The organism is Sedimenticola selenatireducens DSM 17993 (assembly GCF_000428045.1).
In the GTDB taxonomy this organism is placed as follows: domain Bacteria; phylum Pseudomonadota; class Gammaproteobacteria; order Chromatiales; family Chromatiaceae; genus Sedimenticola; species Sedimenticola selenatireducens.
In genome coordinates, this window is the sequence record NZ_ATZE01000016.1 from 1 (window position 1) to 115,343 (window position 115,343).

Sequence of the window (115,343 nt, forward strand, 5' to 3'; positions counted from 1 at the left end):
CACCGCCTTGAGCAACTTCGCCACCGCCAGCGGCTGCAGCTCCGCCTCACTCTCCACCAGCACGCCCCGGTCCGCTCCCAGCGCCAGCGCGTTGCGGATCGTCTCCTGGCACTGCTTCGCACCCAACGACACCACCACAATCTCTTCCGCCTTCCCCGCTTCCTTGATCCGTACCGCCTCTTCCACCGCGATCTCGTCAAACGGGTTCATCGACATCTTCACGTTGGCTAACTCCACCCCCGTCTCATCCGCCTTCACGCGGACCTTTACGTTGTAATCCACAACGCGCTTTACTGCGACCAGTACTTTCATACACCACCTTCGATTGGTTTGGCTGCCGCCCTAATACGGATATTCTAATTCACACAGAAAAACAAAAAATGAATTATTTTTCCTGTTTGAATTATACTAGCTGAACTATTTTGCCTATTTTCTTGTGGAAATCAAATAAAACCCGAGTTTAACTGTTCTCATAAGTCACTTTTTATTGGGTTACATTTAGGGTGTCTACGTATCTATAGGTTAGATAGTAAACTACGCCACTGATCAGAACCGGGTCGGGAAGCCGGGGTGCACTACACTTCAGCGACCAATGGAGCAGACTCAGATATTGAAGGAAATTGACCCGTCTGCCTGACTCAGTATAATGACGTTTACGTAAACGTCAACCTAGCTACCTTAGACTACCGGAAACAATAACCGGAACTAACACCAAAGGGGGTGTCGCTGTGGAACGCGAAGCGATGGAATTTGATGTTGTGATAGTTGGCGCAGGCCCATCAGGCCTCTCCGCGGCCATTCGACTGGCCCAATTGGCCAACCAGAATGAGCAGGAATTGACGATCTGCGTCGTGGAAAAAGGTTCCGAGGTGGGAGCCCATATCCTCTCTGGCGCCGTCCTGGAACCCCGGGCGCTAAATGAGCTGATACCGGACTGGAAAGAGCGTGGCGCACCGCTGGATACCCCCGCCAGCGAGGACCGCTTCGTTTACCTGACAGAAAAAAAATCCATCTCCATGCCCAATCCGCCGCAGATGCACAATGCGGGCAACTACATTATCAGTCTCGGCAACTTCTGCCGTTGGCTGGCAGAACAGGCGGAACAGCTTGGTATCGAGATCTTCCCCGGTTTTGCCGCCGCCGAAGTACTCTATGACGAAAACGGTGCAGTGCGTGGTATTGCCACCGGCGATATGGGCGTTGGCCGTTCCGGCGAAAAGACCGACAATTATGAGCCTGGCATTGAACTGCACGCCAAACAGACCATCTTCTCCGAGGGCTGCCGCGGTTCACTGACCAAGGAGTTGATGGAACGCTTTAATCTGCGCGAGGGTGTGGATCCGCAGACCTACGGCATCGGAATCAAGGAGCTGTGGGAGATCGATCCGGCGAAGGTCAAACCTGGCACCATCATGCACAGCATCGGCTGGCCCCTGGACAGTCAGACCTATGGCGGTTCATTCCTGTACCACCTGTCGGAGAACCAGGTGGTGGTCGGTTTTGTGGTCGGCCTGGATTATAAAAACCCGCACCTCAGCCCGTTTGAAGAGTTCCAGCGATTCAAGACCCATCCGGATATTCGGCCACTGTTCGAGGGCGGCCGCAGGGTCAGCTATGGCGCCAGAGCCCTCTCGGAAGGCGGGCTGCAGTCGATTCCAGAACTCACATTTCCGGGTGGACTACTGGTAGGTGATACCGCCGGTTTTCTCAACGTGCCCAAGATCAAGGGCACTCACACCGCAATGAAGAGCGCCATGGTGGCCGCGGAAGCAATCTTTGAGCAGATCAGCGATGAGGGTCACAAAGAGATCAAGACCTATCCTGAACGCTTGCGCCAGAGCTGGTTGTGGGAAGAGCTGAACCAAGTGAGGAATATCCGCCCGGGCTTCAGCAAAGGGCTCTGGTTCGGCCTGTTCAATGCCGCCCTCGAGACCTACCTGTTTCGCGGCAAGGCACCCTGGACGCTGCACCATCATCCCGATCATGAACAACTTGGCAAGGCGGCGGATTACCCACGGATCGACTACCCGAAGCCGGACGGCAAAATCACTTTTGACCGCCTCTCCTCGGTATTCATATCCAATACCAACCATGAAGAGGATCAGCCGATCCATCTGAAGCTGAAGGACCCGGAAGTCCCGATCAAGGTCAATCTGGCCCTCTATGATGCGCCGGAGCAGCGCTACTGCCCCGCCGGCGTGTATGAGATTCTGCAGGAAGAGGGGCAACAACCTCAGCTGCAAATCAATGCCCAGAACTGCGTGCACTGCAAGACCTGCGACATCAAGGACCCGACACAGAACATCAACTGGACCGTACCGGAGGGCGGTGGCGGGCCCAACTACCCCAACATGTAACTGACGGCTGTGCTTTGTGGCGCCACCACGTGGGGCGCCACACGGAATTCACCGCCGTCTACTGAACCAGTCCTATCAAGAGGTATCGATCCATGCCCAGTTACAAAGCCCCTATCCGTGACTTGCAGTTTGTATTCCATGAACTGCTTGAGGCCGATGAGACCCTAGGCAGTCTCCCCGGTTTCGATGAGGTGAGCCCGGACCTGGTGGATGCGATTCTGGAAGAAGGGGGCAAGATCTGCGAGGAGTTGTTGCATCCGCTGAACCAGAGCGGCGACCAGGAGGGGTGTCGCTTCGAGGATGGCCAGGTGACCACACCGAAAGGCTTCAAAGAGGCCTACCGGACCTTTATCGAGGGCGGCTGGCCATCACTGGCGGCCGATCCGGAACTGGGCGGACAGGGCCTGCCGGAAACTATCAGCTTTATGCTGGAGGAGATGCTCTGCTCGGCCAACGTCTCCTTCAGCCTCTATCCCGGCCTGACCCGGGGCGCCATCACGGCCCTCAGCCATCACGCCAACGATGAACTGAAACAGCAGTATTTGCCCAAGATGGTGGAAGGTACCTGGAGCGGCACCATGTGCCTTACCGAACCGCACTGCGGCACCGATCTTGGCCTGGTGCGCTCCCGTGCAGTACCAAATGACGATGGCAGCTACGCGATCAGCGGCACCAAGATCTTTATCACCGGCGGTGAACATGACCTGACCGACAATATCATCCACCTGGTGCTGGCCCGGCTGCCGGATGCCCCGGAAGGGGTGCGCGGCATCAGCCTGTTTCTGGTGCCGAAACGGCTACCCGATGCGAATAATGAGCCGGGAGAAAACAACGGCGTCAGCTGTGGTTCCATCGAGCACAAGATGGGCATCAAGGCCTCCGCTACCTGCGTGATGAACTTTGACGGCGCTACCGGGTTTCTGGTGGGTCCGGAGAACAAGGGCCTCGCCTGCATGTTCACCATGATGAACTCCGAACGTCTGGCCATCGGCATGCAGGGGTTGGGACTGGGAGAAGTGGCTTATCAGAATGCCGTCGCGTATGCCAAGGAGCGTATTCAGAGCCGTTCGGCGACCGGCATCAAGGCCCCGGACAAGGCCGCCGACCCCCTGCTGGTACACCCGGATATCCGCCGCATGCTGCTCACTACCCGCGCCTACAATGAGGGTGCCCGTGCTCTGGCCACCTGGACCGCTATCAATATCGACTTGGCGCATCGGCATCAGGATCCGCAAATACGTGAAGAGGCGGATGACTATGTCGCCTTGATTACGCCGATTATCAAGGCCTTCTTCTCAGACTACGGTTACGAAACCACCACCCTCTGCCAACAGGTCTATGGAGGTCATGGCTATATCCAGGAGTGGGGTATGGAACAGTTTGTACGGGATGCCCGCATCGCCCAGATCTACGAAGGCACCAACGGCATTCAGGCACTGGACTTGGTGCGTCGCAAGCTGTTCATCAATGACGGCAGATTACCGAAACGCTTCTTCAGCCTGCTGGACAGCTACATTGCTGAAAACAGGGATGATGCAGCGCTGGCTGAATTTATCGACCCCTTACGCGAAGCCAACACCCTGTTGCAGGAACTGACCGCCTGGCTGGTTGCCGAGAGTCACAAAAACCCAGATGAACTCGGAGCTGCCGCTACCGATTATCTGCGTATATTCGCGCTGACCACCTTTGCCTGGTTGTGGGCACGCATGGCTCAGGTGGCGCAGAACAAGCAGGATAACGACAACAGCGGTTTCTACCAGACCAAGATCAAAACCGCACGTTTTTTCATGGGTCGACTGCTGCCCCAAATACAGGGATTGAATATCAGCATTCGTTCAGGTTCCGACCTGATGATGGCGCTTGATGAAAGTGCGTTCTGATCAACAGTGAAGCGGTGTGGTTGGTGAGTCCACCGACACCAAACATCCCAACAATATTTTCGTCCAGCGTCTGGAGGCCGTATGCCAAAAATAACCTGCCAGGATTTCAATCATATACTGGAGAGTGAAATGTCCTGGGCCAGCGACCTTGAGATGCGGCTTGAACGTATCGAGCCTGGTCTGGCAATCATGCGCCTGCCCTATCACCATAACAGCACCCGACCGGGCGGCACTATCTCCGGACCCCACATGATGATGCTGGCAGATGCCTGCATGTATGCCGTTGTGCTGGGCCTGATTGGGCAGGTAAAACTGGCTGTCACCACCAACTTCAACATCAACTTTCTGCGCAAACCGGAACAGACAGATCTCCTCGCCGAGGGGAAAATCATCAAGCTGGGTAAGCGGCTGGCCATTATGGAGGTCTCCATCACGGCTGAGGCATCAGGAAAACTGGTGGCCCACGCCACCGGAACCTATTCAATCCCCCCTTCCGAGGACGAATAATTCAGCGATAAAGCCCCATGAATATGAGTATATTATAATTTTATTGATTGATAATTATCAATGTGGCATACTCCTTCCGTGTGCTTCAATAGGCACAGGTCAGCGGGACTTGGCCAAATGCAGTATCGTAGTAGTGTCAAGTCCTGCTGTGCCTTCTAAATCCCCATCCTCCTTTGGTGGTTTTAAAACGGTAACTTCAGCCTGACTTCCCCTGTCAGGCTTTTTTTTTCATTATATTTTTGGCTGACATATAATCCGCAACATGAAAGCGGAATTCGTCAATCCATTCCTTAATGCCATTCTCGATGTCCTCTCCACCATGGCACGCATTGATGCCAAACCAGGTAAGCCATACCTTAAAAAGGAACGTACCTCATTGGGTGACGTCAGTGGGCTGATCGGTCTGACGGGAAAACAGATGAAAGGGTCTCTCGCCATTTCATTTACCGAACCCGTCATATTGCAGATCGCCGAAAATATGCTGGGCGAAAAAGCGGAATCAGTAAATGATACGGTGACCGACCTGGTGGGGGAGATCACCAATATGGTAACCGGTGGTGCCAAGCGTATTTTTAGCGAAATGGGCTATGACTTTGATCTGGCGATTCCCGGAGTCGTGGCAGGAAAGAATCACGCAATTACCCATAAAACCAGTGGCCAGACTATTATTCTCCCGTTCCACACCGAGAATGGTGATTTTTTCGTTGAAATCTGCTTTGAAGGCTGATCAATACCTGCTCTATGCACAATTGTCCAATCCAGTTACCCTGCATCGATTAAAATACCTGCAATCCTGTCGTTGTATACTGTTGTGCAGCGGTATCATAAGGTGCTGTTTCCTGACACCAGCCGCCGCCCCACATCCCGGATCAACCCTTAAACAGGAAGCTATCTCGTGGAAAACAGTCTGCCGCAGAAACTCCGGCCTGGCATAGAAAACCTCAAGAACGAAGGGCTGAATCTTTTTGCCATTATGGATATCCAACGGCTGCCTGATCAGGCGGTAACCCTTCTCACTAAATTCAACCTTCCGGTTTCCGACCAGACGCGTATTATCCTCATCGGCAATGGTGGCCGGGCATTGTGGGAATCCATACCGCCCTCCCAGTGGCTACAAGCCGATCCAGTTGATCAGCACAGTAGTGCCGCCGCTTGCCGCTTTGCCCAGCAAGTACTGACACCGGATAACTATCAGATTGTCTACCCCGGCGAAACACCGGTAGCGCTGCAGCAATTTGGAACAGTCGCCGGATGGCATACCCCATCACCACTCGGTATCGGTATCAATCCGCAATGGGGGCTCTGGTACGCCTATCGGGTGGCGGTAATAACCAATGATCCGTTACCGGAAATATTGCAACCGGCACCACCATCTCCCTGTGAGACCTGCGCTGAGAAACCCTGTCTTTCCGTCTGCCCCGCCGGCGCACTAAGTGCAACGTCCACAATTAGCATGGAGATATGCGCCAGTTACCGACTAGCTCCCAAATCCAGCTGTGCCGATCGTTGTCGGGCCCGCATGAGTTGTCCTGTAGCAACAGAACAGCGTTATACTTTGGATCAGATCCAGTACCACTATCGACTCTCGCTTGAAACATTGCGACACTACTTTGGTTAAGTAGCAAATTGAAAGCAGCTGCCCATTCGCACCCATGGAAATCACGATGTCAGATACCGCAAAAAAAATGGATACCGAATCAACAAAGCCGGTCAAACCCGTGGCTGAAGCCGAAACCCCGGAGATCAACCTGGATCTGGATGCCAGCGAATATTATCTCAACCGTGAGCTGACCTGGCTGGAATTCAACAAACGGGTATTGCACGAAGCTGCGGATGAACGCACCCCGCTGCTGGAACGGCTCAAATTCATCGCTATCGTCAGTGCCAATATGGACGAGTTTTTCATGAAAAGGCTGGGTGGCCTGAAGCAGCAGGTCGGCGCCGGCGTTACCACTTTGACGGTGGATGGCCGGACTCCCCAGCAACAGATCGACGAATCAAGCCTGGTGGTGCGGGATATTGAAGTTCAGATGCGCGAAAACTATCTGGCGGTTACCGCGATGTTAAGAGAACATGACATTGCGATCCTCAGCTATGATGAACTGAGCAAGACAGACAGAAGCGATCTACGCACCTACTATTACGAAAATATCTATCCACTGGTCACCCCCCAATCCATCGACCCGGCCCACCCGTTCCCGTTCATCTCGAATCTTTCACTGAACCTGCTGGTGCTGGTGCGCTACCCGGGAGACTCCAACAAGACCTCCCTGACCCGCATCAAGGTGCCGGTAGGAGCTGGAATCCCACGCTTTCTCAAGCTCAAGGATCGGCGCCATTACGTTCCGCTGGAATATGTCATCGCCAACAATCTGGATATGTTATTGCCGGAGATGGAGATACTCTCATGCGAAGTGTTCCGGGTTACCCGGAACGCCAACACCGAGCGCAGTGAGGAGCACGCCGACGACCTGCTCTCGTTAATTGAGTCAGAGCTGCGGGAACGCCGTTTTGCCCCGATTGTACGTCTGCAGGTGCAGCGAGACATGACACCGGTCCACCGGGGCATGCTAGCCGCCGAACTGTTCCTGGATGAAGAGAGTGACGTCTACGAAATCATCAGCATGCCGGCCATGCGGGATCTGTTCGAACTCTCCTCACTGGATGTGCCGGAACTGCGTGACCCTCCCCATAAACCGATTGATCACCCCGAACTGGGCGATACCCGAAACATTTTTCATATCATTCGGGAACGGGGGCCACTGCTGTTGCAGCATCCCTATGAGTCTTTTGGCACCTCGGTAGAACGCTTCCTGAAAGAAGCCAGCATCGACCCCAAAGTGCGCGCCATCAAGATGACCCTGTATAGAACCTCGAGCGACACCAAGGTGGTCGATTACCTGATCAGTGCCGCCCGCAACGGCAAGCAGGTGGCGGTAGTAGTCGAACTGAAGGCGCGCTTTGATGAGGCGGCCAATATCCGTTGGGCAAACCGCATGGAAGAGGCCGGCATACATGTTACCTATGGCGTGGTCGGACTTAAAACCCATTCAAAGATTATCCTGGTGGTACGCAACGACTATAGTGGCATCAAGCGCTATCTGCATATCGGCACCGGCAACTACCATGCCGGCACGGCGCGACTCTATTCCGATCTCGGCATACTGACTAACGATGAGGAACTGGGTCGGGACGCTACCGAACTGTTCAACTATCTGACCACCGGGTACACCCAGGAGCGCAGTTACCGCAAGTTGCTGCCCTCACCAAAGATGCTCAAGTACGCCCTGCTGGCGAAGATCAAACGGGAGCGCAAACTGCATAGCAGTGAAACACCGGGGCTGATCCAGTTCAAGATGAATGCACTGGAAGATGTCGATATCACCCGAGCTCTCTATGAAGCGGCACGGGATGGTGTGCGCATCGATCTGATTGTTCGTGACACATGCCGATTCAGGCCCGGCATACCCGGCTTGAGCGAGACCACACGGGTTATTGGTATCGTCGGCCGGTTTCTGGAGCATACCCGGATATACTATTTTCACAATGGTGGCGAGGAGGAGTATTTCATCGGTTCGGCCGATGCGATGAAGCGCAACCTGGAGTCGCGGGTGGAAGTGGTTACCCCGGTAACCGACAAGAAACTGTGTGATGAACTCCGCTTTATCCTCGATACCCAGATCAATGATCAACGCAGTGCCTGGGAGATGCAGTCCGATGGCAGCTTTGTGCAACGCCAACCCTCCAGCGAGGCAGAAGCTATTGGCTGTCAGCAACTGCTCATTCAGTCTGCTGAAAAGCGATCCAAGCAGGCGACCAAAGTGGTCAAGGGAAAGAAAAAACGCCGTCTCAGGAGAAATCTGCGCTAGCCTGAACTGCCTTGCCTGACGGGGTCCGCGGAGCACGGAATCCCCCAGACGCCTGGGGGTCATCCATGACATACAATCCATCCAAATGAAACCGCTTAAAAGGTGCGTTTATCGGAGTATTAGTGGTTTCATTTCTTAGCGTCTGACAGTAGTATTATCCAATTAAGTGGGGGCTTTTATGCTCACACCAAATCCAACTGGAAAAATAACTAACCGGGGATACAGCGATATGAAATCGATCATTGTGAAGAAGTTACTTGCTGCCACAGTGGGATTGTCACTGGCCATACCGACCATGGCGATAGCGGCAGATGATACGATCAAGCTTGGCGTTGCAGGCGCCCATAGTGGTGACCTCGCCTCATATGGCCTACCGACTGTCAACGCGGCAAAACTGGTGGTAGCCGATGTTAATGCCCGTGGTGGAATCAATGGCAAACAAGTAGAACTATTGGTTGAAGATGATGTTTGCAAACCGGAAGTTGCAACCAATACCGCAACCAAGCTGGTTTCCAGTGGCGTGCATGTCGTACTGGGCCATATCTGCTCGGGCGCAACCAAGGCGGCACTGCCTATCTATAAGAATGCGGGAGTCATAGTCATGTCTCCCTCTGCAACCAATCCGGAACTGACCCAGAGCGGTGACTATCCAAACTTTTTCCGCACCATCGCATCCGATGACGCCCAGGCCAAGACCCAGGTTGATTTTGCCCTGGATAACCGCAACCTGAAGAAGATTGCCGTCATTCATGACAAGGGCGACTATGGCAAGGGTCTGGCTGAGTTTGCCAAACAGTTCATTGAAAAATCCGGTAATGCTGAAGTCGTCCTGTTCGAAGGTGTCACCCCTGGTGCGGTTGACTACTCCGCGGTGGTGCAGAAGATAAAACGCTCCGGTGCCGACGGTGTTATCTATGGTGGCTATCACCCCGAAGCATCAAAGATCGTCACCCAGATGCGTAAGAAACGCATCGACATTGACTTTATCTCGGGTGATGGCGTGAAAGATGACACCTTTATTAAGGTAGCCGGCAAGAGTGCCGAGGGTGTCTACGCAACCGGCGCCAAAGACAACTCCAGCAACCCCCTCTATACCGCTGCAATTGAGGCCCACAAGAAGACCTATGGCGAAGATCCCGGAGCCTTCTTTGATAGCGCGCACGCAGCCGCTGCAGCACTGTTGAATGCCGTAGAAAAAGCCGGTTCAACCGATACGGCGGCTATTACCAACGCGCTTCAAGCCAACGATGTTGCCACTACTGTTGGCAATATTCACTTTGATGAACGCGGTGATGCGGTTGGCGTAGGCTTCGCAGTCTACCAGGTGCAGAACGGTCAGTACGTCGAAGTAAAGTAAACCCGAGGACATAGGGGCCTGGATTTCGGGATTCACATCCCAGAATCCAGGCCCCTTGTATTATTTATGGAATACTTCATTGAACTCCTTTTCAGTGGTCTGACCAGAGGCGCGATATATGCGCTTATCGCATTGGGTTATACCATGGTATACGGCATCATCGGGCTGATTAACTTTGCCCATGGCGAGATATACATGATCGGTGCATTTACCGCATTTATTGTCTCTACCGTATTATCGATCCTGGGTTTTCCACTGCTGGCAATTATTGTGCTGGCAGGTCTGGCGGCTGCCGTCTGGTCCAGTGCCTACGGTTATACTGTTGAGAAACTGGCCTATAAACCACTACGACATGCTCCCAGGCTCTCACCGCTGATCAGTGCAATCGGCATGTCAATTTTCCTGCAAAACTATGTCCTGCTGGCCCAGACTTCCGATTTTCAGCCCTTTCCCGAGTTGATTCCGGAATTTGATTTCATGGAACCTTTTGTCCACATTGTGGGATCTTCCGACATGGTTATCCTGGTGGTCACTACCCTGATGATGGTCGGACTCACCCTGCTGATCAAATTTACCCGTATCGGCAAGGCGATGCGTGCCACTTCACAGGATCGCAAAATGGCGATGCTGGTGGGCATTAATGTCGACCGGGTAATATCGGCCACATTCATTGTCGGCTCAGCACTCGCCGCGGTCGGCGGGCTGTTAATCGCATCCCATATCGGTCAAATCAATTTTTTTATCGGGTTCATCGCCGGCATCAAAGCCTTCACCGCAGCTGTGCTCGGCGGGATCGGCTCGATTCCCGGTGCGGTACTGGGTGGCGTCATACTTGGACTGACCGAAAGCTTCGCCACCGGATATGTCTCCAGTGACTACGAGGATGTGTTCGCGTTCTCTTTGCTGGTTCTGATCCTGATATTCAAACCTTCCGGCCTGCTGGGTAAGGCTGAGATTCAGAAAGTATAGGGACGGAAATGATCTCATTTGAAGAACTGAAACGTTCATTTTTGGTATCGCTCTGGTTTGTATTCCTTACCTTTCCGATCCTGGTCATTAAGGCCAATCCCATCGAGCGGACCATCATCTGGCGATGGGAAAACATGTTTTTCGTGGCCATTGGCAGCTTTGTTCTCTCCATTTTGATTCGGGTTGTTAATACACAGAAAACAAAGCGCCTTGAAAGACGTTCCGCCAGTGACTCGGATACGACGACGAGCGAACCACTGATACAGGTTATTCTGCAAAATCCAAGATATCTCTATCCACTGGCAGGGGCAGTGACGGTATTCGCACTGGTGTTTCCTTACCTGTTCGATACCTACCAGACCAACATCATGACAACCGCCCTGATGTATGTGGTATTGGGGCTGGGGTTAAATATCGTGGTCGGCATGGCGGGTCTGCTTGATCTGGGATTCGTCGCCTTCTATGCCGTTGGCGCCTACAGTTACGCACTGTTGAATGCGCATTTCGGTATCGGGTTCTGGATGGCATTACCCATTGGCGCCCTGTTTGCGGCCAGCTTCGGAATCATACTGGGTTTTCCGGTATTGCGTTTACGGGGAGATTATCTGGCCATTGTGACCCTTGGGTTTGGCGAAATCATCCGCCTGATACTGGAGAACTGGAATGAATTCTCCCAGGGCCCAAGCGGTATATCCAACATACCCCGCCCGGGCATGTTCGGTATTGAACTGTCGCTGGAGGCAGCCATTCTTTATATTTACTACATCATGGTGGCACTGGTCATTGTCACTATCTTCGTGGTGAACCGATTACAGGACTCCCGGCTTGGGCGGGCGTGGATCGCCTTGCGCGAGGATGAGATCGCCTGCCAGGCTATGGGCATAGACAAGACCAAAACCAAACTGACCGCCTTTGCCCTCGGTGCAACCTGGGCCGGTATGATGGGTGTTATCTTTGCCGCTAAGACCACCTTCATAAACCCCGCAAGTTTTACGTTTCTGGAGTCAGCGATCATCCTCTCTATCGTGGTACTGGGTGGAATGGGCTCGATTCTGGGTGTGATCGTCGGTGCGCTGGTGCTGATCCTGCTGCCCGAATATCTGCGGGCACTCTCCGATTACCGGATGCTTGCCTTCGGTGCCATTCTGGTGGTCATGATGATATTCAAACCGCAGGGTATCATCTCCAATGTACGGCGAACCTATAAGTATCAGAAACAGAAGTCGGGTGATGTCCAATGAACAACACCATCCTTAAAGTCAGTGGACTCTCGATGCATTTTGGGGGCATTCAGGCTCTCAAACAGCTTGATCTGGAAGTCAATCGCGGAGAGATCGTCGCCCTGATTGGTCCCAACGGTGCTGGCAAAACCACCTTTTTCAATTGCGTGACCGGTATCTACAACCCGACCGAAGGAGACGTAATACTGCATACTCTCCAGGGAAAAACCAGCCGGCTCAATGGGCTAAAACCGAACAAAGTCACTGAAAAAGGCATGGCACGAACCTTCCAGAACATTCGTCTGTTTCAAAGCATGACGGTGTTGGAAAATGTGATGATCGGACGGCACTGCCGCACACATTCGTTCATTCTGGGAGCCATCCTTCGCACTCCGGGAAATCGTCAGGAGGAGCAGGCGATTATTGAGCGCAGCCACGAAATCCTGGAAATTGTCGGCCTGGCCGACGAGGTGGACAACTATGCGCGAAATCTCTCCTATGGCGCTCAGCGACGCCTTGAGATTGCCCGCGCACTGGCGACTGATCCGTCACTCCTGCTGCTGGATGAACCGGCGGCGGGGATGAACCCCCAGGAAACCCAGGAACTGGTGCAACTCATTCTGCGGCTCCGTGATCAGGGTTACTCAATCCTGCTGATTGAACATGACATGAAGCTGGTAATGACACTTTCCAACAGAATTTACGTGATGGATTATGGAGAGAAAATCGCCCAGGGAACACCGGAAGAGATCCAGTCCAATCCGGTGGTGATCAAGGCCTACCTGGGGGAAGATCTCGATGCTTGAATTACGTAACGTGGACGCTTATTACGGCAATATCCAGGCGCTGAAAGGGATCAATCTTGAGGTTCGCGAGGGTGAGATCATTACCCTAATCGGTGCTAATGGCGCCGGCAAGAGCACAACACTGATGTCGATTTCGGGCATTGTGCCGCCGCGTAATGGTCAGGTTCTTTACAAGGGCGAACCAATCCACAATGTAGCCCCGGACAAGATTGTCGCCATGGGAATCTGTCAAGTGCCTGAAGGTCGGCATATCTTTCCGCAACTCACGGTGCAGGAAAATCTGGACATGGGTGCCTTTCTCCGTTCCGACAAGAGAGGCATCCAAAAAGATCTTGACTACGTCTTCTCACTCTTCCCGATCCTGGACGAGCGCCGACACCAGGCAGGTGGCAATCTGAGCGGTGGCGAGCAGCAGATGCTGGCCATGTCGCGGGCCTTGATGGCACGCCCCGACCTGCTATTGCTCGATGAACCCTCCATGGGATTGGCGCCATTGATCATCCGCCAGATTTTTGAAATTATCAAAAAGATCAATGATGAAAATAACACCACCATTTTTCTGGTGGAGCAGAATGCCAACCAGGCACTGCATATAGCCGACCGGGGTTATGTGATTGAGAATGGCAGCATCACCATCAGTGATGATGCCGATAAACTGCTGGCCAACCAGGACGTGCAAAAAGCCTATCTAGGGGGATAGCCGGAAACGCTGTTCTGGTTGAGCACCTCAGACCAGTTTATCGAGCTCATACAATCAGGGGTAGGATGGGCAAAGCATCCGCACCTCGCTCGCGCTTCACACGCAGGCGAGGGGCGTGCCCATCAGTTTTTTCGTGTCTCCACCGGGTAATGAACGGAAAAGATCTTTGCCAATAAGAAACCGGATCATGGGCCTCCCCACCCCTATTCTGCTTGTCTCACCCTATCATCCCTCTATAATTCTCTTTTATCAGACAGCCCCAAAACTGTCCTGCCGGGGAAATCTTTGGTGTTCAGCCTGTTCCGAGAGTACGAAAACCGCCATATAGGTACACTTGTACTGGGCTGTCTGATGATGGGCTCGATGGGCATTTTTGCCGACCATATCGTACAGACTCATCCGGCCAATATTGTTTTCCTGCGTTTCTTCTTTTGCACTCTCAGTTTTCCGCTGATCGCATTGATTGCGTACCCACTGTTCCCCCAAACCACCCGTGACAAGGTAATGGAGACGATCAGTTTCGCCAGAGATCACACCGGACTCTGGGTGGTGGTCGGCATATCCATGGCACTGGTGGTCGCTCTCTATACCCTGGGGGCAGTCCTGCTGTCAGTCGGCCTAAGCGTGATACTCCTGTATACCGCCGCCATCTGGTTTCCACTCATGGAGAAACTGGCGTGTCGTTATCTGTTTCGCGATCTGCGGCCGACCCAGTTCAGCCGTGCCTACTACCTGTCCGTCAGCCTGAATCTGCTGGGGCTCCTCACCATCATCCTGGGCACCACACAGCTACCCAGTTTCGGATCACTCTCTTCCGTTTTGGGACTGATCTCCGCAGTCACTGCCAGTATGGCGTTCTCCTTCAGCATGGTGCTGGTCAGGGTAATCAAGACAAAAGGAATTAAAACCGAACAGATGATTATCACCAGTTCATTCATCGGTTCACTGATTATGCTACCAGCGCTGTTTCTGCTGCCGATTGAACTGAGCAGTGGCAATCTATACAACGCCTTCGGCATGGGCTTTATCGCTACCGCACTGGGCGGACTGATCTACTTCAAGGGTTTCGGCAGTGTACGCACAACCCTGGCACCGGTGATTGCCTACCTGGAACCTATCTTCGGATTCAGTCTTGCGATCCTGATCCTCGCGGAACAGTTCACCCCCACCCTGCTCCTGGGGATGGCGATTATTCTTGCCACCAACATCGGTTATACACTGCTTGACCTTTGGCGCAGCAGGCATTTGCTTGCCGACCTGGATCAATGACAAAAAAGCCCGGCAATCTGCCGGGCTTTTTCTTTGCCTATACGACCGGTTTACAGATAGTCGTAACTACCGTTCGTCCATTTATAAAGCACATAACCTGGTGCAGTAACGTCACCCTTTCCATCAAAACTGAATTTACCAAGGACGGTATCAAACTCACCTGACTTCAGCGCCGCCACCACCTTTGCGGTGTCGGTGGAGCCCGCCGCATTGGCCGCCTGGGCCCAGGCCTGAACGGCGCCATAGGTATAAAGGACATAGCCTTCCGGCTCAATACCTTTGCTGCGGAACTTTTCCACTAACGGAGCGGCAACCGGGTTCTTGCGCGGATCCGGGCTGAAGGTCATCAACGTGCCTTCTCCGGCCGGTCCGGTGATCGACCAGTACTCGTTGGTCACCAGGGCGTCACCGGAAACCAGCACGGTATCCATGCCCTGCTCACGCATCTGGCGGACAATCAGCCCCCCCTCGGTGTGGTAGCCACCCAGATACATGACGCCGATATTGCTCTGCTTCATCTTGGAAACCAGGGCGGTATAATCTTTCTCGCCCGCGGTAATCGCCTCGTACATTGCCGGTTCACCACCCAGTTTCTTGTACTCGGCCATGGTTGCGTCAGCAAGTCCCTTGCCATAAGCAGTCTTGTCATGAATAAAGGCTATCTTCTGGTCCGCAAAGTTCTCTTTCAGGAATTTTCCAGCAACCGCGCCCTGCTGATCATCGCGCCCACAGACACGAAACACGTTGTCAGCACCCTCTTCCGTCAGTTTCGGGTTGGTGGAGGCCGGAGAGATCATTACTATCCCCTCCTCTTCATACACCTTGGATGCGGGAATGGAAGAGCCGGAGCAGAAGTGCCCAGCCATGAATACGACGCCTTTATTGACCATCTGGTTGGCAACCGCCACCGCCTGTTTGGGGTCGCAGGCATCATCACCCACTTCCAGCACAAGTTTCTCACCGAGCACGCCGCCGGCAGCATTAAGATCAGCAACGGCTTGTTCGGCGCCCGCCTTCATCTGGGCACCAAAACTCGCGTACTGACCCGTCATGGGTCCCGCGGTGGCAATCATGATGTCGGCCAATGCCACCGAGCCAAAGCTCATAGCTGCGGCCATCACGGACAGCTTGAATGTCTTTTTCATTTCAACGATTCTCCTCTGGTACTTTCCCAGTCATGAAATATTCCTTCTTTCTTATATTAGTCCAGTATGGGCGCACCACGCTGAACCACTCCTCAAAGCATGAGCAAACAGCATTGCCCACTTACTTTAAGGTGACGCACAATCAACGAACACAATCGCCTGACTGCATTCGCCAGATCATTTATTAATCTCCTCCCAGCCAAACAGGCCTGATCGTCGATAAAGCCAGGGATATTGACTGACCATCCGGTTCACCCGGGTAATCCGAAATGCCAGCAAACCAATCAAGGTGATCGCCGTCGTATCGATCAGATAACCACCCAGTGAAGCCAATTCGCCGTCAAACAGGGCAAAGACCAGAAAGCGATCACCGGCTCCGAGGAGCAGCGCATAGAGAAATACTTGCCGCAGGGGCCGCCAGGTAATGGCAATCGCCTGGCCCATCATGTAGGCGGCAAGGCCGAACAACACCAGGGTAAGGCCAATAAACACCGGTAAGTTCAATGTCCGCCCTCCAGATAGGCCGCCCGCACTTCCGGTCGCTCCAACAGATCCTTACTCTCACCCGACAGGGTGATTTCGCCATTCACCATCACATAGCCCCGATGCGCCAGTTTCAGTGCATGGTAGGCATTCTGTTCAACCAGCAGCACCGTCACATTATCCTCGCGATTAATCTCCTCAATCACTTTGAAAATCTGTTTTACCACCAGTGGCGCCAGACCTAATGACGGCTCATCCAGCAACAGGAGTTTAGGCCGGCTCATCATCGCTCGCGCAATCGCCAGCATCTGCTGTTCACCGCCGGAGAGGGTTCCTCCGCGCTGGTTAGCGCGCTTTTTCAGAATAGGGAACAGTGTTGTCACCCGCTCCAGATCCTGATCAAAATATTTTTCGTCAGAGACAATCGCCCCCATCAGCAGATTCTCCATTACCGACATGCGGGGAAATATACGTCGCCCTTCCGGTGCCTGTGCCAACCCCAAATGCATAATCTCGTGCGTACTCAAATGGGTGATATCCTGCCCGAGATAATGAATGCTTCCTTTTGCGGCTTGGGGGGTGCCACAGGTAGTCATCAACAGTGTGCTCTTACCGGCACCGTTTGCACCAATCAGGGTAACGATTTCACCAGCTTTGACGGTAAGGTTCACCCCTTTCAACGCCTCAATGCTGCCGTAGAAGGTGTGCACCCCTGATATTTCCAACATATCAGATACCCCCCCTGCTCTCTGGATCAAAATCGCTTTTAATATCCTTGACTATCTCCGGGGGTAACTCTTCCGTTTCATCCTCACCTAGATAGGCACGTATAACATTGGGATCAGAACGGACATAGAGTGACGTGCCGTCAGATATCTTGCTGCCATAGTCCAGTACGATTACATGGTCAGATATTTCCATCACCACACTCATATCATGTTCAATCAATAGCAGTCCAATACCATGTTCATCCTTGATGTAATTTAATAGGTTATTGAGTCCGCCCGATTCCTTTGGATTCAGACCCGCTGCCGGTTCATCCAGACAGAGTATGGTCGGTTTGATGCACATCGCCCTGGCGATCTCCAGCCGTCGCTGATCGCCATAAGGGAGATTGCCGGCATTGATATCGGCCAACCGGGTCAGCCCTACCCTATCCAACCAGTAACGGGCCAGGTCGGTCGCTTCCTTCTCCTTGTTACGATAAGCACGAAAACCAAACAGGCCGGTAACGGTAAAACCGGACGCCTTCATCAACTCGTTGTGCTGGGCGACGATCAGGTTCTCCAGCACCGACATTTCAGAGAATAGCCGAATATTCTGAAAAGTCCTGGCCACGTGCGCCCGCTGGGCGATGCGAAAACCATCCATTCGTTCCAACAGAAACGCTTCTCCACGGGCGCGCAGAGTTAATCTGCCAACAGTCGGTGTGTAGAAACCGGTGATACAGTTGAACAACGTGGTTTTGCCTGCACCGTTTGGACCGATAATCGCGGTAATCTCGCCTTCACCAGCGGCAAACGAGACGTCATCAATGGCGAGCAGTCCGCCAAATCGCATGGTGAGATGCTCAACAGTGAGCAGTGGCGCGGCACCGCTGGGTATAACGAGTTCAGGTGGAATGGATGAAACCCTGTTCATTTCCCCTCCCCTTCAGTTACTGCCTTGATCGCTTCAGGGGGTGGTCCCTTGTCTGGATGCAATTTAATAGTGGGTTCCCGATGCGCCAGCAATCCACGCGGTTTCCACACCATAATGGCCACCATCAGTCCACCAAAGGCCAGCATGCGATACTCCTCAAGACCACGGAACAACTCCGTTCCACCGATCAATAAAACCGCCGCAATCGCCACGCCGACCTGAGAACCCATGCCACCCAGAACCACAATGGCCAGAATCACCGCCGATTCAATAAAAGTGAAACTCTCCGGGCTGATAAAGGCCTGCCGGGTGGCAAAGAAGGAACCGGCAAAGCCTGCAAACATGGCGCCCAGGGCAAAAGCGGTCAATTTGGTATTGGTCGGATTGATACCCAGCGAGCGACAGGCAATCTCATCTTCCCGCAACGCCTCCCAGGCACGCCCGACCGGCATCTTGCGAATGCGCAGGGTAAAGAAGTTGGTGATCAATGCCAGTATCAGAATAAGATAATAAAGGAAAATAAGTCGGTGCATGGAGGAGTAATCGAGATCAAAGAACTGATGAAAAGTCTGGGTTCCCTCCACTGCAGTACGTTTGAACTCCAGGCCGAAGAAACTGGGGCGCGGAATACCGGAGATGCCATCGGGGCCATTGGTAAATTTATACCAGTTAAGCAGAATTATCCTAATAATCTCGCCAAAGCCCAGGGTGACAATGGCCAGATAATCACCCCGCAGGCGCAGCACCGGAAAACCGAGCAACACACCGAAACTGGCAGCACAGAGTCCGGCCAACGGCAGACAGACCCAGAACGACAGATCGAAATAGAAGGCAAACAGGGCATAAGAGTAAGCGCCCACGGCATAGAACGCCACGTAGCCGAGATCCAGTAAGCCCGCAAGTCCCACCACGATATTGAGCCCCCAGCCCAACATCACGTAGATCAACACATAGGTGGCGATATCGATCACATAACGATCGGCAAAGGGCATCAGCGGCAGCACCAGGGCAAAGGCGATAAACACCGGACCACCGATAGTGGAGAAGCGTTTAATGATGGTGGCAGCCCGATCTTCCTCTTCTTTACGATCGCGACTGACCGGCCCCTTGGAGGCCTTCCACTCACGCCTGAAAGCGAACAGCAAGCGTCCGGCGAACACCGATATCACTGCAACGGCGACCAGTGGCCAGCGTGTCGTGATGCCAAGCCCCGTGGTGGTATCTACCGTGCGCAGTCCAAGCATGACTATGGTCAGCCCCAAGGCCACCAGGGCGGCGATGGCGGATTCCTTCAACAGCCCAGCGATATCAATACCACGCGGATTATTATTGGATTCAATCATCATGATTACACCTTCTCGATTTCCGGCTTACCCAACAAACCGGTCGGTCTGAATATCAGCACCAGTACCAGAATCGCGAAGGCCGCCACATCCTTATACTCAATCGAGAAATAGGCCGACCAGTAGGTTTCAATCAAGCCGATCAACAGGCCACCCAGCATGGCGCCCGGCAGTGAACCAATTCCGCCAAGCACCGCAGCGGTAAACGCCTTTATCCCGGCCAGGAAACCGATATAGAAATCAATCACACCGTAGTAGAGAACAAACATCATGCCGGCTACTGCCGCCAGCGCGGCTCCCATGACAAAGGTCAGGGAGATAGTCCGGTCCACATTGATCCCGAGCAGTGCCGACATGGTTCGGTCCTGTTCACAGCCGCGTTGTGCCCGACCCAATGAGGTACGGGCAATCAGCAGTGCAAAACCTGTCATCAATGCAATGGTGAGCAGAACAATCACAATTTGCAGATAACTCACTGTGATAGGAAAGTCGCTACCCTCCAGAAAGGTGAAACCACCGGAAATCACCGGGGGCATGGGTCGAACCCGAGCCCCTTGCAACAGTTGCACATAGTTCTGCAGGAAGATCGACATGCCGATGGCGGAGATCAGCGGTGCCAGCCGGAATGAGCCGCGCAGCGGCCGGTAGGCCAGCCGTTCAACCGTCCAGCCATAAACCGAGGCGATAAGCATGGAGACCAGCAGCACCACCAGGAGCGCCAGGGGAATCCAGGTGATGCCGATAATGCCGAGAACCAGGAAAGCGATCAACGATAGAAACGCGCCAATCATAAAGACATCGCCATGGGCGAAATTGATCATACCGATAATGCCGTAGACCATGGTGTAGCCAATCGCGATCAGCCCATAAATCGAGCCGAGGGTAACGCCGTTGATTAACTGCTGGATAAAATATTCCATGAGCTCCTCACGCTTATATTATTTTCATCGTGCAGCTGTGAAACAACCGAACAACAATCGCTCACGCTGCACGTCTTTGGTGGCTTTAGACCATGCGCTACTCCATTGTTTTATAGTTATTAATGACAACAATAACAACTGTCATCCGCTCCCGGCCGTCCGTGGCCTCCGCGGTATAACTCGATCCATGGACAAATCCGCTGCCGGCCATCCGTGGCCTTCGCCGTATAACTCCATCCATGGACATATCCGCTCCCGGCCGTCCGTGGCCTTCGCGGTATAACTCCATCCATGGACATATCCGCTCCCGGCCATCCCGGACCCTGGTGGTGTAGCCCCTGCACCCGGATCAGCGGATCACGCTATTCTCAAGTGACAACAGCGTGGCATTGCCACCGATGGCCGTGGTATTTGTTGTCCGTGTTCTTTCCGTGGCAAACCGCAGCAGGTAGTGTGGACCACCCGCTTTGGGTCCGGTGCCCGACAGACCGAGGCCGCCAAACGGCTGTACTCCCACCACCGCGCCAATCTGGTTCCTGTTAATGTAGACATTTCCCACCCGTACCCTGGTGTCGATATAGCGACTGGTGGTTTCATTGCGCGAGTGTATTCCCAGGGTGAGACCATATCCCGAGTTGTTGATCTGTAGAATCACATCATCCAGCCGGGAGGCCTTAAAACGAATCACATGTAAAACAGGGCCGAAGTGCTCTTTACTGAGCTGATCCATGTGCTGGATCTCAAACGCCACCGGTGCCACAAAGCAGCCCGCCTCGGCATTCAGCGGCAGCGGAGTCTCGGCAATCAGGGTGGCCTGCTCGCGCATTTCGGCAATGTGCCGCTGCAGCGTGCGGCGCGCCTCCTCATCGATCACCGGCCCCACATCGGTATCCAGCTCGCAGGGGTCACCCACCTTCAGTTCAGCCATTGCCCCCTTGAGCAGTGCCAGTATGCGCTCCGCCACATCGTCCTGGAGAAACAGTACCCGTAGCGCGGAACAGCGTTGCCCGGCGCTGGCGAAAGCGGAGGAGATCACATCCTTGATCACCTGCTCCGGCAGGGCCGTGCTGTCCACGACCATGGCATTCTGGCCACCGGTCTCGGCCACCAGTGTGGCGACTGGACCGTTGCGCATGGCCAGTGAGCGATTGATCAGCCGGGCCGTCTCGGTAGAGCCGGTAAAGGCCACGCCGGCAATGCGTTCATCGGCCGTGAGCAGCGGCCCGATACGGCTGCCCTCCCCCGGCAACAAGTGCAACACGCTATCCGGAATACCGGCCTGGTGAAACAGCTCCACGGCTCGGGCGGCGATCAGGCTGGTCTGTTCCGCCGGTTTCGCAATCACACTGTTGCCGGCCGCCAGGGCCGCCATCACCTGGCCGGTAAAGATGGCCAGCGGAAAATTCCAGGGGCTGATACAGACAAACAGCCCCCGGCCCTGCAGATAGAGTTCATTGGCTTCGCCGGTCGGACCGTCCAGCAATTGCGCCGAATCAAAGTGCAGTCGCGCCTGCCAGGCATAATAGCGGCAGAAATCCACCGCTTCCCGCACCTCGTCAATAGCATCCTGGATGGTCTTGCCGGCCTCCAGGTGGCAGAGCGCTATCAGCTCCGCCCGATGCTCCTCCAGCAGATCGGCCGCCCGTTCAAGGGCAACCGACCGCTTGGCCACCGGCGTAGCGTTCCAGCCGGCGAATGCCTCGCAGGCTACGGCAATTGCCTGCCCGACGGTCTGTTCATCCGTCTGAATCAGACTGCCCACATGAATCACCCGATCATGTGGAGCATGAACCTGCACGACCTCACCGGACTCGATCCGTTTGCCCTTGATCAGCGGCGCGGCATGCCAGGACTGGCGGAAGAATGCCTGTACCTCGCGCTGCAGCGGCAGCCATTGATCAGCCACATTAATGTTGACTCCGCAGGAGTTAATGCGCCCTTTTCCATAGATATCCGGGGGCAACGGAATACGCTCATTGGACAGGGAACTGTACTGGCAGAGCTTGGTCAGCGGATGCTCGATCAGGGACTCCACCGGGGTTTTTTGGTCGATCAGCCTATGCACGAAAGAGGAGTTGGCGCCGTTTTCCAGCAGCCGGCGTACCAGATAAGGCAGCAGGTCCTTGTGGCTGCCGACCGGTGCATAGATCCGGACACGGCTTGCATAGCGCTCGATAACGGCCTCATAGAGGGCGTCACCCATGCCGTGCAGGCGCTGAAATTCATACTGATCATGGGTTGCCATGCTGACGACACTGGCCACCGTGTGGGCATTATGGCTGGCGAACTGAGGATAGATCAGACCTTTCAGCTGATCACTCAACAGGAAGCTTGCACAGGCCAGATAGGAGACATCGGTCGCCTCCTTGCGGGTAAATACCGGGTAACTTTCCAGACCCAGCTGCTGGGCATGTTTAATCTCGCTGTCCCAGTAGGCACCTTTCGCCAGGCGTAACGGGATCAGGTCGCCCTGTTTACCGGCCAGCGCCGCCAGCCAGAAGAGCACCGGCAGCGCCCGTTTTTGATAGGCCTGGACCACCAGGCCCAGATTGCCCCAACCACGGCTGATCTGATCCCGGTAGAGCCGTTCAAACAGCTTCAGCGACAACTCCAGCCGGTCGGCCTCTTCCGCATCAATGGTGATTCCCACATCCAGTTCCCGGGCCAGTTTGATTAGCGCCAGCATCCGGTCACCCAGTTCGCTAATCACCCGCCGCTCCTGCTGCTGTTCGTAGCGTGGATGCAGGGCGGAAAGTTTGATCGATACAGTGGAACGGAAGGAAGTGTCCGAAGGGAAGGTATCGCTGCCTATGGCCTTGATAGCGCCGCTGTAGGCTTCAAAGTAGTGCTCGGCATCCCGGTCGGTAAGCGCCGCCTCCCCGAGCATATCGTAGGAGTAGCTATAACCAGCCTCACGCTGCTTACGACTGTTGGCCAGCGCCTCGGTGATGGTACGGCCCAGCACAAACTGCCTGCCCATGATCTTCATCGCCTGGTGCATCGCCTGCCGCACCACCGGCTCACTCAGCCGGTTGACCAGCCGATTGATCACACTGGCCGGCTCATCCTCAATCCCGGCATCCAGGGTGATCACCTTGCCGGTCAGCAGCAGTCCCCAGGTTGATGCGTTCACCAACAGCGACTTGCTCTGCTTCAGGTGTTGTTTCCAGTCCGCGATACCCAGCTTGTCCTTGATCAGGGCATCGGCGGTGGCGCTGTCCGGAATACGCATCAGCGACTCGGCCAGGCACATCAACAACACCCCTTCCCGGGTATCCAGGCTGTACTCCAACAGCAAGGCATCGATCATGTGCATGGCATCATCCCGCGCCCGCACCGCCCTGACCAGCTCGGCACTCTCGCGGGTGGTCTTCTTCAGCAATTCGGGCGTGGGTCTGGCAAGGGGGATCAGCGTCTCCAGCAGACTTGATTCATCCACGCAATACATGGCGCTGATGCGAGATTTGAGCAGATCAGGGTCTTGCTGAATTGTGGCAATATTTAAGGCAGCACTGGCATCAAATAGGGGCGTCACAGCACTTGGCTCCTTTGGGTGGACCCGCAGACTCACCTGAGTAAAGCGGCCGGTTACCTCTATAAAACTGTAGCATGCAATTATTCCAGTGTTATCTATGCTCCAGACTAACGACAAGCATGGCGTACTGCTGACAAAATGCCACGACCTTTTATTTGATTCTTACGCCTGATCGCCGAAGAAGACGAAGAACCGGCGAAAATGGTTACAAAATAATCTGTCTTCTCCATATCCGGCATTCTTGAAGAGACAGAAACCGGAGCCACCGGCTGCGAAACCGAATCGGCATCAGGTTCTAAAGAATGGCTGCATCCAGACACTTCATTCGACCTGGAGGTTTCATAGAAACAATGCTCAATACCCGGTTGCTGCAGTGCAACCCTGCAGTTAAGCTGGCAGTCCATATTTCAGGCAACTTATTGCCCCGTATGCGCTGCACACCTCGGGCTGCAGGCCGAACGCAGGTTTTGCCACATCACGGTTGGCGTACAAATAATCCTGCGGGAACGATAATCAGGTAAATCCATGCAATCTGAACAAGTAATCACCGAACGGGGAACGGGCACACCACTGGTCCTGCTGCACAGTTCCCTGAGTAGCAAGACACAATGGAGCAAGCTGAGCGAGCAACTGATCACCGGATACCGGATTATCGCGATCGACCTGTATGGCTATGGCGAGAGTGAATTTCCCGACTCTCCCAATCAGTTCAGCCTCGCCAAAGAAGCAGCTCGGATAGCGCGGATTATCAGGCAATACCTGGGCAATGAGCGATTCCATCTGATCGGACACTCCTATGGTGGCGCCACCGCACTGCGACTGGCCCACGAAAATCCATCCCGCATCCTTTCTCTTGGACTGTACGAGCCGGTAGCCTTTTTCCTGCTTGACCAGAGCGAGCCGGCTTACCGGATCATGCAGCAGGTGGAACAGCAGATAGCGTCGAACCTTGCTAAGGGTGATATACCTACCGCCACCGCCCACTTTATCGACTTCTGGAGCGGCCAGGGCACCTACCAGGGACTCCCGGTGGAGAAACAGCGTATGCTGGATCGTTACATCAACAAAGTGTTGCTCGATTTTCAGGCCGTGCTGCGGGAGACCCTCAGGGCCGAAGATTACCGGAATCTGGCACTGCCTGTCTGCCTGCTGCGCAGTCAGGAAAGCCCGTTACCGACCCGTCGTGTAGCCGAAGTACTGGAACATACCCTGCCCCGACTGGAGGCCCACTTGGTCCCGGGAGGTCACTTGGCGCCGATCACAAACGCCGATGAGGTCAACCCTTACTGGGTAAACTTCCTGCGATATCTTCGTGAGCCGGCAGGACCGGAAGAGGATGAGCGAGCTAAGCTATTATTGTGACATTGCGCAAAAAGTTTGAAATCAGTCCGCTTGAAACGACAACGTCCAGCGTGATGGAACGGCTGCCCCGGATCGAAGTGGACCATAGTCTGATAACCCATTCCGGAAGCAACGACTGAGTGCCACCAGCTACCGGAAACCCACTACGCCGTATTGCAAGGAGAAGATAATGAGCGAAACCCAATTTCGCGCCCTGGTTATTGAAGAGGCTGAACCGAAGAAATATGTCTGCGGTATCAAGACCCGTTCCGTCGACCAACTGCCGGCTGGCGAAGTGCTGGTTAAAGTGCACTACTCGGCCCTGAACTATAAGGACGCCCTCTCTTCCATCGGCAACAAGGGAGTGACCCGTAACTATCCTCACACCCCGGGTATCGATGCCGCCGGTATCGTCGCCGCCAGCGAACATAGCGATTTTGCGGTGGGCGACGAGGTGATCGTCACCAGCTACGACCTGGGCATGAATACCGATGGCGCCCTGGCCGAGTACATCCGCGTACCTGCTGCCTGGGTGATCAAGCGGCCGCAGAACCTGAGCCTGAAAGAGGCCATGATGTTCGGCACCGCAGGCCTGACCGCTGGACTGATGATGGATGCCCTGGTGCGCAACGGTGTCACTGCCAATCATGGCCCGATACTGGTCACCGGCGCCACGGGCGGGGTGGGAAGCCTGGCGGTGGCGATGCTGGCCAAGGCCGGATTTTCGGTCACTGCGGTCACCGGCAAGGCGGATGCCGCTGACTTTCTTAAGTCCCTCGGGGCCAGCGAAGTGGTCGGTCGGGATGCGATTATCGAGACCGAACGCCCGATGCTGAAGGAGCAGTGGGCCGGCGTCATCGATGTCGTGGGCGGTGACATGCTCGCCAGTGCCATCAAGGCGACCCGCTACGGGGGCATTGTCACCTGCGCCGGGCTGGTGGGTTCTCCGGAACTAAACACCACGGTCTTTCCTTTCATCCTGCGCGGGGTTTCACTGATCGGCATCGACTCGGCCGAGTGCTTCATGGCGCCTCGCATGACCGCCTGGAATCGCATGGCCAGTGAATGGAAACCCGACTGCCTGAAACAACTGACCACCGAGATCACTCTGGATGAGGTGGCGGATCGACTGAAGGCGATACTCCAGGGCAAGGCCCACGGCCACTACCTGGTCAAGATAGCCTGACGCCCACCGATCAGGGATAATGGCCGCCCGCGGCAACGCCGCGAGTGGCCATTTTTATTCCAGACCATAGACCACCACCATGAAAACTGACTCAGAAAAGGACCGGGTCTACTCGGACCCCAGAGAACAGGTTGGCGAATTCGTATTCGATCAACAGGTAGCACGGGTTTTCCCCGACATGATAGGACGCTCCGTGCCGGGCTATGACAGCGTGATCAATCTCAGCAGTGTACTGGCGGCCCAGTATGTGCAACCGGCGAGTCTCTGTTATGACCTGGGTTGTTCACTGGGCGCCACCTCGCAGGCAATCCAGCGCGGCATCCGGGTACCGGGTTGTCGCATTATTGCGGTGGACAACTCACCGGCCATGCTGGAGCAGGCGGTGAAGCGGTTGCCGGCGACCACTGACGCCACACCCATCGACTTTGTCTGCGCAGACATTGCGCAGATGGAATTTAAAAACGCCTCCATGGTAACACTCAACTTCACCCTGCAGTTCATTCCGCTTGAACAGCGGACCGCTCTGTTACAACGCATCCAGGCAGGTCTGCGACCGGGCGGCATCCTGATCCTCTCGGAAAAGATCCGCTTTGACGACCCGGTGGAGGAGCAGTTGCAGATCGAGATGCACCACGCCTTCAAACGGGCCAACGGCTATAACGACCTGGAGATCAGCCAGAAACGCAGTGCCCTGGAAAATGTATTGATTCCGGAGAGTCTGGAGCAACACCAGACCCGGCTTGAGCAGGCCGGCTTCCAGCGCGCCGACCTCTGGTTCCAGTGTTTTAACTTCGTCTCTCTGGTAGCGCGAAAAGGATGATCGACTATCAGGCACTCTATCCGTTGATGCAGTCCTACGGACTGGATGGGTGGGCGGAACGGCTACCGGGGCAGTTGGAGCAAATTTTCAAGCAGCGCCCCCATGGCGATCTGGATCGCTGGCTTTCAGCCATTGAGCAACTGCCGGCGCTGCAGCCTGGAGAGGTAACTCTGGATCAGTCACGCGTTTCCGCCGCCGGAACCCGTCCCCTGACGGAATCGGAACATAAGACGATCTATGCACTGCTCCAGCAACTGCACCCCTGGCGCAAGGGGCCGTACCAGCTCCACGGAATCCATATCGATACCGAGTGGCGCTCGGACTGGAAGTGGGACCGGCTAATCCCCCACATCAGCCCACTTCGGGGAAGAAGCGTGCTGGACATCGGCTGCGGCAACGGCTATCACTGCTGGCGCATGGCCGGCGAAGGTGCGGGACTGGTCATCGGCATCGACTCGACCCAGCTGTTTCTGGCCCAGTTCCTCGCCATCCGTCATTTTCTGGGAGCTCACTGGCCGGTTCATCTGCTGCCGCTCGGCATCGAGGATCTCCCCCCCGATCTGCGCGCCTTCGACACGGTATTCTCCATGGGGGTGCTCTATCACCGGCGCTCCCCCATCGATCACCTCTATGAGTTGAAGGCGGCATTGCGGCCCGGGGGCGAACTGATCCTGGAGACCCTGGTGATCGAAGGCGAACAGGGCCAGGTACTGGTGCCGGAGAGCCGTTACGCCAAGATGCGCAATGTCTGGTTTATCCCCACCCCGGATACGCTTTCGGGCTGGCTGGAACGTTGCGGATTCCGGGATGTGCGGGTAGTGGATGTAACCCAGACCACCACCCAGGAGCAGCGCGCAACCGACTGGATGCGCTTTGAATCCCTGGCCGACTACCTTGACCCGGCGGACAACAGCCGCACCATAGAAGGGCATCCGGCGCCGCTACGGGCCACCCTGCTGGCCACCGCGACATAATCCAATTATTCAGTCCGCACCCTGGTGTTGGGGTCTTCCCTCACCCCATCCCACGGGCTATTCAGGCCGTAGGGTGGATAAGCCCGGAGGGCGCATCCACCAAACACCATTGACTGGTGGATGCGCTTCGCTTATCCACCCTACGGTGTTTGGTGGCCACCGCGACATAATCCAATTATGCAGCCGCCATTTCCGGGGGCTACTTGCCGCCCGCCGCCATTTTCAGCGATGCCTCGATCGCATCCGGCGCATCGGATATCTTCATAAAGGTAGACATGGTCAGATCGGGAAAACTCTGGGCGATGCGAAACTTGCCGTGCAGCATGTAGACCTTGTTGCCGGAAACCAGCAGATCATAGGGCAGATGAGCAGTGTGCCGCATCTCGGCCTGATCGATAATCTGCATCACCGGCGCATCGGCACCAACCCCCTCTTTTACCGCCACATTGAACAGAGACTCTTCCTTGCCGATCACATCGACTCTGGAGATTTTACTCACCCCCCCTTTCCCGGCGGCAAGGCCCGCCTCAACGGCATCCAGCGCAGCCTGATGCGAGTCATAACTGGCCAGTTCCACCTGGTCGTCAAAATAGGGCATGAACATCATGTAGTGATATTCACGCAGATTCTCTGCCGTGCGACCACCTTCCGAGCCAAAGGTTTTCTCCCGGCCCAGGGCCGCCTGCAGACGACTTGACAACGCCTTGAAATCACCGGCCATGCGGTAGACATTGCCCATCCACTGCGGATCGGTATAACTGACCTGCACCACCCCATCCCGTTCTGTCAGGGAAACCCTGATGGCAGCCCCGTAGCCACCCATCGGAGACGCCGAAGCCTGCTTGCGCAAGCTCTCATCGGTAATAATCAGGATATGAGCCCCGGCATAGGGGGCATATTCACCGGCAATAGAAAAACCTGCCTCACCCAATGCCGCCTCGACCGTTTGTAACTTGGCATCCAGTGGGGCCGATACAGTCTCCGCCAGCACAAAGGGCCTGACCCGGTCTGCCTCCTGGGCGACAAGTGAAAGCGTGGTTAAACAGAGTGACAGCAGCACGGCTGCAAGATGGACAGTTCGCATGGTTTCCTCCCAAAGTTGTCATGGACCTTTGTAGCGGTCTCTTTTATCTGCTCACGGGTGAGCAGTACGAATCTAGCAGATCAACCCGAAGAATAACATTCGATCTTTTTATTTTAGTAATAAGTCGCCAACCACAGAAACCCCGGGACGAGCAGGTTTTACGACATCTTCAGAAGCCGGTTGGCTACAGACAACGAGCGAGCAAAAATACGCTGTCCGATAATCCCGGTTTTGCTTTTGTGCCTGATATTGGCCATGCTACAAAAGTGATGAAAAAACCCAACTTCTACAGCAGCCAGGGGTTTGACCGGCTGGATCGGTATCGGGATGATCCGGCATGGCTGGAGAGCATACTCAGCAGCGAAAACAGTCGCCTGCTTCCAGTATGGCGTAATCAACACCTGGTAACCCATCAGCACCGACCGGTCTCTTTTCCCGGCAATCGGGATGGCGGACTGCTGGCGCTGTCCGGTGAACTGATTCTGCTGGGCAGCGACCCTGAAGGCGTCATCTGGCTGGCTCTGGATATCTCCCATCTGGAGCAGCCCGAGAAGATGCTGCCCGGGCGGGAGGCACAGAGTTTTCGCGATCTCCGCATCGTCGGCCCGCTTATTGACCGCCACAGAGGCGCGCTGCTTGCCCATGCCCGGGCAATGACCTACTGGCACCGGCATCACCGATTTTGTGGCGATTGCGGCAGCCCGACGGAATCGACCCGGGCCGGGCATATGCGCATCTGCGGCAACCCGGCCTGCCAGAGGGCACACCATCCCAGGACCGATCCTGCCGTGATCATGCTGATACATGACGGGGATTACTGCCTGCTGGGCAGGCAGCCAAGCTGGCCACCCGGGATGCACTCCACCCTGGCGGGCTTCGTCGAGCCGGGAGAAAGCCTGGAGGATGCGGTAGCACGGGAAGTGAGCGAGGAGGCCGGTATCCGAGTGACCGATATCCGTTACCACTCATCCCAGCCCTGGCCATTCCCTTCATCCATCATGCTCGGTTTCTACGCCAGGGCGGCCAGTACCGATATTCAGGTGGATGGTGTGGAACTGGAGAGCGCCGGCTGGTTTCACCGGGATCAGTTATTGAATTCACCCGAGAATGAGCAGTTCCATCTGCCGAGAAGGGACTCCATCTCCTGGCGTTTGATCGAGACCTGGATGCACTCGGAACAACGGAATTAAGCAGCACAGTGACCTGTTGCATAAGGAATGTTTTTTTGTGGCACGGTGCTATCCGCGAAATTCGCGGCTGAAGCCGCTCCTACCATCCGAATTACCGCCACACCATAAGTCACAACGTAGGAGCTGCTTCAGCTGCGACCAACCCAGCACAGTGCCATCGGCATTTCGTGGCCGAAGCCGCTCCCTCGAAGCCAGCCGCCCGGATTATTTCGGCAGATAGTCGTTCAGCGCATCAACCATCTGTTTGGCCGAGATACCGTGGGCAAACTTGGTGATGAATTCGCCGTTGGGCGCCATCAAATAGACGCTGGCCGAGTGATCCATTATATAGAGATCGGGATCACCGCCCTCCTCGATCACCTTCTCATACTTCACCTTGTAGCCACTGGCCACCCGATCGATCATCGTCTTGGTACCGGTCAGACCCACCAGATCCTGATTGAAGTATTTCACGTAATTTTTCATCACCTTGGCATTATCCCGCTCCGGATCCACGGTAATGAAATAGGGCTTGATCAACGCAGCCCGCTCACCCAGCATATCCAGCGCCAGTGACATTACCTGCAACGAGGTGGGGCAGATATCAGGGCAGAAGGTGTAGCCAAAATAGACCAACTGGAACTTGCCCAGCATATCCTTCTCCGTGACCAGCTTGCCGTTATGGTCGATCAGCATGAATTTGGCGCCGACTTTGGCGGTCTCCGGCTGGAACTGATCCTCAGCGGCTAGCTGTACCGGTTCACCGCTGTACTGAAGACAGCTTTTGATGGTATCGGTGTTTTTCTCCATGAGCTCAAAATAGAGCTCCGGTCCCGCTTTCATTCCGGCTCCAAAACTGTCCAGGGTACCGACATTGATATCAACACCCTCGGTCAACAGGGGCAACTCTGGCATCGGCATACTACGTTCAGTCAGCAGACAGGCGTAATAGCCCTCTTTCAGCTTCGCATGATTCTGCAGCAATGAAAGTGCATCTACCGGCTGTTTTGGCGATTGGGCCAACACACCCCGAATTTTCAGTGCATAGGCTTGTTCGAAATACTGCAGGGTGTCGTAATAGGCCATTCCCACGCCACTTTTCAGTCCCCGATAGCCGTACTCCAACTTGCGGTCCAGTTCGGCCACCCGTGCCAGCATTTGAGCACGGTTTCTCCGGTACAGATGAGCCCTGCCGTTGTCCGCATCCATCAGCGCCCTGGCGAGCTCATCCACCAGAATCAGAACATTACGGCTGTCCATCCAGAAAAACGGGTCACGTTCCGTGGAATCTTCACCCTTGCTCCAGCGGGACGGCAGGATCTTCAGTTCCGGATTATCCAGCAGCGTGACTACCCGCACACCCGACTGCAGGACCTGGGCAACCGGCTTAATCAGAAACCGTTCCAACTCCGGCCCCACCCAGATAACCAGATTGGCCTCGGCCAGGCCAGCCTGCTGGGATGCACTCATCTGATAATCAAACGGCTGATTATCGCCATCTACCAGCAGTTCAGGACCTTCCGTGCCGACCATCAGACCGGACAGGATGGAGTGAATCGGCTTTATGCTGGCAACTACCCGGAACTTCGATTCCGCAAGCAATGACTGGCTGCCAAGCAACAGCAAGAGCGCCAGGAATACAGAGTGTCTGGAGTTAAAAAACAGTGTGGTTAACCTGTTCACGGATATTTACCCACCTACATTTGTCACGATCCAGTGAATGGATCTATTGATTGGCGAATTCAGATTCCAGTACCAGGATCGCTGCATCAACCTGCTGGCTGAATGCCGCTTCTGCCGGGCATTCCGCCTTGGTCTCAATGAATTTCAGAAAAGCGGTATTGGTGGTGCTATCAAATGCCTCACCATATTGGCGACGTTTTGGAAGCGCCAGCACCAGTGCCTTTTTCATGCGCCGGGTTTCGTTAAGAAAATGGCAGTTAAGTGCCACACCATTCAGCTCACCCAGTTTTTGTATGGCATCGAACTGCTTGTCGTCCACGCCCTCTGCCAGCGCCAGACCATTGACCAGCAGTGCCAACAGAAATGGAGCAGCCCATCTGATAACCATCATTGTTTTCATCGCCTGAAGTTAAAGGAATATAAATATGCAGCGCGGATTATAAGGACATGACACTACAAGGTAATTGCTCAAAATCAATCATTGGCCTATCAACAGATCAGGCCCGCACTCCAAAATAGCCGTTCAGCTCTCATCATCCCTGGCACCGGTGTAGAACTCCGGCCAGCGCGCCTTGACCTCCGGCCCGTCGCTGGCCAGGGCGATACAGGTATCGAGGATGCGTGGTCGGCTGCGCACCGGCTGCTGGTTAGCACGCTCCTCGAGGGCCGAATGCATGGTCTGATAAGCCGTGGTGGCAAGCGGTCCGAGCAACTCCATCAGGTGCGTGCAGCTCAACTTGCGCTCGACCCGGTTTCTTACCTCGCGCATCCAGCCCGGCCCGATTTTCAATCCAATCAGCTTGCGCATGGTTTCTGCAGTCTGCTTGCACACCGGATACGGTGTATCGTCAGAGACGGCAATTACATCATGAATAACAAAATCGAGATCCATGGTCACCCGCAGATGCAGCCCGTGCACCGGCGCACCCGGCTGCATATAGCCGCGGTGGGTGGTGTCAAACCCAAAGGTTTTGGTATCGGTCAGATGGGCTTCCAAATCCCACAGCCCATCCTTGCGCAGATAGCCTTCACAGGTAATTTTGCGGGTGTGGAGATGTTCACGTTCAACAGGTCTGGGTAGTGGCACGGTGGTTCAATCTCATCAGTCTACGAAGATTGGGAAAGATAATGTCAACGGCAACGAATATCAAATCAGAAGCGTATACCTATCCAATATCGGCCGCTGTCAAGGACGGTTCACCCAACGGATTATAACTGCACACCGCTATCAATACTTGATATAAGCCAGGTAAGAAAAGTCCGACCGGTGTATGGGTTTTAACCAGAAAGACAAAGGCCCGAAGTTTGACTTGCCTGAGTAGCTTGACGCCTCCCACGGAGCGGCATATCGTCAGCGAATATGTCACCATTTCAACGTCTTGCCTTATTCCTGATCCTCATTCCCCACTGCGCCCTGGTTGGCGCTGCGAGCTTGGTCGGACAACCGATTAACATCGCCGATCACATCCGCAACGGGGACCGCTTCATGGGCATCGAACTGCTGGGAAGCCTGTCGCTGAGGGGAGATCCGGCACTGGCGGAACTCTCCGGGCTGGCCTGGGACGAAGACGAACAGCTCCTGCTGGCGATCTCCGATCAGGGCCGGGTGCTGAAGCTGGCACCCCGCTTCAGCAATGGCCATCTCAGCCAGATTGAACTGATAGCGGCTCACCCCCTGCAAGACCGGCGGGGTAAACCACTGCGTGGCGGCTGGAGCGACGCCGAGGGGCTGACCCTGGAAAACAGTGCCAACGGCGTCCGGGGAGACAGCCGGCTGGTCATCTCGTTTGAACGGCACCACCGCATCGAGCGTTATCAACCGGACGGCGTATGGCACTCTACCCTGCCCCTGCCGGATCTGTTGCGGCGGAGCGGTTACCGACCGAAAACCAACCGGGGCATGGAGGCCGTCACCCTGCACCCGCAACAGGGTATCATTACCGGTCCGGAATATCCGCGCGCAAACCAATCCCACTATCTCATCAGCACCTCCGGCCGGACCTGGCAATACCAGCCCAAAGAAGCTGATGGCGCCCTGGTGGCGCTGGAGGCGCTGCCCAACGGCGATCTGGTACTGCTGGAGCGGGCCTATACCTCGATCTTTTCCCCCTGGGTGATCAGCCTGACCCGCATACGGGCCGCCGACCTGGTCTCTTCGAGCAGCGTGACAACTGAATTGATCGCCCGGTTTGACAGCGGTCAGGGCTGGCTGATACAGAACATGGAGGGGCTGACCCGCCACCAGGGGATGCATTTCTTCATGGTCAGCGATGACGGCAACAAACCCTGGGCACAGACCCAACTGGTCTATTTCAAAATCGTGGGGGAGTGAGCGCTCCCCATACCGCCTGCCATCTCTTCGTCCAGCAGCGGCTGCAGTTGTGCCCAGACATGTTCCAGCATCAGCGGCTGACCCGCCGCGTTGGGATGAATTCCGTCCCCCTGCATCCAGTCCGGCCGATCCGCCACCCCTTCGAGAAAGAACGGCACAAGCGGTACTCTGCGCTGCTCGGCCAGATCCCGGTAGATCTGCAGGAACTTCTCGGTAAACGCCTTGCCGAAATTCGGAGGCAGCATCATCCCCAACAGCAGTGGACGGCTATGGGCAGCCCGGGCAAGTGTTATCATCTGATCGAGATGATCGCGGGTCTGATCATTTCCGAGTCCCCGCAGGCCGTCATTGCCGCCCAGTTCGATAATCAGGATATCCGGCTGGAACTGTTCAAGCGCCTGGGGAAGACGTGAAAGACCGCCGGCGGTGGTATCACCCGATATGCTGGCGTTAACCACCCGATGGGGATAACCCGCCTGTTGCAGGCGATCTTGCAGCAGGGCGACCCAACCGCGGCTACGTTCAATACCGTAGGCCGCGCTCAGACTGTCACCGAGAACAAGAATCACCGGCTCGGCAGCCGGCACATTGGATATAACAAACATCAGCAGCAGGAAAAGTTTTTTCATGGACACAGATCATAACCCAGATAGCATCCTGGTAAAGGCCAACGGTGTCGGCAAACAAGTCAACGGTCCGGGCGGCAACCTGACCATTCTGCAGGATGTGTCACTGCAACTGGCCAGCGGTGAAGTCACCGCCATTCTGGGCGCATCAGGTTCGGGCAAGTCGACCCTGCTGGGACTGCTGGCCGGACTGGATGAGACCAGCAGCGGCGACATAGAGCTGTTCGGCACATCCCTGAACTCGCTGAATGAAGACCAGCGCGCCGCGCTGCGCGCCGGCAAGGTCGGCTTTGTATTTCAATCCTTTCAGCTACTGCCCGGCATGACTGCCCTGGAAAACGTGATGCTGCCGCTGGAACTGGCGGGCGTCTCCCACCCGGCAGAGGGCGCCACCGAGGCGTTGCGCCAGGTGGGCCTGACTGATCGACTGCACCACTATCCCGGCCAGCTCTCCGGCGGCGAGCAGCAGCGGGTGGCCATTGCCCGGGCTTTTGCCTCCGGCCCCAAGCTGCTGTTTGCCGATGAGCCGACCGGCAGTCTCGACCAGGCAACCGGCAGCCGCATAATCGACCTGCTGTTCCAGATGCGGGAACAGACCGGCGCGGCACTGCTGCTGGTGACCCACGACGAACGGCTGGCGGCACGCTGCGACCACCGCCTGCAGATCGAAAACGGCCAACTGGAGAGCAGCGCATGAACACATTCGTGCTGGCCCTGCGCTTTCTGCGCCGTGACTGGCGCAGCGGGGAGCTGCGGCTGCTGGTACTGGCCCTGATCATTGCCGTATCGGCAGTAACCGCAGTGGGATTTTTTACCGATCGCGTGGAACAGGCGATGATCCTGCAGGCCAACCAGGTGATGGCGGCCGACCTGGTGCTCTCCAGCAGTCGGCCGGTGCCGGAAAGTTTCGAACAGCAGGCGGAGGCGCTCGGCCTGCGGACCGCCCACACCCTCAGCTTTCCCAGCGTGATCATGCACCGGGACGAGACCCAACTGGTGGAGGTCAAGGCGGTAAGCCGTGGCTATCCCCTGCGGGGGGAACTGCGTGTCCGCACCCAACCCTCGGCTGAAGAACAGAGTGTCACCGAACCGCCCATCCCCGGTAACCTGTGGGGCGAGGCGCGCCTGATGGCTGCCCTCGGGCTGCAGCCTGGCGACCAGGTCTCACTGGGCGAGACGAACCTGGCCCTGGAACAGATCCTGAGTCGCGACTCGGCTCTCGGCAACAGCTTCTTCCGACTCGGGCCGGAAGTTCTGATCGCCCTGGAGGATATTCCCAAGACCGGGCTGGTCACCCCGGCCAGCCGGGTGCGCTATCGCCTGCTGGTCGCGGGCGATCAGACCCAGGTGGAGGCATTCCAGCGCTGGACCGGATCACGGCTCCCGCGCGGGGTGCGACTGGAGCACCTGAGTAGCGCCCGTCCCGAACTGCGCAATACCCTGGACCGGGGTAGCCGCTTCCTCAGTCTGGCCGCACTGGTAGCGGTGCTGGTAGCCGGTGCCACGGTTGCGCTTTCCACCCGACGGTTCGTGGAACGTCAGTCGGACACCAGTGCCATCATGCGCTGCCTCGGGGCCAGTCAGTCACTGATCCTGCGGGTGCTGCTGCTGCGCCTGCTGCTGCTCGGCCTGCTGGCAAGCCTGCTGGGGATTGCAGGCGGCTGGCTGGCGCAATATATTCTGGCCGGCCTGCTGAGCGACTGGTTCGGTGGCACACTGCCACCCCCGACCCCGTGGCCGGTGCTGGTGGGCCTGGGCACCGGACTGATCACCCTGATCGGCTTCACCCTGCCACCGGCCCTGCGGCTCGGGGCGGTGCCACCGTTGCGGGTACTGCGGCGCGACCTGGGGGCACCACCCGCGAGCACCTGGCTGTTGGCCCTCTGCGCACTCGGCGCCATGGCGTTGCTGATGCGCTGGCAGGCCGGTGACGCCACCCTGGCCGGTTGGGTACTACTCGGCACCCTCGGCACGGTCTCTCTGCTGCTGTTGGTGGCCTGGGCGCTGATCCACCTGCTCAGACCGTTACGCCACCGCGGCGGTACCCTGTGGCGACAGGGACTCTCCGGACTGCTCCGGGACCCGGCCATGACCGCCCTGCAACTCTCCGGCTTCGGCCTCGGGATACTTGCCATGTTGTTGCTGGTAATAATCCGCGTGGATCTGCTGGATGCCTGGCAACGGACTATCCCGGAACGGGCACCCAACCATTTTCTGATCAATATCCAGCCGGAAGATGCGGAGACGATGGGTGAGTTCTTCCGCCAACAGCAGATCGAACAGGCCGGCATCTACCCGATGCTGCGCGCCCGCCTCACCCGAATCAACGCCAGTCCGGTGTCGCCCGATCAATATCAGGATGACCGTGCCCAACGGCTGGTGGAGCGCGAATTCAATCTCTCCTGGGCGGTTGAGCCACAGAAAGAGAACCATATTGTGTCCGGTCACTGGTGGGACGCATCGAATCAGGAGTCACCGCTGTTTTCGGTAGAGACAGGGATAGCGGAAACCCTTGGCATCAAACTGGGTGACAAGCTCAGTTTCGATCTGGCCGGGGTGCCCATCGAGGCAGAGGTGTCAAATCTGCGGCAAGTGCGATGGGACTCTTTCCAACCCAACTTTTTTGTCATCGGCACGCCGGCCCTGCTCAGGGATCACCCCACCAACTACATCACCAGCTTCTATCTGCCACCGGGTCAGGAGGCATTGCTGGCGCAACTGGTCAAACAGTATCCATCCGTCACCATTATCGATGTCAGCGCCATCATGCAGCAGATTCGGGAGATCATGCAGCGCGGCTCGCTGGCGGTGGAGTATGTGTTTCTGTTCACCCTGGCGGCCGGCCTGCTGATGCTCTATGCCGGGATTCAGGCCAGCCGCGAACACCGGCGGCAGGAGTCGGTGGTGCTGCGGACCCTGGGCATGCAGCGCAAAGGGCTGATCCAGGCGGCCGGAATCGAGTTCATCACCCTCGGTATGCTGGCCGGTACCCTGGCCAGTCTCTGCGCCACCGTCACCGGCTGGTTCATTGCCACCGAGGTGTTCGGTTTTGCCTTCCAACCCAATGCCTGGACCGCCATCATCGGTATCCTCGGCAGCGGTATCGCCATCGGACTGGCCGGGGTTTTGGCCACCTGGCCACTGACCGTGCAACCGCCGTTGCGGATGCTGCAGAATCGCTGATGCCTCGACAACAATACAACGCCTTTCTGCTGACCCGTCACTGGCGTGACGGGCCCAATGGCGTGGAACTGCAGTTCTGGGCACATTCACCAGCCGGACCGTTGCGGCTGGTCTATCCGGAGCAGAAAGCGGTCTGCTTCATTGCACGCGATAGCGAACTGCCAATGGATGGGTTCAGGATGGAACGCAAGCCATTGAAGCTGACCGATATGCTCGGTCAGCCGGTGGATGGCCTCTATTTCCGCCAGCAGCGCCAGTTGCAGCAGTTTCGCGAGCGCACCGCCGGCAGCAGCACCCTGCTGCTGGAGTCGGATATCAAGATCGCCGACCGTTTCCTGATGGAGCGCTTTGTTACCGCGCCCTTACAGGTCACCGGCAACCCGGTTCAGCGCAACGGTTATCTGGAGCTGGTCAATCCGCAAATCCGACCGGTCGATTTCCAGCCCGAACTCAGTTATCTGAGCCTGGACATAGAGACCGACGGTACCGCCAACCAGGTGCTGTCCATCGCCTTCTGCGGACCGGGAGTGTCCCGGATCCTGATGCAGGGAGAGGCTGCCGACTGGCCCAGCGATCTGCCGATCCACTGGGTCAGTGATGAGGCACAACTGTTGCGGCTGTTTCTGCAGCAGATGGAACAACTTGACCCGGACCTGATCCTGGGCTGGAACTTGGTCAATTTCGACCTGGACTACCTGGAGCGGCGCTGCAGGGCGCACCACATCCCCTTCAGCCTGGGCCGGGGCGGCGAACTGGCCGCCATCCTGCAACCACAACAGAGCGGGCAGGCCCGGGTGGCGAGCATTCCGGGGCGGGTGGCGCTGGACGGCATTGACAATCTGCGCGCCGCCTTCTGGTCATTTGAGAGTTTCGCGCTGAATCATGTGGCCGGCGAGCTGTTGGGGCGTAAAAAACTGATCAGTGACGGCCAGGATAAGCTGGCCGAGATACGACGCCAGTTCCGCGAAGACCGACCCGCCCTGGCCGCTTACAATCTGGAGGATTGCCGCCTGGTCGAGGATATCTTCCACAAGACCGACCTGATTAACTTTATCCGGCAGCGCGCCACCATGACCGGACTGTCACTCGGCCGGCAGGGGGGATCGGTGGCCGCATTCGACAACCTCTACCTGCCACTGTTGCATCGGGAAGGCGTGGTGGCCCATGACATCGGCGCCTTTCGTCATTCACAAACCAGCCCCGGCGGCTATGTGATGGATTCCCGGCCGGGCCTCTACCAGAATGTGCTGGTGCTGGATTTCAAGAGCCTTTATCCAAGCATCATCCGTACCTTCCGCATCGACCCGCTGGGCATGGCCTTTCCCGGCGACGACCCGGTTCCCGGTTTTCTGCAGGCCCGGTTCGCCCGAGAGCGCCACCTGCTTCCGGGCATTATTACTGAACTCTGGGCCAAGCGGGATCTGGCCAAGCAGCAGCAGGACAAGGCGCTCTCCCAGGCGATCAAGATCATCATGAACTCCTTCTACGGTGTGCTCGGTTCCAGCGGCTGCCGTTTCTACGACCCACGCCTCGCCAGCAGCATCACCCGCCGTGGTCACGAGATCATCACCCGCAGCCGCGACTGGCTGGAGTCAGCCGGCTATCCGGTGATCTATGGCGACACCGACTCGGTGTTTGTGCTGCTGGGAGAAGACTATGACGAGGCGCGCTCCCGGGAGACCGGCCAGCAGCTCGCCCGGGATCTCAATAGCTGGTGGAACGACACCATTGCACGGGAATTTCGTGTTGAATCAGCCCTGGAGATCGAATTCGAAACCCACTTTATTCAATTCATCATGCCCACCATCCGCGGCACCGAGACCGGCAGCAAAAAGCGCTATGCCGGCGTGATCCGTAATTCCCAGGGTGAATATGACCTGGTGTTCAAAGGCCTGGAGAGCGTACGCAGCGACTGGACCCCGCTGGCCCAGCGTTTCCAGCGGGAACTCTATCGGCGCATCTTCTTCAACGAACCCTACGAGGCTTATATAAGCGATCTGGTCGGCCGGCTGAAACGCGGTGAACTGGACCGGGAACTGGTCTATCGAAAACGGTTGCGCCGCAAACTGGACGACTATCAACGCAATATCCCTCCCCACGTACAGGCGGCGAGAAAGCTGAACAAGCCAGGTCGCACCATCAATTACCTGATCACGCTCAACGGTCCGGAACCGGTGGAGCACTATTTTAATGGCCGGAGGACCAGCCCGATCGACTACCAACACTATATCGATCGCCAGATCGAACCGGTGGCCGATGGCATCCTGCACTTTCTCGACGACAGTTTCAAACGCATCACTGCCGATCAGATGGCACTGTTCTGAACAGCAACAATCTGTTCAGCGATATCGGCGTGCGAACACCGGACCGACCTGGCAAGTACGAGCCATGATAAGTCCAGGTAGAGGTGTTAAAATATTTTCATGTATCTGCTGCTGATTGAAGACAATCCCGACCTGATCGAAAACCTGTGTGAATTCTTTGAATCCATGGGGCACGCCGTGGATATCGCCTATAACGGCCTCACAGGTTTGGGATTTGCACTCGAAAACAGCTATGACGTGATTGTTCTCGACCTGATGCTGCCTGGCATGGATGGCCTGGAGGTCTGCTCACGGTTACGCCGGGAGGGACACGGCACCCCCGTCCTGATGCTCACCGCCCGCGATACACTCAATAACAAACTGGAAGGCTTCGCCAGTGGGGCCGACGATTATCTGGTCAAGCCTTTTGCGCTGCCGGAACTGGAAGCGCGCCTTAACGCCCTGTCCCGGCGTGGTCGCAGCGAAATTACCCGACGACGCCTGATCGTCGGTGATCTGCAGTTTGATCCCGATACGCTGCGCGTGGAGCGCGACGGACGGCGTATCGAACTGGCGCCCATTCCACTTAAAATTCTCGCCCTGCTGATGCGCCGCTCCCCGGGTGTTGTGCGACGGGTGGAGATCGAGCGCGAGATATGGGGGGACGATCCACCCGACAGTGACACCCTGCGCGCCCATCTGCATGCCCTGCGAACCGCCATTGACCGTAATTTCAAACCCGCCTTGCTGCACACCATTCGCGGCATGGGTTATCAGCTAACCGGCCCCGATGGCCGCTAGCTGGACCCTGCGCAACCGCGTTGCAATCACCCTGGCCCTGTTCGGCGCGGTGGTGAGTCTGGCGTTGGCCACCACCATTTACTTCGCCTCGCATGATCTGGAGGCACGCCTGATTGATGACACCCTGACGGCAGAACTGGATGATTATGTCGCCCGGCGCCAACGTAATCCGCTCTCCCTGCCCGAACACACGGCCACCATCCGTGCCTATGTGGTGGCCGCGCAGGGAGGAACCCGCCCTATTCCGGACGAGATCAAGACACTCGCCCCGGGGCGTCACAATCTCGTGGTCGATGGCATCAGCTATCGTGCCGCCGTGCGCAAGGTACGCGATCAACGCTTTGTCGTGCTCTACGACACCAGCGCGCTACACCAGCGGGAGACCAGCTTCCTCATCCTGCTGTCGGGGAGCGTGCTGATCGTTACGCTCATTTCCGCGCTGGCCGGACGCTGGCTGGCCGCACTCATCATTGCACCGGTTACCGAGCTGGCACGCCGTGTTGCACAACTTCATCCCGAAGATGAACCCACCACGCTGGCACGGGAGTTTCCCTGGGTGGAGATTCACCAGTTGGCGGGGGACTTTGATACCTATCTCCGACGTTTGCACGATTTCATTGAACGGGAGCGCCTCTTCACCGGTGATGTCAGCCACGAACTGCGTACCCCCATTGCCGTCATAAACGGCGCCACTGAACTGATGATGCTGGATACCACGCTCGATGATAAGAACAGAAACCGTGTTGCACGAATATCCCGGGCCGCCATCGAGATGGGTGAAATCTCTGCGGCCCTGCTGGCACTTGCCCGGGAACAGGGTGATGCGGGCAGCCCGTCGACGGAATGTGATGTCCTGCCGGTTGTCAAGGAAGTCATTGAGCGCTATCGCGACCTGTTCCGCCACAAACCGGTTACCTTGGTGCTGGACGTCGGGGCGCCATCGCATATACAGGTCGATCACGCCATTCTCTCCATGGTGCTGGGTAACCTCCTGCGCAATGCCCTGAGTTTCACCGAACGGGGTGAAGTGCGCATCCGGCTTGATGCCGATAACATCCGCGTGGAAGACTCGGGTCCGGGTCTGGGTACGGAAAACCCGACTGAATTGTTCCAGCCCTATGTACGGGGTAGCCGGAGCCGCGGAGCGGGTTTGGGGCTCTCACTGGTATGGCGTCTGTGCGAACATGAAGGCTGGCGGATTATCCTGGAAAATCGTCCCGATGGCGGCACCCTGGCACAACTCTCCCTGACCTCGGGAAACTGAACCTGATTCGGTTTCCAGGCCGCCCTATACACTCCGTAAACATTGCCTATCCATTCGCTATACCACCGCTTCGGTAGAGTACCGCTCGAGTGAAAGCCGAGTAGTGACTCCCCTGCCCGTCTCTTTCTGGAGAGGGGCAAAATACTCCCTCTCCACCCGGTCAACGACCCGCTGAAAGTCAGGTGGGCGTTTAACCAAATTGGGAACGCTGGCCCAGTGATGAGGCGCTGTAACGGGTATTTCCTGCAAGGCAAATATAACCGGACATGACATCTTCGCCATACCTGTCAGATGGCACTAATCAACCAGGATCTGCCATGCAGTACCTTAACACGCATCCCGACACCCGCCTGCCAGCTGGTTTGCGGTCAATCCGCATCAGATATCTATTCCTGATTCCGCTGCTACTACTGGCGGCTTTCGAACTGAGTGTTATCCAGTTGATTTTGCTCACACTGGCATTCGGGCTGGGATTGAGTTTCGTCGAGCGGCTAAATCAATTATCAAAATCCAGTCCACGGTCCAACTCCTCCGGTATGCGCAACCTGAAAGCCTTTGATGGCGGTTCATTTCCAGCAGATCGGACACCTTCGCCAGCACAGAGCAGCGGACGGGCTGTCTACGACGGCGGCAGTTTTGAGCGCGCCCACTTAACACGATGAAAGCATTATCCGGAAATCCCAATCTCTTCACCGGCGCAGATCGGCCGCTGTCGATGCCTCAGCGCCTGTTGCTCCTGTTGCCTTTCCTGCAGTGGCTACCCGGTATTACACGTCAGAGCCTGCAGCGTGACCTGATGGCCGGGTTGACCGGGGCGGTCGTGGTGCTGCCTCAGGGCGTCGCATTTGCCACCATCGCTGGCATGCCGCCTCAGTACGGCCTGTATACGGCCATGATCACCCCCATCATTGCAGCGCTGTTTGGCTCATCACGTCACCTGGTTTCCGGACCGACCACAGCAATCTCAATCGTGGTCTTCTCCTCCATCAGTCAGTACGCCACCCCGGGCACACCCGAGTTTGTACAACTGGTGCTGACCATGACTTTTCTGGCGGGCATCTATCAGCTCGCCTTCGGCGTGGCACGACTGGGGGTGTTGGTAAATTTTGTTTCCCATACCGTGGTGGTCGCGTTTACCGCCGCGGCGGCCATCCTGATCGCCACCAGCCAGATCAAACATGTGCTGGGACTGGAACTGGCACGCGGACACTCATTTGCAGATACCTGGCTCGGTGTCTTCCAACATTACGACCAGAGCAATGGCTATGTACTTTTTATTGCGCTCGCCACACTGGCCGTGGCGCTGTTCAGTCGTCGCCTGTCACGCAAAATGCCACACCTGCTGCTGGGCCTGATCGTCGGCTCGCTGACCGCCTTCTTTCTCGGCGCCGACGCCCACAACGTCGCCCTGGTCGGCAGTATTCCGGCCCAACTGCCACCCCTCACCAGCCCATTGTTCAACATGGATGCCATTCGGATGCTGGCGCCCCAGGCTTTTGCGGTAGCGCTGCTTGGCCTGATTGAGGCCGTATCAATTGCCCGTTCTGTCGCCACCCGCTCCAATCAACGTATCGACGGCAACCAGGAGTTTATCGGTCAGGGTCTCTCCAATATTGTTGGCAGTTTTTTCTCAAGCTATGCGGGTTCAGGCTCATTCACCCGCTCCGGGATCAACTACGACTCAGGGGCACAGACCCCCATGTCGGCCATCTTTGCGGCAGTTATCCTGATGGCCATTGTGTTACTGATAGCACCTCTGACCGCCTATCTCCCGGTCGCGGCAATGGGCGGGGTGATTTTACTGGTCGCCTATAACCTGGTCGATTTTCATCACATCCGTGCAATCTTCAATACCAGCCGGCCGGAATCTGCAATCTTCCTCGTCACCTTTTTTTCCACCCTGTTCCTGGAACTGGAATTCGCTATCTATATCGGCGTACTGTTGTCCCTGGTGATCTTTCTAGCCAAGACATCAAAACCAAAAATCACCCTTTTGGCGCCAGACCTGACGCAGAAAAACCGGGCATTTACAGATATCGAAACCAAGCCGCTTCAGGAGTGCGGACAACTCAAGGTCGTGCGCGTGGACCGCTCCATCTATTTTGGCTCAGTCAGTTACCTGCAGCTCAAATTGCAGATGATCTCCGCGACTTACGGTGTCAAACATATCCTGTTGATTGCATCCCGCATCAATTATATCGATATGGCGGGCGCCGAACTGCTCGCTCAGGAGGCCAGACGTCTGAAGGCGAATGGTGGTGGACTCTATGTCTATGGTTTAAAGGACGAGCTTTGGCAGTTTCTTGCCGAAGGCGGCTATCTGAAGATGATAGGTGCACAATATTTCTTCGATAACAAAACAGATGCCATCAGCGCCATCTACCGTAAACTTGACCACCAGACATGTCGTCAGTGCAGCAAACCGATCTTCATCGAGTGTCAACGCGAACAAGCGGTCACATCTTGATTATCTTTCTCCCCTGGTAATGTGTCGGCCCTGCAATCACGTCAGTTATTGCGGACGGTTAGTCTTCGAGGGCATGTCACTGTTACAGCAGAAGCGCAGCCAGAGCCATCCCATGATACCGGCCAACAGGGAGGCCACCAGGATGCCCGACTTCGCCGCGATCAGCTGATCCTGCTGGGCAAAGCCAAGATCGGCAATGAAAATGGACATGGTAAAGCCCATACCACCCAACATGCCGATGCCGACAATGTGCCGGAGATCCAGGCCATCCGGGAGGCGGCCGAGTCTGAATTTAATCGCAATCCATGCCATCAGCGGGATACCGATACTTTTACCCACCACCAGCCCCAGAACAATACCCGAGGTGATACCACCATCCCAGAGGTATTCAAGCGTGTTGTAAGAGAGCGGAATACCGGCATTCACCAGGGCAAACAGCGGCAGGACGAACAGAGCCACGGGGTGTTCCAGTGCCCGCTCCCATCGGCGTAACGGAGTGGTGGCCTTTGCCGCGGCGACCTGGACCCCCTCCACAATATCGTGCTGGTCAATATTCTCGAGAATATTCTCGCTGCTGTCGCTCTTTCGCTCCATCCGTTCAAAACGGCTCATCAGGCGATGTGTTTTCTGCAAGAACCAGCCGGTGTCACGCTTTGGGCGTGCCGGTACGGTAAATGCCACCATAATGCCGGCTACCGTGGCATGCACCCCAGACATATACAGCATGCTCCAGAGAATCACTCCGCCTGCCAGGTAAATCCAGGAGTTACGGATACCCAATAGATTGACAAGCAATAACAAGACAAACGCCAATGCCCCAGAAGCCAGGTACAGGACATCGATTGATTCAGTATAAAAAAACGCAATCACGAGAATCGCACCGATATCATCAATAATGGCCAGTGCGGTCAGAAAGGCGAAGGCAGACGCCGGAATCTGTCGGCGCAACAGGGCCAGGATACCAACCGCGAAGGCGGTGTCGGTTGCCATCGGAATACCCCATCCATGCTCGGTTTCGGAACCGAAGTTGAGCAACAGAAAAAGTAGCGCCGGAAACAACATGCCACCGATTGCCGCGGCAATCACCGGCAGTGTACGGCTAAAATCCTGCAACTCTCCCGCCAACAGTTCCCGTTTTATCTCAAGGCCCAATAAAAAAAAGAATAGGGTCATGATGGCATCATTAACCCAATGGTGCAGACTCAAGCTAAAGGAATGGTCATCCACTACCAATCCAAGAGGAGTTTCGATAAAGGACTGGTAGCTGGTACTAAACTGCGAGTTGGCAAGAAAAAGTGCGACACCGGTGCAGAGAATCAGCAGTATGCTACTGGTGGTTTGATCCTTAATAAAATATTGAAACGGCGTTATTACCTTTTCAAATTGCCTTTCCAGGTCGGTTTGAACTGTACTCCTGTGTGCTGATTGTTTATCCATAAGATAATTATTCCAGGGTATTAATCTTAAATCGCCCCTTCACCGGGTAGGGATTAACAGAAACAATCAACCTATTCGTCTGTTTGATAAGGTTGATTGCTCTCTATCATGTAGACTGAGTGCAATGCTTGTCGCATGACTATTAAAACTAATAGACAGGTTATCGCCTATGCACAATCTAGTTTTAGGAATCAGTTTACCAATCCTGGCGGTCTACACATTAATGTTCGCCGGTGCGGTCCATTCATCCGATATCACTCTCGCCGCGGCCAATTCAACCTGCGCCACCATCAAAGCGGTAGGTGAACAATTTTCCCAGACCCGTGACATTAAAATCAATTACATCTGTAAATCATCGGGACTGCTGGCCAAGGGAATTCGAGGAGGTGCAATCCAGGCCGACATCTATATCTCAGCCAATAAACATTGGATGGATTATATGATTCAAGGTGGCTTTGTGGCTGCCGATAAGGTTATTAGCCCCTGGGGCAATCGCCTGGTGGTAGGCGCACCTGCCAACAGTCCTCTGGAACTCCACGAGTGGAATGATTTGACATCGGATAAAATAAAAAAAATCCTAATTGGTGATCCATCTACCGCACCCTTTGGCCGCTATGCAAAACAGGCCATGCAGAAGACCGGTGTCTGGGAACGGGTCAAGCAGAAAATTACCACGAAAAAGCATATCACCCTGCTGGCCGAAACGCTGGCGCAATCCGATAACAATACCGTCGGTATACTTTTCTCAACCAATCTCAGCGACCGGGTACGACCACTCTACTCAATCGATCCTTCCTGGCATCCAGACATCCGATACTACATGGCGCCGGTTGAACAATCCGCCGGTAAATCAGCGGCAGCCGACTTGTTGGATTATATTCGCAGCGACCCCGGCATCGAGATATTCAAAACCGCCGGTTTTGATGTAAGCCTGCAGTGAACAGATAGCAGCCTATGATCGGAAAGCTGGGAAACTGTTCTCTATATCGGCAACTGATCATACCCATGTTCAGTATCGGCCTTATCTCATTGCTCGGTACGGTCTATTTTTCCCACATCCTCAAAGAATCAGTCGCCGCACTTGATACGGTATATGTTGATGGTGACATCAGACTTCGCAATCTGGAGAAAATTGAAAAACAGGTCACCGCTTACCGTGCGCTTAGCCTCCGACACCTGACTACCGAAAGTTTCTCTGCCATGGAGGAGATCAGCCAGGAACTTGACCGGACCAGACTGGCCATCATCGACACGTTGCCGGCTTCCCGCCACCGCATTCAATTACATGAGTACACCACACCCCAGACCAATGATTATTCACTGGATCTTTCCGGTATTCTCAACACTTACTTCAGAGAGATAGGGGTTATTATCAAACTAAGTGCCGATTTTGAAAAAGAGGCGGCATTTGTCCTGCTGAGTCGCACGGAATCGGAATACATACCCCGCATCAAGGAGATCACATCACAGCTGATCCGCCATGAGTTTGGGGATATTGCTGCTTCACGCCAGGCGTTGATGTCCGTTGCCACGCATAACCTCTACATCACCATTGCCATCGGCGTTGGTGGTGGGGGCTCACTGCTGTTTATCGCATTTATTGTGATACGCAATGTTACCCGCCAGTTGTCCCAACTCCTGGTCTGGTCCCGAAAAATATCCCTAGGTGATTATTCCGCACCGCTGATCCAGGACTCCAGCAACGAGGTGGGCCAGCTCACCGACGCAATGGCGGAGATGGCACAGAGCATTTCCGATGCCCATAACAAGCTTGAAATGTCGAAAAGAAGTGCGGAGTCGATTGCAGAAACCTTAAAAATATATGCCAACGCCTTCGAATACAGTGGCGAGGCCATTCTCATTACAGATAGGGACAACCACATAATCAATGTCAACAGGGCCTTTACCAAGCAGACCGGTTATGAACTGTCGGATGTTGCAGGCAAAAATCCACGAATGCTGTCAGGCGGTGATACCAGCGTGGAGCTCTACCGAGAGATGTGGCGTGACCTGGAGAGAGACAGCTTCTGGCAGGGCGAGCTCTGGGACAGGAAAAAATCCGGCGAAATCTATCCCAAGTGGGCGGCGATTTCCGCCATTCGCGACCAGGATGGACAGGTACTTTTCCACATTGCCAGCTTCACCGACATCAGCGACCGCAAAGCTGCGGAAGCCAGAATAGAACATCTCGCCCACTATGACATGCTCACCGGACTGCTCAATCGCTTCAGCCTGGAAAGCCGCATGGAGCAGGCCGTATTGGCAGCAAAAAGGGATCGGCAACAACTGGCGGTACTGTTTGTCGACCTGGATCGCTTCAAATATATCAATGACTCGATGGGACACCATATCGGTGATCAACTACTGATAGAAGTGGCCAATCGGTTGAAAAACTGTCTCAGAGAGAGTGACATCGTTGCCCGGATCGGTGGCGACGAATTTGTCATCGTGCTTACGGGACTCAAGGAAATGAACCAGGTCCCTACCCTCGCCAGATATCTCATCGACCAGTTGTCACAGCCCTATAGCATCAATGACAACGTCTTTGACAGCAGCCCAAGTATCGGTATCAGCATCTATCCCAATGATGGTGACAATATTGACGAACTGTTGAAAACCAGTGACATCGCCATGTATCACGCGAAAGACCAGGGCAGAAAGAACTTCCAGTTTTTCACTGAGAGCCTGCTGGTTGCCTCCGAAGAACGTCTTGATTTTGAACATCAACTGCGCAGTGCTCTCGAACTCGACCAGTTCGAACTTTATTACCAGGCGCAGGTACATACCCGGGACAGCCAAATTTATGGTATGGAGGCGTTAATACGCTGGAATCATCCGACTCGGGGATTTATCGGACCGGACAGATTTATTCCAATCGCCGAAGAGATCGATGTAATCCATGAACTGGGGGCATGGGTAATCGACAAGGCCTGCCGGCAACTGGCGATATGGAAACAGACCACCCATACCCCCCTGCAGATTTCAGTCAACCTCTCCGCAAAGCAGTTGCACTCGGATACGCTGATCCAAACCGTCCGCACCGCCATCGAAAAACATCAAATCAGGGATGGAGAACTCGAACTTGAGATTACCGAAACGGTTGCCATGTCCGATCCCGAACTGGCCGTACAACAACTGAACGGACTGAGTCAACTCGGGGTGAGTCTGGCGATCGACGATTTTGGCACCGGCTACTCCTCCCTCGCTTATTTGAAAAAGCTCCCCATCAATACCCTCAAACTAGACCGCGCCTTTGTCGGGGATATTGAAAATGACAGAAATGACGCCGAAATCTGCATGGCAACCATCGCCCTGGCACACAATCTAGGCCTCAAAGTGGTCGCCGAAGGAGTGGAGACCACTGTCCAGCGCGACTTTCTGACCGAGCACTGCTGTGACTACCTGCAGGGTTACCTGTTCAGCAAACCGCTGCCACCCGTTGCAGCGGGCAGATTGCTCGAGACCAGATACTGCCGCCAGCAGGCAGAGACCAGTCTGTAGTTGTTCGAACCACATCAGAACGGTCACGCCGACAATCGCCTTAACACAGGTTGGGAGCACCTCCCTGACACCGCATAAAAAGTCGCAAAGATATTACAGGCGCTCTCCCGGGAACCTGGAGCCAAATACTCTAATTCATATACTTACCAGGCCGGTGGCGCAAGTCAGGAAAAAATGCAGTTAGATTCGACCCGCTGTTATGGCAAAACGGGGAGCGCCGACACTATATTTTTCATTTCGCAAAAATCACTGAAAGATACTCGCCAGTCTCCGGGTCTTCTACTGCAAGGACCACTACCCGGGTCCATTAACCCAAACGTCAGGAGACTCATCATGAAACTTTCCAGCAAACTGTTCGCAATTGCCTTTGCATCAATCCTCTCCACGGGCGCCGTGATGGCCGAGGATATAGGCCAGGACCTGCTCTATGGATCACAAGCTACAGAGACTGACTTCAGCCGCATGCCCGCGACCGCCGCCGGTAACGTCTCTCACCAAGCTTCTATGAATGATAGTCATGGCGTCGTCGCAATTCCGGATTATCTGGAAGGTCAGAACTTCAACCAGTAAGCGCTAACGCCCTACCAAAAAGAGCCGGCTATGGAAACGTAGCCGGCTTTCCCTATGGAGACGTTCAAACGTCTGTGTCAGCCCGACTTGACGGTGCCATGTGGGCATCCAGCCGTCCCTTGAAATGAATCGCCAACGGTGACAGCGTGAGACCGGGCATCCAGTTAGGCAGGCCAGGAGAGTGAAGATGACAAGGCGGATCACCTCACGCTAGATACTCCAACTTGCACTGGAAGTAGCCGTTGCATTCACCCAAGGCCAGGCACCAGGATAACGAGCCACCAAAACAATACAGAGTCTCTGTCGAAAACCCGGGACTGATGCTACTAATTCGGGCATTAGCCAGTAGTGCAGACACTATTTTTTTCAAAATCCGAAAAATCAGTGAAAGATACTCACCCGCCCCCGGGTCTTTTATTGCAAGGACCACTACCCAGGTCCACTAACCAAAACATCAGGAGACTCATCATGAAACTTTCCAGCAAACTGTTCGCAATAGCCTTTGCATCAATCCTCTCCACGGGCGCTGTAGTGGCCGACGATATAACCCAGGACCTGCTCTATGGATCACAAGCTACAGAGACTGACTTCAGCCGCATGCCCGCTACTGCCGCCGGCAAGGCTTCTCACGAAACACCAATGGATGAGAGTATTGGCGTCAGTGCGATTCCTGACTATCTGGAAGGCCTGAACGCCCGTTAGCAAGCATGGATGCTGTGACAAATAGAGCCGGCTATGAGCACATAGCCGGCTTTTTCTATGGAGGCATTTCACGATCTGCAGATTATTGAGTGTATAGGCCTGCCCTGTCATTGCCGCGTAGGCAGATAATGCATGCGCACAAATCCTTACGCCTGATTGTTGATACGCCTTTATCCTCTCCTTCTCCCTGGGGGAAAAGGAAGGATCTCTCTTCCCCGTAATACCAGAGGTGTCGACGTTTCGGCAGGAAGCGAGCTAAAACTGCCGTCATTGAATTGTTGCTCCCACCTGGGTACCGGATTACGTCTTCTGCTTCGGCAGCCGTCCCAGCAGATAGAACTCATCGTTGGTACGCATGCTGGTGAGGTTGACCATGCGATTGGAGAGGCCGAAGAAGGCGGAGATAGCACCAATATCCCAGATATCCTCATCCGTGAAGCCGTGCCCCCGCAGCAGTTCATAGTCGGTATCGCCGACTTCATAGGCACGCTGGGACACCTTGATAGCGAAATCAAGCATCGCCTTCTGACGCGGGGTGATATCCGCCTTGCGGTAATTGGCGGCAACCTGGTCGGCGATCAGCGGGTTCTTTTCCCGGATGCGCAATATGGCGCCGTGTGCCACCACGCAATAGATGCACTGATTGGCGCTGGAGGTGGCGACCACGATCATCTCGCGCTCACCTTTGCTGAGTCCGCTCTCTTTCTCCATCAGCGCGTCGTGATAGGCGAAAAAGGCTCGGAACTCATCCGGACGGTGGGCCAGAGCCAGGAAGACATTGGGGATGAAGCCGGATTTCTCTTGCACATCCAGGATGACGGTTTTGATATCTTTCGGCAGTTCATTGATATCGGGGATGGGGAATCGGCTGATCGGTTTATCGGACACTTTTACCTCCGTTCTGTAGGGTGATTGTGTTATTTCCGCTGTAGGGTTCCGGCCCAGCAGGGCATCCCACCTCCGAACAATGACTTCGGTATAGGGCGCCCTATGGGTGGCACTCTGTCGCAGAAACAACATACGTGCTCGCCCTACCAGGCCTGTCGATTCAGTCTTTGCCGGTCAGGGCACGGGCGACTTTCGAGGCGGACCCCCGCTGCAGGTGATCGTTGATGTACTGACCGGCCAGCAGCAATTTATTCATATCGATACCGGTCTCGATACCGAGACCGTTGAGCATGTACAGTACGTCCTCGGTGGCGACATTACCCGAGGCCCCCTTGGCATAGGGGCAACCGCCAAGACCGGAGACAGAACTGTCGATCACCGACACGCCTTGTTGCAGTACAGCGAACAGATTCGCCAGCGCCTGGCCATAGGTGTCGTGAAAATGAGCGGCCAGCTTCTCCACCGGAACCAGCTGCGCCACGGCGTCGATCATCCGCTGCGCCTTCAGAGGCGTGCCGACGCCCACGGTGTCGCCCAGTGAAATTTCGTAACAACCCATGTCGTACAGTCGCCGCGCCACCCCGGCCACTTTATCGGTGGCGATCTCGCCCTCATAGGGGCACCCCAGCACGCAGGAGACATAACCGCGCACCTCCAGCTTATGTTGCCTGGCCTGCTCCATCACCTCGCTGTAACGGGTGATGCTCTCCTCGATGGAGCAGTTGATGTTCTTTTGCGTGAAGCTCTCGGAAGCAGCGGCAAAGATGGCAATCTCCTTCACACCCACCGACAGGGCGCTTTCCAGCCCCCGCAGATTGGGTACCAGCATGGGATAACTGACGCCGGGTTTCGGGTCGATGGCGCTGAACACCTCAGCGCTGGAGGCCATCTGCGGCACCCACTTGGGGGAGACAAAACTGCCCGCCTCGATCACCGACAGCCCAGCGAGTTCCAGTCTGCGGATCAGCTCCAGCTTGACCTCGGCGGGAACCGGTGTGGATTCGTTCTGCAGTCCGTCCCGGGGTCCCACTTCGACAATCTTTACCTGTTCGGGTAGTTGCATGTTTGTTCCCTTGCAGTTGGCTGCGCTATCTGACATGCGATTATTTAAAGGCCTGGGGCAACTTGTTGGGTTACGGTCATTGGGTACCACTACTGTTGTTTGGTGGTTATTTGTTGGGTTACGCCCTTTGGGCTAACCCAACCTACACGGGTATTCTCCCTATTCGATCACCAGCAACGGCTCACCATCTTCCACCTGGTCGCCCACCGCGAAACGGATCTCCTTCACTGTCCCGTCGGTCGGGGCCGTGATGGTGTGTTCCATCTTCATGGCCTCCACAATCATCACCGCATCACCCTGTTTGACCACATCCCCTTCGACCACGTTGATGGCAATCACGTTGCCGGTCATGGGCGCCACCAGGCTGCCTCCGGCTCCCTCGCCCTCCAGCGCTTCCAGCCGCGGATCGGTGAGTGCGAGCTGCCAGGAACGGCCCTGATGCAGAATAGTCAGTTCCTGACCGTGCTTGATCACCGCCACCTTGAAGCGGCGCCCACCCAGATCCGCCAGCAGATCACCATTGTCCAGGATTTCGCCGGAAACCAGACACTCGCCACCCGGCAGTTCCAGCAGGAAAGCAGCGTCCCGATAGTGGGCCACCACGCTGCCATGGTCACTTTCGGTGGCCCAATGCAGGGCATGGAAGCTGTCCTGGTTCATGCGCCAGCCGGTAGTCCGGCCCCAGGGAGAGAACGGATCGTTGGAGTGGGCCTGGCGCTGTAACGTCTGCCGCTGCTCACCCAGCAGTTCGTAGAGCGCCGCGATCGCCAGGATATCATCCGACAGCACCTCGGCCGCCGGAAACAGCTCCGCCTCATGCTTTTCAATAAAGCCGGTGTCCAGCTCGGCGTTGGCAAAGGCCGGCAGTGCGCAGAGGGTGGAGAGAAACTCAAGATTGGTAGTGACGCCGACGACCCGGTAATCGGCCAGTGCCGCACGCAGCTTGTGCAGCGCACTGGCCCGGTCCTCGCCCCAGACAATCAGCTTGGCAATCATCGGATCGTAATGGACACTCACTTCATCGCCCTGCTCCACTCCGGTATCGACCCGCACACAGGGGCCCTGCTCCGGGGTCTGCAGATAACGCAGCCTGCCGGTGGCGGGCAGGAAATCCTTTGCCGGATTCTCGGCGTAGACCCGTGCCTCAAAGGCGTGACCATTGATACGCAGCTCGGACTGGTTCATCGGTAACGCTTCACCGGACGCCACCTTGAGCTGCCACTCCACCAAGTCCTGTCCGGAGATCATCTCGGTTACCGGATGTTCTACCTGCAGCCGGGTATTCATCTCCATGAAGTAGAATTTACCGTCGCTGTCGAGCAGGAATTCAACAGTTCCAGCACCGACATAGCCGATTGCCTGGGCGGCATTGGTGGCCGCTTCGCCCATCGCCGCACGCAGTTCGGGAGTCATACCGGGGGCCGGCGCCTCTTCCAGCACCTTCTGATGGCGACGTTGTACCGAACAGTCACGTTCAAACAGGTGTACCGCGTTGCCCTGGCTGTCGGCAAATACCTGCAGCTCCACATGACGTGGCGCCAGCAGATAACGCTCCAGCAGCACCTTGTCGTCGCCAAAAGAAGCAATCGCCTCTCGCCTGGCGGCATTCAGGCCATCCATGAATCCTTCGGCGTTGTTGACTACCCGCATGCCCTTGCCTCCGCCACCGGCGGTAGCCTTGATCAGCAGTGGATAACCCATCGTGTTGGCTTCACGCTTCAGAGTCTCGGGTGACTGGTCATTGCCATGATAGCCAGGCACCAGCGGTACATTGGCCTCACTCATGATCCGTTTCGCCTCGCTCTTCGAGCCCATGGCGACAATGGCTGATGCAGGTGGGCCGATAAAGGCGATACCCGCCGCCTGGCACGCCTCGGCAAACTCGGCGTTTTCCGACAGGAAGCCATAGCCGGGATGTACCGCCTGGGCGCCGGATGCCTTGGCCACCGCCAGGATCTTGTCGGCCCGCAGGTAACTCTCCTTGGCGGGTGCGGGCCCTATCAGATAAGCCTCGTCACACAACGCCACATGCATCGCCTCGGCATCGGCCTCTGAGTAGACAGCAACCGTGGTGATGCCAAGGCGACGGGCGGTACGGGCGACCCTGCAGGCAATCTCGCCCCGGTTGGCAATCAGTATCTTGTCAAACATCACTGTAGATCCTCGGATATCCAGGCCGGTGTGCGTTTGTTCAGGAAGGCGCCCAACCCCTCCTTGCCCTCATCCGACGATCGGGCAGCAGTAATTCTTCTGGCGGTATCCTCAATCACTGCCTCGCTGGTCGGCTGACGCGACACAGCGAAGATGAGGGACTTAGCGGCCGCCTGTGAACCGGGGCCACCCTTCAGCAACTCCTCAATCAAATCATCGACCTGTGCTTGTAACTGTCCTTCCGGCACCACCGCATGCAGCAGACCCAGACGCAATGCCTCCGTGGCATCAAAGCGCTCGGCGGTGAGGAAGTAACGGCGCGCAGCGCGTTCACCCATGGCCGCAATTACATAGGGGGAGATGACTGCCGGGATCAGACCCAACCGTACTTCAGAAAGAGAGAACTTCGCCCCTGCCACCGCCACCGCCATGTCACAACAGGCCACCAGCCCGACACCGCCGCCAAAGGCCGCGCCCTGTACCTGAGCAATGGTTGGCTTGGAGAGACCGTTAAGTTTCTCCATCAGACTGGCCAGCATGCGCGCATCAGCGAGGTTTTCCGCCTCGCTGTAATCGGCCATACGCCGCATCCAGTTCAGATCGGCACCCGCCGAGAAGCTCTTGCCTTCGGAACGCAACACGACCACCCGCACCCCGGGATCGACCTCAACCGAGTCCAGGGCCTGCAGCAGCCTCGAGATCAGGACATCATCAAATGCGTTGTGAATCTCCGGACGGTTGATGGTGAGCGTTGCGACACCGCGCTCATCCACCGCCAGTATTACCGAGTTTTCTGCCATCATCTCTGTCAATTCCCTGTTACATCCTGAAGATGCCGAAAGTGGTCTTTTCCACCGGCGCATTCAACGCTGCCGAGAGGCCCAGTCCCAGCACCGTGCGGGTATCCGCCGGGTCGATAATTCCATCATCCCACAGGCGGGCACTGGCGTAGTAAGGATGTCCCTGGTGTTCGTACTGATCACGGATGGGCGCCTTGAAGGCCTCCTCGTCCGCCGCCGCCCAGCTTTCACCACGCGCCTCCAGGGCGTCACGCTTGATCTGCCCCAGCACGTTGGCGGCCTGTTCCCCACCCATCACCGAGACCCGGGCGTTGGGCCACATCCAGAGGAAGCGGGAGCCATAGGCACGGCCACACATGGCGTAGTTGCCGGCACCAAAACTGCCACCGACGATAATGGTGAACTTGGGTACTTTGGCACAGGCCACGGCGGTCACCATCTTGGCCCCGTCCTTGGCGATGCCACCCGCCTCATACTTCTTGCCCACCATGAAGCCGGTGACGTTCTGCAGGAACACCAGCGGGATACCGCGCTGGGCACAGAGTTCGACAAAGTGCGCACCCTTCTGGGCCGACTCGGAAAACAGGATACCGTTGTTGGCGACAATGCCTACCGGGTAGCCGTGGATATGGGCAAAGCCGCAGATCAGGGTGGTGCCGTAGAGCTTTTTGAATTCGTCCAGCTCGCTGCCGTCCACCACCCGGGCGATCACCTCGCGGATATCGAACGGCTTGCGCAGGTCGGTGGGCACGATGCCGTAAATATCCTCCTTCGGATAGAGCGGTTCCACCGGCTGGCGCAGCGTTACCTCGGGCCGCTTGTCACGGTTCAGGGTGTTGACCACGCGGCGGGCCAGCCCCAGCGCGTGGGAGTCGTTCATGGCGTAGTGATCGGTAACACCCGAGGTGCGCGAATGCACATCCGCCCCGCCCAGCTCCTCCGCCGTCACCACCGCGCCAGTGGCCGCCTTCACCAGCGGCGGGCCGCCGAGGAAAATGGTGCCCTGCTCCTTGACGATAATGCTCTCATCCGACATGGCCGGCACATAGGCACCACCCGCGGTACAGGAACCCATCACCACGGCAACCTGAGGGATGCCCTGGGCCGACATGTTGGCCTGGTTATAGAAGATGCGACCAAAGTGTTCACGGTCGGGAAACACCTCGTCCTGGGTCGGCAGATTGGCGCCACCCGAGTCTACCAGGTAGATACAGGGGAGCCGGTTTTCCCGGGCGATCTCCTGCGCGCGAATATGCTTTTTCACCGTCATCGGGAAATAGCTGCCGCCCTTCACCGTGGCGTCGTTGGCAATGATCATGCACTCCTGACCACAGACCCGGCCGATGCCGGTAATCACCCCCGCCGCCGGCACCTCGTTGTTGTACATGCCGAAGGCGGCAAACTGGGACAGTTCCAGAAACGGCGAGCCGGTATCCAGCAGTACGCGGATACGTTCACGCGGCAGCAGTTTGCCCCGCTTCAAATGCTTTTCCCGGGCCCGCTCGCCACCACCCTCGGCAATCACCTCCACCCGCTCACGCAGATCGGCCACCAGCGCCTGCATGAACACCTGGTTCTCCCGATACTGTTCACTTTTGCGATTGATACTGCTCTTGATGACCGACATTACCAGCCTCCTGTCGCTAACCAGCGGTCGACCTGCTCCAGCCGGTCATTACCCCAGAAGGGTTCACCGTCTACAAAGATATAGGGCGAGCCAAATACCCCACGCGCCACAGCCGCCTCCGTTTCCTGTTTCAGTCGCGCCTTCACTTCCGGACTCTGCATCCCCAGCAGCAGTTGCTCCCGATCAATACCAAGTGGAACGGCCAGATCAGCCACCAGGTTGGCGTCGGTGCCATCACGCCCCTCGCCAAAGGTGGCGTGGTAGATTTTTCTGGCCAGGGCCTTCGCCTTCTCCGGCTGTGCATCCACCAGCCAGTAAAAGGCGCGGGAAGCAGCCAGGGCCGCCTTGGGAAAGTTGTCAGGCAGCTGGAATGGCAGGCCCTGTTCACGGGCGCAGCGTCGCATGTCATGCAGTGAATAGTCACCCTGCAGCGGGATATCCACCAGTGGACGGGCGCCGGTCAGGGCGAAGGTCGCCCCCACCAGAAAGGGCCGCCAGATCACCTCCCGCCCATGTTTGGTGGCAATCTCATCAATGCGGGCACTGGCCAGATAGCCATAGGGTGAGTAGAAATCGAAATAGAACTCCAGCGGGGCACTCATGGCTCACTCCTCGGCAATGGCACGGGAGATGACAATACGCTGTATGTCACTGGTGCCTTCATAAATCTGCGAGATACGCACATCACGATAGATGCGCTCCACCGGAAAATCCTTCAGATAGCCGTATCCACCATGCACCTGAATCGCCGCCGAACAGATCTGTTCCGCCGCCTCGGAGGCAAACAGCTTCGCCATGCAGGCCTCTTTGAGACAGGGCTGAGCCGCATCCCGCAGCACCGCCGCGTTCATCACCATCAGGTGGGCCGCCTCCAGTTGCGTGGCCATATCGGCCAGCCGGAAGGCCACCGCCTGGTGATTGATAATCGGCGTGCCAAAACTCTCCCGCTCCCGCGCATAGTCAAGTGCCGCCTGATAGGCCGCCCGTGCCATGCCGACACACTGGGCGGCAATGCCGATGCGCCCACTCTCCAGATTGCTTAGCGCAATCTTGTAGCCCTCACCCTCCTGCCCGATCAGGTGATCCGCCGGGATGCGGCACTCGTCGAAGAAAATTTGTGCGGTATCCGAGGCGTGCTGGCCCATCTTCTGCTCGATATTGGCCACCTTGTAACCCGGGTTGTCGGTAGGTACCACGAAGGCGCTGATCCCCTTCTTTCCTGCCGCCGGATCGGTCACGGCAAACACGATCGCCACCTGGGCATACTTGCCAGAGGTAATGAACTGCTTGGTGCCGTTCAGCACATATTCATCGCCATCGCGCAGCGCACGCATCTTCAGCGCCGAGGCATCGGAACCGGCCTGGGGTTCGGTGAGACAGAAGCAGCCAAGCATCTCGCCGGAGGCGAGCGGCTTCAAATAGGTCTGCTTGAGATAGTCGCTGCCGAATTTCAGCAGCGGTCCGCAGACCACCGAGTTGTTGACACTCAGGATAGTCGAGCAGGCGCCATCACCTGCGGCAATCTCCTCGATCGCCAGGGCAAATGAGAGATAGTCGGTGCCTGCGCCACCCCACTCCTCGGGAATGGTCATACCGAACAGGCCGAGCGCCCCCAGTTCCTTCAGTTCATCGGATGGAAAGATACTCTCCCGGTCCCACTCGGCAGCATTGGGAGCAAGGCGCTCCCGGGCAAAGTCCCGTGCCATGTCACGGATCATGCGCTGTTCTTCAGTGAGGATCATTCAACGGCTCCTGTGGGTCACTATTTTGTTATTCATACCAGCCCGCTCCAGGCCGGTTGTTCGCGGCGAGGCGCCGCTCCTACGGGCAATTTCGCGGCAGGAGGCCCGCCCCCGGGCCGATAATCACGACGGGGACGCCGCTCCTGCAGTATGTGTTACAGCCGCTCAATGGCAACCGCAGTGGCCTCACCGCCACCGATGCAGAGGGAAGCGACACCGCGCTTCAGCCCCTGCTCTTCCAGCGCCGCCAGCAGGGTGACGATGATACGTGCGCCGGAGGCACCGATCGGGTGACCCAGGGCACAGGCGCCGCCGTTGATGTTCACTTTTTCATGATCCAGTCCCATCTCGCGCATGGCCGCCATGGTGACTACGGCAAATGCCTCGTTGATCTCCCACAGGTCCACATCTTGTTTGTTCCACTCCAGCCGCTGCAGCAGATTCTGCATGGCGTAGACCGGGGCGGTGGTGAACCAGCAGGGCTCGCCGGCATAACCGGCATGGCCATGGATCACTGCCCTGGGAGAGAGACCGCGTCGTTCGGCTTCCGAGGCACGCATCAGCACCAGGGCCGCCGCGCCGTCGGAGATGGAACTGGAGTTGGCCGGAGTCACGGTGCCGTCCTTGCGGAAGGCGGGACGCAGGCTGGGTATCTTCTCCGGGCGGGCCTTGCCGGGCTGCTCGTCAATGGCCACCTGGGTATCACCACCGCGCCCCGAAATGGTCACCGGGACTATTTCACGCTCGAAACGGCCCGCCTCGATCGCGGCATTGGCACGACTGAGGGAGGCAATGGCAAACTCATCCTGCTGTTCGCGGCTGAATTTGAAGTGATCGGCACACTGTTCGGCAAAGGTTCCCATCAGTGCACCCCGGTCGAAGTAGGCGTCTTCCAGACCGTCCAGGAACATATGATCCATCACCTTGCCATGGCCCAGGCGATAACCGCCTCGTGCCTTCTCCAGCAGATAGGGGGCGTTACTCATGGATTCCATGCCACCGGCCACCATCACCTGGTTGCTGCCGGCCTTGATCAGGTCATGGGCCAGCATCACGGCCTTCATACCGGAACCGCACACCTTGCTGATACCGGCACAGGGGGTGCTCAGGGGAATACCGGCACCGAGCGCCGCCTGGCGCGTGGGCGCCTGGCCGATACCGGCGGTCAACACGTTACCCATCAGCACCTCCTGGACATCCTCGGGACTGATACCGGCCCGCGAAACCGCTGCGGCGATGGCCGCCGAGCCGAGCTGAGGCGCGGTCAATGCAGCGAGGGCGCCCTGAAAACCGCCCATCGGGGTACGGGCGATATCAACGATGACAATTGGATCACTCATGGAATAACTCCGGTCTGTTCAAATACTCAATTTTGTGTGGGACTCTACCGGTAACAGATGATGGGGTTCGCTTCGCTCACCCCATCCTGCGACTCGCCCCTATACCTGCCGTGTCCAGGCTGCCCGTCAGTACCGGCTAGCGGGTCTCGTTGAACAGCTCCCGACCGATCAGCATGCGACGGATCTCCGACGTACCGGCACCGATCTCGTAGAGCTTGGCATCCCGCAGGAAGCGGCCGGTGGGATACTCATTGATGTAGCCGTTGCCGCCCAGGGTCTGGATCGCCTCCAGGGCCATCCAGGTGGCTTTTTCCGCAGAATAGAGAATGGCACCGGCGGCATCCTTGCGGGTGGTCTCGCCGCGATCGCACGCCTTGCCGACCGCATAGACATAGGCCTTGCAGGCGTTCAGGGTGGTGTACATATCGGCCAGCTTGCCCTGCATCAGCTCAAACTCACCGATGGGGCGACCAAACTGTTCGCGCTCGTGAACGTAAGGCACGACCACGTCCATGCACGCCTGCATGATGCCCAGCGGACCGCCGGAAAGCACGGCGCGCTCGTAATCGAGACCGCTCATCAGCACTTTGACGCCCTGATTGAGGCCACCGAGTATGTTCTCCTCCGGTACTTCCACATCCTCGAACACCAGTTCACCGGTGTTGGAACCGCGCATGCCGAGCTTATCCAGCTTCTGGGCACTTTTGACGCCGAACTCCCGTTCGATGATAAAGGCGGTAATGCCTTTCGCACCGGCACTGGGATCGGTCTTGGCATAGACCACCATCACATGGGCATCCGGGCCATTGGTGATCCACATCTTGTTGCCGTTAAGAATATAGCGATCCCCCCGCTTCTCGGCCTTGAGGCGCATGCCGACCACGTCGGAACCGGCATTCGGCTCGGACATGGCCAGGGCACCAATATGTTCACCGGTAATCAGTTTCGGCAGATATTTCTCTTTCTGTGCCTGATTGCCGTTACGCTTGATCTGGTTAACGCAGAGGTTGGAATGGGCGCCATAACTGAGACCGATAGAGGCGGAGGCGCGGCTGATCTCTTCCATGGCCACCATGTGAGCCAGGTAACCCATTTCACTACCGCCAAATTCTTCGGAAACAGTGATACCCAGCAGCCCCATATCACCCAATTTTTTCCACAGATGGTTGGGGAACTCGTTCTTTTCGTCCGTTTCCGCCGCGATGGGTGCAATTTCGGCGGCGGTAAACTCCTGCACGGAATCACGCAACATCTCTACGGTTTCACCCAGATCAAAATTCAACGAAGGCAGGTGGATCATTCAGATTTCTCCTTAACAGATGCTGCCGCAGGCAGACAGCCTCTCAAAATATACGGTGTGGATACTGTCACCCGTCCGCCAAGAGATGCAGACGCGTGCCAAATGGGGCAACCACACCAAACCGGTAATCATTGGTCAAAACCGAAATCCGCCGGAACTCAACAACCGACGCAAAACATAACTTACGTTTACGTTAACGTCAACTGCAATATATTTTTAATACCCGCTGTTACTCAACTATAGAATGAAGAGGAAAACAGCGTTCAGAAATTCAAACAGCGGCAATTAAGTAGAACGGACAAGAGAGGGATGAAGATGAAAAGAACCGCAGCTGTATGGGGCAAGCCAGCTTTTGTCCACCCACCGGGTATTTAACTCGCTTACCTAGGGGCACGGAAGAGTTAACAGGTAATTATGGGCGATGGTTTCTGAATAACAGTGGCAGACCAAAAAGGCGCCACCATCAACCATCACTATCCAGCTCGCTGAGCACATTCAGAGCGCGCTTCTCGACGCTTTCCATCTCGTGCAGCACCGCCTCGATATCCTGACGCTGCTGTTCCAGCATCTCGCGCCGGGCCTTGATTTTATCAATCAGAAAGCGCAACTGGCCGGACTCACCGGGCGAGGTATCGTACAGATCGAACATCTCTTTTACTTCGGAGAGTGGAAAACCGAGCCGCTTGCCCCGCAGCACCAGTTTAAGACGCACCCGATCGCGTTCACGATAGACCCGTCGCCGTCCTTTCCGACTGGGGGAGATCAAACCCTGATCCTCATAGAAGCGGATAGCTCTTGGCGTGACATCGAACTCCTTGGCCAGTTCGGAGATGGTATAGGTGGTGCCTTTCATGGTTTCGACATCGTCAGCCGGATCGTCGTGTAGTTTATCCATTAGCATATTCTATCCCAGTTAACAGTGCTTTTTATAGATCGGTACACCGTGCTGTCCGTCGCCGGCTCCTGTTTACGGTGATGATAATTTCCGGGCAAAACTGACCGCAGTTTGCTTTTATGAGTGCCATACTCAACGGTGACGACGCTGAACGGCAAAACCTGCTGCCTATTGTTATAACCTACGTTTACGTAAACGTCACTATACTTTCTATTCCTAACATGGTCGAGTCGCCCAATTTGCGACCTCCGTCGACCGAGAGCATATCATTGACGTTTACGTTAACGTAAGGTAGCTTTAGTCTGAATACGATCCGAGAGAGTGCCCCGGACCGGACACCCAATCACCAGTAAAACGATATTTATTTTTATTTACAGTAAGTTACAGAATTACACCGGAGACATTATGTCGAACGTCCTTCAGGCAAACAATGTGGTCGGCATTGCTCACCAACAGAACAAAATACGCTTTGTAACGGCTGCCAGCCTGTTTGATGGCCATGACGCTTCCATTAACATCATGCGACGTATCCTTCAGGCCCAGGGCGCCGAGGTGATCCATCTGGGGCATAACCGTTCGGTTGCCGAGATAGTCAATGCCGCGCTGCAGGAGGATGTCCAGGGCATCGCCATCAGTTCCTATCAGGGCGGCCATGTCGAATACCTGAAGTACATGGTGGATATGCTGAAGGAGCGCGGCGGTCAGGAGATACGCGTCTTTGCCGGTGGTGGTGGTGTGATTGTGCCGGAAGAGATCAAGGCACTGCACGACTACGGCGTGACCCGCATCTTCTCTCCGGAGGACGGCCAGAAAATGGGCCTGCAGGGAATGATCCAGTTCGCCATGGAACAGAGCGATTTCGATCCCGGCCAGTTCGCCCCCGACAGCCTTGAGCCGGTCATAAAGGGTGATTGGCGGGCACTGTCCCAGATCATCACCCGACTTGAGAACAGCGACAACACCCTTTCGGAACAGGTTTCCGAAGCAGCCCTGACAGTAAAGAAGCAGATCCCGGTACTGGGTATCACCGGTACTGGTGGTTCCGGCAAGTCTTCCCTGACTGACGAGCTGATCCGCCGCTTCCGGCTGGGCCAGCAGGACCAGCTCAAGATCGCCATTATTGCCGTCGATCCGACCCGCCGAAAAACCGGCGGTGCCCTGCTGGGCGACCGTATCCGCATGAACGCCATCGAGCATCCGAATATCTTCTTCCGCTCGGTCGCTACCCGTGACGCCAGTGGTGAGGTGCCGGACTATGTGGCGGATATCGTCAAGGCGTGCAAACTGGCCGATTTTGACTTCATCATTGTCGAGACCCCAGGCATCGGCCAGGGCGATGCCGGCATTGTGCCGCTGGTGGACGCCTCACTTTATGTGATGACTCCGGAGTTCGGCGCCCAGAGCCAGCTGGAAAAGATCGACATGCTGGACTTTGCCGACTTCATTGCCATTAACAAGTTCGACCGCAAAGGAGCGGAGGACGCCTTTCGGGATGTGCGCAAACAGGTACAACGCAACCAGGAGGCGTTCAGCACGCCGGTGGAAGAGATGCCGGTCTACGGCACCATTGCGGCCCGCTTCAACGATGAGGGCGTGACCGCCCTGTATCATGGCCTGCGTGACAAGTTGGCGGAACTGGGCATGACCGTCAGCGAGGACAGCCTCCCCCGCGGCGACGAAAAATGCTCCACCGGCAAGCAGGTGATCGTGCCGCCCCAGCGGGCGCGCTATCTGGCGGAGATCGCGGAATCGGTACGTGGCTATAAAAGGACGGTGGCAACCCAGGCACGGATTGCCCGCGAGCGGCAACAACTGAGCGAATCCAAACGCATGCTGGGCGAGGCCGGCAGCATGGTTGCGGACCTGGACCGGCTGATCGCCGAACGTGATGAAGCGCTGGACCAACGGGCGAAAAAGCTGTTGGAGATCTGGCCGCAGGTGAAACAGAGTTACGCCGGTGATGAGTACGTGGTGAAGATCCGCGACAAGGAGATCCGTACCCAGATCACCCGTACCACCCTCTCCGGCACCAAGATCCCCAAGGTGGTACTGCCGAAATACGAGGACCACGGCGAGCTGTTGAAGTGGCTGCTGCTGGAGAACGTACCCGGCACCTTCCCCTACACGGCCGGGGTGTTCGCGTTCAAGCGTGAAGGCGAGGACCCGACCCGCATGTTTGCCGGTGAAGGGGATGCATTCCGCACTAACCGTCGCTTTAAGAAGTTGTCAGAACACTCTGATGCTAAAAGACTTTCTACCGCATTTGACTCGGTCACCCTGTACGGCTGCGATCCTGACGAACGACCCGATATCTATGGCAAGATCGGCAACTCGGGCGTCTCCATCGCCACCCTGGATGACATGAAAGTGCTGTACGACGGGTTCGATCTCTGCAATCCGAGCACCTCGGTATCGATGACGGTGAACGGCCCGGCACCGATGATCCTGGCCATGTTCCTTAACTCCGCCATCGATCAGCAGATCAACAAATTCGAAACCGACAACGGCCGCCAACCCACCGATGAGGAGATCGAGAAGATCCGCGCCTGGACGCTCTCCAATGTACGCGGCACGGTGCAGGCGGATATTCTGAAAGAGGACCAGGGGCAGAACACCTGCATCTTCTCCACCGAATTCGCACTCAAGCTGATGGGCGATATCCAGGAGTACTTCGTGCACCACCAGGTGCGCAATTTCTACTCCGTCTCCATCTCCGGTTACCACATTGCCGAGGCCGGAGCCAACCCGATCTCCCAGCTCGCCTTCACCCTGGCCAACGGCTTCACCTATGTGGAGACCTACCTGGCCCGCGGCATGGACATCGATGAGTTCGCCCCCAACCTGTCGTTCTTCTTCAGCAACGGCATGGACCCGGAGTACACCGTCATGGGCCGGGTGGCGCGGCGCATCTGGGCCACGGCCATGCGCTTCAAGTACGGCGCCAACGAGCGCAGCCAGAAGCTCAAGTACCACATTCAGACCTCCGGCCGCTCACTGCACGCCCAGGAGATGGATTTCAATGATATCCGCACCACCCTGCAGGCGCTGATCGCTATTTATGACAACTGCAACAGCCTGCACACCAACGCCTATGACGAGGCGATCACTACCCCGACCGAGGAGTCGGTACGCCGCGCCCTGGCGATCCAGTTGATTATCAACAATGAGTGGGGCCTGACCAAAAACGAGAACCCGAACCAGGGCGCCTTCATCATCGACGAGCTGACAGAGTTGGTGGAAGAGGCCGTGCTCAGCGAGTTTGAACGCATCTCTGAACGGGGCGGCGTGTTGGGTGCCATGGAGACCGGCTACCAGCGCGGCAAGATCCAGGATGAGTCCCTCCACTACGAACACATGAAGCACGACGGCTCCTTGCCAATCATCGGCGTCAACACCTTCCTCAACCCGAAGGGTAATGAAGAGGTGACGATCGAACTGGCCCGCTCCACTGAAGAGGAGAAGCTGAGCCAGATCAAACGGCTGCGTGAGTTCAATCAACGCCATGCTACGGCGGCCGATACCGCACTGGAGCGGATTCGCAGCGCCGCCATCAACAACGAAAACATCTTCGTTGAGCTGATGAATGCCGTTCGCAGCTGCTCCCTGGGGCAGATATCCAACGCCCTGTATGAGGTGGGCGGGCAATACCGCCGCAATATGTAACCAAATTCATGGGGGATTCCGCCCCCATGTTTATTTACTGGCTACTTCAATAATCAAAGGTAACTTACTGTTTATATTATTTATTAAAAATAACAGATAAGCAGACCATTGCGGTCGGGCAATTGCTTTTGCACTCCGCAGAAAAATCCTTTGTAATATGTAATATATTTCACGTTTACCAGAGGTTGATATGCAAGTTAATTCAGTTGGTGTCATCGGGGCCGGTACCATGGGGAACGGCATCGCTCAGGTCTTTGCCGCCGCAGGATTCAAGGTCATCCTGCATGACATCGCCGACGCTCCACTTCAACGCGGCCTGGATACCATTGAAAAAAATCTCGACCGGATGCTGCAGAAAGAGAAGATCAGTGCAGCGGACAAGTCCGCCACCCTGGCCAATATCAGTGGTGTGACCAGTCTGGATGAACTGGCCGGAGCTGATTTGATTGTGGAAGCGGCCAGTGAAAACCTGGAGATCAAGAGCAAGATCTTCCAGGAGCTGGATCGCATCTGTAAACCCGAGGCGGTACTCGCCACCAACACCTCCTCCATCTCCCTCACCCGAATCGCCCGGGAGACCCAGCGCCCGGAGAAGGTGATCGGCATGCACTTCATGAACCCGGTCCCGGTAATGAAGCTGGTGGAGGTGATCCGCGCCCTGCAGACCAGTGACGAGGTGTACCAGCTGATCGACGACCTGTCGAAAAAGATCGGCAAGGTGCCGGTGGAGGTCAACGACAGCCCGGGTTTTGTCTCCAACCGCATCCTGCTGCCAATGATCAACGAGGCGATCTACACCCTGTACGAGGGCGTGGCCACGGTCGAGGCGATTGACGAGGTGATGAAGCTGGGCATGAACCACCCCATGGGTCCGCTGGCCCTGGCAGACCTGATCGGCCTGGACACCTGCCTCTCCATCATGGAGGTACTGCATGAAGGGATGGGCGATACCAAGTACCGCCCCTGCCCCCTGCTCCGTCGCATGGTGGATGCCGGCTACCTGGGACGCAAGAGCGGCAAGGGTTTCTACGATTACTAATCATCGGGCCACTGATCGCGGCGGGGGCGCCGCTCCTACAGACAGGGTTCACTTGTAGGAGGCCCGCCCCGGGCCGATTACTAACCCGGCTAGCCCGGGTTAGTGCATAAATCGTGGCAACAACCATCGATCAAATAGCCAACAGGCGAGGCCACTATGGAATTTGAAAACATCCTCCTGGAACAGGTTGAAACCGGCATCTACAAGCTGACCGTCAACCGCCCGCGCAGCTTCAATGCGCTCAACAGCGCCACCCTGGATGAAATCTACGCGGCCGGTGAACAGCTCGCTAACACCCCGGACGCCCGGGTGCTGCTGGTCACCGGCGCCGGAGACAAGGCCTTTGTGGCCGGTGCCGACATCGCAGAGATGCGGGACAAGAGCGCCATCGAAGGGCAGGTCTTCTCGCAGAAAGGGATGCGCGCCTTTCGGCGCCTGGAAACCCTGGATATCCCGGTCATCGCCGTGGTCAACGGCTACTGTCTCGGCGGTGGCAATGAACTGGCCATGAGCTGCGACTGGATCATTGCCTCGGAGAAAGCCCAGTTTGGACAACCGGAGGTCAATCTTGGTGTCTCCCCGGGTTTTGGCGGCAGCCAGCGGCTGACCCGGTTGATTGGCCGGGCCAAGGCGATGGAACTGCTGGTTACCGGTCGCCAGATAAAGGCCGATGAAGCTCTGGCCTGGGGCCTGGCGAATCATGTTTACGCCGCCGATGAGTTGATGGAGAAGGCGCTGGAGACGGCCCGACTGATCAACCAGAAAGGACCGGTATCCGTACGCCTGACCAAACAGGCTGTGCAGCGGGGCCAGGACCTGGACCTGGACAACGCCTGCCTGCTGGAGAGCCAGGTGTTCGGCCTCTGCTTCTCCACCGAAGATCAGAAGGAGGGCATGGGTGCCTTCCTGGAGAAACGTGCAGCGCAGTTCAAGGCGCGCTAAACCGGAAGGGGTCGGAGTCGAATGAGAAAAACCACGAGGCTCCGATCTCACCGCTCCGTCAAAATCAACCCCGCCCCCTGCGTTTCGCGTAGGCAGGCAGATCCCGAATCACCGCTCTCGTTCCCATGCTCCGCGTGGGAACGAGGACACCACTCCCGCGGCAAGAAACGGGCTGTCTGGTTTGAGTAACACTCACAGACACCGGTCGCTTTTACAGCTACCCCCCTTGCCTCCCCCGGCAGTCTCCTGTCTAATCCTGCAGTCGGCCCCATCCAAAAGAACAAAATAAACTCATAACAATGCATCAATTCGCATCACGCTGGAAACTGCTCTTTATTCTGGGTGCCATCCTGGTATCCGGCTTCGTCGTGGTGAACTTCGCCAACTATCTGGTCTCCAGCAACTCGATACGCTCCGCACTGATAAACAATGAACTGCCGCTAACCAGCAACAACATCTACTCGGAGATCCAGGCCAGCCTGCTAAGACCGATCTATATCTCGTCACTGATGGCTAATGACACCTTTCTCAAGGACTGGGTGATAGAGGGTGAAACAGACCTCAACAAGATCACCCGTTACCTTACCGAGATACAGAAGAAGTACCAGGTTGCTTCCACTTTTCTGGTTTCTGCCAAGACCCATCGCTATTACCACACCAAGGGAGTACTGAAGAGCGTTTCGCCCCAAGTACCGAAAGACAGCTGGTTCTTCAGCATGGAGTCCCATGAGGGAAACTACCGGGTGGATGTGGATGCCAACGAGGCCAACCGTAACCACTTGACCATCTTCGTCAATCATAAGCTGCACGACTTTGACGGCAATTTTATTGGTGTCACGGGACTGGGACTGGATGTAGTGAATGTGGCAACCATGATAGATCGCTACACCGAGAACTATCAGAGAAGCATCTATTTTGTTGATCGTAAAGGGTTCATCAAGAGCCACACCGATGAATCGATGATCGACACAGTCAATATCCTGAAGCTACCCGGTATTTCTACTGTCGCGGACAAATTGCTGACCGGCGACAGTGGCTTTCTGATCTATGACCGGGCACAGGATACTGTACTGCTCTCCTATCGCTATATACCGGAGCTTGACTGGTTCCTGTTGGTGGAACAGACCGAGGATGTGGCACTGGCACCGCTTCGCAATGCGCTTTTCTTCAATCTGATCATCAGTGCGGCGATTACCCTGCTGGTGCTGCTGATCAGCGGCTTTACCATACACCACTTTCAGTCCCACCTGGAGTCGATGGCCAAGACAGACAAGCTTACCGGCCTGTTCAACCGGCAATACTTTGACGTGCTGTTCGCCCATGTGATTAATAACGTGGGGCGTCACACCAGCCGTCTATCCCTGGCACTGTTCGATGTCGATAACCTGAAGACGGTCAATGATCAGGAAGGCCACTTGGGAGGCGACCGCCTGTTGCAGTCAGTATCACTGCTGGCGCGGGAACATATCCGCAAAAACGACGTCATCGCCCGCTGGGGTGGCGACGAGTTCGTCATCCTGTTTCAGGACTGTGACGCCAAAACCGCTGCTCAACTGATGGACAGAATACGCCTGCGCATTTTCTCCACCGCCAATCAGGAAGAGGCGCTGGTGCAAAAATCGATCAGCGTTGGTATTGCCGAATTTGAACCCGAAGATACCTGTGAAACCCTGCTTGCTCGAGCGGATACCCAGTTGTACGAGGCGAAACGCAAAGGACGCAACCGCATTGAGGGTTAGATTGCAGGATTAGAATCGCCTTCCCCCTTCCAGCCAGCATTCGAACGGGCGTTATCCACTGCCCGAGCTACACTCTCTATACTTCTACCGGTTCCACCGGCTATTAAAGCGTCGAAGATCAGAAAAAAAACCGTCAAGGTAGTATTCGGGAAATTCACCTGTTGACCACCCGAGTTTTTTTAATTAGTGTTGCTCACAAGTTACGTTTACGTAAACGTAATTCTATTTTCAGGTTTGGTGCGTTACCGCGAATATATTTACAAACAATAGCGGCAGCCAGCGATCACCAAGGCTATCCGCATAAGGGAGAAACCGCTCCATGGCATTGAAAGACATACTTGTTCATATCGATGATACGCCGCAGTGCGACAAGCGGGTAAAGATTGCCATCCAGCTGGCCAAGCAGAACAAGGCGGGATTGACCGCACTGTTTGCCCGCGCCGATCCTGGTCTGAAGGGTTTTGAACCGAACATGGCCAAGCGTCACCAGGCCCACGAAGCACTGAGCGAGCAGATCCACGGCAAATACGCGAAACTGGCCGAGAAAGCCGGGGTTGAGCTGGTCTGGATAACTGCCAAGCTGCCGAGCAATCTGGAACAGCTGATGAATCAGGTAATTCAACAGACCCAACAGGCGGATATGATTATTGTCGGCCAATATGATGAAAAGAGCGCTAGTGGCAGTATCCCGGAAGAGATGCCGGAGCACCTGGTGCTGGAGAGCGGAAGGCCGGTGCTGGTTATCCCCTACGCAGGTGATTTCAAAACAGTCGGCAAAAAAGCGGTCGTGGCCTGGACCCCAGGCCGCGAGTCGGTTCGCGCGCTGAACGACGCTATCCCATTGATGACAGAGGCAAAAAAGGTCAAGGTTATCGCCATTAACCAGAAGAAAAAGGACAAACGCCCTTCCGGGGTGACGGTTGATCAGGCTGCCGCACACCTTGCCCGTCACGGGATCAAGGTGGAGAGCGATCAATTCTCTACGCGAGGCGTGGATGAAGGTAATCTGATCCTCAACTGCCTCTCGGATGAACGAGCTGACCTGTTGGTAATGGGCGCCTATGGGCATCACCGCCTGCGACAGCTGATCCTGGGTGGAGTTACCCAAAAGATATTCGAGCATATGACCACGCCGGTACTGATGTCGCACTAAACTTCTGGATTTGGGGGATACCACCCTGCGAGTCACTTGTGGGATGCAGCAATGGATTCCACGTAAAGACAGGATCCGTACCGAACGATGGAATAAAAGAGGCACGCCTTATTGACCATTCAAGCGTTTTTAATTAGTGTTGGCTATAATTTACGTTTACGTAAACGGAAATAATTATTTATTGACGTTTACGTAAACCGTCATTAAACAATATAACAATAGAATACGATCCATCACGCTTTTAACGCCTGAATTCGGCGTCAACAGATAACAAATCTCCCGGCGCCCCGACGCCGGACCATTGACAGTGAGAGGAGTTGAGGGAATGTCATTATCCCCAAACCAACCCGACGGGCAGACGAACGCTACCCTTGATACTTTCCCAAAGCTGCTGCTGAACCACGCCCGGGTTCGCGGCAACAAGGTGGCAATGCGTGAAAAGGATCTCGGCATCTGGCAATCATGGACCTGGTCGGAAGTGTCCGATGAAGTCAGGGCGCTGGCCTGTGGCCTGGCGGCGCTGGGGTTCAAGCGCGGCGACAAGCTGGCCATCATCGGTGACAACCGCCCCCGACTCTACTGGGGATTCGCTGCCGTACAGTGCCTTGGGGGCATACCGGTACCGCTGTACCAGGACTCAGTGGCCGATGAGATGGCCTATGTACTGGGGGATGCCGAGGTGCGATTCGCCCTGGTGGAGGACCAGGAACAGACTGACAAGATGCTCGAAATCACCGAGCAGTACCCGGCCCTGGAGGCGGTGATCTATGAAGATCCCAGGGGTTTGCGCGACTACGATCAGGGCTTTTGCACCTACATCGAGACGTTGCAGGCGCGGGGCCGGGAGTTCCACTCCCAGCACCCGGACTACCTGGACCAGGAGATCGCCAAGGGACGCGGCGATGACATCTCGGTAATCCTCTACACCTCGGGCACCACCGGCAAGCCGAAGGGGGTGTGCATGACCCATCACGCCTTCATCGAGGCCGCTCGCGGAAGCGCCGAGTTTGACGGGCTCAATGACAACGACAGCATGCTCGCTTATCTGCCCATGGCCTGGGTGGGCGATCATCTGTTCTCCTACGCCCAGGCGCTGGTAACCGGTTTTACCATCAACTGTCCGGAATCGGCGGAAACGGTAATGACCGACATGCGGGAGATCGGCCCCACCTACTACTTCGCACCGCCCCGGGTGTTCGAGAATCTGCTCACTCAGGTAATGGTTCGCATGCAGGATGCCAGCGCTATCAAGCGCCGCATGTTCGACTACTTTATGGATGTTGCTCGCCGTTGCGGCGCCGAGATACTTTCCGGCAACAAGGAGGTATCCACTCGCGATCGGCTGCTTTACCGGTTGGGTGATTTCTTCGTTTACGGACCACTGCGTAACGTGTTGGGGATGAGCAAGCTGCGCATCGCCTATACCGCGGGTGCCGCCATCGGCCCCGACCTGTTCCGCTTCTACCGCTCACTGGGTATCAATCTCAAGCAGCTATATGGTTCCACCGAAACCTGCGCCTATGTCTGCCTGCAGCCCAACGGTGACGTCAAGTTGGACACCGTGGGCATACCGGCCCCCAAGGTGGAGATCAAAATCGCCGACAACGGCGAGGTACTGGTCAAAGGCCCCATGCTGTTTGCGGAGTATTACAACCGGCCGGAAGACACGGCGGAGACCATGAACGCCGAGGGTTACTTCCTCACCGGCGACGCCGGGTTTCTGGACGAGGACGGTCACTTGAAGATCATCGATCGCGCCAAGGATGTCGGCAAGCTCTCCAGCGGAGCCATTTTTGCCCCGAACTATGTGGAGAACAAGCTCAAGTTCTTCCCCCACATCAAAGAGGCCGTGGCGTTTGGCCATGACCGGAACCAGGTTTGTGCCTTCATCAACATCGACCTGGAGTCGGTGGGTAACTGGGCAGAGCGTCGCGGCCTGCCCTATTCCGGCTACACCGATCTGGCGAGCCGGCCGGAGGTGTACGACCTGATCCTGGAATGCGTCAACCAGGCGAACCGGGACCTGGTCGACGATCCCATGCTGAGCGAATCCCAGGTGCACCGCTTCCTGATCCTGCACAAGGAGTTGGACCCGGATGACGACGAGCTGACCCGCACCCGCAAGGTGCGCCGACGCTTCATCTCGGAGAAATATCACGACCTGGTGGAAGCGCTCTACAGTGATATCGACGAAATCCACACCTCAACCGAGGTGAAGTATGAGGATGGGCGCAGGGGTGTAATCGAGGCTGACTTGCGTATCCGCAATGCTGAGACCCATGTGACCGAACCGCTGAAGAAAGCGAGTTGAGGAGAAACCCGATATGAAAGAACGCGCCATTGGGGAAGTGATCCTCGACCTGAAGAACATCTCGCTCTCCTTCGGGGCAATGCGGGTGCTGAACAACATCAGTTTTGACGTCCGCAAAAGCGAGATCCGCTCCATCATCGGACCCAACGGGGCCGGCAAGAGCTCCATGCTCAATGTGATCAACGGCGTCTATCACCCGCAGGAGGGGGAAATCAGCTTCCGCGGTGAAGTGCGCAAGCAGATGAAGGTGCATGAGGCGGCCGGATTCGGTATCGCCCGCACCTTCCAGAACATCGCCCTGTTCAAGGGCATGAGCACCCTGGACAACATCATGACCGGGCGCAACCTGAAGATGAAATCCAGCATGTTCTCACAGGCCATCTATTGGGGAAAAGCGCAGAAAGAGGAGATCGAACACCGCCGGAAGGTGGAAGAGATTATCGACTTCCTGGAGATCCAGGCCATCCGCAAGACCCCGGTGGGCCGCCTCCCCTACGGCATGCAGAAGCGCGTGGAGTTGGGCCGGGCACTGGCGGCGGAACCGGAAATTCTGTTGCTGGATGAGCCGATGGCCGGCATGAACGTGGAAGAGAAGGAGGATATGTCACGCTTCGTACTCGATATTAACGACGAATTCGGCACCACCATCGTGTTGATCGAGCACGATATGGGCGTGGTGATGGATATTTCCGATCGCGTGGTAGTGCTCGACTATGGCCGTCAACTGGCCGATGGCACACCCGACGTGGTGCGCAACAACCAAGACGTGATTGATGCCTATCTTGGCGTTTCACACTAATTCGGGAGAGAAATAATGCGCCTCGAACGCGATGTCATATACATCATCCTTGCTTCACTCCTCCTGATGGTGGCCATCCCATGGATGGCCGGCACATTGTCAGAGGATATCTTCTTTGAATGGCCCTTCTTCTTTGAAGTCGCCATCGGCGGCCTGCTGTCTGGCGTCATGTATTCCCTGGTGGCCCTTGGCTTCGTGCTCATTTTCAAGGCCTCCGGTGTGTTCAACTTCGCCCAGGGTGCCATGGTGCTGTTCTCCGCCCTGACCCTGGTCGGCTTGAACGAGATGGGGCTGCCGATGTGGCTCTCTGTCATCGTCACCCTGTTGGTGATGCTGGTGCTGGCCATTGCCATCGAGCGGGTGGTGCTGCGCTCCCTGGTGAACCAGGAGCACATCATCCTGTTCATGGCCACCATCGGTATTGCCTACTTTCTTGACGGCTTCGGCCAGACCATTTGGGGTTCTGAAGTAAAAAACCTGGATATCGGCTTTTCCCAGGAGCCCGGATTCTACTTTGACGGTCTGATCCTGATAAATGATTTCGACCTGATCGCGGCGGTTATTGCCGGCATCCTGGTGATTGTGCTGGCCCTGTTCTTTCAGTACACCCGCATTGGACGCGCCCTGCGCGCCGTGGCCGATGACCACCAGGCGGCCCTGAGCGTCGGCATCCCGCTGAAGCATATCTGGGTCATCGTCTGGGCAGTGGCCGGTATTGTGGCGCTGGTCGCCGGCATCATGTGGGGCAGCAAACTGGGGGTCCAATTCTCCCTGGCCCTGATTGCTCTGAAGGCACTGCCGGTGTTGATTCTCGGAGGATTCACCTCGGTGCCGGGGGCCATTATCGGCGGACTGCTGATTGGTGCCGGCGAAAAGCTGGCGGAGGTATTTATCGCGCCTATGATAGGCGGCGGCATCGAGGACTGGTTCGCCTACATGCTGGCGCTGGCCTTCCTGGTATTCCGTCCGCAGGGGCTGTTCGGCGAAAAGATCATCGAGAGGGTGTAACGCATGTTTTACCGCGAAGCTGGAGAGTTCAAGGCATCCTACAAGGCGGATCAGGCGATCCTGCCCATTCGTCAGGATCGCTGGTTCATATGGGCCATTTTGGCCATTGCCTTCCTGGTGATCCCAACAGTATCAAGTGATTACTGGCTGGGCACCATCATGCTGCCGTTCCTGATCCTGGCGCTCGCCGCACTGGGGCTCAATGTCCTGACCGGCTATGCCGGACAGTTAAGTCTCGGTACCGGCGGTTTCATGGCCACCGGCGCCTTTGCCGCCTATAAACTGGCCACCATGTTCCCGGGCATGCATATCCTGCTGGTGTTACTGTTCTCCGGCACCATCACTGCCGGGGTCGGTATTCTGTTCGGTATTCCATCCCTGCGCATCAAGGGCTTCTATCTGGCGGTGGCCACCCTGGCATCACAGTTTTTCCTGATCTGGATGTTCAACAAGTTTGGCTGGTTTACCAACTACAGTTCATCGGGCGTGATCACGGCTCCCCCCATGGCTGCGATTGGCGATGTGCTGGTTACCGGGGCATACGCCACCGTAACAGCCAAGTATCTGTTTACGTTGAGCATCGTTACGCTCCTTGCCCTGATCACCAAAAACCTGGTGCGCTCCAATATTGGACGTGAATGGATGGCTGTGCGTGATATGGATATCGCCGCGGAGATCATCGGCATCAAAATGCTGCCCACCAAACTGAAGGCTTTCGCCTATAGTTCTTTTTTATGTGGCATTGCCGGCGCACTCTGGGCCTTTGTACATACCGGATCGGTAGAACCACTGGCATTCGATGTCAACCGTTCCTTCCAGATCCTGTTCATGATTATTATCGGTGGTCTCGGCTCAATCATGGGTGCATTTCTCGGCGCTGCCTTTATCGTGCTGCTGCCGATCTTCCTGTCCAATGCGCCCCACTGGTTTGGTCTCGATATTCCGGTGGATCTCATATCACACATCGAAGCGATGGTTTTCGGTGCGTTGATTATCTTTTTCCTGATTGTCGAGCCGCACGGTCTCGCCCGGCTCTGGCAGATTACCAAGGAAAAACTGCGGCTCTGGCCGTTCCCTTATTGATTAAGGGTATTTAGACATGCAAGTTCAACAATCCGCTCAGGATAACTTGTAACTGTTCAGATGGAGGAAACAACGAGTGAAAATTAATAAAGTGAAAACCGGTATTATCGCTGCCGCAGTGGGTATGGCCAGCCTGATATCCACACCAACGGTCATGGCGGCAGATGCCCAGTACATCGGTTCGCTGGTATACCGGACCGGCCCCTATGCACCTGGCGGCATCCCCTGGGCTGATGGCTTTGCCGACTACATCAACCTGCTCAACGAGCGCGATGGCGGTATCAACGGCGTCAAGTTGAACCTGGAAGAGTGTGACACGGCCTATAACACCGACAAGGGTGTGGAGTGTTATGAACGACTTAAAAACAACGGTCCTACCGGTATGCCGGCTGTCATGCCGCTGTCGACCGGCATCACCTATGCCCTGCTCGATCGTGTGGTGGCCGACAAGATTCCACTGATCACCTCCGGTTACGGACGTGCTGATGCCGCTGACGGCACCATCTTCCCCTACGTGTTTGTGCCACCGGCAACCTACTGGGGTGGCGCGGACATTGCCATTAACTACATGGCCAGTGAGGAAGGGGGGTATGACAACCTGAAGGGCAAGAAGATCGCCCTGGTTTATCACGATTCCGCCTATGGCAAGGAGCCAATCAAGACCCTGGAAGCACTGGCCGGAAAACACGGCTTTGAGCTCTCGCTGTTCCCGGTACCGCATCCCGGTCTGGAGCAGAAGGCAACCTGGCTGAAGATCGGTCGTCAACTGCGCCCCGATTATGTACTGATGTATGGCTGGGGTGTGATGAACGCCACCGCCATCAAAGAGGCCGCAGCCGTCAACTTCCCACGTGAAAAGTTTATCGGTATCTGGTGGTCAGGTAACGATGTCGATATGGTGCCGGCCGGCAAGGCCGCTGTGGGTTACAAATCCCTGCAGTTCAACGGCGTAGGTGCCGACTTTGATGTGCACAAGATGATCAAGCAGGTGCTGTACGCTAACGGTAAGGGTTCAGCCGATTCTGAAGCCGGGATTGGTGAAGTGGCTTATAACCGGGGTCTGCAGAGTGCCGTTCTTCTGACTGAGGCCCTGCAGGGCGCCATGAACGAGTTTGGCAACAAGCCGGTAACGGGCGAGCAGGTGCAGTGGGCACTGGATCGTCTCGACATTGATGAAGCACGCCTGAAGGCCATCGGCGCCGAGGGTCTGTTTGACCCTATCAAGCTGAGTTGTGCGGATCATCTGGGTAAGGGTCGCGCCAAGATTACCCAGTGGGATGGTACCCAGTGGAAGGCCATTACCGACTGGATCCAGCCCAACAACGAGATGCTTGACGTCATGTACAAGGAGTCTGCGGCGGCCTACGCCAAAGAGAAAGGCATCACCCCCCGCGCTTGTAACTGATCGCGGTTATCGGTGGACCTGATCCACCGAACGAGGTCCCCGCGGCCTGAATGGCCGCGGGGACATCTCCCAACATACAGAGAATGAACAGGCACAGCATGACTGACAACGCACATGCCTTTTTAGAGGTCAACAACATCGAGGTGATCTATGATCACGTCATTCTGGTGCTGAAGGGTGTCTCCCTGGAGGTACCGAAAGGTGGCATTGTCGCCCTGCTCGGTGCCAACGGTGCGGGTAAGTCCACCACCCTCAAGGCCATCTCCAATCTGCTCGGTGCAGAACGTGGCGATGTCACCAAGGGCAACATCCTCTACAAGGGTGAGGCGGTTGAAAGCCTGAATCCATCAGACCTGGTGAGACGCGGTGTCGTACAGGTGATGGAAGGGCGTCACTGTTTTGAACATCTGACCATTGAAGAGAATCTGCTGACCGGCGCCTACACCCGCCGTGATGGTCGCAAGGCGATCGCCCAGAGTCTCGAAATGATCTACGACTATTTTCCCCGACTGCGCGAACGACGCAGCAGTCAGGCCGGTTATACCTCCGGTGGTGAACAGCAGATGTGCGCCATCGGTCGCGCCATGCTGGCACAACCGGAGATGATCCTGCTGGACGAGCCCTCCATGGGCCTGGCTCCTCAGCTGGTCGAAGAGATCTTCGAAATCGTCAAAAAACTGAATCAGAATGAAGGCGTCAGTTTCCTGTTGGCGGAACAGAATACCAACGTCGCACTGCGCTATTCCGACTATGGCTACATCATGGAGAATGGGCGCGTGGTAATGGAAGGCAACGCCAAAGAGCTCAGCGAGAACGAAGACGTCAAGGAGTTCTACCTGGGCATCTCCACCGAGGGACGCAAGAGCTTCCGCGATGTAAAGAACTATCGCCGTCGCAAGCGCTGGCTGTCGTAACCTCTTTTCTGGTGACGACCGTGGGTCGTCACTGATTCCATCAAGGCTGTTTCACGGGTATCTGAGCCAAACAGATGCCGGGCAGCCGGAGGCATCCAGGCGCAAACACAAGGCCTGTTTGAACCGGACTGACTAATCACATCGGATGCGGGCTGTATCATGACAAACTATTACGACGAACTGGAAACCCAGGATCCCCGGACACGACAGCAGTCGCTGATCAAGGCCGTCGCCGCCCAGGTTGCCCACGCCAAAGCCGAGGCTCCGGCCTACGGCAGGATTCTGGCCGATATTGACCCGGCCGATATAACCTCCACAGAGGCGATAGCCCGGCTGCCACTCACCCGTAAGTCGGCGTTGATCGAACTGCAGCAGAGTTCCCGCCCCTTTGGTGGCATGGCCGCTGTCAAGTCACCCCAGCTTGCCTATGTGTTCGCCTCGCCCGGCCCGATCTACGAACCGGGCTCAAAGCGCCAGGACTTCTGGCGTTTCGCACGAGCCCTGTTTGCTGCCGGCTTCAGAACGGAAGAGCTGATTCATAACTGTTTTTCCTACCATTTCGTACCGGCCGGTGCCATGCTCGATAGCGGCGCACACGCCCTGGGCTGTTCGGTCATTCCTGCCGGTGTTGGCCAGACCGAACTTCAGGTGCAGACCATCGTCGATCTCAGACCGGACGGCTACGTGGGCACCCCCTCTTTCCTCAAAATCATTCTGGAAAAAGCAGATGAGACGGGCGCGGATGTCAGCAGTTTGAAAAAAGCGCTGGTCTCGGGCGAGGCGCTCCCTCCCCCCTTGCGTGATGGATTCAAAAAAAGAGGCATACAGGTCCTGCAGTGCTACGCCACCGCCGATCTCGGTGTTATCGCCTATGAAACCGCAGCGATGGAAGGACTGGTGATTGATGAAGGGGTGTATGTTGAAATTGTCCGTCCCGGCACCGGTGAACCGGTCGCCGATGGCGAGGTGGGCGAAGTGGTAGTAACCAGCCTCAATCCGGACTACCCGCTGATCCGCTTTGCAACCGGTGATCTCTCAGCCATCATGCCGGGAATCAGTCCCTGTGGCCGCACCAACCGCCGCATCAAGGGCTGGATGGGACGTGCCGACCAGACTGCCAAGGTACGGGGCATGTTCATTCATCCGGAACAGGTGGCCCGGGTCATCAAACGGCACCCGGAGATCCACAAGGCACGGCTGGTAGTCGAGTGGATCAATGAGAGCGATCAGATAACCCTGCAATACGAAGCGGAGACCGCATCACCTGAACTCGACAAGGCCATTGCCGAGAGTATCCGGGATATCTGCAAGGTCCGCGGCGAAACAGACCGCCTGCCCCGCGACTCCCTGCCCAATGACGGCAAGGTGATTGACGATATCCGCAAGTACGACTGATTTGATAGGCACCACTGCGCCTGGCACATTCTGTTGCTGTGACCATCAGGCTGGATAAGCTGACCGCCAGCTTGCGAACCGCATTATTCCAATAAAAATACAGGCTAAACTGTATTTTTCTGGCAAAATAGTCCGATGAAAAACCAAAGCTTTCTTGCCGGCTATCGAGTACTGGACCTGTCCCAGTATATTCCCGGCCCCTTTGCCACCCGGATGCTTTCCGATCTGGGTGCCGATGTGATCAAGGTGGAGCCACCCCGTGGCGATCCCATGCGCAACTTCATGCTCTCGGACAACGCCACCCCTTCGGCGCTCTACCGGCACCTGAATCGCGGCAAACGGGTCGTCAGGCTGGATCTGAAATCAGACGCCGGAAAGACTGAACTGAGCCGGCTACTGAAACAGGCCGATGTGCTGCTTGAATCCTTCCGGCCCGGGGTAATGGAGCGGCTCGGTTTTGACCGAACCCGGCTGGAGCTGCTTAATCCGCAGCTCATCCATTGCGCCCTCTCCGGATTCGGCCAGAATGGTCCTTACCGTGATCACGCCGGACACGACCTGACCTACTGCGCTGCCAGCGGCGCATTGAGTGCCACCGGCACCCTCTCCCAGCCGATGATTATCTTTCCGCCCCTGGCGGATCATGCCGGGGCCATGCAGGCGGTAACCGCTATCCAGTCGGCCCTGCTGGGCCGGGTGAAAAGCGGTAAGGGAGCATTCATTGATATCAGCCTGTTCGACTCGGCCATGGCCTGGCAATACCTGGGCCTGAGCGAAGCGAAAGAGAACGCCGGACTGCAGCGTGAGCAACTCCTGCTGAATGGCGGCGCGGCCTGCTACAACATCTATGAAACGGCGGACAACCAGTTTCTCGCCCTGGCGCCGCTGGAGGCTAAATTCTGGCGCGCCTTCTGCGAGGCGGTGGACAGGCATGCCTGGATACCACGACAGCTTGAAAACATGCCCCAGACCGCCCTAATTCAGGAGCTGCGCGAACTGTTCCTCTCCCAACCGCTGGAACACTGGCAGCATCTCCTGGGTGATGTGGACTGCTGCTTTGAGACCATCCCCACCCTGGATCAGGCCAAGAACCATCCGCAGGTGGAGGCCCGGGGTCTACTGAACAATTGGGAACCGGCCTATCCAGCCTGGATCAATGGCGCGCCCTGTCGATTGCCAAACCGGCTGATCGAGATTGGGGATGGAGAGAGTGTGGAGTGGCTGGCCGAAGAGCCCTGAGTAGCGCATTCCACATTGCAGGAGCGGCTTCAGCTGCGAATGGCGATTGATTTGGCGCCCCTGTCGCGGCTGAAGCCGCTCCTACGGTTGATAGTTAGCCGGTTGGGGTGAGTCACGACCCCCAACATCACCACCGTTAACCAATCCGGATCGCCGGCAAGACCGGTTTCTCCAGCCGTACCTTCCATTCCGGCGCAATCACCCGGGCATCACCCTTGGCCACCAACACACCCTCCTGGTTGTGCACCTGACAATCCAGGGAGACGTGGCGTTTGGCGTCATCCAGCTTGCCGGTCACGGTCAGTTGCACGGTGATCTCATCGCCGGGCCTGACCGGGCGGCGAAACTGCAGATTCTGCTCCAGATAGATGGTTCCGGGCCCGGGAAGCACCGTGGCCACGGCAGCGGAGATCACCGAACCGGTCCACATGCCATGGGCGATACGGCCTTTAAATGGGGTATCCCGGGCAAACGCCTCATCCAGATGTACCGGGTTGACGTCTCCAGATATGCGGGCGAACAGCACCAGATCATCCTCCGTCAGGGATTTGCTGAAACTGGCGGCCGTACCAACTTCCAGTTCTCGATAGGGTATATTTTCCATTGTAGACATACGGGGCTCCCCGGTTCTGAAAAAAATATGCCGGGAAGGTTAAACCATTATTGTGGTTTTATATCCTGTGTCCCAGCTTGCGCAGATGCTGCCTGACGTTCTGCTCAGCCAATGGTATCAGCTTCTGATTAATGCCACGGTAGAGTCTTTTCACTATCTGATTCAGGTCATCTCCCTGTTCCAGCCGGGTGCGAATCTGAGCCTCCCGCTCCTGACGATGTTGCAGGGTCTTCTCCAGCAGATGGGTGCCACCAATGGGAATGCCGTGAGATGAGACTATGGCCCTGGGTTGCAGGTCGATAATCCGTTGCAGGGTGTCGAAGTAATCCTGCATATTCCCTTCCGGTTCGGGTATTACCACCGTCGCCAACGGCTGCACCAGGTCGGCCACAAAGAACCAGGACATATCGGTCGGCGCCAGTCCGATCATGCCATCATCGTGTCCCGGGAGTTCATAGCAGTGCACATCCCGACCCAACCACTGAGTCAGCCGGGTTCCCTCCTCTACGTGGACAATCTCGATCCCGTCCAGGTAGTCGGTGCCATTGCATACCAGTAGACGCTCCCGGGTCTTGCGGGAGCAGAGCATGGGCAGACCAAGCTGACGGGCGATTTCGGGTGATCGTTCATGGTGATCCCGATGGTGGTGGGTGATCAGAATACCATCCACCGGATACCGTTCCAGGGTATTGAACATCCGATCCAGTATTTCGTCCGAAGCCGGGGCCGGATCCACCAGATAACGTGGTGCGGCGCCGTCACCAATAATCAGCGCATAAGTGTATTCGGCGGGTGGCAGCGTGTTTGACCGGGTTGGGATATACCCGAGGCCCCGTATCATTTCCAGATAGGCAAGTTCGAGGTTTTCATCATAATCAAGATTGAACGGCTCAATTACGCTGGTTGTCAGATCTTTCGCAAATGCGCGTGCTGTGCGCATGACCGGTATCACCATCAAACCTTCACCGGACTCATAGCGTGCCAGGAACGCCTCCCGGTGCAACCAGTCCGACCAGGCAATCTCATTGCTGTCGGGACGAAACGCCGGTTTGGATTTCAACACGATTTTGTAATAGTGGGCGTGAAAGCGGACATGTTCGAACGACGGGGTAATGGCAATGCCCATCAGTTCGATCCGTTCCACCTGGTCCTGCTCAAGAGCCTGCTCCAGATCGAAACCCAGTTCCTCGTCCAGCTCCCGGATCAGAGCCCGAATGCGCTCCGGTTTAAACTCGGTAATCTGTGGATGGCTGTAGTCATATCCGGCATCCTCGTCATCCACCTTGCCACCGGGAAAAGCATAATAACCGGGAAAGGCGCGCAGGTAGTCCTGGCGTTTGATCACAAACACCTCTTCACCATGTACAAGTACGGCAGTTACAGCATCACGCATTACACATTCCCGGTCCAGATCTGTTTCAGATGATACCATAGGGACCGGTCACCGGGAGCAATAGCACATTATCCCAGTGGTATTCACGCCTGAGTGGTCCAGGTCAAACCACATAGGCGCAGGGGAAATATTTCAGCATGGACTGGCATAACTCCATGCCCGGCAGACCAAATGCCATCCACTAGGGCTTTGCCGGTAGCCAACCACCGGTCGCCTGAAGCGGGCGCAGACGGTCCGGCTCACTAACCCAGGCAACCAGTGCATGACGCTTGGCATCGGTCGGCCTGATCTCCGGCAGTTGCATCTGCCAGTTCAAATCCGCTGCGTCGCTTGCACTCATACCCACCACGACAAACTCGTGCGCCAGTTGACGTCCGCGATTTTCACCCGCCGCTATTTCGCTGGTCAGGCCAAAGGCCAGGATTGCCAGATGCAGGCGCATTTCGCCCGCCGGTTTGCTGGTCGACGCAAACCGGACCGTTACATGGTTACCGGTGACCTCCAGTGTCAATGCACCCGGCGTTTCATCCGCCACGCCGGGACGCTGGCGAGACCAGCTCCGCCACTCCTCACCATTGAGCAGCACACCCGGCGTATAGACCGTGCGGATACCCCCCTCCTGCTGATAGCGATACTGGCGGTCGGAAAAGCGCGATTGGGCAAAACGGTCCTTCCAGCCGATGTAGTCCCAGTAATCCACATGAAACGCCACCGGGATCACCCGATTCCAGAGGTCTTCATCCTTAAGGAATCCATTCAGCCAGGCCTCCGCCGGCGGACAACTGCTGCACCCTTCCGAGGTGTAGAGTTCAACCAGGGTTACCCGCTGCTCACCACTGGAGATCTGCAAGGTTGCCGCAGACAGGTTGGCGCCGGCCAGCACCAACAGTGCGAGCATCCAGGATACAGTCACTGTTTTTACAGTCATCATCGTTCCTCCTTCAGCAACCGGTGACGACGCTGCATCGGCAGCATGCGCCCTGACAGGTCGCTGAGCTTCGAGCGTATCCGGGGCGGCAGCCGGAACAGCATCAGCCCCAGGAACAGCGTCAGATAGAGTAGCGGTGACAGGGTGTCCGCCTTCACCAGCCAGAGATAGTGCAGCACCCCGCCCAGACCGCAGAGATACACCAGCCGATGCAGCCGTTTCCAGCGCCTGCCGCCCAGCAACCGGATGATCCGGTTGTGCGAGGTGGCCGCCAGCGGAATCAGCAGCAGGAAGGCGCTGAAACCCAGGATGACATAGGGGCGTTTCACCACGTCCGCGAAAATTGCGCCGATATCCAGCCCATGGTCCAGCACGGCATAGGTGGCGAAATGGAGCAGCGCATAGAGAAAGCTGTAGAGCCCGGTCATGCGGCGCAGGCGTACAAAATCATTAATGCCTGTGACCCGGCAGAGCGGCGTAATCGCCAGGGTGAGCAGCAGCAGACGCAACGCCCAGAGCCCGGTCTGGTGGGTAATGGTCTCCACCGGGTTGGCCCCCAGAGTATCGGCAAAGCCCCGCTGTACCAGCAGTGCCAACGGCAGCAGCAGCAGGAAAAACAGTGCCGGCTTGAGCATCCGGGTTATGATCTGTGCACGCGTCATCCAGGCCGTTCCCGATTAAAAATATTTTTTCAGATCCATGCCGCTATAAAGCGACGCCACCTGATCGGCATAGCCGTTGAACATCAGGGTCTCCTGCTTCAGCCAGTTGCCGATGCGCCGTTCCTTCTTCTGGCTCCAGCGCAGATGATCCACGTTCGGATTCACATTGGAGTAGAAACCGTATTCCGACGGCTGTACCTGGTTCCAGGTACAAACCGGCTGCTCCTCGGTGAAGCTGATACGGACAATTGACTTGATGCTTTTGAAGCCGTATTTCCACGGCACCACCAGGCGCAGCGGCGCACCGTTCTGGTTCGGCAGTTCGGCGCCGTACATGCCGACCGCCAGCATCGCCAGCGGATGCATCGCCTCGTCCATGCGCAGTCCTTCCCGGTAAGGCCACTCCAATACGCGCCGCTTCTGCCCTGGCATACGTTCCGGATCGTGCAGGGTATAAAAGGCCACATATTTGGCCCTGGAGGTAGGCTGGAAACGCTTCAGCGCATCCCCCAGGGAAAAACCGACCCAGGGGATCACCATCGACCATGCCTCAACACAACGCAGCCGGTAGATACGCTCCTCCAGCGTATGGGGACGCAGAAAATCCTCCAGATCATAGGTTCCCGGCTTTTCACAGGCCCCATCCACCACCACCGACCAGGGGCGGGGCACAAAGGCTTGGGCATGCTCCTTTGGATCACTCTTGCGGGTGCCGAATTCGTAGAAGTTGTTGTAGCTGCTGGCGTCATCGAAATCCGTCAGTTTCTCAGCGCTGCTGAAGGGACTCTGTATCCGGCCGGGAAACGGTTGACGGGTCGCTCCCTCGGCCCAGGAGTTTTTCACCCAGGGCAGTCCGGCCAGCGCGGAAGCAACACCAATGCCCAACAGACCGCTGTCACGGATGAACTGCCGTCGGTTCAGATAGATGGCCTGATCGGTAATCTCGGAAGGTTTGATAGTCTCGGGCTTCTTAATCAGCATATTGGTATTTCCGGTGATATTGCCTTTACATAAGTATGGGAGAGACTATGCAGAAAACAGCTCACCCAGACATCGTGCAAACATCACAATTTGATAACATTTGGCCCAGAAGGCTGCTGCCGACTACCATCATACAGGGGTGACACCAGAGACGCCGGGATGGCGTACACTTCCCATATATCGGATAGCAACGGTTTTCAACATGACGACAATGCAGGCGCTGGTAAAAGCGGAAGCCAGGGAAGGGATCTGGCTGCGGGAGGTTCCCCGGCCGGGAATCGGCATCAACGATGTGCTGATCAGAATAAAACGCACCGCCATCTGCGGCACCGACATGCATATCTACAACTGGGACAGTTGGGCGCAGAAGACCATTCCGGTACCGATGGTGGTGGGCCATGAATTTGTCGGTGAAATTGTCGAAGTGGGCAGCAATGTGATTGATTTCAGCCCGGGTGAGATCGTCTCCGGGGAGGGTCATGTGGTGTGCGGACGCTGCCGCAACTGCATGGCCGGCCGGCGTCACCTCTGCGCCCACACCAGCGGCATCGGCGTCAACCGAACCGGCGCCTTCGCCGAGTACCTGGCACTGCCCATGTCCAACGTCTGGGAGCATCGCCCGGGCATCGACCTGGATGTGGCGGCCATCTTTGATCCCTTCGGTAATGCGGTACACACCGCCCTGCAGTTCGATCTGCTGGGGGAGGATGTGCTGATTACCGGTGCCGGGCCGATTGGCGCCATGGCCGCGGCGGTCTGCAAGCATGCCGGGGCCCGGCATGTGGTGATTACCGACGTCAATCCCTGGCGATTGGAGCTGGCTCAACGGCTGGGCGCGGATCGCACGGTGGATGTGCGCAAGGAGAGCCTGGAGGATGTGAAACGGGAGCTGCACATGACCGAGGGTTTCGATGTGGGGCTGGAGATGTCCGGCAATGCCGACGCTTTCAACCAGATGATCAGCCACATGTGCCATGGCGGCAAAATCGCCCTGCTCGGCATTGTCGGCGAAGAGACAAAGATCGACTGGAACACGGTGATCTTCAACATGCTCACCATCAAGGGAGTCTATGGCCGGGAGATGTACGAGACCTGGTACAAGATGTCGGTGCTGATCGAGGCAGGCCTGGATATCGCCCCCATCATCACCCACCACTACCACTATACCGAATTTCGGGCCGGCTTCGACGCCATGCTGTCGGGACAGGCCGGTAAAGTGATATTGAACTGGGAAGCGTAATGTACGGACAATTTCAGCAACATTTGCAGCAGCAGCTCGACGCGATCCATAAAGCCGGGCTGTATAAGGATGAACGGGTCATCTCCTCTCCACAGGGAACCCATGTCTCGGTAAGCAGCGGCGCAGAGATCCTCAACCTCTGCGCCAACAACTATCTGGGACTCGCACAACATCCGGCCATCCGTAATGCAGCGGCGCGGGGACTGGAAACCTGGGGCTATGGACTCGCCTCTGTACGCTTCATCTGTGGCACCCAGGCCATCCACAAGACCCTGGAGACACGCCTCAGCCGGTTCCTCGGCATGCAGGACACCATCCTCTACCCCTCCTGCTTCGACGCCAACGGCGGCCTGTTCGAGACCCTGCTGGGAGATGAGGATGCAGTCATCTCCGACGAGCTCAACCATGCCTCCATTATCGACGGCATACGGCTCTGTCCCGCCCGGCGTTACCGTTATAAAAACAGTGACATGGCCGATCTGGAGCGGCAGCTGCGACAGGCGGATGCCGCCGGCGCCCGCTTCAAACTCATCACCACCGATGGCGTCTTCTCCATGGACGGCTATTACGCCCAGCTGGACCGGATTTGCGACCTGGCAGAGCAGTACAACGCACTGGTCCATTTCGATGACAGTCATGCCGTCGGTTTTGTGGGCGCAACCGGACGCGGCACCCATGAACATTGCGATTGCATGGATCGGGTGGATATCACCACCGGCACCCTGGGCAAGGCCCTCGGCGGGGCCAGCGGCGGCTACACCAGCGGCCGTCGGGAGATAGTGGAACTGCTGCGCCAGCGCTCACGCCCCTACCTCTTCTCCAATACCGTCGCGCCGCCGGTGGTGGCCGGTGCCATCGCCGCCCTTGATCTGCTGGAAGCTTCCGGTGAACTGCGTGAGCGGCTGGAGCAGAATACCCATCTGTTTCGCAACGGCCTGGAACAGGCCGGTTTCGACCTGTTGCCAGGCAGCCACCCGATTGTCCCGATCATGCTCTATGATGCGCCAAAAGCGGTTGAGTTTGCCCGACGCATGCTGGACCAGGGGATCTACGTCGTGGCCTTCTCCTATCCGGTGGTACCCCAAGGGCGGGCGCGTATCCGTACCCAGATCTCAGCGGCCCACACGCCTGAAGACCTGGCGTTCGCCATTGAGGCCTTCAGCCGGGTTAAGTGGGAAATGGGGATCTGATTGGCGACGATGTGTCGACACCGGGCGGATCACCCGGTGAGTGCCACATCCGTAACAGTCATGTCGCTGCGTATTCGGCCCACGGACAGGCCTCCTACACCGCTAAAGATGGACTAGCCGGAGCCAGCGTGGAGTTGTCGGAGCAGTTCATAGGCCTCGCGGATCTCAATGAAGCGTTCCTGATCACCCCCCTTGTCGGGATGATGAAGGGCAATCATTTGACGGTATCTGCGCTGTATCGTGGACCATGACGGCGCTTCGCACCCGGCCAGTCCGAGCAGGGTCAACGCCTCGGCCTGACGATCCACCGCATAATAGCGCTCCCAGAAACCCTGCAACAGATCAGCCACATCGGATTCGGAAGTCCGGTGCAGGTTGTCCCACTCCAGATAGTAGCGACGCAGCGGCTCATCCCGGGCGATCTCTGCCGCATGCCTGTCGGTACCCTCCCCGCTTTCCACAAACCGGATTAACAGGGGATCTATCAGCAGCAGAAGCCCCTCTTCCAGCAGTTTATCCTGCAATTGATAGAGCGCATTCATCACCAGAAAGTGTTTTTGAAACAGCGCCAGATCACCGCCTTGTGCCGTCCCGGAAAAGCATTCAGCCTGCTGCTTCAGCCGTTTAATCAACTCATGCTCGCTCAACCCCGAGGGTGACATTCGCAACAGTGAAAGGATGGGTGGAATCAGCGGGTTGTTATGCATGGCGTCATTATCCATACTTTCACTCCAGATCCCTACCTGATGCGGAAAATGCAACAATGTGCACCCTGGTTATCCTGTTTCAACCCGGACATCGCTGGCCCCTGATACTGGCCGGCAATCGCGACGAGATGCGCGACCGCCCTTCCTCACCGCCCGGCCAGCACTGGCCGGCACAGCCGGAGGTGACGGCCGGCCTGGATCATCTGGGAGGGGGCACCTGGTTGGGCATGAACCGGCAAGCTGTGGTGGCTACGGTAATGAACCGGGAGGGGACCCTGGGACCGGCCAGGGATAAAAAGAGTCGCGGGGACCTGGTACTGCAGGCACTGCAACATCCCACGGCAGAGGCGGCACTGCATGCCGTGCTTGCCCTGCCGACCGGTGATTATCGTGCTTTCAACCTGTTTATTGGCGACAGAGAAAACGCTTACTGGTTGCGCAACCGGGATGATGAGAGCGGACTGGAACATTTCACCATTCACCCGGGACTGCACATGCTCACCTCCCGGGAGCTGGATGACACCAGCCATCCGCGCATCCAGTTCTGGCTTCCACTGTTTCAGTCAGCCGCCCCCCCTGTGCCGGAACAGCAGACCTGGAGCGAATGGATATCGCTGCTTGCGGGGCGAATGAATACCGATTTTGCCAATCCCCATGCCGCCATGAACATGGACTTGCCGATGGGATTCGCCACGGTCTCCTGTTCGCTGATCGCACTCCCCCGATCACCGGATCAGGATCGCCCCATCTGGCTCTATGCCGATGGTTCTCCGGACCGGGCGGAATTCTCACCGGTCAGGATCGGTAGACCGGTTGACTGAGTGACCGATGGTTCGATACATCATGGCAGGTGTAAATTTCCAGTCATGGGGGGTAATTTTCCTGAACCAAAGGTAAAATCGTCCGTATTGCAACAAGGTCAATAATTTTTTAATGGATGCAGCAGCAACCGGGGAGATGGGCATGCAGCATGACAGGCAACGTAATCCAGGGTGGGTCAGACTGATCTTTATCTGCCTGCTGTTATCCGCCGGCAGCGTTTCCGCCCAGGATTGGGTCTATACCGTGGTGCCGGGGGATAACCTGTGGAACTTCTGCCAGAAGTACCTGTACAAGGTCGGCTACTGGAAACAGATCCAGCAGATCAACAACATCAAGAATCCCAAGCGCATGCAACCCGGCACCCGGGTCAAGGTCCCAATGAAGTGGATCAGGGTGAACGCCGCGCATGCCGAGGTCGTTGCGGTACGAGGAGAAGCGATACTGATCAAGCCGGACGGAACCCGCCAAAATGACATCACACCCGGCACCCGCATCACCCTGGGGGACCGGCTCGAGACGGGACCGGAGAGCAATGTCGCGGTCCGTTTTGCCGACCAGTCGCTGATTACCCTGCACGCGGAGAGCAATATCCGCTTCGATCACCTCTCGGCCTATGGCGACACCGGCATGGTGGACTCACGCCTGCATCTGATTGACGGCCGGAGCGATACCCGCATTACCCCGGCCAGCGGACCGGGCAGCCGGTTCGAGATCCACACGCCCTCTGCCATCAGCGCGGTGCGTGGTACCGAATACCGGCTTTCCAACAGCCAGCAGGTCCAGGCTTCCACCTTTGAAGTATTGAAGGGAAAGGTAGCTGTCTCGGGTGAACAGCAGACCAAGCTGTTGCCGGCCAGTTTCGGCACCCGGGTGGAGGCCGGCAAACCACCCCTGCCGCCGCGCAAACTGCTCCCTCCCCCGACCATCGACGAACTGCCGGCAAAGATTGAACAGCTGAACTGGCCGATCACCTGGCAGGCCCTGGATAACGCCGCGGGTTATCGGGCGGAAATATCACAACAGGCGGATTTCATCTCGCCACTCTGGCAACAGCAGGTAACGGCCGCACGCGTCCCCCTGCCCGATCTGCCGGATGGGCGCTACTATTTCCGGCTCCGGGGCATTGATGATATCGGCCTTGAAGGGATCAACCAGGTTCAACAGTTCAATCTGGATGCCCGGCCACAACCGCCGATCCCGCTGTCGCCAAACAGCGGCCAGCTATTCAGGGGAGAGCAGCCCGATCTGAAGTGGAGCGACTCCTCCGACGCCGTCGCATATCGTCTGCAGATTTCCGACACTCCGGCATTTGACCATCTGCTGATCGACCGGGAGAACATTACCAGCACGGTTTTTGATACAGCTGAGTTCAAGGCGCCAGGCCAATACTACTGGCGCCTGTTTTCAATCGGCACCGATCAGGAACAGGGGCCCGTCAGCGACAGCAGGAGCTGGGAGATCAAGCTGATACCCGACAAGCCTGAAACCAGCCTGGCCATTTCTGAATCGGGCATCACCACCTCCTGGCGTCCGGGGATTGCCGGCCAGAGTTACCAGGTTCAACTGGCGACGGATGCCGATTTCACGACGCTGCTACAGGAAGCTTCATTGCAGGAGCCGCAATTCATATTGCAACCGGTATCAGGGCAGGTGCGCTACTTCCGGGTGCGCTACGTGGAGCCGGACGGATTTGAGGGGCCCTGGGGGGCGACACAACGGATTGATCCGACACCGGACAACAGTTGGATCTACACCATCCTGACCGGGGTTCTGGGTCTCCTGTTGATCTGATGCCGGCGACTATAATCTAACTGCCCCGGCAACTCCCTCGAGAGCTCCCGCCGGAAACTGGAGAAGTGACAATTCGCATGAACTGCGTCATAACCGCATGGGCCAGCCACGAAGCTGAGCTCCGACACTATCTGCGCAGACAATTGCAGGATTCGGCCTTGGCCGAGGATCTGTTGCAGGATACGTTCCTCAAGGCACTGGCAGAGGGTAGCCGTTTCTGCCAACTGGAGAACAGGCGTGCCTGGCTGTTCCGGGTGGCAAAAAACCGCCTGATCGACTACCACCGCACCCACAAGGCACACGAAACCATTGTCGGTGATCTGCCGGAATCACCTGCCAATGAAGCACCGGTGGTGGATGATCTCAGCCAGTGCCTGCCACGTGCGCTCACCGAGTTGTCGCCGGCGGACAGTGAAGTGATCAGGTTGTGCGATATAGAAGGCATCAGCCAGGCCGAATATGCCCGACTGAAGGGCCTCTCACCCGCCGGGGCCAAGTCCCGCATCCAGCGGGCGCGAAAACGTCTCAAATTACACTTGAAAGCTGCCTGTCAGGTTCGCTATGACGAGAACGGCAAGGTTTGCTGCTTCACCCCGCGCCCGCCCGACTCCACGCCAAAGCCATAACCCCGCGTCTCCTAGCGAGCGGCTTGAATCCGGCCTCCTGCTTTGCCCTACCTCCTCCATCCGTGGAGTCGTGTGCTTCGCGGTACAGGATCCTCCCCGGGGTGGATAGTAAAAAAAACTGCATCCTTCTGCCGCTGCCATCGTCTTCAGGTTAAAGACCACTGTGGTGACGATACTGTCTGGAGACCTTGCTAGTGAACGATACAGTCCAGGAAACACTGCGTAAAAGCCCGCTATCCAGAACTTTTTTCTGGCTGACGGGGCTGGCGGTTACCGTGCCGCTCTGGTTTCTGGTCTATTTCCACCTCACCGACTTCGCCAATTTCATCCTCTCCCTGACCGGCTATACGCGCAGCAGCCATCTCGGTGAGGCGATCCATTTCTTCTTCTATGACACCCCCAAGGTGCTGTTGCTGCTGATCGGTATTGTCTTCCTTATGGGCATTATCCAGACTTTTTTCGCCCCCGAGCGGACCCGTGCGCTGCTGGCGGGCAGGCGTCTTGGGCTGGGCAATACGCTGGCGGCACTACTCGGTATCGTCACCCCGTTTTGCTCCTGTTCGGCGGTACCACTGTTCATCGGTTTTCTCTCTGCCGGCGTACCACTGGGTATCACCTTCTCATTCCTGATCGCGGCACCCATGGTCAACGAGATTGCCCTGGCACTGCTGCTGGGCCTGTTTGGCTGGCAAGTCGCCGCGCTCTATCTCGGCCTGGGACTGGCAGTGGCGATCTTTGCGGGGCTGCTGATCGGCAGGTTGGGCATGGAGCGATACCTGCAGGATTGGGTGCGGGATATTCAGGCCGGTAACAACGTGCCGGTTAACACCGCCGGCATGCGCTGGGAGGCTCGATTCCAGGCCGGCTGGCAGCATGTCAAAGAGATTGTGGGCAAGGTCTGGCCCTATATCCTGATCGGTATCGCGGTCGGCGCGGCAATCCACGGCTACGTGCCGGAGGATTTCATGGCGACATTCATGGGCAAGGAGGCCTGGTGGTCGGTGCCCGCCGCCGTGGTCATGGGCGTGCCCATGTACACCAACGCCGCCGGTATCATCCCGGTGGTCGAGGCACTGATCGGCAAGGGCGCCGCCCTTGGGACTACCCTGGCCTTCATGATGAGCGTGATCGCCCTTTCGCTACCAGAGGTGCTGATCCTGCGCAAGGTGCTCAGGTTGCCACTGATCGCCACCTTCGTTGGCGTGGTCGCGTTTGGCATCCTGGTGGTCGGCTACCTGTTCAATCTGCTGATCTGACAAGGATCACTACGTTTCCGTTTAATTTTTCCATTAGGAGAATCTCAATGAAGACAATCAAAGTACTCGGCACCGGTTGTGCCAACTGCAAGACCACCCTCCGGTTGATTGAAGAGGCCGCCCAGGCTGCAGGGGTGGAGGTCACCCTAGAGAAGGTGGAGGAACTCAGTGAGATCATGAAATACGGCGTCATGAGCACGCCGGGCGTGGTGCTGGATGGCCAGGTGGTGCACGCCGGCGGTATCCCGTCGAAGGGGGCAATCGACGGCTGGCTGGCTGACAACCGCTGATGCGGATTGACCTGGCGCAGTCACGGGCCGATTAGTCTCAATCCACCGACAAACCGAAGCCAGCGGAACTATAGTTAAATCAGAAAGGAGGTCTTCGCCTCCTGGAGAGTTATCGTGACAGGTGTGATTAAGGACCAGACGGACTGCACGACGATACGGCTCGTCGCCAGCTATTTTTCACCCTTTGCACTTCCCCGCCTGGCTCCCGGGAAGCATGCCAGCCGGGGCGAACGGGAGCGGGTTCATCGGATTAACATGCTCAACCTGCAGCCCTTCATGCGACGCTACATATTCCGCTCGGGTCAACTGGTGGTGGGGTGCTTCATCGCCTCTCTGCTGTTCGCCAGCCTGCTGCCGTTTCCACCGCTGGCCATCGCCGCCAGTATTGGCGTCATCCTCGCGGTTCTGCACACGGTCCTGCTGATCTTTATGCAGCAATGGGTAAACCAGGTCGCTGCCCGTGAGGGGCCAAATAACGACCAGACCGAACGCTAGGAGTCCGTCGGACTTAACACTGATCTACTGCGGAAAAGCCGGACAAACTACTGGGACGGGTCAACCGAAGGAAGACCTGTCCTGCTTTTTCGAGTCCGATCACTGCTTCAGGGCACAACCGGCTAGAATGGCGCATGTTTGGGTGTGCGGGGGAACGGAATGGCATCACGGATATTCTCCATCCCGGTCACATAGTTCACTACTCGCTCAAAACCCATACCGAAACCGGCATGCGGGACAGTCCCGTAACGGCGCAGGTCCCGATACCAGCTCATATCCCCCTGGATGCCAAGTTGGGTGATTCGCCGGTCCAGTACATCCAACCGCTCCTCACGCTGACTGCCGCCAATAATTTCACCAATACCAGGCACCAATACATCCATGGCCGCCACCGTTTTCCCATCATCATTGAGCCGCATGTAAAAGGCCTTGATGGATGCCGGATAGTTCATCAGGATTACCGGACGCCCGACATGCTGTTCCGCCAGGTACTGTTCGTGTTCCGACTGAAGATCCAGCCCCCATTCGACCGGAAACACGAATGACTCTCCACAGCTGCGCAAGATATTGATCGCATCGGTGTATTCCATATATTCAAAATCACTTCGAATTACAGTCTCCAGCCGTTCAATCGCCTCCTTGTCGATCCGCTCGGCAAAGAAAGCCATATCGTCCTGCCGCTCGTCCAGCACCGCCTTGAAGATATATTTGAGGAAATCCTCGGCCAATCCGGCATTGTCGTTCAGATCGGCAAAGGCAACCTCCGGCTCGACCATCCAAAACTCGGCCAGGTGCCGGCTGGTATTGGAATTTTCCGCACGGAAGGTGGGGCCGAAAGTGTAAACCTTGCTCAGCGCAAGTGCGTAGGCCTCCGCATTCAACTGACCAGAGACGGTCAGGAACGCCTCACGGCCGAAGAAATCACCTTCAAAGTCAATTGCACCACCCGCGGATCGCGGCAGGTTGTTCAAGTCCAGCGTACTGACCCGGAACAACTCACCGGCCCCTTCACAATCACTGGCGGTGATGATCGGGGTGTTGACCCAATGATATCCCCTTTCATGGAAATACCGATGGATCGCGCTTGAAAGGGTCGTGCGTACGCGTGAGATGGCGCCGAAAGCGTTGGTGCGGGGGCGAAGATGGGCCACCTGACGCAGGTATTCGAAGGTGTGGCGCTTCTTGGCAATGGGATAGGTATCTGGATCATCCACCCAACCGATAACTGACAGCGCGCTCGCCTGGATTTCACAGGATTGACCCTTGCCGGCCGACTCGCTCAGAAGTCCGCTGATTTCCACGGCGCAGCCAGTGGTGATTTTCAACACATCACTACTGTAATTTGGCAGGGAGCTGGGCACCACCGCCTGGATGGTATCGAAGCAGGAGCCGTCATAGACATTGATAAAAGAGATGCCGGCCTTGGAGTCCCGCCGGGAACGCACCCAGCCACGAACAGTTACTTCATTTCCGATGGCGGTGCCACCGGAGAGCAGGAATTTGATATCACGATTGTGCATGCTAATCATCCGAATGTTCTGGGCGTATTATCCCGAGAGACCTCAGCGGGGGCTACCAGGCAAACGAACAAGCGCCTGGCGTACCACCGGTTCATCCAACCGGAGAGGATTCCGGAATTATACATGGTAGTTTGACGGGAGACATCGGTGGAAAAAAGGTCGGCAATTCAAACAGCAGACGATACGGTTCCGCTGGTATCAGGCATCCAGCTAGCGACCCGCTTCGGCAGGCTGTTCATTTGGCAGACGTTGATCATGCATCGCCTGCAACAGCTCCCGGGATTCATTCCGCAACTGTGAGGCCAACGCACTACTTCGAGGTCTTGTCAGAAGAAAGGAGTCCAGTGCACGCGCCGCCCTGGCGGCGTTTTGCCACTCGCCCGTCTGCGCATAATCGAGTGCGACCTTGGTGTAATATCGGCTGGCGGCGGTGAGCTGAAAGTCGATTAATTTTAACTGTAAGGCGGCTCGCTCGGAAACTGCCAACTTACGTCCGAAGGTCTGGCTATCCAGCAGCCCATAAATTTCGTTCAGACCGATGACATAGCGATTAAGCGAATCAACCGATGTGATGGCGGCAGAATTAACCGATGTGGATCCCTCCGGTTCTGTCCGGGCCCGTTCTTCCGCCTGCATGACCTGCTGACTGATGTGTGGTTTCCTGGGGAACACCTGGCGAATGGTAATATATCTGGCGAGGAGTTCATTGCGCAGTAATTTTCCAACACCGGAAGGCAAACCACCTCCCCGGCTCTTCTCCAGCGCCTCCTCGATCTGCTGAACACCGACCATCAAACGGTGCACCGCAAGACGCTTGGCGGCCATATACTGTTCATATTTTTGTGCCAGACTGCCAACCAGCAGCAACAGAAGCAGCAGCCCGCCAATTACCGCGAACAGGCGCAGATGATCAGGAATCAAATCCAACATCGTTGTTACGCCAACAAAAATTACCGGCCACGTCCGGATGAAATTGCCAGGCGGTCAACCCGCCCTTCATCATCAGGGATGACCGCTCAGAATCTCCTGTAGTTTGGCCGCCAGCTCGACCGGCTGGAATTTCGGCACATAGGCATCGGCACCCACACCTTTTCCCAACTCCTGATTGGCATCCGCGGATAGTGACGAGTGCATGATGACCGGAATACCGGCCAGTCGTGGATCCTGCTTGATATTCTTGGTCAATACATAACCATCCATTTCAGGCATCTCCACATCGGTTAGAATCACCTGGACATAGTCACTCACCTTATGACCGGTCGCCTCTGCCCGGTCCGCCAGATCCTTGATCTTCTCCCACGCTTCGGAGCCGTTTGACGCGCTCAGGTGTTTAACGCCGATATGGTTCAGGGTTCTGACAATCTGATCCCGGGCCACGGCGGAATCATCGGCAAAAAGTACCGTTACATCATCACGATCAAGCTTCTCGATACCTTCAAACAGCTCTTCACCTTCACCGAACCCTGAGGTCTTGGCCAGTACCATCTCGACATCCATGATCATCACGATGCGTTTGTCGGTCAACTCGGTCACAGCCGTCACCAGTCCACCGTGCTGCTGGGCCATCATGTTCGGTGGAACCTTCACATCCTCCCAGGCAAGCCGCACGATATTGTCCACCGAGTGCACCAGAAAGCCCTGCACATTCTTGTTATATTCCGTGACAATGAGAATACTGGGTTTTTGCTCGGAGTTGACTCCGCAGAATTTGGGCAGGTTAATGATCGGTATCATGCTGCCGCGCAGGCTGACCATTCCCTCCACCGAGGCGGGCATGTCCGGTGCACGTGTAATCTCCGGGATATGCATCACCTCCCGCACCTTGAAGACATTGACGCCGAAAGTCTCTTCTCTTCCAGTCACGGAGTCGCGACCCAAACTGAACAGCAGCACCTCCAGCCTGTTGGTGCCTGCCAATTGTGTGCGACTGTCTACAGAATCGATGAAATTTGCCATTACCTACCGCCAATCAATGGGTTGAAGTGCTTTGTTATGTTGTGCCTGAAGGGCCCGGTTCTAACTCCAGTTGAGTAAGATAGCGGCCGCTCAGAAGATTGCTTTAGTCAAATACATACCACGACAAATATTTCTTCTAATCAATTGTTTTGAATAACAATTAATCCTATATTCGAGGAATAAAAACTATCTGGATCACCTTTAAATTCGTATACATAAAGACAATCCATCTTATTTCATCGACACCTTGCATTGCGGGATAGAGGGTTGGCCAGGTTCAGTCATGAACATATCGACATTGGAGTTGGTGGACTATCTGGCCAACAATTGAGAACCAGTGCGTTAAATATTAACCGGGAATTGCCGTTATCTGGCTATCCTATGTATACAGGATCATTGCTCTTTACCGTCAGCACGGCTGCCCCGGGCACAGTAGGCCAGGCGCCTCTCGGGCTTAACACTGATCTGGTGCGGAAAAGCCCGACAAACTCCTAGACGGGAAAAAGCGACACTCCGGCCGGGTAGATCGGACATTCTTGAAACTATATGTGCCATACAACAGTTAACTGAGGATTCCAGATTTATGGAGCTATCGGTACAGCAAGCAGCACTGCTGGAGAAGTATGACCGCCAGGACATATTGGGGCTGATCCGCCTGGTCGATCAGATCAGGAATGCCCCAGACTATATGGCCACCTATCGGCGTCTGCTCGCCGCGGGAAAGCTGTCATCCTCATCGATAAAACAGGAGCAGCTGGCCGCCGCGCTGATCAGCGAGCTGGAAGATATCCTGAATGCCAGCGCCGAACGATCCATCCAGGCCAACTATTTCGAGGTCGGCGAACAGATCAGGAAAAAATTTGGCCCGGATGCCGCCGACGTCTACCTGGCATCCAAAATGCCGGACGACTTCCTCACGGCTATACGGCAGAACCCGGACCATGGCGACAACAAGAAACTGTCTGACGACCTGGTGGATGAATACAAGAGTGCCCTCATCCGTATAGAAAAGGGTCGCAGAACCATTTCTGACCTGCTGCAACCTTACAGCAATTTTCCACTGAAAAATGCCGCGCTTCTCAACGCCCAATTCAACCAGCTCTATAATCTTCTGAAGACCGATTACAAATACCTCTCGGTCAAGCCCTACCTGATGAAGATCGTCCAGTTAATGCTGGAGAAACAGCCCAGCCAGGTAAATGGCCCGGAGACTGAAGGGGAGCCGTCCGAATTCAATCTGTTCTGGGACTACCGGTCGAGTGGTATCGAGCCCACCATAGCGACTCAGGTGTCGTTACATCTGGCATTCATCAATCTGCTGAAATATATAAAAAAACATCAGCTATTACCGGACGAAATCCATCACAAGATTGCCGGCCAGATCTCACATGTTCTTCAATACAAAAGTTCTGACACATTGTCGCCAAAAGCGAGAAAAATATTCAGTGATCTGCTGGAACAGATTAACAATGATGAACCGGCGATTCTTCGCAAACTGGCGGCCACCTTCGTCGATGAGTACCTCTGTGCAGAGGAGCAGATGCGTATCCGCCACCGCATGATCGAAGGCGAACTGGCCTTCACCAATGAATTCCTGAAACAGATTGCACCCAGTGCCGACCAGCTGTCGGGAGAACATGAGGCAAAAGTCAAGATTGCCCTGGAGAAACTGATTTGCCTGAAAGAGGTGTTTGAACTCTCCACCAGACAAATGCAGAATGCGGCCAGCAAGCCCTTTGCTGAACTGGAACGGTCCGCTCTCAGTATCTCCACCGCCTTGAGCCCGACCCAACTGGCCAGTTGGATCAAGATATATTCCATTCTCTTTTCCAACGCCAACCTGTTGTCACACGGCAAGGCCATTGTTGCCAAAGAGCGTGCAATAGAACTGGAAAAGATGCGCAGCCTGATTTCCGATCTCACCACCTATCACCTGATACAGAATATTGCCCAGCTGAAAGTGGTGGTGGATCGATCCATCCTGGTGCCTGATGACGAGAAGATCGCTCAATTCAAACAGTTCAGCGATATTCTTAGAATTAAACTGCAAGGACTGATGGATCAGGAAAGGCAGAAGGAGAAATCACTCCGGGAGATGATCGATGAACTGGTTTTTCTGAACAACGAATCAGCCCAGTTCGTGATCGCCGAGACCTTCGCCGGATTTCAGGATATTGTCGATGCCTTCAATTCCGGTGTCAGCGACTATTTCGTACGCGACAAGGAGGCGCTGCTGAAGGAGTCCCGTGCCCTGTACAATGAAATATGCAATCAATGCCTCAAGGGCGTGATCAAGCGGCCCGTACTATTGCGACAACATAAAAGCGAAACCGTACCAGAGGCGCGAAAACGCTCTTGGCTCGGCCGTCTGTTTTCATAATGTCTACTACGCTCTCCATCAAATCACTTTCCACACTGTTAACCGGGACGTGCGATCATGTTGGTCTACGCGGGTGAAGCCCTCGCACGATACGGTTTCGGTGAAGGTCACCCACTGGGCCCCGACCGTTTCAACGCCTTCTGGCAAGCCTTCCAGCGATCGGCACTGCTGAAGCTCAGCACCGTCAAGGCTCCGGTTCAGGGCACTGCCGAAGATGCACGGCTATTCCACAGCGCCGAATATGTACACCGGGTTCAGCAACTGTCCGATCTGGGCGTGGGGATGCTGGACATGGACACACCGGTGTTCCCCGGTATATTCGAAACCGCGCTGGTAGTGGTCGGCAGCGTGCTGGATGCAGTGAATGAGATCATGTCGGAGCATGCCTCCCAGGCATTCGTGCCCATCGCCGGCCTGCATCATGCCAGTCGAACATCCTCTGCCGGATTCTGTGTATTCAACGACTGTGGTATTGCCATTGAAGCTCTGCGCAGACGACACCGGATTCACCGGATACTCTATATCGATATCGACGCGCACCATGCCGACGGAGTCTTCTACGCCTTTGAGCAGGACCCTGATCTGCTGTTTATTGATGTGCATGAAGACGGCCGCTACCTCTATCCAGGTACCGGTAGTGCAACCGAATGTGGCAGCGGTCCGGCACGAGGCACAAAACTGAATATCCCGATGCCGCCCGGCGCAACGGATGAGATTTTTTTCAACTACTGGCCGAAAATAGCCGAATTCATGGAGCAGCATCCACCTGAGTTCATTATCCTGCAGTGTGGTGCGGACAGTCTTGCCGGTGATCCCATCACCCACCTGCAGTTCAGCCCGGAAGTGCATTACCAGACGGCAAAGCGGATCGGCGAATACGCACGGACCGTCTGCAATGGACGGGTTCTGGCACTGGGAGGTGGCGGTTATAACCGGGCGAACATCGCCACGGCATGGCTGCAGACAATTCGTGGGTTATTAACAGGAACAGCCGAAAACTCGCCTGGTTCCTAAAATAGATATATACTCTCCACAGCTCCACCAGACCCATCAGGTCAAACTCACAATAATAAATAATCGCCAAGCGGCTACTACACAGGATGATCAAAAACCGCCACGTCGTACTTTATGAACAGAGAGCTGCCACTGACACCACAAAGAGTTCTATTTGCATCGAGCGAGATCGCATCGCTGAACGGCTTCAGTGAGCAAGCCGAATTCATCACCACCCTGACCTCGACACTCAGTGCGATGGAGCATGATGTACGCCTGATAGTACCTGCCTACTCCTGGCTGCTGTCACAGACAGACGCCGTTATCCAGACATCCAGAATCAGATTGCCCGGCGATAATCGGGAAGCACGAATTCTGCAAGGGCAAGCAGGACAGAGCATCCCCCTCTATCTGGTAGACATACCAGGACAATTCGACCGGCCGGACAATCGTGGTCCAGAAGATGCCATCCGCTTCGGACTGTTCAGTCGCATCGTCTCATTAATGGCAATCAATCAGGCAGGAATCAACTGGCAACCGGACCTGCTGCACTGCAGCGGCTGGCAGACAGCACTGGCCATTCCACTGCTCGGGGGCGCATGGAGTCGTCCCGCAACGATCTACTCCATGCATGAGGCGAAACACCAGTATTGCCACACCGAGCAGATCAACGCGCTCTCCATACCAGTTGAACTGCTGAAATCCGGTGCTCTGGAGATGCAGGGGCGCTTCTCGTTCGAAAAAGGGGCGATCCTGATGGCTGATCAACTGATCCTGCCGAGCCCCGGTTATCGCCAGGAGCTGCTGAATGATCACACCTTACACCCACTGGCGCCCCTGCTGAAAAAACGCACTGACCGGCTGACCGGCATCCCGTCCGGCATCGACTATCAGCGCTGGAGCCCAACCACCGATGTGCATATAGAACAGCACTTTGACAGCTCATCATTCGAGCTAAAAGGACTCAACCGGCAACGCTTACAATCGGAACTGAACCTGCCCCTGGATGAACATGACCTGCTGATCGGCTATCTCGCCACTGGTCGCGACACTAGCGAGCCTGAGCAGATTGCCTCCCTGCTGCAAACCATTGCACCCGACACGCCCATTCACATACTGGCTGCCGCCGGAGAAAACGATCCCGCACTTCAGCCGTTGCTCGACAGCGCCGAACGATTTCCACAACGACTCAGTGTGCGGCATGCAACCGATGAGGCTCGCTGGCACAGAATCCTGGCCGGCAGTGACTGCCTGCTCATGCCCGCCCGACACTACCCATCGGCACTTCAGGCGCAATGTGCGCTCAGCTATGGAACGGTTCCCATTGCCCACGCCTCGACTTCAATACGGGAGATCGTAACTGACGCCACCCCGGCCAATCTGCTGCATGGCAGCGCCAGCGGTTTTCTCTATTACAAGACAACACCCGAGCAACTGGCCGACGCAATCAGCAGGGCAAGCACATTTCGTGCAAAGCCGGCGATCTGGTGGCAGAAGCTGGCACTACAGGGCATGGCCCAGAGTTTTCATGCCGCCGAGACCACCAACAGGTATCTGCAGTGCTACCAATCGGCAATAGACAATCCGGTAGCCACGCCCGCTCACTGAGCATCCCGGTTTACCCCACGAACCCTGCATTGATCCCCATCTGTAATGGTGTCAACATGAAACGCAATTGACACAGCAATAGCAAAACCGGGGCGGCACCAGCAGATGACCATTTCCAACCTCCTTAAAAACCAGGCCTATATCAACGGCGAGTGGATTTCCGCCGACAACGGCCACACCTTTGCGGTCACCAATCCCGCAGACAACAGCGAGATCACCCGTGTGCCCTCACTCGGTGCGGCAGAGACGAGACGCGCCATCGAGCAGGCTGATCTGGCCTTTCGATGCTGGCGCAAGCGTACTGCGCAGGAGCGCAGCAATCTGCTGCGCCGCTGGTTTGAACTGATCATGGCCAATCAGGAGGCGCTGGCTCAACTGCTCAGTCTGGAGCAGGGTAAACCGCTGGCGGAAAGTCGCGGCGAAATCGCCTACGGCGCCAGCTTTATCGAGTGGTTCGCCGAAGAGGCGAAACGGGTATACGGTGACGTGATCCCGGCCCACGCGGCGGACAGGCGTTTTGTAGTGATCAAGCAGCCGATCGGGGTAGTAGCCGCCATCACCCCCTGGAACTTTCCCAACGCCATGATCACCCGCAAATGTGCACCGGCCATGGCGGCCGGCTGTACCGTGGTAATCAAGCCGGCACCGGACACCCCGCTCTCCGCACTGGCATTGGCGGCCCTGGCGGATGAGGCCGGCATACCGCCCGGTGTGTTCAACGTCCTGCCCACGGAAAATGCCGTGGCGGTGGGTGGCGAACTGACCAGCAACCCGATCGTTCGCAAACTCTCCTTCACCGGTTCCACCGCTGTCGGGAAGCTGCTCATGTCCCAGTGCGCCGGTACGGTTAAAAAGGTCTCCCTGGAGTTGGGTGGCAATGCCCCCTTCCTGGTGTTTGATGATGCCGATATCGACGCTGCCGTGGCTGGTGCGCTGGCATCAAAATACCGCAATAGCGGCCAGACCTGCGTCTGCACCAACCGCTTCCTGATCCAGGAGAGTATCTATGACGAGTTTGCCGAAAAGCTGACCCGGGCGGTCGACGCACTGCAGGTAGGGCCAGCACTGACCAGTGATTCCCAGCAGGGACCGTTGATCAATCAGGCCGCCGTGGAGAAGGTGCAGCGTCATGTGGATGACGCCGTGGCAAAAGGCGCCCGGCTGATGACCGGGGGGCAGCGCCATACCCTGGGTGGCACCTTTTACCAACCAACTATCCTGGCCGGCGTCACGCGTGAAATGCACATTGCCTGCGAGGAGACCTTCGGCCCCGTCGCCCCCCTGTTCAGCTTCAAGACCGAGCAGGAGGCGATCGACCTGGCCAATGACACACCCTTCGGACTGGCCGCCTATTTCTATGCCCGCGACATTGGCCGGGTCTGGCGCGTGGCCGAGGCCCTGGAGACCGGTATGATCGGGATTAACGAAGGCATTATCTCCACTGCGGTCGCACCATTCGGCGGTATCAAGGAATCAGGAATCGGCCGCGAGGGTTCGCGCTACGGCATGGATGACTTCATCGAGATGAAATATCTCTGCATGGGTGGTCTCGGTCAGGCGTAAAGGATTCCGTTGACTCGGCCCGGGCGATCCCTATAGACCACCCGCTGGTCACCATCGGATATATCAATCCCGCTTGCGGACATTCTGAAACCGTCGGATCCAGGGAGACTCGATGGGGTTGTCGGCCAGCAGCCGATCTTTCGCCTGCGTCGCCTGCTGCATACTGTCGAAACTGCCAGCGAGCACCCCGAACCAGCGGTAACCGAAACGATCGAAAGGGAAAATAGCGACACGCCATGAACTCTTCAACATACGCGCCACACGTTCGGCGCTCTCCCGCTTGTCGCTGCTGAAAAGCTGCAAGGTAAAATTGTCTTCCGGCTGGTCCTCTATCCAGGCCAGATCATTCTGACTGGCTACGACCGCCACATCACCGGTCGGTGTCGCCGACAGCAGTGCCGATTCATCAACCGCCAGGTCCGCCGGAGTGACGGTCTGCCCCAGCAGGCGGGCACTCTGCCGTGATGCAACCAAAGTGACCGCATCCGAACCGGTTCCGGATGCCGCCACGCCGGTGGCCATCAGTCGCAACGCGGCGTCACTGACGGCGACCTGCATGACATCCACCGACCCGCTGTAGATTGGCGAATCGGCAAACTCCAAATGGTCCAGCATGACCAATGCCCGTTGCGATCCGTTATCCGCCGCGCGCCGATACCATTCGAGCGTCTTTTCATGATCCGGCTCGACCATCCACCCCAGGTAGTGAAGTGCAGCCAACCGAAGCTGTGCCGCCACATCGCCCTGCCCGGCCGCCCGACGCCACCAATAAAGCGCCCGTTCCCCATCCTGTTCGATCAACTCACCGGTATGATAGAGATTACCCAATCGATACGCTGCCGCGGCATGCCCACCCTCGGCGGCCAGCATCAACAGGGTCAACGCCGTCACCTCACTGGGTTCGACTCCCAGGCCATCACGAAACAACCTGCTGAGATAAAACTGTGCTTCGGCATTGCCCCGGTCAGCCTCGGGCACCCAGTACTCGTAGGCATCGCGCCACTGCTGCTGTTCAAAGGCACGATAGCCGGCCTGTACCGGATCAACGGCGGCCGCGCACTGGGTACCCCACAGCAGTCCTGCAATCAACAGCAGTTTACCCGACAGGGTTCGCTTCATCATGCGGGCGGGAATATCACTGGCGGGGGTTTGACACCGATTCCGGTGGACTCGGCGACCACCGCCACCGCCTCCTGACGACCCAACTCGAAAGCCTGGGTCTGCGGCACTGTCTCCCCCGGTTGAGCAGGGATGTCTTCCGTTCGCATATACAGCGTCTGGGTGGGAAAGGCGAACTCAACACCCAACCGCTTGGCCAGGCGCAGGATATCCAGCATAAAACGGTGGCGTTCACGCAGCTCGGTATTCCATTCCGGCGTCTCCCAGAACACATACAGCAGTACATTCAGCGAAGAGGCGGCGAATTCGTTGAGGTAGACCTGATAATAGTCCTTGCGCATATAGGGATGCTGTCGAATCAGCTCCCGCACACCCTCACAGAAGGCCTCGATCCGGTCTGGCGGCGTATCATAGGTCAGTGAGAGTTTGCAGGAGAGGCGGCGGTAGCGCCGCTCCCCCATGTTGTCGACATCGGCGGTGATGAACTTGGAATTGGGCACGGTAACCACCGAGTTGTAGAAAGTGCGGATTCGGGTACTCCGGAAACCGATCCGCTCCACCGAGCCTTCCACCCCACCCACAATAATCCAGTCACCCACACTAAAGGTGCGGTCCATCAGCACGGTGACGGAACCGAACAGGTTCTGCACCATATCCTTGGCCGCCAGGGCAAAGGCCAAGCCGCCCAGTCCCAGGCCCGCAAGGAGACTCGATATGTCCACATTGATATTATCGGCAATGAAGACAAAACCGATGACAGTGACAAAAATCTTCAGGGTGCGCGGAATCAGCGGAACCAGGGCGTCGTCCAGCTTGCTTTCGGTCCTGAGTGCGCGACGCAGCAGATAGATCGCGACGATATCCACCAGTCGGTAGGCGGCCCAGACACCGGACAGGCTGGCGAGAAATTTCACCGCGACAAGCAGTACCAGCAGGGAATCCTCGCCCAGTCCGAGGAGGTTGATGCCGACCCACCAGATAACCGCCATCACCATCAGGCCAAGCGGTCGCAGGACCTGGTCGGACAGGGCCTGGAATTCGTCACCGCTACTGCGGTTCTTCCACCGCCGCACCAAACTGCGCAGCACCAGGGAGACCAGCTTATCGGCAACCACACCCACCAGAATAATGATGAAAATACCGATCCACTGCCAGTTCTCAAGCAGAAAGTCTTTCTGTTTGAGACGTTCGGGTATCTGTTGCCTCAGACGCAGATGCCACGGGAGATATTGCGCATCATCATCCCCCTTTACCCGCTTGGTCGCCGACAGTTCATCCAGTATCATCGGCAACCGGCTGACGCCCTCCCGGTCGAACAGCCAGCGCCCATCTTCCATAGGCGCAATGCGGATAACACCGCTTTTATAACGGGCAAACAGGTAGGGCTCACCGGTGGGGTTGGCCGGAATCCGTCCGGTATCGATCAAGCGGGTCCGGTCCATCACCTCCAGCAGCATCCAGGCCAAATCACGCCCACGCTCCCGGCGCACCAAAGGACTGACATCGGACAAGTCCAGTGTGGTTACCGCATCGTCTATCCGCTGCGGTTCCCCCCGTTTGATATCGTTCATGGCATGGAGAAAGGTCTCCATGGTGGCCCGGGGGGAAATGAGAGTATCGGGCGGTGCCGCCGCCTTGACAGCTGCACTCTCCGTCCCCGTCACCCCCTCCTGGCTATAAATCGATTGGGACAACCCCGACAACAGCAATAACATCGGTAGCAACAGACGCCACATGATCAACCGACTCCTTCACTTCCGCTCACATAAACTGGGGTGCAGTCTACCCGTCCGGCCCGGGAGTGTCTAAAACACTGGGCAGAATCTTCGTTTCACAGGCAAGTCACTGCAACTTTGTCCCCATTGTCGGCCATGAGGTGGGGTCGCCATCACAGCAGCACGACGGATCACGGCGCCGACGCGGCGCCCTATGGAGATGGAACCGGAATTTGGGCAGGTGAATGGTGAGTCGACCGGTTAGGGGTCTCTATTCGAGGGTCAACTGAATGTTATCGATCAACCGGGCCTTACCCAGATAAGCCGCTGCGAGAATAACCAGGGATGTATCATCCGCACCCGGCTCTGCCAGATCAGCCGCACGGCGAATGGCATAGTAATCGGGCGTAAAACCTTCCGACTCCAGCCGGTTGATCGCCTGACGCTCCAGCGCCGCATAATCGTGCTTGCCGCGCTTTATCCCGACCACCGTCTGTTGCAATTGCCGATAAAGAGCCGGCGCTATGGTACGTTCGGTATCGCTCAGGTAACCGTTTCTGGAACTGCGCGCCAGCCCATCCACCTCGCGTACCGTCGGCAGTCCATGGATGGTGACGGGAATCGAGAGATCCTGAACCATCTGCCGAATCACCAGCAGTTGTTGGAAATCCTTCTCGCCAAACAGTGCCAGATCCGGCTGAACCATGTTGAACAGCTTGCAGACCACGGTGGCGACACCCACAAAATGGCCGGGACGCGAGGCGCCACAGAACAGACCTGACAATCCCGGCACTTCGACCCGGGTCTGCTCCTGCTGGGGCCGGGCGTACATTTCGGCGACCTGCGGCGTAAACAGCAAATCGGTGGCTGCCGCACTCAACTTATCCGAGTCATCAATCAGGGTTCGCGGATAAGTGGCGAAATCCTCGCCCTCGCCAAACTGAAGCGGATTGACAAAGATGGAGACCACCACCCGATCCGCCAGAGATCGCGCCTTTCGCACCAGATCCAGATGGCCTTCATGCAGATTGCCCATGGTGGGAACCAGCGCCACCCGTTCTCCGGCCGCACGCCAGCGGGATACGGTATGCCGAAGGTCGGCAACAGTTTCAACGGTAATCATTTAAAGCTGTGCTCCTCACCGGGGAAGCTGCCGTCCTTGACTGCCTTGACATAATGAGCGATCGCCTCGGAAATAGAGTGGGCGCTCGGCAGGAAATTTTTCACGAAGCGCGGCAGCTGGCGCGGGGTGATGCCAAGCATGTCGTAGATTACCAGTACCTGGCCATCGCAGCCGGGCCCGGCCCCGATACCGATCACCGGAATCTCCAGCGCCTCGCTGATCTCCCGTGCCAGCCCGGTGGGGACACACTCCAGCACCAGCATCTGGGCACCGGCCGCTTCCAGCGCCAGGGCATCCTCTTTCATGATCCGGGCCGACTCGTCATCCCGTCCCTGTACCCGGTAACCGCCCAGTTTGTGCACCGACTGGGGCAGTAGTCCCAGGTGGGCACAGACCGGAATGCCGTTGGCGGTCAGCTGACGCACGGTCTCCAACTGGGTGGCACCGCCTTCCAGTTTCACCATGTGGGCGCCGCCATCCTTCATCAGCCGCCCGGCAGTCCCCAGCGCCTGCTCGGCCGAGCTGTAACTCATGAACGGCATATCGGCAATCAGCAACGCCTTGCGGCGGCCACGGGCCACACACTGGGTGTGATAGACCATCTCCTCCACGTCCACCGGCAGCGTGCTCTCCTGTCCCTGAATCACCATCCCAAGCGAATCACCGACCAGGATCACCTCCACGCCCGCATCTTCGATCAGGCTGGTGAAACTGGCATCGTAACTGGTTAACACAGCAATTTTTTCATGCTGTTGCTTCATCTGTATCAGTGTTGCGGTTGTCACATGGGACATGATTTTTTTACCCCGTTTTCTCTCTTTCCACTGTTAGTCGGAATCGGATAACCCGCATTGTGCAGTGCAATATTACAACAAGAGTGGTGCAGGATTGAAATAATGTTTTCCGCTGCGTACGCTGCAGATCCGCTCCAGCAGCAGCCGGTAGTCACTCTCCCGCTCAATCGGATTGATCTCCGCTGCATTGACAATCAGCAGAGGCGATTTCTCATAATGGTAGAAGAAATCGGTATAGGCGTTGCTCAGGCGTTGCAGATAAGCGGCTTCCATACGCCGTTCCTGGACCCGGCCTCGCTTCTGAATTCGCGTCATCAGCACATCCACCGGCGCCTGGAGATAGACCACCAGATCCGGAGATGGCGCCTCCATGGAGAGTCGCTCGTAGACCTGCTCGTAGAGATTCAGCTCTTGTGCATCCAGGTTGATTCCGGCAAACAGCCGGTCTTTTTCCAGCATATAGTCCGCCACCAGGGCTCGACGAAACAGATCCTGCTGACGCAGCCCCGCCAGTTGTCGGCTGCGCTGAAACAGGAAAAACAGCTGGGTGGGAAAGGCGGCCTGGCGGCCATCATTATAAAAGCGCTCCAGGAATGGATTCTCTTCCGCCTCTTCCAGCAGGGTTTCAGCCGCAAAGCTCTGCGCCAACCGGTTCACCAGGCTGGTCTTGCCGACGCCGATGGGTCCCTCCACCACGATATAACCGGGCGGTGTTGCGAGTGACTCATGCATGGCGCTTCAAGCCATTTTTCGGGCAATTGGCTACCAGTGCCGCCAGAGATCCCAGCCCCGGTATATTCAGCATGGGGGCGATCTCCTGTAGCGGATAAAGCACGAATGCCCTCTCCGGCATGCCGGGATGGGGCACGGTCAGCGCCTTGTCGCTAATGATCTGGTCCCCGTAGACCAGCAGATCCAGGTCCAGCGTGCGGGCGCCCCAACGCACCTCACGGGTACGTCCCTGGGCCTGCTCTATGGCCTGGATACCGGCCAGCAGATCATAGGGTAAAAGGGTGGTTTCAAGGGCCGCCACCGCATTGACGTAGTCCGGCTGATCCGCCGGCCCCATGGGGGGACTGAGATAGAGACTGGAACATTCAAGCAGGCGGGTTTCCGGCAGCTGTGTCAGGGCCTCACAGGCACGTCTGACCTGCAACACCGGTTCAGCCAGATTACTGCCCAGCCCTATGTAGGCGGTTACCATGGGCTTATTTGCACTGCTTCGCATCAGTCGTCTGGCTAGCTCGGGTCGGCCGGTTTGGCGGGACGCTTGCGCCGGCGCCGGCGGCGGCGGGGTCTATCGCCACTGCTGTTCGCCTGCCGAACCATCTGGTTGCGTTCATCGCCGTCCTGCTCCTGAAAATGGGTCCACCAGTCGGCCAACTCCTGGTCGACCTCTCCCGCTTCTGCGCGCAACAACAGAAAATCATAGGCCGCACGGAAACGGGGATGGGTTAGCAGTCGGTGGGGACGTTTTCCCGCTCGCTGTTCAAAGCGGTGCTGCAGATTCCAGATCTCGCGCATCGGGATACTGAACCGCTTAGGTATCGATACCCGCTCAAGCTGGGTCATCAGGATATCACTGCCCGCCTGCTGCATGGCCGGCAAGGGCGCTTCGCCGTTCTCCCGCAGACGTTCTGCCAACAGCCTGACCGGTTCCCACAGCAGTACCGCAAACAGGAAGGCCGGCGTTACCGGCTTTCCCTCGCGGATACGGCTATCGGTATTCTGCATCCCGCGGATAACGAAAGTGATGGGGAATTCGTGATCTTCGTGGGCCAGACACTCCTCCGTCTCCGGAAACAGCTCACCAAACAGGCCATAGTGACGCAGCTTTTCAAAACTCTGTAACGCCACGCCCGCCATGAACAGTTTCAGCACCTCCTCAAACAGGCGTGCCGCCGGCACACTCTGCAACAGGGAACCCATTTCAAACAGAGGCTGTTCGCATGCCGGATTGATCACAAACCCAAGCTTGGCGGCGAAGCGGACGGCCCGCAACATGCGCACCGGGTCTTCCCGGTAGCGGATATCGGGATCACCCAGCAGCCGCAGAACCCCTGACTGCAGATCCGCCATGCCGCCGGCATAATCCACCACCGAGAAGTCCTCTATATTGTAATAGAGGGCATTAATCGTGAAATCGCGGCGCAGGGCGTCCTCTTCGATGGAGCCATAGATATTGTCCCGCACCAGCATGCCATTCTCAGTCTCCCGGTCTCCCGGTTCGGAGGCATCCTGCATACTTCTGAAGGTGGCAACTTCGATAATTTCCCGCCCGAAGTGGACGTGGGCGAGGCGGAACCGGCGGCCGATCAGGCGACAGTTGCGAAACACCGCTTTGACCTCCTCCGGGGTGGCGTCTGTCGCCACATCGAAATCCTTGGGTTCCCGGCCCAGTAGCAGGTCGCGCACACCACCGCCGACCAGATAGGATTGAAACCCTGCCGCCTTCAGGCGATAGAGTACCTTGGTGGCATGTTCGCTGATATTCGCCCTGGAGATGTTGTGCTCAGGACGGGGAATGATATGGGGCGTGGCTATTTTAAATATTCCTTATACACTTCAAAAAGATTGCGGCGCCCAGAGTGTACAGAATCATGCCACTAAAAAAAATGGTCATTACAGCTTGAGCCAAAACAAACTGTGGGTATAATACGCCACGCCTGAGCGCACTGCTCCCTTCGTCTAGTGGCCTAGGACTCCGCCCTCTCACGGCGGCAACAGGGGTTCGAGTCCCCTAGGGAGTACCAAATTCGTGAGAAAACAAAGGGTTGGCAGGAAACTGCCAACCCTTTGTTGTTCATCCCAAACGATCACACAGCCAATAACCGGCTCACGCACCGCGCCGCCTGGCATGGAAACGCTCCACCCATCGCAGCAACCGCACCGGGGCATGGGCGCGCTTCCAGTTACCGGCGGCAAATTTGTTCGCCTCGGTCCAGGTGGGATAGATGTGGATGGTGCCGAGGATCTTGTTCAGCCCCAGACCGTGACGCATGGCGGTGACAAACTCGGCAACCAGGTCTCCCGCATGCTCACCGACGATGGTTGCGCCCAAAATCTTGTCTTTACCGGGCACCGTCAACACCTTGACAAAACCCTGCGCCTCACCATCGGCAATCGCGCGGTCCAGATCATCCAGCCCGTAGGTGGTGATCTCATAAGCCACGCCCCGCTCCTTCGCCTCCAACTCATTCAGCCCCACCCGTCCCACTTCCGGATCGGTAAAAGTGGCAAAGGGTATGACCGAGTAGTCCACCTTGAATTTACGGAACACTCCAAACAGGGCGTTGACCGCGGCATACCAGGCCTGGTGGGCGGCGGTATGGGTAAACTGATAAGGGCCGGTCACATCGCCACAGACATAGATGTTGGGGAAATTGGTCTGAAGAAATTCATTGGCTTCCACGGTACGCCGGTCACTGACCCGCACGCCAAGCTCCTCCAGGCCGAAGCCGGTGGTATTGGCCATTCGGCCAACCGCGACCAATACCTGATCGAAGGGGATTGAGATGGACTCCTGCTGATATTCCGCCGTCAGCCTGTTTTCCCCCTCCACCACTTCAAACGATTTGGCGGTATGTCCGGCAAGGACTTCGATCCCCTCCGCCTCGAACCGCGCGGTGACCAGTTCCACGACATCCTCATCCTCGCGGATCATCAGGCTGGGAGCCATCTCCACAATGGTCACTTGTGAACCGAAACGGGCAAAGCACTGGGCCAGTTCGCAGCCGATCGGGCCACCGCCCAGCACCAACAGCCGCTTCGGCAACTCACGCAGCGTCCACAGATCATCCGACGTGAGATACGGAACCTGATCCAGCCCTGGAATAGGTGGCACAAAGGGCCGCGCACCGGTCGCAACGATAATGTTACGGGTCGTCAGGGTCTGGCCGTTCACCTCGACCTCATAAGGGGACCTGATCATCGCCTCCCCTTCAATGACCTCCACGCCGAGTCCGGTGTAGCGCTCCACCGAGTCATGGGGCTCGACGGTTTTCACCACCCGCTGTACCCGCTCCATCACTTGTGAAAAATCAAACTCCACGGTCGCAGACTCGAAGCCATACTCCTGCGCCCGGCGGGTCTGCTCCAGAAAGCGCGCCGAGCGGATCAGCGCCTTGGACGGAACACAACCGGTATTGAGACAGTCACCACCCATCTTGTGCTTTTCAATCAGGGTGACTTTGGCCTTGACCGCGGCCGCGATATAGGCCGAAACCAGCCCCCCCGAACCGGCCCCGATCACCACCAGGTTGCGATCAAAAGTGGCCGGCTTGTGATAGGCCTTGAACACCTTGCGCGCCTTGACACCGTCCAGGATCTTGCGGGCGATAAGTGGAAAGATACCCAGTAGCACGAAGGAGAGGATCAAACCCGGCGAAAGAATGCCCGACAGCGATTCAATTTTACCGAGTTGGGTGCCAGCATTCACATAAACCAGGGTCCCCAGCAGCATGCCCACCTGGCTGACCCAGGCAAAAGTGAATGTCTTGAGGCTGGTAAGGCCCATGGCCAGATTGATCACGAAAAATGGAAACAGGGGCACCAGGCGCAACCCGAACAGATAGAAGGCACCGTCTTTCTCGATACCCGCATTGATCGTCTTCAGCTTGTCGCCGAAGCGGTTCTGGACCATATCACGCAGCAGAAAGCGTGAAATCAGAAAAGCCAGCGTGGCACCCAGGGTGGAGGCGAAGGAGACCAGCACGGTACCCCAGAACAGGCCGAAAATAGCACCGACCGCCAGCGTCATCACCGCCGCGCCCGGCAGGGAGAGTGCCGTCACCAGCACATAAACCACGAACATCACGGCGGCGGTCTGCAGGGGATGGGCCTGCCGATAATCTTCCAACGCGGCCTGCTGCGATTTGAGAAACTCCAGGCTGAAGTACTGTCCCAGATCAAAAATAAAAAAGCCGGCGATCACTATCACCAACACGATTAGCATCACTACCCGGTTACGGCTCATCTTACTCCCCTGACTTATCAACATTTCTTATGGCAGTTGACCGCGCTACGACTCTTTTTCTTTCGCCCTGCCCCAATCTTAGCGAACATTCACCCTTCCAGCCCGGGGTCATGGGCGCCCGATGGCTCAGGAGATTCCCTGCATAACCTCTCGACGGGGATAAATATTCAATTCAACCGGATCGCTTGCGTTATAATATCCCGTTTTATCCCTGACGATTAACCTGACACAAGACAGCCTGACGATCCATGGAAAAGACTTACGACCCCCACAGCCTGGAAAAGCGTTGGTACCAGACTTGGGAGGAGCGCGGTTATTTCGCCCCTTCCGCTGATGCCGACAGCCAGCATCCCTACTGCATCATGATCCCGCCGCCCAACGTCACCGGCAGCCTGCACATGGGCCACGCCTTCCAGGACACCATCATGGATGCGCTCACCCGCTACCATCGTATGAAGGGTGACAAGACCCTGTGGCAGGCCGGTTCCGACCATGCCGGCATCGCCACCCAAATGGTGGTGGAGCGGCTGATCAACGCCGAGGGTAAGACCCGGCACGACTACGGTCGCGAAAAATTCCTCGAGAAGGTGTGGGAGTGGAAAGGCCAGTCCGGCGGCACCATCACCAGCCAGCTACGCCGCATGGGCGCCTCGCTCGACTGGG

Annotated in this window: 96 protein-coding genes and 1 tRNA gene (1 of these 97 running past the window's edge); 56 read left to right on the plus strand and 41 right to left on the minus strand. The window is 56.6% G+C overall.

Going from position 1 to position 115,343, the window contains the following annotated elements:
* Positions 1-312 (minus strand): electron transfer flavoprotein subunit beta/FixA family protein (locus A3GO_RS0114125; protein ID WP_029133942.1); only part of this gene is annotated, 312 nt, incomplete at its 3' end.
* 416 nt (positions 313-728) lie between these two features.
* Here A3GO_RS0114125 and A3GO_RS0114130 point away from each other — a divergent pair.
* The 12 genes from A3GO_RS0114130 (at position 729) to A3GO_RS0114185 (ending at position 14,934) form a co-directional block, all read left to right on the plus strand.
* The gene (locus A3GO_RS0114130; protein WP_029133943.1) at positions 729-2,357 is read left to right on the plus strand and encodes an electron transfer flavoprotein-ubiquinone oxidoreductase; all 1,629 of its coding nucleotides are present in this window, start codon (positions 729-731) and stop codon (positions 2,355-2,357) included.
* 92 nt (positions 2,358-2,449) lie between these two features.
* Positions 2,450-4,237, plus strand: coding sequence for an acyl-CoA dehydrogenase C-terminal domain-containing protein (locus A3GO_RS0114135; protein WP_029133944.1), 1,788 nt, complete (start codon positions 2,450-2,452; stop codon positions 4,235-4,237).
* A gap of 81 nt (positions 4,238-4,318) precedes the next feature.
* The gene (locus A3GO_RS0114140) at positions 4,319-4,744 is read left to right on the plus strand and encodes a PaaI family thioesterase (protein ID WP_157606830.1); all 426 of its coding nucleotides are present in this window, start codon (positions 4,319-4,321) and stop codon (positions 4,742-4,744) included.
* A 319-nt stretch (positions 4,745-5,063) separates the two neighbouring features.
* A complete protein-coding gene (locus tag A3GO_RS0114145) occupies positions 5,064-5,471 on the plus strand; it encodes a chemotaxis protein CheX (RefSeq protein ID WP_335340050.1) in 408 nt (135 codons plus the stop codon).
* Positions 5,472-5,639: 168 nt separating this feature from the next.
* Positions 5,640-6,362: a hypothetical protein gene (locus A3GO_RS23975; RefSeq protein ID WP_051302348.1), complete on the plus strand. Its 723-nt coding sequence runs from the start codon at positions 5,640-5,642 to the stop codon at positions 6,360-6,362.
* 46 nt (positions 6,363-6,408) lie between these two features.
* On the plus strand, positions 6,409-8,613 hold the full coding sequence (gene ppk1, locus A3GO_RS23980) for a polyphosphate kinase 1 (RefSeq protein ID WP_245621742.1): 2,205 nt from the start codon (positions 6,409-6,411) through the stop codon (positions 8,611-8,613).
* A gap of 229 nt (positions 8,614-8,842) precedes the next feature.
* Positions 8,843-9,970, plus strand: coding sequence for a branched-chain amino acid ABC transporter substrate-binding protein (locus tag A3GO_RS0114160; RefSeq protein ID WP_029133947.1), 1,128 nt, complete (start codon positions 8,843-8,845; stop codon positions 9,968-9,970).
* Between the two features lie 66 nt (positions 9,971-10,036).
* Positions 10,037-10,939, plus strand: coding sequence for a branched-chain amino acid ABC transporter permease (locus A3GO_RS0114165; RefSeq protein ID WP_029133948.1), 903 nt, complete (start codon positions 10,037-10,039; stop codon positions 10,937-10,939).
* A gap of 8 nt (positions 10,940-10,947) precedes the next feature.
* Entirely contained in the window at positions 10,948-12,180 is a 1,233-nt protein-coding gene (locus A3GO_RS0114170) for an ABC transporter permease subunit (protein ID WP_029133949.1), read from the plus strand.
* On the plus strand, positions 12,177-12,965 hold the full coding sequence (locus tag A3GO_RS0114175; protein WP_029133950.1) for an ABC transporter ATP-binding protein: 789 nt from the start codon (positions 12,177-12,179) through the stop codon (positions 12,963-12,965). The genes A3GO_RS0114170 and A3GO_RS0114175 overlap by 4 nt, the downstream gene beginning before the upstream one ends.
* Positions 12,958-13,665: an ABC transporter ATP-binding protein gene (locus A3GO_RS0114180; protein WP_029133951.1), complete on the plus strand. Its 708-nt coding sequence runs from the start codon at positions 12,958-12,960 to the stop codon at positions 13,663-13,665. Before A3GO_RS0114175 ends, A3GO_RS0114180 begins: the two co-directional genes overlap by 8 nt.
* Before the next feature lie 288 nt (positions 13,666-13,953).
* Positions 13,954-14,934 carry a DMT family transporter gene (locus tag A3GO_RS0114185; protein ID WP_157606831.1) on the plus strand — a complete coding sequence of 327 codons (981 nt, stop codon included), beginning with the start codon at positions 13,954-13,956 and terminating at the stop codon, positions 14,932-14,934.
* 50 nt (positions 14,935-14,984) lie between these two features.
* Here A3GO_RS0114185 and A3GO_RS0114190 read toward each other — a convergent pair whose 3' ends face one another.
* The 7 genes from A3GO_RS0114190 to putA all read right to left on the minus strand — a co-directional run bounded on the left by A3GO_RS0114190 (position 14,985) and on the right by putA (position 24,001).
* Positions 14,985-16,079: a branched-chain amino acid ABC transporter substrate-binding protein gene (locus A3GO_RS0114190; protein WP_029133953.1), complete on the minus strand. Its 1,095-nt coding sequence runs from the start codon at positions 16,077-16,079 to the stop codon at positions 14,985-14,987.
* Between the two features lie 177 nt (positions 16,080-16,256).
* On the minus strand, positions 16,257-16,583 hold the full coding sequence (locus A3GO_RS0114195; RefSeq protein WP_029133954.1) for a DUF6867 family protein: 327 nt from the start codon (positions 16,581-16,583) through the stop codon (positions 16,257-16,259).
* Positions 16,580-17,290, minus strand: a complete 711-nt coding sequence (locus tag A3GO_RS0114200; RefSeq protein WP_029133955.1) for an ABC transporter ATP-binding protein — start codon at positions 17,288-17,290, stop codon at positions 16,580-16,582. Before A3GO_RS0114200 ends, A3GO_RS0114195 begins: the two co-directional genes overlap by 4 nt.
* A gap of 1 nt (position 17,291) precedes the next feature.
* Positions 17,292-18,203: an ABC transporter ATP-binding protein gene (locus A3GO_RS0114205; protein ID WP_051302350.1), complete on the minus strand. Its 912-nt coding sequence runs from the start codon at positions 18,201-18,203 to the stop codon at positions 17,292-17,294.
* A complete protein-coding gene (gene livM, locus A3GO_RS0114210; protein ID WP_029133957.1) occupies positions 18,200-19,549 on the minus strand; it encodes a high-affinity branched-chain amino acid ABC transporter permease LivM in 1,350 nt (449 codons plus the stop codon). Before livM ends, A3GO_RS0114205 begins: the two co-directional genes overlap by 4 nt.
* A gap of 2 nt (positions 19,550-19,551) precedes the next feature.
* Complete coding sequence (locus A3GO_RS0114215; protein ID WP_029133958.1) at positions 19,552-20,466, minus strand: ABC transporter permease subunit; 915 nt, start codon at positions 20,464-20,466, stop codon at positions 19,552-19,554.
* A gap of 349 nt (positions 20,467-20,815) precedes the next feature.
* On the minus strand, positions 20,816-24,001 hold the full coding sequence (putA, locus tag A3GO_RS0114220) for a bifunctional proline dehydrogenase/L-glutamate gamma-semialdehyde dehydrogenase PutA (RefSeq protein ID WP_245621743.1): 3,186 nt from the start codon (positions 23,999-24,001) through the stop codon (positions 20,816-20,818).
* A 525-nt stretch (positions 24,002-24,526) separates the two neighbouring features.
* Here putA and A3GO_RS23985 point away from each other — a divergent pair.
* From A3GO_RS23985 to cmoB, 4 genes are all read left to right on the plus strand, one after another.
* Positions 24,527-25,363, plus strand: coding sequence for an alpha/beta fold hydrolase (locus tag A3GO_RS23985; protein ID WP_051302352.1), 837 nt, complete (start codon positions 24,527-24,529; stop codon positions 25,361-25,363).
* 169 nt (positions 25,364-25,532) lie between these two features.
* The gene (locus tag A3GO_RS0114230) at positions 25,533-26,528 is read left to right on the plus strand and encodes a YhdH/YhfP family quinone oxidoreductase (RefSeq protein ID WP_029133960.1); all 996 of its coding nucleotides are present in this window, start codon (positions 25,533-25,535) and stop codon (positions 26,526-26,528) included.
* A 79-nt stretch (positions 26,529-26,607) separates the two neighbouring features.
* On the plus strand, positions 26,608-27,348 hold the full coding sequence (cmoA, locus tag A3GO_RS0114235; protein ID WP_029133961.1) for a carboxy-S-adenosyl-L-methionine synthase CmoA: 741 nt from the start codon (positions 26,608-26,610) through the stop codon (positions 27,346-27,348).
* Positions 27,345-28,322: a tRNA 5-methoxyuridine(34)/uridine 5-oxyacetic acid(34) synthase CmoB gene (gene cmoB, locus A3GO_RS0114240; protein ID WP_029133962.1), complete on the plus strand. Its 978-nt coding sequence runs from the start codon at positions 27,345-27,347 to the stop codon at positions 28,320-28,322. The genes cmoA and cmoB overlap by 4 nt, the downstream gene beginning before the upstream one ends.
* Positions 28,323-28,521: 199 nt before the next feature.
* Here the strand turns inward: cmoB and A3GO_RS0114245 are convergent, their stop codons facing one another.
* Positions 28,522-29,406 carry a hypothetical protein gene (locus A3GO_RS0114245; RefSeq protein ID WP_029133963.1) on the minus strand — a complete coding sequence of 295 codons (885 nt, stop codon included), beginning with the start codon at positions 29,404-29,406 and terminating at the stop codon, positions 28,522-28,524.
* A 269-nt stretch (positions 29,407-29,675) separates the two neighbouring features.
* On the opposite strand from A3GO_RS0114245, the gene nudC reads away from it, so the two are divergent.
* Entirely contained in the window at positions 29,676-30,596 is a 921-nt protein-coding gene (nudC, locus tag A3GO_RS0114250) for an NAD(+) diphosphatase (protein WP_029133964.1), read from the plus strand.
* A 204-nt stretch (positions 30,597-30,800) separates the two neighbouring features.
* On the opposite strand, the gene A3GO_RS25405 is transcribed toward nudC, so the two are convergent.
* The 3 genes from A3GO_RS25405 to A3GO_RS0114265 form a co-directional block, all read right to left on the minus strand.
* Positions 30,801-32,258: a metal ABC transporter solute-binding protein, Zn/Mn family gene (locus A3GO_RS25405; RefSeq protein ID WP_051302354.1), complete on the minus strand. Its 1,458-nt coding sequence runs from the start codon at positions 32,256-32,258 to the stop codon at positions 30,801-30,803.
* A gap of 43 nt (positions 32,259-32,301) precedes the next feature.
* Entirely contained in the window at positions 32,302-32,649 is a 348-nt protein-coding gene (locus A3GO_RS0114260) for a hypothetical protein (protein WP_051302357.1), read from the minus strand.
* A 132-nt stretch (positions 32,650-32,781) separates the two neighbouring features.
* Positions 32,782-33,345 carry a DUF2889 domain-containing protein gene (locus A3GO_RS0114265; protein ID WP_029133966.1) on the minus strand — a complete coding sequence of 188 codons (564 nt, stop codon included), beginning with the start codon at positions 33,343-33,345 and terminating at the stop codon, positions 32,782-32,784.
* A 273-nt stretch (positions 33,346-33,618) separates the two neighbouring features.
* On the opposite strand from A3GO_RS0114265, the gene A3GO_RS25410 reads away from it, so the two are divergent.
* The gene (locus A3GO_RS25410) at positions 33,619-34,590 is read left to right on the plus strand and encodes an esterase-like activity of phytase family protein (protein ID WP_051302359.1); all 972 of its coding nucleotides are present in this window, start codon (positions 33,619-33,621) and stop codon (positions 34,588-34,590) included.
* Here the strand turns inward: A3GO_RS25410 and A3GO_RS24000 are convergent.
* The gene (locus A3GO_RS24000; RefSeq protein WP_084610101.1) at positions 34,566-35,219 is read right to left on the minus strand and encodes an arylesterase; all 654 of its coding nucleotides are present in this window, start codon (positions 35,217-35,219) and stop codon (positions 34,566-34,568) included. The two genes, A3GO_RS25410 and A3GO_RS24000, sit on opposite strands and share 25 nt — an antisense overlap.
* Here A3GO_RS24000 and A3GO_RS0114280 point away from each other — a divergent pair.
* The 7 genes from A3GO_RS0114280 to A3GO_RS0114310 all read left to right on the plus strand — a co-directional run bounded on the left by A3GO_RS0114280 (position 35,218) and on the right by A3GO_RS0114310 (position 45,234).
* Positions 35,218-35,913 carry an ABC transporter ATP-binding protein gene (locus A3GO_RS0114280; protein ID WP_029133967.1) on the plus strand — a complete coding sequence of 232 codons (696 nt, stop codon included), beginning with the start codon at positions 35,218-35,220 and terminating at the stop codon, positions 35,911-35,913. The two genes, A3GO_RS24000 and A3GO_RS0114280, sit on opposite strands and share 2 nt — an antisense overlap.
* On the plus strand, positions 35,910-38,399 hold the full coding sequence (locus tag A3GO_RS0114285; RefSeq protein WP_029133968.1) for an ABC transporter permease: 2,490 nt from the start codon (positions 35,910-35,912) through the stop codon (positions 38,397-38,399). Before A3GO_RS0114280 ends, A3GO_RS0114285 begins: the two co-directional genes overlap by 4 nt.
* A complete protein-coding gene (locus tag A3GO_RS0114290; RefSeq protein ID WP_029133969.1) occupies positions 38,399-40,723 on the plus strand; it encodes a DNA polymerase II in 2,325 nt (774 codons plus the stop codon). Before A3GO_RS0114285 ends, A3GO_RS0114290 begins: the two co-directional genes overlap by 1 nt.
* Before the next feature lie 99 nt (positions 40,724-40,822).
* The gene (locus tag A3GO_RS0114295; RefSeq protein WP_029133970.1) at positions 40,823-41,503 is read left to right on the plus strand and encodes a response regulator transcription factor; all 681 of its coding nucleotides are present in this window, start codon (positions 40,823-40,825) and stop codon (positions 41,501-41,503) included.
* On the plus strand, positions 41,493-42,767 hold the full coding sequence (locus A3GO_RS0114300) for a sensor histidine kinase (RefSeq protein ID WP_029133971.1): 1,275 nt from the start codon (positions 41,493-41,495) through the stop codon (positions 42,765-42,767). Before A3GO_RS0114295 ends, A3GO_RS0114300 begins: the two co-directional genes overlap by 11 nt.
* 266 nt (positions 42,768-43,033) lie before the next feature.
* Positions 43,034-43,429 carry a hypothetical protein gene (locus A3GO_RS0114305; protein ID WP_211245099.1) on the plus strand — a complete coding sequence of 132 codons (396 nt, stop codon included), beginning with the start codon at positions 43,034-43,036 and terminating at the stop codon, positions 43,427-43,429.
* Positions 43,426-45,234 (plus strand): SulP family inorganic anion transporter, encoded by a 1,809-nt coding sequence (locus A3GO_RS0114310; protein WP_335340051.1) that lies wholly within the window; start codon positions 43,426-43,428, stop codon positions 45,232-45,234. Before A3GO_RS0114305 ends, A3GO_RS0114310 begins: the two co-directional genes overlap by 4 nt.
* 45 nt (positions 45,235-45,279) lie before the next feature.
* Here the strand turns inward: A3GO_RS0114310 and nhaA are convergent, their stop codons facing one another.
* On the minus strand, positions 45,280-46,671 hold the full coding sequence (gene nhaA, locus A3GO_RS0114315; protein WP_051302361.1) for a Na+/H+ antiporter NhaA: 1,392 nt from the start codon (positions 46,669-46,671) through the stop codon (positions 45,280-45,282).
* Positions 46,672-46,840: 169 nt separating this feature from the next.
* Between nhaA and modA the strand changes: the two genes are divergently transcribed.
* The 4 genes from modA to A3GO_RS0114335 all read left to right on the plus strand — a co-directional run bounded on the left by modA (position 46,841) and on the right by A3GO_RS0114335 (position 51,444).
* A complete protein-coding gene (gene modA / locus A3GO_RS0114320; protein ID WP_084610103.1) occupies positions 46,841-47,611 on the plus strand; it encodes a molybdate ABC transporter substrate-binding protein in 771 nt (256 codons plus the stop codon).
* Between the two features lie 14 nt (positions 47,612-47,625).
* A complete protein-coding gene (locus A3GO_RS25415) occupies positions 47,626-50,172 on the plus strand; it encodes an EAL domain-containing protein (RefSeq protein WP_051302363.1) in 2,547 nt (848 codons plus the stop codon).
* 333 nt (positions 50,173-50,505) lie between these two features.
* Entirely contained in the window at positions 50,506-50,742 is a 237-nt protein-coding gene (locus A3GO_RS0114330) for a hypothetical protein (protein ID WP_029133976.1), read from the plus strand.
* Between the two features lie 468 nt (positions 50,743-51,210).
* The gene (locus tag A3GO_RS0114335; RefSeq protein WP_029133977.1) at positions 51,211-51,444 is read left to right on the plus strand and encodes a hypothetical protein; all 234 of its coding nucleotides are present in this window, start codon (positions 51,211-51,213) and stop codon (positions 51,442-51,444) included.
* Between the two features lie 300 nt (positions 51,445-51,744).
* Here the strand turns inward: A3GO_RS0114335 and A3GO_RS0114340 are convergent, their stop codons facing one another.
* The 10 genes from A3GO_RS0114340 to A3GO_RS0114390 all read right to left on the minus strand — a co-directional run bounded on the left by A3GO_RS0114340 (position 51,745) and on the right by A3GO_RS0114390 (position 63,250).
* Positions 51,745-52,332 (minus strand): peroxidase-related enzyme, encoded by a 588-nt coding sequence (locus A3GO_RS0114340; protein WP_029133978.1) that lies wholly within the window; start codon positions 52,330-52,332, stop codon positions 51,745-51,747.
* 160 nt (positions 52,333-52,492) lie between these two features.
* Positions 52,493-53,395 carry a hydroxymethylglutaryl-CoA lyase gene (locus tag A3GO_RS0114345; RefSeq protein WP_029133979.1) on the minus strand — a complete coding sequence of 301 codons (903 nt, stop codon included), beginning with the start codon at positions 53,393-53,395 and terminating at the stop codon, positions 52,493-52,495.
* A gap of 159 nt (positions 53,396-53,554) precedes the next feature.
* Complete coding sequence (locus A3GO_RS0114350; RefSeq protein ID WP_029133980.1) at positions 53,555-55,546, minus strand: acetyl/propionyl/methylcrotonyl-CoA carboxylase subunit alpha; 1,992 nt, start codon at positions 55,544-55,546, stop codon at positions 53,555-53,557.
* Positions 55,546-56,349 carry an enoyl-CoA hydratase/isomerase family protein gene (locus A3GO_RS0114355; RefSeq protein ID WP_418064562.1) on the minus strand — a complete coding sequence of 268 codons (804 nt, stop codon included), beginning with the start codon at positions 56,347-56,349 and terminating at the stop codon, positions 55,546-55,548. The genes A3GO_RS0114350 and A3GO_RS0114355 overlap by 1 nt, the downstream gene beginning before the upstream one ends.
* A gap of 16 nt (positions 56,350-56,365) precedes the next feature.
* Positions 56,366-57,973, minus strand: a complete 1,608-nt coding sequence (locus A3GO_RS0114360) for a carboxyl transferase domain-containing protein (RefSeq protein ID WP_029133982.1) — start codon at positions 57,971-57,973, stop codon at positions 56,366-56,368.
* Positions 57,973-58,575, minus strand: coding sequence for a 2-hydroxychromene-2-carboxylate isomerase (locus tag A3GO_RS0114365; protein WP_029133983.1), 603 nt, complete (start codon positions 58,573-58,575; stop codon positions 57,973-57,975). Before A3GO_RS0114365 ends, A3GO_RS0114360 begins: the two co-directional genes overlap by 1 nt.
* A 3-nt stretch (positions 58,576-58,578) precedes the next feature.
* The gene (locus A3GO_RS0114370) at positions 58,579-59,715 is read right to left on the minus strand and encodes an acyl-CoA dehydrogenase family protein (RefSeq protein ID WP_029133984.1); all 1,137 of its coding nucleotides are present in this window, start codon (positions 59,713-59,715) and stop codon (positions 58,579-58,581) included.
* A 155-nt stretch (positions 59,716-59,870) separates the two neighbouring features.
* Complete coding sequence (locus A3GO_RS0114375; RefSeq protein ID WP_029133985.1) at positions 59,871-61,055, minus strand: acetyl-CoA C-acyltransferase; 1,185 nt, start codon at positions 61,053-61,055, stop codon at positions 59,871-59,873.
* A 136-nt stretch (positions 61,056-61,191) separates the two neighbouring features.
* Entirely contained in the window at positions 61,192-62,355 is a 1,164-nt protein-coding gene (locus A3GO_RS0114380) for an isovaleryl-CoA dehydrogenase (RefSeq protein ID WP_029133986.1), read from the minus strand.
* A gap of 463 nt (positions 62,356-62,818) precedes the next feature.
* Complete coding sequence (locus tag A3GO_RS0114390) at positions 62,819-63,250, minus strand: MerR family transcriptional regulator (protein WP_037375503.1); 432 nt, start codon at positions 63,248-63,250, stop codon at positions 62,819-62,821.
* Positions 63,251-63,655: 405 nt separating this feature from the next.
* Between A3GO_RS0114390 and icmF the strand changes: the two genes are divergently transcribed.
* The 13 genes from icmF to A3GO_RS0114455 all read left to right on the plus strand — a co-directional run bounded on the left by icmF (position 63,656) and on the right by A3GO_RS0114455 (position 81,940).
* A complete protein-coding gene (gene icmF / locus A3GO_RS0114395) occupies positions 63,656-66,913 on the plus strand; it encodes a fused isobutyryl-CoA mutase/GTPase IcmF (RefSeq protein ID WP_029133988.1) in 3,258 nt (1,085 codons plus the stop codon).
* A gap of 190 nt (positions 66,914-67,103) precedes the next feature.
* Positions 67,104-67,952, plus strand: a complete 849-nt coding sequence (locus tag A3GO_RS0114400) for a 3-hydroxybutyryl-CoA dehydrogenase (protein WP_029133989.1) — start codon at positions 67,104-67,106, stop codon at positions 67,950-67,952.
* 156 nt (positions 67,953-68,108) lie between these two features.
* Positions 68,109-68,894, plus strand: a complete 786-nt coding sequence (locus tag A3GO_RS0114405; protein ID WP_029133990.1) for an enoyl-CoA hydratase-related protein — start codon at positions 68,109-68,111, stop codon at positions 68,892-68,894.
* A gap of 299 nt (positions 68,895-69,193) precedes the next feature.
* A complete protein-coding gene (locus tag A3GO_RS0114410; protein ID WP_029133991.1) occupies positions 69,194-70,633 on the plus strand; it encodes a sensor domain-containing diguanylate cyclase in 1,440 nt (479 codons plus the stop codon).
* A gap of 319 nt (positions 70,634-70,952) precedes the next feature.
* Positions 70,953-71,786 carry a universal stress protein gene (locus A3GO_RS0114415; protein WP_029133992.1) on the plus strand — a complete coding sequence of 278 codons (834 nt, stop codon included), beginning with the start codon at positions 70,953-70,955 and terminating at the stop codon, positions 71,784-71,786.
* 325 nt (positions 71,787-72,111) lie between these two features.
* The gene (locus tag A3GO_RS0114420) at positions 72,112-74,097 is read left to right on the plus strand and encodes an AMP-dependent synthetase/ligase (protein ID WP_029133993.1); all 1,986 of its coding nucleotides are present in this window, start codon (positions 72,112-72,114) and stop codon (positions 74,095-74,097) included.
* A 13-nt stretch (positions 74,098-74,110) separates the two neighbouring features.
* Positions 74,111-74,896, plus strand: coding sequence for an ABC transporter ATP-binding protein (locus A3GO_RS0114425; protein ID WP_029133994.1), 786 nt, complete (start codon positions 74,111-74,113; stop codon positions 74,894-74,896).
* Between the two features lie 15 nt (positions 74,897-74,911).
* A complete protein-coding gene (locus tag A3GO_RS0114430) occupies positions 74,912-75,904 on the plus strand; it encodes a branched-chain amino acid ABC transporter permease (protein ID WP_335340052.1) in 993 nt (330 codons plus the stop codon).
* 3 nt (positions 75,905-75,907) lie between these two features.
* Positions 75,908-76,987 (plus strand): branched-chain amino acid ABC transporter permease, encoded by a 1,080-nt coding sequence (locus tag A3GO_RS0114435; RefSeq protein WP_029133996.1) that lies wholly within the window; start codon positions 75,908-75,910, stop codon positions 76,985-76,987.
* 76 nt (positions 76,988-77,063) lie between these two features.
* A complete protein-coding gene (locus tag A3GO_RS0114440) occupies positions 77,064-78,392 on the plus strand; it encodes an ABC transporter substrate-binding protein (protein WP_321528063.1) in 1,329 nt (442 codons plus the stop codon).
* A 98-nt stretch (positions 78,393-78,490) separates the two neighbouring features.
* Positions 78,491-79,306 carry an ABC transporter ATP-binding protein gene (locus A3GO_RS0114445; protein ID WP_029133998.1) on the plus strand — a complete coding sequence of 272 codons (816 nt, stop codon included), beginning with the start codon at positions 78,491-78,493 and terminating at the stop codon, positions 79,304-79,306.
* 159 nt (positions 79,307-79,465) lie between these two features.
* Complete coding sequence (locus tag A3GO_RS0114450; protein WP_029133999.1) at positions 79,466-80,701, plus strand: phenylacetate--CoA ligase family protein; 1,236 nt, start codon at positions 79,466-79,468, stop codon at positions 80,699-80,701.
* 135 nt (positions 80,702-80,836) lie between these two features.
* Positions 80,837-81,940 carry a CaiB/BaiF CoA transferase family protein gene (locus tag A3GO_RS0114455; protein ID WP_029134000.1) on the plus strand — a complete coding sequence of 368 codons (1,104 nt, stop codon included), beginning with the start codon at positions 80,837-80,839 and terminating at the stop codon, positions 81,938-81,940.
* Positions 81,941-82,076: 136 nt separating this feature from the next.
* On the opposite strand, the gene A3GO_RS0114460 is transcribed toward A3GO_RS0114455, so the two are convergent.
* From A3GO_RS0114460 to msrP, 5 genes are all read right to left on the minus strand, one after another.
* Complete coding sequence (locus tag A3GO_RS0114460) at positions 82,077-82,553, minus strand: MaoC/PaaZ C-terminal domain-containing protein (RefSeq protein ID WP_029134001.1); 477 nt, start codon at positions 82,551-82,553, stop codon at positions 82,077-82,079.
* A gap of 58 nt (positions 82,554-82,611) precedes the next feature.
* Positions 82,612-83,946 (minus strand): MBL fold metallo-hydrolase, encoded by a 1,335-nt coding sequence (locus A3GO_RS0114465; protein ID WP_029134002.1) that lies wholly within the window; start codon positions 83,944-83,946, stop codon positions 82,612-82,614.
* 181 nt (positions 83,947-84,127) lie between these two features.
* Positions 84,128-84,877 carry a DUF1223 domain-containing protein gene (locus A3GO_RS24010; protein WP_084610107.1) on the minus strand — a complete coding sequence of 250 codons (750 nt, stop codon included), beginning with the start codon at positions 84,875-84,877 and terminating at the stop codon, positions 84,128-84,130.
* Positions 84,874-85,536 (minus strand): protein-methionine-sulfoxide reductase heme-binding subunit MsrQ, encoded by a 663-nt coding sequence (locus A3GO_RS0114475; RefSeq protein WP_029134003.1) that lies wholly within the window; start codon positions 85,534-85,536, stop codon positions 84,874-84,876. The genes A3GO_RS24010 and A3GO_RS0114475 overlap by 4 nt, the downstream gene beginning before the upstream one ends.
* Before the next feature lie 15 nt (positions 85,537-85,551).
* Complete coding sequence (msrP, locus tag A3GO_RS0114480) at positions 85,552-86,517, minus strand: protein-methionine-sulfoxide reductase catalytic subunit MsrP (RefSeq protein ID WP_029134004.1); 966 nt, start codon at positions 86,515-86,517, stop codon at positions 85,552-85,554.
* Between the two features lie 202 nt (positions 86,518-86,719).
* Between msrP and tdh the strand changes: the two genes are divergently transcribed.
* On the plus strand, positions 86,720-87,757 hold the full coding sequence (tdh, locus tag A3GO_RS0114485; protein WP_470406614.1) for an L-threonine 3-dehydrogenase: 1,038 nt from the start codon (positions 86,720-86,722) through the stop codon (positions 87,755-87,757).
* A complete protein-coding gene (gene kbl, locus A3GO_RS0114490) occupies positions 87,757-88,947 on the plus strand; it encodes a glycine C-acetyltransferase (RefSeq protein WP_029134006.1) in 1,191 nt (396 codons plus the stop codon). Before tdh ends, kbl begins: the two co-directional genes overlap by 1 nt.
* 113 nt (positions 88,948-89,060) lie before the next feature.
* Here the strand turns inward: kbl and A3GO_RS0114495 are convergent, their stop codons facing one another.
* A complete protein-coding gene (locus A3GO_RS0114495) occupies positions 89,061-89,669 on the minus strand; it encodes a DNA-J related domain-containing protein (RefSeq protein WP_029134007.1) in 609 nt (202 codons plus the stop codon).
* A 41-nt stretch (positions 89,670-89,710) separates the two neighbouring features.
* Here A3GO_RS0114495 and A3GO_RS0114500 point away from each other — a divergent pair, with 41 nt between their 5' ends.
* The 6 genes from A3GO_RS0114500 (at position 89,711) to A3GO_RS0114525 (ending at position 94,934) form a co-directional block, all read left to right on the plus strand.
* Positions 89,711-90,475, plus strand: coding sequence for an NRDE family protein (locus tag A3GO_RS0114500; protein ID WP_029134008.1), 765 nt, complete (start codon positions 89,711-89,713; stop codon positions 90,473-90,475).
* 112 nt (positions 90,476-90,587) lie between these two features.
* Positions 90,588-92,267 carry a FecR family protein gene (locus A3GO_RS0114505; RefSeq protein WP_084610109.1) on the plus strand — a complete coding sequence of 560 codons (1,680 nt, stop codon included), beginning with the start codon at positions 90,588-90,590 and terminating at the stop codon, positions 92,265-92,267.
* A 77-nt stretch (positions 92,268-92,344) separates the two neighbouring features.
* Positions 92,345-92,893 (plus strand): sigma-70 family RNA polymerase sigma factor, encoded by a 549-nt coding sequence (locus A3GO_RS0114510; protein ID WP_029134010.1) that lies wholly within the window; start codon positions 92,345-92,347, stop codon positions 92,891-92,893.
* Between the two features lie 194 nt (positions 92,894-93,087).
* Positions 93,088-94,149 (plus strand): permease, encoded by a 1,062-nt coding sequence (locus tag A3GO_RS0114515; RefSeq protein ID WP_335340053.1) that lies wholly within the window; start codon positions 93,088-93,090, stop codon positions 94,147-94,149.
* Between the two features lie 47 nt (positions 94,150-94,196).
* Positions 94,197-94,439, plus strand: a complete 243-nt coding sequence (locus tag A3GO_RS0114520; protein WP_029134012.1) for a thioredoxin family protein — start codon at positions 94,197-94,199, stop codon at positions 94,437-94,439.
* 114 nt (positions 94,440-94,553) lie between these two features.
* Positions 94,554-94,934, plus strand: coding sequence for a hypothetical protein (locus A3GO_RS0114525; protein ID WP_029134013.1), 381 nt, complete (start codon positions 94,554-94,556; stop codon positions 94,932-94,934).
* A gap of 122 nt (positions 94,935-95,056) precedes the next feature.
* Here A3GO_RS0114525 and asnS read toward each other — a convergent pair whose 3' ends face one another.
* The 3 genes from asnS to A3GO_RS0114540 all read right to left on the minus strand — a co-directional run bounded on the left by asnS (position 95,057) and on the right by A3GO_RS0114540 (position 98,410).
* On the minus strand, positions 95,057-96,454 hold the full coding sequence (asnS, locus tag A3GO_RS0114530; protein ID WP_029134014.1) for an asparagine--tRNA ligase: 1,398 nt from the start codon (positions 96,452-96,454) through the stop codon (positions 95,057-95,059).
* A gap of 210 nt (positions 96,455-96,664) precedes the next feature.
* Complete coding sequence (locus A3GO_RS0114535; RefSeq protein WP_029134015.1) at positions 96,665-97,384, minus strand: hypothetical protein; 720 nt, start codon at positions 97,382-97,384, stop codon at positions 96,665-96,667.
* A 72-nt stretch (positions 97,385-97,456) separates the two neighbouring features.
* Positions 97,457-98,410 (minus strand): chemotaxis protein, encoded by a 954-nt coding sequence (locus tag A3GO_RS0114540; RefSeq protein WP_029134016.1) that lies wholly within the window; start codon positions 98,408-98,410, stop codon positions 97,457-97,459.
* Between the two features lie 583 nt (positions 98,411-98,993).
* Between A3GO_RS0114540 and A3GO_RS0114545 the strand changes: the two genes are divergently transcribed.
* From A3GO_RS0114545 to A3GO_RS0114560, 4 genes are all read left to right on the plus strand, one after another.
* A complete protein-coding gene (locus tag A3GO_RS0114545) occupies positions 98,994-100,790 on the plus strand; it encodes a hypothetical protein (RefSeq protein WP_029134017.1) in 1,797 nt (598 codons plus the stop codon).
* 57 nt (positions 100,791-100,847) lie between these two features.
* On the plus strand, positions 100,848-101,804 hold the full coding sequence (locus A3GO_RS0114550; RefSeq protein ID WP_029134018.1) for an arginase family protein: 957 nt from the start codon (positions 100,848-100,850) through the stop codon (positions 101,802-101,804).
* 114 nt (positions 101,805-101,918) lie between these two features.
* The gene (locus A3GO_RS0114555) at positions 101,919-103,391 is read left to right on the plus strand and encodes a glycogen synthase (RefSeq protein WP_029134019.1); all 1,473 of its coding nucleotides are present in this window, start codon (positions 101,919-101,921) and stop codon (positions 103,389-103,391) included.
* Between the two features lie 105 nt (positions 103,392-103,496).
* Positions 103,497-104,954 carry an NAD-dependent succinate-semialdehyde dehydrogenase gene (locus A3GO_RS0114560; protein ID WP_029134020.1) on the plus strand — a complete coding sequence of 486 codons (1,458 nt, stop codon included), beginning with the start codon at positions 103,497-103,499 and terminating at the stop codon, positions 104,952-104,954.
* Between the two features lie 63 nt (positions 104,955-105,017).
* On the opposite strand, the gene A3GO_RS0114565 is transcribed toward A3GO_RS0114560, so the two are convergent.
* The 7 genes from A3GO_RS0114565 to pcnB all read right to left on the minus strand — a co-directional run bounded on the left by A3GO_RS0114565 (position 105,018) and on the right by pcnB (position 112,258).
* Positions 105,018-106,076, minus strand: coding sequence for an SPOR domain-containing protein (locus A3GO_RS0114565; RefSeq protein WP_084610111.1), 1,059 nt, complete (start codon positions 106,074-106,076; stop codon positions 105,018-105,020).
* Entirely contained in the window at positions 106,073-107,809 is a 1,737-nt protein-coding gene (locus A3GO_RS0114570) for a mechanosensitive ion channel family protein (protein ID WP_029134022.1), read from the minus strand. Before A3GO_RS0114570 ends, A3GO_RS0114565 begins: the two co-directional genes overlap by 4 nt.
* Positions 107,810-108,059: 250 nt before the next feature.
* On the minus strand, positions 108,060-108,911 hold the full coding sequence (panC, locus tag A3GO_RS0114575; RefSeq protein ID WP_029134023.1) for a pantoate--beta-alanine ligase: 852 nt from the start codon (positions 108,909-108,911) through the stop codon (positions 108,060-108,062).
* Positions 108,908-109,705: a 3-methyl-2-oxobutanoate hydroxymethyltransferase gene (panB, locus tag A3GO_RS0114580; protein ID WP_029134024.1), complete on the minus strand. Its 798-nt coding sequence runs from the start codon at positions 109,703-109,705 to the stop codon at positions 108,908-108,910. Before panB ends, panC begins: the two co-directional genes overlap by 4 nt.
* A gap of 72 nt (positions 109,706-109,777) precedes the next feature.
* The gene (locus tag A3GO_RS0114585; protein WP_029134025.1) at positions 109,778-110,437 is read right to left on the minus strand and encodes a deoxynucleoside kinase; all 660 of its coding nucleotides are present in this window, start codon (positions 110,435-110,437) and stop codon (positions 109,778-109,780) included.
* Positions 110,430-110,909 carry a 2-amino-4-hydroxy-6-hydroxymethyldihydropteridine diphosphokinase gene (folK, locus tag A3GO_RS0114590; RefSeq protein WP_029134026.1) on the minus strand — a complete coding sequence of 160 codons (480 nt, stop codon included), beginning with the start codon at positions 110,907-110,909 and terminating at the stop codon, positions 110,430-110,432. Before folK ends, A3GO_RS0114585 begins: the two co-directional genes overlap by 8 nt.
* Before the next feature lie 35 nt (positions 110,910-110,944).
* Positions 110,945-112,258, minus strand: coding sequence for a polynucleotide adenylyltransferase PcnB (gene pcnB, locus A3GO_RS0114595; protein ID WP_029134027.1), 1,314 nt, complete (start codon positions 112,256-112,258; stop codon positions 110,945-110,947).
* 124 nt (positions 112,259-112,382) lie between these two features.
* Here pcnB and A3GO_RS0114600 point away from each other — a divergent pair.
* Positions 112,383-112,458: transfer RNA gene (locus A3GO_RS0114600), tRNA-Glu, on the plus strand.
* Positions 112,459-112,541: 83 nt separating this feature from the next.
* On the opposite strand, the gene A3GO_RS0114605 is transcribed toward A3GO_RS0114600, so the two are convergent.
* The gene (locus tag A3GO_RS0114605; RefSeq protein WP_029134028.1) at positions 112,542-114,680 is read right to left on the minus strand and encodes an FAD-dependent oxidoreductase; all 2,139 of its coding nucleotides are present in this window, start codon (positions 114,678-114,680) and stop codon (positions 112,542-112,544) included.
* Positions 114,681-114,928: 248 nt separating this feature from the next.
* Between A3GO_RS0114605 and A3GO_RS0114610 the strand changes: the two genes are divergently transcribed.
* Positions 114,929-115,343, plus strand: partial view of a valine--tRNA ligase gene (locus A3GO_RS0114610; protein ID WP_029134029.1) — the start only. 2,411 nt of this gene lie beyond the right edge of the window; only the first 415 of its 2,826 coding nucleotides appear in the window; the start codon lies at positions 114,929-114,931; its stop codon lies beyond the right edge, outside the window.

Bases quoted from the DNA above. Each gene is read 5' to 3' on its own strand.
- A3GO_RS0114445 (WP_029133998.1), top strand. From the start codon at position 78,491: ATGACTGACAACGCACATGCCTTTTTAGAGGTCAACAACATCGAGGTG.
- A3GO_RS0114545 (WP_029134017.1), top strand. From the start codon at position 98,994: ATGGAGCTATCGGTACAGCAAGCAGCACTGCTGGAGAAGTATGACCGC.
- A3GO_RS0114435 (WP_029133996.1), top strand. From the start codon at position 75,908: ATGTTTTACCGCGAAGCTGGAGAGTTCAAGGCATCCTACAAGGCGGAT.
- A3GO_RS0114290 (WP_029133969.1), top strand. From the start codon at position 38,399: ATGCCTCGACAACAATACAACGCCTTTCTGCTGACCCGTCACTGGCGT.
- panC (WP_029134023.1), bottom strand. From the start codon at position 108,911: ATGATTACCGTTGAAACTGTTGCCGACCTTCGGCATACCGTATCCCGC.
- A3GO_RS0114560 (WP_029134020.1), top strand. From the start codon at position 103,497: ATGACCATTTCCAACCTCCTTAAAAACCAGGCCTATATCAACGGCGAG.
- A3GO_RS0114585 (WP_029134025.1), bottom strand. From the start codon at position 110,437: ATGCATGAGTCACTCGCAACACCGCCCGGTTATATCGTGGTGGAGGGA.
- A3GO_RS0114215 (WP_029133958.1), bottom strand. From the start codon at position 20,466: ATGGAATATTTTATCCAGCAGTTAATCAACGGCGTTACCCTCGGCTCG.
- A3GO_RS0114305 (WP_211245099.1), top strand. From the start codon at position 43,034: ATGACATCTTCGCCATACCTGTCAGATGGCACTAATCAACCAGGATCT.
- A3GO_RS0114450 (WP_029133999.1), top strand. From the start codon at position 79,466: ATGACAAACTATTACGACGAACTGGAAACCCAGGATCCCCGGACACGA.
- A3GO_RS24010 (WP_084610107.1), bottom strand. From the start codon at position 84,877: ATGATGACTGTAAAAACAGTGACTGTATCCTGGATGCTCGCACTGTTG.
- A3GO_RS0114535 (WP_029134015.1), bottom strand. From the start codon at position 97,384: ATGTTGGATTTGATTCCTGATCATCTGCGCCTGTTCGCGGTAATTGGC.
- nudC (WP_029133964.1), top strand. From the start codon at position 29,676: ATGAAAAAACCCAACTTCTACAGCAGCCAGGGGTTTGACCGGCTGGAT.
- A3GO_RS0114330 (WP_029133976.1), top strand. From the start codon at position 50,506: ATGAAACTTTCCAGCAAACTGTTCGCAATTGCCTTTGCATCAATCCTC.
- A3GO_RS0114300 (WP_029133971.1), top strand. From the start codon at position 41,493: ATGGCCGCTAGCTGGACCCTGCGCAACCGCGTTGCAATCACCCTGGCC.
- A3GO_RS0114365 (WP_029133983.1), bottom strand. From the start codon at position 58,575: ATGAGTGCCCCGCTGGAGTTCTATTTCGATTTCTACTCACCCTATGGC.
- ppk1 (WP_245621742.1), top strand. From the start codon at position 6,409: ATGTCAGATACCGCAAAAAAAATGGATACCGAATCAACAAAGCCGGTC.
- A3GO_RS0114175 (WP_029133950.1), top strand. From the start codon at position 12,177: ATGAACAACACCATCCTTAAAGTCAGTGGACTCTCGATGCATTTTGGG.
- A3GO_RS24000 (WP_084610101.1), bottom strand. From the start codon at position 35,219: ATGAAAAAACTTTTCCTGCTGCTGATGTTTGTTATATCCAATGTGCCG.
- A3GO_RS0114160 (WP_029133947.1), top strand. From the start codon at position 8,843: ATGAAATCGATCATTGTGAAGAAGTTACTTGCTGCCACAGTGGGATTG.
- A3GO_RS0114260 (WP_051302357.1), bottom strand. From the start codon at position 32,649: ATGATGGTTATCAGATGGGCTGCTCCATTTCTGTTGGCACTGCTGGTC.
- A3GO_RS0114550 (WP_029134018.1), top strand. From the start codon at position 100,848: ATGTTGGTCTACGCGGGTGAAGCCCTCGCACGATACGGTTTCGGTGAA.
- A3GO_RS0114370 (WP_029133984.1), bottom strand. From the start codon at position 59,715: ATGATCCTCACTGAAGAACAGCGCATGATCCGTGACATGGCACGGGAC.
- A3GO_RS0114405 (WP_029133990.1), top strand. From the start codon at position 68,109: ATGGAATTTGAAAACATCCTCCTGGAACAGGTTGAAACCGGCATCTAC.
- A3GO_RS0114495 (WP_029134007.1), bottom strand. From the start codon at position 89,669: ATGGATAATGACGCCATGCATAACAACCCGCTGATTCCACCCATCCTT.
- icmF (WP_029133988.1), top strand. From the start codon at position 63,656: ATGTCGAACGTCCTTCAGGCAAACAATGTGGTCGGCATTGCTCACCAA.
- cmoA (WP_029133961.1), top strand. From the start codon at position 26,608: ATGAAAACTGACTCAGAAAAGGACCGGGTCTACTCGGACCCCAGAGAA.
- A3GO_RS0114475 (WP_029134003.1), bottom strand. From the start codon at position 85,536: ATGACGCGTGCACAGATCATAACCCGGATGCTCAAGCCGGCACTGTTT.
- A3GO_RS0114500 (WP_029134008.1), top strand. From the start codon at position 89,711: ATGTGCACCCTGGTTATCCTGTTTCAACCCGGACATCGCTGGCCCCTG.
- A3GO_RS25410 (WP_051302359.1), top strand. From the start codon at position 33,619: ATGTCACCATTTCAACGTCTTGCCTTATTCCTGATCCTCATTCCCCAC.
- A3GO_RS0114430 (WP_335340052.1), top strand. From the start codon at position 74,912: ATGCGCCTCGAACGCGATGTCATATACATCATCCTTGCTTCACTCCTC.
- modA (WP_084610103.1), top strand. From the start codon at position 46,841: ATGCACAATCTAGTTTTAGGAATCAGTTTACCAATCCTGGCGGTCTAC.
- A3GO_RS0114415 (WP_029133992.1), top strand. From the start codon at position 70,953: ATGGCATTGAAAGACATACTTGTTCATATCGATGATACGCCGCAGTGC.
- A3GO_RS0114350 (WP_029133980.1), bottom strand. From the start codon at position 55,546: ATGTTTGACAAGATACTGATTGCCAACCGGGGCGAGATTGCCTGCAGG.
- A3GO_RS0114345 (WP_029133979.1), bottom strand. From the start codon at position 53,395: ATGCAACTACCCGAACAGGTAAAGATTGTCGAAGTGGGACCCCGGGAC.
- A3GO_RS0114170 (WP_029133949.1), top strand. From the start codon at position 10,948: ATGATCTCATTTGAAGAACTGAAACGTTCATTTTTGGTATCGCTCTGG.
- A3GO_RS0114380 (WP_029133986.1), bottom strand. From the start codon at position 62,355: ATGATCCACCTGCCTTCGTTGAATTTTGATCTGGGTGAAACCGTAGAG.
- tdh (WP_470406614.1), top strand. From the start codon at position 86,720: ATGACGACAATGCAGGCGCTGGTAAAAGCGGAAGCCAGGGAAGGGATC.
- A3GO_RS0114180 (WP_029133951.1), top strand. From the start codon at position 12,958: ATGCTTGAATTACGTAACGTGGACGCTTATTACGGCAATATCCAGGCG.
- A3GO_RS0114360 (WP_029133982.1), bottom strand. From the start codon at position 57,973: ATGTCGGTCATCAAGAGCAGTATCAATCGCAAAAGTGAACAGTATCGG.
- A3GO_RS0114200 (WP_029133955.1), bottom strand. From the start codon at position 17,290: ATGTTGGAAATATCAGGGGTGCACACCTTCTACGGCAGCATTGAGGCG.
- A3GO_RS0114605 (WP_029134028.1), bottom strand. From the start codon at position 114,680: ATGAGCCGTAACCGGGTAGTGATGCTAATCGTGTTGGTGATAGTGATC.
- A3GO_RS0114245 (WP_029133963.1), bottom strand. From the start codon at position 29,406: ATGCGAACTGTCCATCTTGCAGCCGTGCTGCTGTCACTCTGTTTAACC.
- A3GO_RS0114375 (WP_029133985.1), bottom strand. From the start codon at position 61,055: ATGAGTGATCCAATTGTCATCGTTGATATCGCCCGTACCCCGATGGGC.
- A3GO_RS0114425 (WP_029133994.1), top strand. From the start codon at position 74,111: ATGAAAGAACGCGCCATTGGGGAAGTGATCCTCGACCTGAAGAACATC.
- asnS (WP_029134014.1), bottom strand. From the start codon at position 96,454: ATGCACAATCGTGATATCAAATTCCTGCTCTCCGGTGGCACCGCCATC.
- A3GO_RS0114410 (WP_029133991.1), top strand. From the start codon at position 69,194: ATGCATCAATTCGCATCACGCTGGAAACTGCTCTTTATTCTGGGTGCC.
- panB (WP_029134024.1), bottom strand. From the start codon at position 109,705: ATGTCCCATGTGACAACCGCAACACTGATACAGATGAAGCAACAGCAT.
- A3GO_RS0114205 (WP_051302350.1), bottom strand. From the start codon at position 18,203: ATGAACAGGGTTTCATCCATTCCACCTGAACTCGTTATACCCAGCGGT.
- A3GO_RS0114390 (WP_037375503.1), bottom strand. From the start codon at position 63,250: ATGGATAAACTACACGACGATCCGGCTGACGATGTCGAAACCATGAAA.
- A3GO_RS25415 (WP_051302363.1), top strand. From the start codon at position 47,626: ATGATCGGAAAGCTGGGAAACTGTTCTCTATATCGGCAACTGATCATA.
- A3GO_RS0114145 (WP_335340050.1), top strand. From the start codon at position 5,064: ATGGCACGCATTGATGCCAAACCAGGTAAGCCATACCTTAAAAAGGAA.
- A3GO_RS0114190 (WP_029133953.1), bottom strand. From the start codon at position 16,079: ATGAAAAAGACATTCAAGCTGTCCGTGATGGCCGCAGCTATGAGCTTT.
- A3GO_RS0114510 (WP_029134010.1), top strand. From the start codon at position 92,345: ATGAACTGCGTCATAACCGCATGGGCCAGCCACGAAGCTGAGCTCCGA.
- A3GO_RS0114230 (WP_029133960.1), top strand. From the start codon at position 25,533: ATGAGCGAAACCCAATTTCGCGCCCTGGTTATTGAAGAGGCTGAACCG.
- A3GO_RS0114420 (WP_029133993.1), top strand. From the start codon at position 72,112: ATGTCATTATCCCCAAACCAACCCGACGGGCAGACGAACGCTACCCTT.
- livM (WP_029133957.1), bottom strand. From the start codon at position 19,549: ATGATGATTGAATCCAATAATAATCCGCGTGGTATTGATATCGCTGGG.
- A3GO_RS0114570 (WP_029134022.1), bottom strand. From the start codon at position 107,809: ATGTGGCGTCTGTTGCTACCGATGTTATTGCTGTTGTCGGGGTTGTCC.
- A3GO_RS0114140 (WP_157606830.1), top strand. From the start codon at position 4,319: ATGCCAAAAATAACCTGCCAGGATTTCAATCATATACTGGAGAGTGAA.
- A3GO_RS0114555 (WP_029134019.1), top strand. From the start codon at position 101,919: ATGAACAGAGAGCTGCCACTGACACCACAAAGAGTTCTATTTGCATCG.
- kbl (WP_029134006.1), top strand. From the start codon at position 87,757: ATGTACGGACAATTTCAGCAACATTTGCAGCAGCAGCTCGACGCGATC.
- A3GO_RS0114540 (WP_029134016.1), bottom strand. From the start codon at position 98,410: ATGGCAAATTTCATCGATTCTGTAGACAGTCGCACACAATTGGCAGGC.
- A3GO_RS0114460 (WP_029134001.1), bottom strand. From the start codon at position 82,553: ATGTCTACAATGGAAAATATACCCTATCGAGAACTGGAAGTTGGTACG.
- msrP (WP_029134004.1), bottom strand. From the start codon at position 86,517: ATGCTGATTAAGAAGCCCGAGACTATCAAACCTTCCGAGATTACCGAT.
- nhaA (WP_051302361.1), bottom strand. From the start codon at position 46,671: ATGGATAAACAATCAGCACACAGGAGTACAGTTCAAACCGACCTGGAA.
- A3GO_RS0114355 (WP_418064562.1), bottom strand. From the start codon at position 56,349: ATGATGGCAGAAAACTCGGTAATACTGGCGGTGGATGAGCGCGGTGTC.
- cmoB (WP_029133962.1), top strand. From the start codon at position 27,345: ATGATCGACTATCAGGCACTCTATCCGTTGATGCAGTCCTACGGACTG.
- A3GO_RS0114520 (WP_029134012.1), top strand. From the start codon at position 94,197: ATGAAGACAATCAAAGTACTCGGCACCGGTTGTGCCAACTGCAAGACC.
- A3GO_RS0114455 (WP_029134000.1), top strand. From the start codon at position 80,837: ATGAAAAACCAAAGCTTTCTTGCCGGCTATCGAGTACTGGACCTGTCC.
- A3GO_RS0114295 (WP_029133970.1), top strand. From the start codon at position 40,823: ATGTATCTGCTGCTGATTGAAGACAATCCCGACCTGATCGAAAACCTG.
- A3GO_RS0114135 (WP_029133944.1), top strand. From the start codon at position 2,450: ATGCCCAGTTACAAAGCCCCTATCCGTGACTTGCAGTTTGTATTCCAT.
- A3GO_RS0114505 (WP_084610109.1), top strand. From the start codon at position 90,588: ATGGATGCAGCAGCAACCGGGGAGATGGGCATGCAGCATGACAGGCAA.
- A3GO_RS0114310 (WP_335340051.1), top strand. From the start codon at position 43,426: ATGAAAGCATTATCCGGAAATCCCAATCTCTTCACCGGCGCAGATCGG.
- A3GO_RS0114335 (WP_029133977.1), top strand. From the start codon at position 51,211: ATGAAACTTTCCAGCAAACTGTTCGCAATAGCCTTTGCATCAATCCTC.
- A3GO_RS0114400 (WP_029133989.1), top strand. From the start codon at position 67,104: ATGCAAGTTAATTCAGTTGGTGTCATCGGGGCCGGTACCATGGGGAAC.
- A3GO_RS0114285 (WP_029133968.1), top strand. From the start codon at position 35,910: ATGAACACATTCGTGCTGGCCCTGCGCTTTCTGCGCCGTGACTGGCGC.
- A3GO_RS23985 (WP_051302352.1), top strand. From the start codon at position 24,527: ATGCAATCTGAACAAGTAATCACCGAACGGGGAACGGGCACACCACTG.
- A3GO_RS0114280 (WP_029133967.1), top strand. From the start codon at position 35,218: ATGGACACAGATCATAACCCAGATAGCATCCTGGTAAAGGCCAACGGT.
- A3GO_RS0114465 (WP_029134002.1), bottom strand. From the start codon at position 83,946: ATGCGTGATGCTGTAACTGCCGTACTTGTACATGGTGAAGAGGTGTTT.
- folK (WP_029134026.1), bottom strand. From the start codon at position 110,909: ATGGTAACCGCCTACATAGGGCTGGGCAGTAATCTGGCTGAACCGGTG.
- A3GO_RS0114565 (WP_084610111.1), bottom strand. From the start codon at position 106,076: ATGATGAAGCGAACCCTGTCGGGTAAACTGCTGTTGATTGCAGGACTG.
- A3GO_RS0114165 (WP_029133948.1), top strand. From the start codon at position 10,037: ATGGAATACTTCATTGAACTCCTTTTCAGTGGTCTGACCAGAGGCGCG.